A 102,653-nucleotide genomic window follows, 5' to 3' on the forward strand; every position below is an offset into this window, starting at 1 on the left:
TCGGTTTCAATAAGCCTGTACCTAATACAATCAGTACCATCGATACGAAGAACATCGTAATATTGCCTGGAATTGCGAGTGCAATGTGACCAAACATAATGAGAACCCCGCCGTAAAAGACAGCTTTGGATGTCCCCAAGACTCGGTCTGCTAACCAGCCGCCGATAATTCCCGACATGTAAACGAGTGAACCGTAGATTGACATAATGGAGAGCGCTACGGTTTTGTCTAACCCCAGTCCGCCGCTAGATACTTCATAGTACATGTAGAATACAAGAATCGCGCGCATTCCATAGTAAGAAAAGCGTTCCCAGAATTCAGTAAAAAACAAAGTAAATAGACCTTTTGGATGTCCGAAGAATCCTTTCTGCGGGATTTCTTCTAGCACTTGTTGTTTTGTTAGTTTTGACATAAGAAATCCTCCTTAAATATGAATTCATCATACATGTAAGCGCTTTAGATTTCTATAGCAATATGACAAATTAGTTAAATTTCTAAAATAAAGAGTATTGTCAATTTTCGTTACTCTGAGATCCATTCCATTAAGAAACTAACAATTCTAAGAAACCAAGTAAATATTTATATAAACCTTTTATATTTTTCTGAATCACAAGTTTTCATTAGAATAACGTAGTGTTTCATAAATGAACAACCCACCCATTCTTACACGGAAAGGTTGAAATAGCGTATATAAAATAGATAAGTCTCTTATTTGGTTGCATTTTTATTCGCTAAAGGGTATGCTACTAGTAATTAAACATTCACTTATTTCGTAACTTTCGAAATGAGGATAGAGGCGCAAAGACCATTAGTACACATTCTGAGGATGATGAGATCCGATGAAGCTTGTGGAAAGGGGAATTTGCCGAAGTGGAGAGATGCTCATTATCTCAAAGCTGGTTCTGGGCTGAACAAGTTCAGGACTGTCATATAGGAAACTATATGGAGGGCTATCTGATGCAAGAAATAATTCATTATTTCTAAGCAGCAGCGTTCTCTACGCTGCTGCTTTTTGCGTCTCAGGAGACACTGCCTTCCACCTCTATGTTTTGTAATAAAACAAAAGGAGATGGAGAACAGATGAATTTTGGACAACTGATTACTGCTATGGTGACACCGTTTGATGAGCAAGGGGAAATTGACTTCATTGCCACACGCAACTTAATCAATCATTTACTGGAAAGCGGATCGGATGGACTCGTTGTTGCAGGTACAACAGGGGAATCCCCTACGTTAACTTTGGAAGAAAAAGTGAATTTGTTTGAATTCACGGTACAGGTAGTTGCCGGAAGAGTGCCCGTCATTGCAGGCACAGGATCGAACAATACAAGAGAATCCGTCCAGCTGACCAAGCAAGCTGAAGCGGCAGGTGTCGACGGGATCATGTTAGTCGTTCCTTATTACAACAAACCTTCTCAAGAAGGCATGTTCCAGCATTTTAGCGTCATTGCGGAATCGACATCACTGCCAATTATGCTCTACAACATACCTGGCCGCAGTTCAGTCAACATGAGCCCAGAAACAATCATCCGACTTGCTGACATCCCGAACATCGTCGCAGTCAAAGAAGCTAGCGGCAACTTGGATGCCATGTCAGATATCATTGAGAATACCCCGTCGAACTTTGCACTTTACAGCGGCGATGACGGATTGACACTCCCTGCCCTTTCTATTGGAGGAGCTGGCGTTGTGTCCGTTTCTGCACACATTATCGGGCCGCAGATGAAAACAATGATCGGGCATTTCAACAGCGGCCGAATTCGGGAAGCCGCAACCATGCACCGCCGCATGCTGCCAATTATGAAGGAACTGTTCGCGGCACCGAATCCTTCGCCTGTCAAAGCTGCGTTGAACTTGGAAGGTGTCGCAGTCGGCGGGGTTCGTTTACCGATGCTGCCTTTGACGGATGCGCAGTTGAATTCGTTGAATCGTGTCCTTCACAAGCAAGAAACGATACTTCTTTAAGCTTACATTCGTTATACAAGAAACAGCCCATTCCATCATACTCGCTGGAATGGGCTGCTTCTATTATTCTTGAGAAACTCCAACTTCACTGACTTTTGCTGAAAGCAAGTCAACAAATCGATCCCCTACCTGGGAAGTGGAAGAGTTCCCACCTAAATCGGAAGTAAGTGATGGTTGTTCAGTGAGAATTTCTTTAATAGTGGATAGAATCGCTTCGCCCCATTGTTCTTCCCCGAAGAAGTCCATCACCTGGCTGACTGACCAGATAGCTGCAATCGGATTCGCAATTCCTTTGCCTGAAATATCCGGAGCGGATCCGTGTACGGGTTCAAACATTGACGGGAACTTTCGTTCAGGATTGACGTTCGCTCCAGTCGCCAAGCCCATCCCTCCTGTAATGGCAGCACCGATATCCGTCAAGATATCTCCGAACAGGTTCGAAGTGACAACGACCTCGAAGCGTTCAGGTTCCGTTACAAAGTACAGACTGGCGGCATCCACAAGATACGAATACGTTTTTACGTCCGGATATTCTTTACCTACTTCGTTGAAGACTTCATCCCAGAATACCATCGAATAGTTCAGTGCGTTCGCTTTACTAATACTCGTCAATGTACGTTTTGAATTTCTCGCTTCTTCGTATGCATATCGAATGATCCGTTCCGTCCCTTTTCGAGAAAAAACGCCGGTTTGTAAGACGACCTCTTCAGGCTTCCCTTTAAATAACCAGTCACCCGCCCCTGCATACTCTCCTTCACTGTTTTCACGAATAACAAGGAAGTCGATTTCTTTTGCAGTTTTGCCTTTCAATGGTGTAAGTTCCGGATTTAATAGCGTAATCGGTCGGATGTTTACATATTGGTCGAATTCCTTTCGAATTCGCAGCAGCAGGTCCCATAATGAAATATGATCAGGGACACCCGGGTAACCCACTGCTCCGAGATAGATCGCATCGAATTCCTTCAGCTGCTCGATGCCATCGTCGGCCATCATTTTTCCATGTTTCAAATAATACTCGCATCCCCAAGGAAACTCTGTGAATGAAAAAGAGATTGAGGGATCTAATTGTTCAATCGTTCGTAACACTTTTACGCCTTCTGCAACCACTTCAGGACCTATTCCATCCCCAGGGATGAGGGCAATTTTAAATGTCTTCATAATTTCCTCCTATATGTTGCGCGAAATAAGTTAACCTCTATTAAGTTTAACAATACTTTGAGCATTCGCAATGACAGATAACTCTTCACCTTGAATCGCTTTTATCAAATTCTCTGCAATGATAACGGATGACTCTCTGGCTGCTTCCACGCTGATCCCGCCGATGTGCGGAGTCATCGTGATTTCGTCCATCCCGTAAAACGGATGATTTGCAAGAGGAGGCTCAACAGCAAATACATCTACACCTGCACGCTTGAATGTTTTACTTTTGAGTGCTTCAACCAAATCGGTTTCGTTGATGACACCGCCACGTGAAGTATTGATAAGAACAGCCGAGGGTTTCATGAGATTGAAAAGCTTTTTATCAACCAATTCTTTCGTCTGCGCGGTCAATGGGATATGAAGACTGACCGCATCACTCTTCTTGAATACTTCTTCCATCGAAGTCGTCACTTCAACGCCTAACGAATCTGCCAACTCCTGTCTTGCAGATGAAATCGTCCGGACGTACGCGATGGGGTTCATGCCAAAACCATTCTTCGCTATTTTCGCCACTTTTTGAGCAATCGATCCGAATCCGACGAGTCCAAGCGTTTTACCTTCTAATTCTGCAGTGTATCTGCCGTCCCTGAAAGAGAAATTCCCTTTTTGCATTTCCGCATGGAAAACGGTTATATCTTTCATGACGGAAAGCAGTAACGCAACGGCATGTTCTGCCGTTGCCGTGCTGTTCATTTTAGGGGCATGCAGTACTTTGATTCTTTTAGATGTTGCATATTCTACATCTATATTGTCCAGTCCGATTCCAGCTCCGGAAATCGCAGTCACATGTGCACAGTGGTCTAAAATGTCTCCAGTGATTTTAGCGGGGGCTCTCAAAATAATGCCATCGACTTTATTCTGTTTTAAATATCCGATGATCTCTTGTTCATCAAACTCATTGAATTGTTTCACGTCAGCAAGTTCTCTCAACTTTTCTTCACCATCGGGATGATACATCGGGAGAATTTGAACGATATGCAAAGACAATAGTCCACACCTTTCTATGTGTCTTACTTAACTTGTGTTACTGCAAGTTCTCGATGATCGTTGTGATGCCTTGACCTCCGCCGATACAAAGCGTCACTAGTCCATACTTTGAACCCTTTCGCTTCATTTCATGAAGTAACTTCGTCATGAGAACAGCGCCCGTTGCGCCAATCGGGTGCCCCAAAGCAATCGCCCCGCCATTGACATTCACTTTATCCAAGTCCATTCCAGTCCCTTTAATCACGGCTAGCGCTTGTGCGGCGAATGCTTCGTTCAGCTCGATCAGGTCTATATCATCGATTGTAAGACCGCATTGCTTCAATGCTTTCAGAGTTGAAGTAATCGGGCCGATACCCATCACTTCGGGAGATACGCCGCTCACTGCCTGTGCGATGACTTTTGCTTTCGGCTGTAACTTGTATTCTTTCAATTTGTCTTCGGACATCATGAGGATGACGGATGCTGCATCGTTTCGGCCGCTCGTATTCCCTGCAGTAACCGTTCCTCCTTCTTTAAATACTGTTCTCAATTTTGCCAGTTGTTCTTTTGTCGATTCCCTTGGATGTTCGTCCACTTCAAACTGGAAAGTGCTTTTTCTGGTTTTCACTTCAAAAGGAACGATTTCTTCCTTAAACCGCCCTTCTTGAATTGCAGTTCCAGCGAGACGCTGACTTCTCATTGCGAAATCATCTTGTTCTTCCCTTGAAATGTTGTACTGTTCAGCTAGGTTTTCAGCTGTAACCCCCATTGTTAAATCTCCATATACTTCCGCGGGCTGCGAAGACGGCTGACTCTCCGTATTCGGATCCAAAATCATTCCGTTTCCGGCACCGAAACCGTAGCGGGCATTCCGGATATAATAAGGGGCTGTGCTCATACTTTCCGCACCGCCTGCAATGACGACGTCTGATATCCCCAACCGGATCTGCTGATCGGCATTATTAATCGCTTGCAAGCCAGATCCGCATTGGCGATGGACAGTGTACCCGGGAACTGTCACAGGTAATTCCGCACGTAATGCGGCGAGACGAGCCAAGTTCGACGTATCTGCACTTTGTTTCGCTTGACCTATAATGACTTCATCGACTTCAATCGCAGCATTCGTTTTTTCCATCACTTCCCGGATCACTTTTTCTGCCAATAGATCGACTGTGACGTCTTTCAGTGAACCGCCCATTCTCCCAATTGCCGTTCTTACCGCTTCAACAATATAAGCATTCCGCAACGTTTACAGCCCCTTATCTGCATAATCACGTTTCAGTTCACTTGCAATAATATTTCTTTGAATTTCGGAAGTACCTTCATATATTTTAGTGATTCTGGCATCGCGGTAATATCTCTCAATTGGATAATCTTTCATATAGCCGATTCCGCCGTGGATCTGCAAGGCCAGATCCGCCACTTTGTTATAGACTTCCGATGCGAAAAGTTTCGCAATCGCGGCTTCTTTCACAACCCGCATGTTCTGATCGGTCATCCAGGCAACCCGGTACGTCATCGAGCGAAGCACTTCGATTTGCATACTGATTTCCGCCAGCATATGCTGAACGGCTTGCATATCGACAATTTTCTGACCAAATTGTTCTCGTTCATGTGCATATTCAAGCGAGTGTTCCAGCAATCTCACGCAAGACCCTAGGTTTCTAGCTGCTAAGCCTGCCCGGCCATTCGCCAGGATTTTCAACGCATTGATATAGCCTGAACCTACTTCTCCTAATACGTTTTCTGCAGGCACTTCCATATTATCGAAAAATAGTTCTGCTGAATGAGATCCTCTTAATCCCATTTTCCGTTCAACCGCTCCGAGGATGAAACCCGGCATATCTTTTTCCACGATGAAGGAAGTGATACCGCGTGCCCCTTTTGAACTGTCGGTCACAGCCATGACGGTGAACACATGACCATCCACGGCATTCGTTATATAATGCTTGGATCCATTAATGATGTAATGATCCCCTTTTTTAACCGCAGTTGTTTTCAAGTTCGCTGCGTTCGATCCAGCACTGGGCTCCGTCAATCCGAAAGCTCCAACCCATTCACCCGTCGCCATCTTCGGAAGGAATTTCTTCTTTTGCTCTTCTGTACCAAGATCTACAATGCCTACAGTTCCGATCCCTGTATGGGCTCCGATGAGTGTTGTAAATCCGTTATGTGTTTTTCCAAGCTCTTCATAGATGGCGCATTTCCCGACCATATCCAACCCGAGTCCGCCGTATTCTTCAGGAATGCCGAGACTGAAAAGTCCCATCTCTTTTGACAGTTCCACGATTCGTTCAGGTATGCGATCGTTTTCCTCAATCTCCATTGCCACGGGTTCAACTTGTTCCCGAACAAACTTCTTGACGTTTTCTCTAAGAAAATCGATATCCTCAGTGAACTTGAAATCCATGTCCTTTTCTCCCCTTATCGATTGATGAAATTCGCAGTTCTTTTTTCTAAAAATGCGAGTGTGCCTTCTCTTTTGTCTTCTGTCGTAAAGGCGACAGCCTGAGACAGTTTCTCCATCCACATCGCGGTACCGGAATCGATATCAAACCCTTTATGAACGGCTGCCTTTACTAATTGGACAGCCACTGGACCTTTTTTCATAACGTCTCCAGCCACTTTTTCCACTGTCCTGATAAGTTCCTCTTCGCTTGCAAAATAAGTGACGAGTCCAATTCGTTCCGCTTCTTCGCCATCGATTATTTTTCCAGTTAAAATCATATCAAGTGCGCGTCCTTTTCCAACAATTCTTGAAAGGCGTTGTGTACCGCCTGCTCCTGGAATAATCCCTAAATTCAATTCCGGCAATCCAAACTTAGCCCGTTTCGTTGCGATACGAATATCACAAGCGAGTGCTAATTCACATCCTCCGCCAAGCGCAAAACCTGTAACAGCCGCGATCGTCACTTTGGAGCAGTTCTCAATTTTTATATACAGCCCTTGCATTCCCGGAATAAGTGCTTCGAGCGCTTCCCGATCATGCAGTTGTTGAATGTCCGCACCTGCAGCAAACGATTTTCCTCCTGCACCTTGTATGACGACAACTCGCACTTCCTTGTCCAGTTCAGCAGCGGAGAACGCTGAATCGATCTCAAATAACGTTTTTGCGTCCAGCGCATTCCGCGTTTCCGGCCGGTTCAACGTGAGCCACATAATACCATTTTCAGTTCGTACATTAACATTGGTATAAGTCGTTATTTCACTTCCTCCTTCACGAATACTCATAAAAGCCTTTGCCGCTTTTCTTTCCAAGTCTGCCAGCTTTTACGTAGTTAACAAGCAAGGGGCAAGGCCGATACTTCTCACCTAACGTTGCATACAAATATTCCATATTTCGAAGTCTCGTATCTAATCCGACTAGATCAGCCAGCTCCAGCGGTCCCATCGGATGATTCAGACCAAGTTTCATTGCCTTGTCGATATCTTCAGCCGATGAAACGCCTTCCATCAGCAAGTTCATCGCCTCATTCCCTATCAAACAGTTCATTCTGGAAGTTACGAAACCTGGGAACTCATTGACTTCAACCGCCTCTTTTTTTAAAGCCACCGCTATATCTTTCACAAAAGCTACTGTTTCCTCTGACGTCTCCAGCCCACGTACCACTTCAATCAGTTTCATTTTATGGACGGGATTAAAGAAGTGCATAGCTACGACTTTCTCAGGACGGGAGGTTTGTGCTCCGATTTCAGTAGGGCTCATCGTAGACGTGTTGGTTGCAAGAACCGTCTCCGGTTTGCAGATGCGGTCGAGCTTTTGGAACACTTCAACCTTCAACTCAATCTTTTCAAGAACCGCTTCTATCACTAGATTTGCGTCTTTTGCTGCTTCTTCCAAATTGGCTTCATAGAGTAGATTGTTTTTTGCGTTTTGATAGCTCTCTTCTTTCAGAAAGCCTTTATGAAAACTGGAATCCAGCAATTCGTCGATGTCTTTTTTTGCGCTCTCCAGTATTTCGTCGTTCAAATCATTCAACACGACTTTGAATCCGGATACAGCGCTCGCATACGCAATCCCTTTTCCCATGACACCCGAACCGATAACTGTGATTTGTTTCAATCCTCTGCCTCCTCTTGAAAGACTACTTGTATTCTTTTTGTAAACTTACTGGATTTGCTGCTGTTCTCTCTGTTTGTGCTTGTCTAATCCACTTTCAAAAACAGCCCGATTCTCTCAACTATTTTTGATTTCTGAATTACACTCAAACTCGGCACCTGTTTTCTCTTTCAGTTCTTCCAAACTGATATCAGATAAGATTTCCACCAGTTTCATAGTTCCTTCTTCAAACTTGAAGACTGCGTGTTCGGTAACAACTAGATCAGCTTTACGAATTCCGCTTGAAGGAAATGTCAGTTCTTTCACAAGCTTGGGCTCTCCGTTTTTAGAAGTGTGTAAAGTGGCGACAATGATTTCGTTTGCTCCTGCAACTAAATCCATCGCGCCTCCGACACCTAGGATGGTTTGACCAGGGACTGCCCAATTCGCGATTTCACCGGTTTGATCGACTTGTAATACACCTAGTACAGCAACGTCTATATGACCGCCACGGATCATGGCGAACGAATTTGAGCTATCAAATAGTGAGGCACCGATTTCCATTGTGATCGGCGCTTTACTCGCACTGATCAAGTCCATATTCACTTCGGCTGTTGGCGGGGTCGGGCCCATTCCGAGCAATCCGTTCTCTGACTGCAGCACAAGTTTTTTCGCTCCTAAATAATCGGGTATCAATGTCGGGATCCCTACACCGAGATTGACCACTTGGCCTTGTTTCAACTCTTGTACAATTCGTTTTGCAATTGTGATACGGTCAGATTGACTCAACGAAAACACCTGCCTTTTTCACATAATTACTCATCACGAGATAATCTACGTAAACGTGAGGCGTGACGATTTCTGAAGGGAGCAGCTCGCCGTTTTCAACAATCTCGTCCACTTCAGCAATCACGATTTTACTGGCAGTCGCCATGACAGGATTGAAGTTTCTCCCTGTATGGTCGTATACCAAGTTACCTAAACGATCTGCTTTGTGTGCCTTAATAAGTGAGACATCACCTTTTATCGCTTTTTCCAATATAAAACGTTCCCCATCCATCATTTTCTCTTCTTTTCCGTCAGCTAATTTTGTGCCTACCGCAGTCTTCGTGTAGAAGCCCCCGATTCCGGCTCCTCCGCATCTGACCGCTTCAGCCAGCGTCCCTTGCGGTATCAATTCAATCTCCAATTCACCATCCACCCATGCTTGAACCGCATCGCGATTCGTCGTGAAATAGGAGCCGATCGCTTTGACTAATTTCTTTTCTTTCAACAGAATTCCTAAGCCTTTTCCCGGTTCTCCCAAATTGTTACTGACAATTGTCAAATTCTTTAGTGAAGAGGAGGCAACACCATCTATTAAAGTTAACGGTGTTCCAGACATCCCAAAACCGCCAACAAGCAGTTTGTCCCCATCTTTTATGAAGTTCACAAATTCATTTTTTTGAAGCAATTTAACCAAATTTGTTCTCCTTCCCTAGTTGTTCTTATGCGTTCTGCTTTTCTATGGTTTGGTTCATCTATCTCCTGCATTCCATGTATATTCCAGACACCCGCCTGTAATTCGTTCTACTCTTGAATTGGCATTGTGAATGGCAAGATCTACTTCATAAAAAAGACACAAACCTTAGAGTCTGCGTCTTTTATTAAACTTGTTAACATCGGTTCTTCTTTTAAGTTAAGCCTGTGTCGTCTCTGCTGCTTCGGCAGCAGTTGTATCTTCCCCGTCTTCTTTTTTGTCCGGGAACAGTAAACTGAACACAATACCGAATGCCAGTGCGATAAAGAATGTCGTGAAGCGGGATGTCGCAATCGCATCGAGTGGAGTAGAAATCCAAATCACTGTACTTACGAAACCGGAGACAATTGTTGCGATAACACCGATGCCTGAATACCTTTTCCAGAAGAACGTCAACATGATTGCCGGGGACAATGTACATCCGACTCCTGCCCATGCCCAACTGACGACGAGGAAGACGAGAGACTTCGATGTCAACGCGATGACCAAACCGACGATTCCTGCAGCGACAATTGTAAGTCGAGAGATCGCAACCAATTTCTTTTCTGTCAGTTTTAAATTCATAGCACGTTGAATGATGTCCTCACTTACAGAACTTGTGATCACGAGCAGCTGCGAATCTGCAGTAGAGATGATGGCTGCGAGGATTCCCGCAAGTAACACGCCTGCAATCCATGGCGGCATCAGGTCAAGAATCATGAACGGTAAAATCATTTCAACATCGGCGAACACTTGACCTTGGTACAAAGTCAGTGCCGTGATTCCAATCATGAACGCTCCACTATATGCCAAAATCGTCCACGTAATTGCGACGATACTTCCTTGCTTCGCTTCTTTCTCACTGCGAAGGGCCATGAATCTGGCACTGAGTTGTGGTTGGCCTCCAAGGAAACCGAAGAACCACGCAAAGTTGTTAAAGAGTAACAATCCTAACGAAAATCCGATTGCGCCTCCCGTCCAAGAATCCATTGAAGGACCTGCAGCCATAAGTGCCTGGCTAATCGATAAATCGGCAGCAGAAATTTGAACGAGTGCTACAATCGGCAGTGCTACTAGCGTAATGAGCATCATGACGGATTGAATCATATCTGTCCAAACGACTGTTACAAAACCGCCGACATACGCTAGAATTACGACGACGATAATACTTAAAATCGCTCCGACTTTTGTTGGGATATTAAAGACAGCCAATAGTGTTTTTCCAGCTCCCGCAATTTGAGCACCAAAGTAAAACATCATGAAACTGAATATAAGAATAGTAGAAAGCCAAAGAATTAGTTTACCTTGTTTACCAAAACGTGCTGCAAGAAAACTTGGAAGTGTTAATGCACCCGTTTTCTCCACTTCTTTCATGAATCGTTTTGCTAAGAACAGCCATGAGAAGATAATTCCTGAAGCAATTCCAACAGCTACCCATACTCCTGATAGCCCTGTGGCGAAAACAAAACCGGTATATCCAAGCAATAACCATGCTGACTCGCCTGTTGCACGTTCCGAGAAAGCTAACGCCCAACCGGGTAATTGTTTACCTCCCAGCAGGAAATCTGCGTGACTTTTTGTCTTGCGGCTTACGAGATACCCAACAATCAGCATGATTAAGAGATACATCACGAATTCAACCATTATTATCGTATTCAATTCATTCATCTCCTTTGGTTTTCTCTGTACATTTCACCCAGCAGTCCTTACACAATCGCGTCTTCCATTACGAGATCATTCTCCGCAAATCGTTCAACCCGCAGAGGCGTCAAATCGAGCGTTTCATATTTTCCTTTACAGATCAGTTCAGCCAATCCAATCCCCACACCCGGGGCTTGCTGCATTCCATGTCCGCTAAATCCAAGTGCCACATAATAGCCTTTCATCAATGGATGCTCTCCAATAATTGCATTTTGATCGACTGTATTATGGTCATACATCCCTGCCCAGCCTGACTCCAATTTAAGACTTTCAAAGTTCGGGATCCGATGGGCTAAGATTGGCCACAAGTGATCGAACGAAGAACGTTTCCATTTGAAATCGATTCCAGGTTTGACGTCATCCGAGAATCCAGCGACGACTCGATCCATTTCGTGGCGGAAATAGACACCTGTCGGGTCGATTGTAAGCGGTAACATTTTCTCCAATCTGGTTGTCGAGTCAAAGACGTACATTTGGCGTTTGAGAGGCACAATCGGCAAGGGCAATCCTATCTCTTCACTTAAAGTAGCTCCCCACGCACCTGCACAATTAATGACAATTGGCGAATTGTAAATTGTCCCATTCGTCAGCTGAACGCCTTTAATTCGTCCGCTTTCTGTCAGCAATGTTGAAACTTCAGCGTTTACATAATCGACGTCCAAAAATTGAGCGTTTTTCCGATACGCTTGCATGACCGAATATGGATCCAGATAACCGTCCTCTTTGCAAAATAATCCTCCTGCCAGATCCCCGGTTTCCAGTTCCGGGATGATGCCTAATAAGTCCGCATTGGTGAGGATCTCGGAAGGTACACCAAGTGAATTTTGCAGCTTGAGCTGTTTTTGAAAAGAAGACAGCATGCGTTCAGTCGCTAGAAACAAATAGCCTCGCTGTTTAAAATCGATTTCCGCTTTTTCTTCGCCGATTGCCATGTCTTCTGCAAAGTTCTTATAGACTGCTAGACTGAAGCGGCTTAACTGAATATTGATAGCCGTCGAATACAATTGGCGGAATCCGCCTGCACTTCTTGATGTGGAAGAATATTCATACGTCGGATCTTTTTCAAACACAACAATACTTCCTTCAAATCCATTTTTACGCAGTGAATATGCAGTACTCGACCCCATGACGCCGCCGCCAACAATAATAATATCTGCTTTTTTCATCGCTCTCACTCTCCTTGAAATAGTAGTGCAGCTTGCGTTACATCAAGTTAAGTCAACAGTTACTCCAGCTTTGTTTTTAGTGGCTTTTTCGTAAAGATATTTGGCGATGACAATATCTGCAATGGCAAGTCCAACTGATTTGAATACTGTCACTTCATCTTCACTTTCTCTCCCAGGTAATTCACCGCTGATAATTTGTCCAAGTTCACCGTGTACGTCCTCTTTTGAAAACTGGCCCGCTTGAATTGGAATCACTAAATCGCCAGCTTCTTCCAATGCCGATTCCTTGGATTCTACAACGACTTTCGCAGCATCGCATATCGCGTTAAGAGGCAATTCCTGCATGGTTGGTTTGAAAGAACCTACGCCATTTACATGGACACCTGGTTTTAAGGCTGCTGTAAATACTGGGTCCATAGAAGTTGTAGCAGTGACGAGAATATCCGTTTTTTCCAGTAACTCATTCGCATCAAGGCAAATGACAACTTGCTTGTTAAACTTGCTCACAACATATTCGGAAAATGCAATTGCCTTCTCAGCACTTCTATTGTGGAGATAGATGGTGTCAATTTCCCGGACTGCAAGTATTGCCTCACATAGACCTTTCGCTTGTACACCCGTACCGATAATCCCCAAGGTTTTAGAATCTTCACGAGCTAAATACTTGGTTGCGACACCTGATAAAGCACCTGTCCGCAATTGCGTTAAATAAGAACCTTCCAATAATGCGAGCGTTTCCCCCGTTACGATATCTGAGAGTAAAACAACTCCGTTGATCACTTTTTTACCAATGTCTGCATTGGAAGGGACAACTGTCACGTATTTCAGCCCCATCGATTCCAATCCTTCTGCAACTGCTGGCATGACAACACCGGAGTTTTCATTGCCGAACGGTAATACTGTTCGGATAGGTGTATCTGTGTCTGACGCTGAATAGGCTTCTAACGCAACTTCGATGCATTGTAAAATTTCTTTCATATCCATTAGTTCCATTTGACTTTTAGCACTCAACACTAAAATTTGAAACCCCTCCTCACGACTAACTTGTCTTGTCTTCCAATATACTTTGATAACCTCAAATAAATGCCTACATTGTGCACAATATTCTGATACAATGAAGGTCAAACGAACTCCATAAAGACTAGAAAGCAGTGAAAACTATACAAAGGAAAGGGTTGAAAGGATTGCAGGACATTGGGCACTATGCACAATCGATTGTGGAACAGTTTTCTACTCTATTAAACATACCGATTAGTATCACTGACAAAAATGGAATGGTGATAGGCAGCACAGACAATACCCGACTAGGTTCGCTTCACACAGTAACTGCTGAAGTGACAAAATCAGGTAAAGTCATGTACTATTCACAAGACAAAATCGCGGGTCTCGACAATGTATTGCCAGGCATTGCAGTCCCTTTACGATTCCAGCAAGAAACCGTCGGAGTACTGGGTCTAATCGGTGATCCTGAGATTGTAGAACGGTATGTATCCTTCGTTCAATCCCATATCGAAATGATTCTGATGGAAAATTTCAGGTCCAAGTCGGTCGCTTCCCAAATGGAATTGAAACGCAGTTTCTTTCAACGGATTTCCAGTTATATAAAAGCAGATGATTTAGAGGGTGTCGGAAGTTATTTTGAAATGCACGGATTTGTAGTGGGGATTCCAAGACACTGTATTTTATTGGATTTGCAAGTTATCAATAATAATGCAGCGGTTATCCGACCAACACACGAATTCAGCCGAATGGAACAGGAACTTTATCTGTTTTTAACGAATCTCTTTAACTCCACAGAACAGGACCTCATTGTCCCCTTATCTGCTGGCCAATGGCTCATATTGAGTTCCGTTCAATCGGACAACAATCCTGCCTTTACTAAAAGAATAGAATTTGTAACGGAGAAGTTATGTAATTTTCTCGATACTTTGAATGTGGACAGCAAACCTCAATTTTCATGCAGTCCCCCTGTTTCATCTATCGAAGAGATCTTACAAGTTTATGAGCAATGCAGAAAAGCGCTGGAGACCGCCAAACGGAATGGTCTTGTACAATCTTTCGTTTCCATAGAGGATTGGAACGTATTATCTCTCGGGCTTGTAGAAGAGGTTTCGTTACCTGGTCAGTGGACACTTGACCGTTACGTTGAAAAATTGCAAGACCACGTTAATTCTTCTGTCTTAATCGAGAGTTTCCTGGTGTACTGTGAAGAGCAATTGAACATGAGCCAAGCCGCGAGGAAGCTGTATATCCATCGAAATACACTTTTGTATCGAATGCAGCAGCTTCAGCAGCTATTGAATTTTGATTTGCAGTGCTTCAGACAATGCACCCTGCTCTATTTGGCTTTGAAACAGCACCAGACGATCCAAAATACAAATGGCAAAGAAAACCGCTCAGTGTTCTGAAAGGTTTTCTTTGCCACGTTTCTGTTTTATTTACTAACTTATCAAGTTAACGAGGAGGTATATTGATTTAGTGGTTGGTAATGGTTCTTAATATAATTCCTGAATGGCACCCGCTAATTCTTATGCTCTTAGTCTTCTTTTTAAAAGAGCTTTTTGTAGGCTGCCATCCTTTGACCTATCATAACTGCTCTCAATTGATGGAACTAAACCAATAAGAACATTATGCGCTTCCACAACATCCCCCCTTATGTAACTGTCAGGTTTTTATTCCCTAGCGTTTTCCAGCATGGCTAATCCGATACGAACTGCGCTAAGTCGCTTCTTTACTAAGTACGTATTTACACCTTTTTGAGTCATCCGTGAAAAAGCAGTTTCAAGTTTGCCAACTGTCGATTGCAAAGACTTTATCGATTCCAATTTGTCCTATAACTACGCTAAAGTTCATCTACCTAATGCACCGTTTGATGCACAAACCTTATGGAAGAGATGCATTCAATTTGCAGTACTTTTAAAGAATTTCAATTACTCAATGTTGTCCCGTTTTTTTCGATTATAAATAAATTGTTTGATAGAAAACTTAATTAAGTAATAAATAGCACCAACAATTGCCAATACTAGTGCTAATAAACTTAATGTCATCATAAATCTTCCGATAGTCGTGTGCAGGACATTGTGCAAGATAAGAGTCGCAACCATATAAACAATCCCTAAAATCAAGATAGTTTTTTTGCTCATCTTAAAACCTCCCTCTATAAATTGAAAGATGCGGCAGGATTGAAGCACACACAACTTTTGGTTGCAAAAAAGCACCTCATAGAGATGCTTTTTAACTAATTGTACTTAGATATAAGTCAAGAGAGTCTTCTACTTCACGTTCTACTAATGCTATAAAATCGCTATAATCTTCTGTCGTATGCGCTTTGTCAAGTGCTTCATAATAGGCTAACCGATTTTTCACCTTAATCACGACTGGAGGAAATCCATCTTTCATTACTTCTAAATTCAGCAAAAGTCTAGAAGTTCGTCCATTTCCATCACTAAAAGGATGGATGCCAACAAAAACAGCGTGTAACATCGCGCCGCGCTCAACAGGATGAAGGTGAATTCCTACGTTTCGATACCAATTCATCATTTGTTCCATTCTTTCTTGGATAAGATAATGCGCTGGCGGTATATGTGCGGCACCCGAAATAAAGACTTGTTCTTTACGGTAAACACCCGCATACTCTTCATGAATTCCTTTAAGTACTAGCCGATGTAAATTCTTTATTTGCCATTCAGAAAGAGATTCTTTTATTTGGACAATTTCTTCAACATAACGAATGGCATCCCGATGATTGATAACCTCCAAATGTTCTCTCAGTGTCTTACCACCGATTGTAATTCCTTCAAGCACAACTTTCGTTTCGTTCATGGTTAAGGTGTTTCCTTCAATCGCATTCGAATTATAGGTCCATTCTAGAAATAACTTTTCCCGTAAACTTTTCAATGTATATTTAGGCAAGGGACGAGCAGCATCTAATTGTGCCTTCTTTTTATTAATAACTTCAAACAAATGAGTAACCTCCCAAGTATACAAGTAGAGCATTTCTATTATTGTACCGCATAATGGAAAAGTTCTATACCTAATTGATATTCATCATATTTTTCAAATTAGAACTATGTGATTTCAGTTAATTATTTCTTTTACATCTGTTTTGTCTTTATCATGCAAACGCACCCGTATCTGGAATAGTGTTAAGCACGTTGATTTGCGTTCCAGCCGTACGCTTTCCGGAGGGCGTGGCTTGAGCCGCTTCCTTCGCTTCGCTACGTCCAGGGTCTCAAGGCTCACGCTGATCCTCCCGGAGTCGACGGCTTGCACTCCAATCAACTAAGAGTGTATTACCAAAGAATCGCCCCCGATTCTCGAAATAAACTTCTCGTGTGCATTTATTCACTTACAGCTTTTTTGCTATATCTGCTTTCTACAATATAAAAAACTAAAAGCGTTATGAGAAGCGCAAATGGAGTTGTACTATGCGATATTAACCCAAAGTAAGGCAATACCAAAGACAGGAGTACTATTATCGTCGCTACTATTCGAACCGTAATAAGGTTTTTAGGGTGTTTTTCATTATGCAAATTATTCCCCCCTTTCTCTGCAAAATGGCCCGATTGTTAAGTACAGATATAAACATTTATTTAATAACTGTGCTCTTTTCTATTTTTAAGCCCCATAATTTTAATTAAACCGTAGTAGATAACCCAAAATACTGGAACCACAAATACCGAATAATTTTTTTTACCTTCAGGCAATAAAATTAGAATTGCTGAGAATATTAAAACGCTGGGAATAAACAATATCCAATATAGTTTTCTTTTGGTCATATTAAGAGTCAGCTACCTTTCTAAATAAACGATTAAAAGTCTCTAGTATCTTTTAATCTGGCCCGATTCTGGAATTAGCTTTATAAATACTACTTTCCATTGCTTGGAGTGCAGGCGCCGACTCCCGGAGGATCAGCGTGAGTCTTGAGACCCCGCAGTGTCGCGCTCCTTGCGACCGAGGAGGCTCAAGCCACGCCCTCGGGAAAGCGTGCGCCGGAACGGAAAGCAACTGTTCGTATACTATTTTCTGGCCCGATTGAAGCACAAACCTTTTGCAACAGTTGTGACCAATAATTAAAAACTTAGTATATTTCTTTCCTATCGATCCACTCAAATAAATAATGAAAAAGAAAACCTAGTATAGAAATGGATATGACTTCTACCCAATCGATTCTCGACCTAAAAACCCATTGTGCAACTATTAGTACTACAAATAAGAATACAGTAAACTTCGCACTAGCTTTTATCATCATGAACCTCCATTCAATAAAAGAATCAGAAATTGGTTCGTTTGAAGAACGGATTTTATTACTGAATTGACCCTGACTGTTTTATAGTGAACTATCATATTGAAGCTATTTTTCCATCAGTCCCCATACATTTCCAAAAGGATCGATGAGTTGGCAAATCCATACCTTATCTACTCCGAAAATTGGATCTCGGAAAAGCGAACAACCATGTGATTTGAAGTGTTTTATGGATTCTTTGATATCCGATACACGCCAATATGTCACTTGCCCAGCGACACCAGATGAAACCTTATCATCGCTTGGATGGATTCCAACAGTAAAGTTTGCTAAATAAAAAGCACAGTAATTTTCATTATCAAAATAGGGATTTTCACCGAGCAAGTCTATAAACCATTGTTTAGCCCCCTGAACGTTAGGAACAAAAAACAGGACTTCTTCAACACCTAATATGCCATCCATATAATCCTCGTCTCCATCCTTATCTTTTTAATAGTCCTACTAATATTTGTTATTTCGCAAAACCGCCCATTTGAAGAACAGATCTTATTAATGAATAGCCCCTGTATCTGTATTTGTGTAATACCTAATAAAAGCACCATTAGTTGCAAACTAAGAAAAGCGCAATAGTTATTTTTTGTTTTTCAACTCTAAGAATATAGGAATTATATTTAAGAAAATAGATATAATCGTCAAAACCCATAATGCTGTTTCCATCGTCGGCACCACATCTAATAATGCAGCCCAGTCTTCCGCTTTTACCCAATCGGATACCATACTGTAATCTGCAACAATTGTTAGTGCTGTAAATGACAATCCCATCGCCATTGCCAATTTATAATCTTTGCCTGTTCCGAACATATAAAGATTTATACAAGTTGCTATTATCGCGATGAGACCGAAAATTACCCACATAATTATATCTCCATTCACATTAAAATTCTTTACTAATCAAGACGAAGAAAGGGGGTGAATGATTCCTAACGTGTAACTAAATGAATTGATTCAAGCACAAATCTTGTTTGTGAATTGCATCCATTGATAAAAGAATCATTTTAAGGCTCCTGAAAACCAATTGCTCCTATAATGAAAACAATGAGATAAAAAAGTAAGGCTAAGATATTCATTAGAATGAAACTCGCTCTAGTGCCCTCTTTAATATCAAACCATCCAAATAGGATTCCTAACAAACCCAATGCGAAAGGCAAAAACAGACTTATGTTTATGATGTAATCAAACAATCTTTCGTTCCAAAGTGGAGTCGCCATCAATATAAACATCAACAGGGATAGTATAGAAAAAGACTTCTCGACATTTTTTGATTTAACTTTTATGATGAGAAAGTAACTTACCATTAAAAAAGCTAATAAAAAGAGCCACGTCATTACATCTCGCCTTTCGTATAACCGCACTTTTATCATTGAACCAGTCTTCGTAAAATGGAAACGATTATATAATAAGCAATTCGCCTATAAATGGTGAAACATACCCCAAGACAAACAAAACGATGGCAAAATAAAGGACAGTTCCAGCTAATGGCAGATACCATTTTATCTTCTTGGATTTATATTGGAGCCAATAATTAACTGCCCACAGGACGAATGAACATAAAACCAATAGAAAAGTAATGAAACAAGTTATCATCTACGGGTGAACTAACTAAAGAAAGTAAAACCCAAAAGAAATAGATAAACCCCAATAAGATCAAATTGACAGCATGAACGAAAATACGGTAAAATTTGTTATTCATTAATTTCATACCCCGTTCATTGTGTAAAAGACCTTCATTTAAAGCCCTTGTTAGTTTAAAATCCACTCATCCAACGATTCATCAATAATGTTTTCTGTAGTAGTAAATGGCAGGGTGTGATATTCCCAGTCAAGGAAGCCATTTTTAAACGCTCTAGTCAAAAAGATCATTTCAATTTTATCTTCTACATATACTTGTGTTACATATATACTGTTACCGGAATACTTTGTATAAAATTTTAAGTCAGTTCTATTAATCTTACTTTGCTCTTTTCTAGCTCTTTCGGCATTTATTTCACTAACATAGTAATCTGCGTCACTCACTTTACTTTCTTGTAACTTCAAATACACCGTATCTAAATTCACCAGAATAGCAACAACCGCTATTACAAGAACAGAAGATATAATTATCTTTTTCATAGAATCCTCCAGCGGTGAGATTTTATCACTATTCACTCAACTATTTTCAACACAATGAGCTAAGTTTTTCTTCAGCTTTTATCCCTCTTAATTCACTAATCTTACTCAATAATTCATCCTCATTGCGGGATGGACGAATTATCTTAAAACGAATTTTCGCCTGTTCGCTTAATAAAGTAAATTATATTTCACCACAAGGAATACAACTGTTAATAAAATAAAAACTTCTGTTAAAGACAAAATATATTGCTTCGGATACTTAGAATATTTCCATTCAAAAAATACTCTAATCATCATTCTTATGAATGTGAAAATCAGAACGGTAAAAATAAAGAGGCTGCCTGAGTCGGTAAAATACACAAGGTCTACTATTAAAACTAAAAATAAAATAACTGTAGAAAAGGATATAAATGGTTTATCAACTTCACGATGCAGTTGCTTTACATAATTATGAGAAGGATCATCCTCACTTATTTTTGGTATTTTAAACACTCTTCTGATCAGAGACTTTGCTATATACATCAAGGCAAAAGTAACAACGAAAATCAAAACGACTCTTAGAAAAAACCAAATCACAGCAAATTCCCTCCTTGCAGTCTGGCTTGTTTACGAAATCAATTTAATCGCCGCTATAGAAATGGTCTCCATTTTCAGTACAGCGGATTATTGATTTCTAAAATCAAACTTATCGATAGGTACGTCCAAAGAATGCCCATTAATCAGTACCGTGTCGTTATCAAGCCACTGTATCTCAGCACTATCTTCCTTGTCATTCCAGTAAATATTCTTCACTTTGTTTTCCTTTTGATTGAAAACCAACTCACCCCGAACGGTATAAGAAGTCGTAGCTCCACCGTTAGCAACGTATGCTTTTAACGTATATTGACCGTCAGGAGAGCTTTCTTCAGTGAGATATTCACCCATCGGCAATCGATTCATATCAAAAAATGCCCAATATGCACCGTAAGCAAGTAATCCTACAAAAAGCAGACCTACTATTCCGATTGTCATAAAAACTGTTTTATAGACTATTCTTTTTTCGTTTTTAGATATATTTTCAGTACCCATATAAATACACCTCTATCCATCTACACTCTTTCAGTTCTTATCTACCATTAAAAACAGACCTACTATTTTCAATTTACTCAACTTCCCAAAATCGATATCACGAAATAAATCCATATTGAACGCTTAACTAGCACCAGATTTTAATTATCGAATATGTATTATCTGTCAAACTCTTTATATTCATCTATATAGAAAGCTACATAGCCGCAGTTTGGACATACAGCTGCCTTCGGTTTTGCAGAAATACTATTGAGAATCCCTTTGCCTTTTTGACTGATTTTAATTCCATACATACCACCTTCTACATTCACTTTACAATCTTCTATCATTTCACTTTTGCAATGCGGACAACTTCTTTTCATTTACTTTCCTCCAGTAAATTCAATATCAACGTAATGGCAGTCTGATTATGGTGAAAAAGTTCAAGACTCTACCACACTCCTAATTTTTTCAGGAATCATGACAACCTCTGTACTGAGGTCAACAGGTCGAAATTCTGGATCTATACATTCATTCCAGTATCGTAAATGTTCCTTGTCAATCCAATGATCTGAATCCTCAACATCCTGACCGTGTTCGCCTTGTGCTGAATACCAATATAAGTATTCAGTTCCATCAAGAACTTCTCTGAAGATGGTTTCGACATACATTTTTTCAGCATCCAAAGTGATCAGAACATCTTTCATATTTTCGTTTAAAAAATTCAGCCATTCGTCAACTGTTTCAGATTTACCTTCTTTTACTTTGAATCGTGTTAGTTCTACGTTCATATCCTCACGCCTCAATTCTTCTCCAGCATTCAGTACAATCCATTTAACCATTGACTTTAGTGATGCTAAATACCGGGTAGATACTTTTTAGAATATTTTACCTTATCTTAACATAACCACATGTAATTCCTATGAAAAGTCACAATTATTAACAAAACCTTTAGATTGCTTCCTGTTCTTCACGCCTTCCCTTCAACCTTTGTTTCCATAAAAAAAGACACGAATTCATCGTCGAATTGTGTCCTGGTTAGATTTATTCTTTTCACTTATCTTTTTCATTTATGTAGCAGGAAGCAAAATACGGTTTCACTTTGTCATCGTCAAAAATTGTTTTGTCCGTTCTTCCTTTGGATGATCAAAGATTTCTTCCGGTGTCCCTTGCTCCACAATGTACCCGTCATCCATGAAAATCACACGGTCCGCCACTTCCCTTGCGAAGTTCATCTCATGTGTGACAATGACCATCGTCATTCCTTCTTCCGCCAAGTCCTTGATGACCTGTAACACTTCCCGGACTAATTCAGGGTCCAATGCAGACGTTGGTTCATCGTAAAGCATGACTGTTGGATTCAGTGACAATGCGCGCGCAATCGCTACCCGTTGCTGCTGTCCTCCCGATAATTGGACTGGATAGTGATCACATCGATCGCCAAGTCCTACTTTACACAGAAGGACTTCAGCTACTTTCTTTGCTTCATTAGACTTAACTCCATGAATCGTCATTGGACCTTCCATTACATTTTCAATTGCCGTCATATTGGGGAATAAGTTGAACGACTGAAATACGAAACCGGTTTTCTTCCTTAACTCCCTGATTTCTTTCTTCCGTTTACGATCCAGTTTCCCACCTGTATGTAATTCGTGGGGACCAATCTGGATCAGCCCTTCGTTCGGCTCTTCCAAATAGGTCAGGCATCGGAGGAAAGTAGATTTCCCTGAACCGCTCGGCCCCATGATCACGACGACTTCACTTTTATTGACTGTCAAGTCCACTCCTCGCAACACTGGATTTTCACCGAACGCTTTCTTTATATTTTCCACTTGTATAACCTTCAATATCCTCTCTCCCTAAATACAAATTTTCCATCGGCATTAACGCGCTAAGTATTTTGATGAACGTTTCTCGAATTTATCCAGCATCGTTGTAAAGAATGTGATCAGGATCCAATAAATGGCTGCTGCAACTAAATAGATTGTCAGTGGCTCAAAAGTTTTTGCAATGATTAGACTCGACATTTGCAATAATTCTGTAACGGTAATGACCGACACGAGGGAAGTATCTTTGACGAGAACGATAAATGAGTTCGATAATGTCGGAATGGCTATACGGAGACTTTGCGGAAGAATGATTCTTCTCATAGCCTGCCCATATGTCATTCCCATGGAAATCGCTGCTTCCATCTGTCCTCGGTCCACAGCAAGTATCGAAGCACGGAATGATTCAGAAAGATACGCACCTGCGTTCAGGCTTAACGCCATAATTCCAGAAGAAATAGGATCTAGTGAAATACCGATTTGCGGCAATCCATAATAGATGACAAATATTTGCACAAGCAGTGGTGTGCCTCGAATTATGGAAATATACATACTGGCGATTTCATATAAGATCTTCACCTTTAAAATTCGGATTAGAGCTGTGGAAAAACCGATTACTAGTGCAATAAGTACGGATAGACAACTTAAAAAGAGCGTCATGACGGTTGCTTTTACAAGAGATGGCAATGAGTCGATTATTATTGTTACATCCACTGATCCACTTCCTTCCAGACTTTCTAACAAGTTAAGTGAAACCTATTCTTTGAATTTAATGTGAATTCCAAGCTCATCTAATTCTGCAACAAAAGGATCGAATCGTTTCTTTACAATAATTGTTTCAATGGGTACAACACCTGTTTCGATTATCTTTCTCTCCGCAATCCATTTCGCAGCGAGTGCAGCGGGTAGCGCGGTTGTTTTCGCCATGGATGTGATGTTTCGTTCGCAGTCATACAAGTCAACCATTTCCCATGTAACTTTTTTATGGTGACCATCTTTCATTCCGTCCACTTCCACCCGTACGACCGTCACATCCTCATTAGATCCGCCTATCAGTTTCAGCGCCAGGATTTTTTCCGAAAGTTTCGCTGGAGTAGTCGTTATACCATCCATTTCGAATGGCTCTTTATCAAGAAACCCTAATTCTTTTAGCACCTTCATCTTCTCCCAGTGTCCCGGATAGCGAATGGTCTTTTCGGTCAAGTTCTTTACTTTTCCTTTTAACGTAAATGCCGTGCTATGGGCGTCCGTAATAACGGCTTCGCAATCACCCACTGGATAAGGAAACGTTAATGGCTCCAGACCTGACAACGCGGGCAGTTCGACAATTTCACCATTTTTTATGGCATATGCGGGTTTGGTATACAGCCCCAAAACGCTCTCGAGCCGAAATACGATTTGGTACCATAACGGGGGTACCGGCCATCTTGGAATGCCTCCGCATATTAAGACAGCTTCATCCGCTTTATCCATCATTTCGATTCCCCTGGCTGCAAGGAAGTTCGTAATGCCAGGCGCCACACCGCACCCAGGTATGATTGTGACTCCTGCCTCTTGTGCTTGTGTGTGTAATTCCATTTTCTCTTGAAACATCGATCCGACCAGATCCACTAAATGACAGCGGGAGGCAATTGCTGCTTTTACCGCAGTCAAACTTAACGAATGCGGAAGACACCCGACAGCAACATCTGCTTCCGTCAGTATTTCAATGAAATCCTCTAGCGTAGACAAAGAGGCTGTCTTCCCAAAAACCTTTGGATTATCTGTAATTTCGAGGCATTTGTCGATACTTTCTTGACGGACATCGACTGCTGTGACCGATTCAACGCTTTCAAACTTTGCCAGTTCACTTACGATGGTTGTGCCGATCATTCCAGTTCCTAAAACGACGATTCGCATACTAATCTTCACCCCAATCCGTTTTATGAAGAAAAATCCTAGAGTAAACAACCATTTTCATCTGTTCACCCTAGGACTTCATCATATGTCTAGCGGATCTGTTCCGAACCACTTCTTATAGATTTCCTTATACGTTCCATCCTCTTTCATCTCTTTCAACGCAGCATTCACTTTTTCTACAAAGTCTTCGTTTCCTTTATTCACTGCCATCCCGATTTCGTCTTTGTTTAATATGTCACTAGTGACTTTAATCGGTAAGTTGTTTTCTTTAATGTTGTAGTTCATCAGCAGCTGGTCATTAATGATGACATCCAATCGTTTGTTCGTTAAATCCTGAATATAATCACCAACCGCTTTATACAATTTCACGTCTGCGCCATCTACACTTTTAGCAACTTCTTCAAAAGTGGTTCCTCCGCCAACGCCTACTTTCTTTCCTTCAATATCCGCAAGTTCCTTAATGTCATCGGTATCTTCGCGCGTTACTAATACGGAACCCGTCACAACGTAGGGATCTGTGAAGTCCACGCTTTTTTTCCGTTCTTCAGTAACGGTCATCTGACCGATGATAATATCGAATTTGTCAGCTTTCAGTCCGCCGATTAGACCGTCCCATTTCGTTGCGATGAATTCTGCTTCAACGCCTAAACGTTTCGCGATTTCGTTCGAAATATCGACGTCGAATCCTTGGAACTCGTCCTTATCGTTCAAAAAGTTAAACGGAGGGTATGTCCCTTCAAACGCGACTTTCATTACCTTGGAATCCGTGACACGATCGGCCACAGCTGCATCTGCTTCTGCTTTCTTATCCTTACTTTTGCCCCCACATCCCGCAAGTACAGCTGCAAGTGCGAATGAATAGATCGCAAACAATAGTATTTTTTTCAAAGTTACTCCCCCAAGTTTCATATTTACGAACAGGTAAACCGATTGATTCTGATCTCCCCTTTCTTCTTGTGCCTGAGTGATTGGTTGTCCTATTCCAGTTAGGTACAAGTTAGTTCACTATATGTCCGAGCCTAATGAATCATTCATCATCCGAGCAAAGAAAAAAACGCCAGCGGGGCTGACGCGGATTCTGCGTCAACACTGCTGGCGATTACTTTTCATTGTTTAATAGTTATCAATCTGCGCTCTTTGCAACTTCCCGCTGTAATCCACATAAACGGATTTCCACTCCGTATACACATCGAGCGCAGCTACACCTGAATCCCGATGTCCATTTCCAGTCCCTTTCGTGCCACCGAAAGGCAGATGGATTTCTGCACCTGTCGTCCCTGCATTGATATAGACAATTCCTGTATCGAGGTCTCTCATTGCCTGGAACGCGAGATTGACATCAGAAGTGAAAATGGAACTGGATAACCCGAATTCCACACTATTATTCACTTCAATCGCTTCTTCCAGACTATTCACCGGAATAATAGAAACTACCGGACCAAAGATTTCCTCTTGCGCAATTCGCATATCCACCGTCGCATTGGTAAAAATGGTGGGCGCATAGAAATTTCCAGTGACGAGACCGCTATCCGTCACCATACTGCCGCCCGCTAGAAGCGTAGCACCTTCCTCAAGACCGATTTTCACATATTCATGGATTTTACCTAGCGCTGAACGATTGATCACCGGACCTACTTTCACTTTTTCGTTGGCCCCGTCCCCAAGCGATAATTCACCAATCCGTTCAACTAGTTTCGTTTCAAGCGCTTCTTTTGCATCCTGATGAACGATAATCCGGCTTGTCGCCGTGCATCGCTGACCGCTTGTGCCGAACGCCCCCCAAAGAATACCATCAACCGCAAGATCCAAATCCGCATCATCCAACACAATTACGGCATTTTTCCCACCCATTTCAAGCGACGTCCGTTTTAGCAGTTCTCCAGCACGTGCATTAATGGCACTGCCGACTTCGTTCGACCCCGTAAAGGAAATCAAATCGATATCCGGATGTTCTACCATTGCGTTTCCTACTTCTCTTCCGGAACCATTTACTAAGTTCAGCAACCCTTTCGGCAGTCCTGCTTCTTCAAAGATCTTAGCGAATTCGTACGCGATGATCGGCGTTTCAGTTGCTGGCTTCCAAACAACCGCATTTCCTGAAACGAGTGCCGGAAACGACTTCCAAGAAGCAATGGCAATCGGGAAATTCCAAGGGGTGATCAAGCCCGCAACTCCAATTGGAACGCGCACACTCATCGCGAATTTGTTACGCAGTTCAGAAGGAACGGTATCTCCAAAAAGACGTCGGCCTTCTCCTGCCATATAATAGGCCATATCGATTGCTTCTTGCACTTCTCCTCGAGCTTCGTCAATCACCTTGCCCATTTCACTTGTCAAAATCTGTGACAACTCTTCTTTTCGTTCTTTCAAAAGAGCGGCAATTGTGTATAAGTACTCCGCACGCTCAGGCGCTGGAACAAGACGCCATTCCTTTTGCGCTTTTTTAGCAGCTTGAACAGCACGATTTACATCTTCATCTGTCGACTGTGTGACTTCTCCTAAAATTTTTCCGTTCGCCGGATTGAGCACGTCCACAAATTTGCCCGATGAGGACTCACACCATTCACCGTCGATGTAATTCAATAGTTTTTTAGTGTCATCCCCTTGTATCGTTTTCGTTCCTTTTTTATTCAAATGAACCACTTGGATCCCTTTTCGATTGACCATATTTATTGCCTCCTTCACTATTTTACGTATCTGCTAAATACTTTCCTGAATGCGATGAATCGCTTCGAATAATCGTGTATTCGGAACCGATAAAGAGATGCGGAAATACCCTTCTCCACTTGGTCCAAACGCATTACCAGGTGTTACGATAACCCCTGTTTTCTCTAAAATATGTGTGACGAATTCCGTGGAATTGAAGCCTTCAGGAACAGGCGCCCAGACGAAGAAACTTCCTTTTGGCGGGTCAACTTCTATTCCGATGGAGGCTAGTCCTTCCAATACGACCGACATTCTTTCTTCGTATATCCGATTATGCGATGTCACACAGCTTTGGTCAGCATCTAAAGCGAAAGCCGCAGCTTTTTGGATTGGTGTAAACTGCCCAGTATCCGTATTACTTTTAAGGACGGATAGTGCTTTGATGATTTCTTTATTCCCTACTACATATCCGATTCTCCAACCCGTCATATTATACGTTTTCGAAAGCGAACCGAATTCTACTGAACATCCTTTGGATCCCTCTACCTGCAAAATACTCGGCGCACTATAATCCGAAAACGTCACCATGTTGTAAGCCGAATCGTGCGCAATGGGAATACCATGTTTTTTTGAAAAAGCAACTGCCTTTTCGAAGAAGTCAATATCCACTGTAGCTGAAGTCGGATTTCCAGGATAATTTAAAAACATCAATTTAGATTGACCAAGTACTTCTTGAGGAATCACACTGAAATCCGGTTCGAAATTATTCTCTTTCAGTAAAGGCATGTCGTAATAAGTTCCGTTTGCAAGCAAAGTTGCCATCCGATAGACAGGATAACTCGGGTCCGGTATCAATACCGTATCCCCTGGATCGACTAACGTCGGAATTAAATGGGCAATCCCTTCTTTTGATCCGATAAGGGCTAGTACTTCTGTTTCGGGATCGAGATTCACACCGTATTGCCGCAAATAGAAATCAGCAATGGACTGTCGGTATTCAAGACACCCTATGAAACTGGGATATTTAAAATTCGCAGGATCTTGCATTTCCTTCACTAACTTTTCAACAATATGCGGAGGTGTAGGCAAATCAGGATCCCCGATCCCTAAATCGATAATATCTACCCCTTCTTGAATCATCGCAGCTTTCTTTTTATTGATCTCTGCGAACAAATACGGGGGGATTTGTCCCAAACGGTTCGATTGATAGTTCAAAAAAATCACCTGCCTTATTTATAATCACGTGAATTGATGTCTCGCTAGCTACTCTATGATGGTTTGGTTTGGAGTATGCCTCACGACCGAATTCCGCGTTGGTTTTAGTGAAACGTTCATAGGGAATCCCTTCTATACAACGTCTTAAATTCGAGGTGAACTATGTTTTTCAATGGATGGGAACCGATTGTAAGGACAGTGGCAGTCGGGTTCTTCAGTTATGTTGGGCTTATCATCATTTTGCGAATCTCCGGAAAACGCACTCTGTCGAAAATGAATGCGTTTGACCTTGTCGTCACCGTTGCACTCGGCTCGATTCTTGCTACGATTCTATTAAGTAAAAAAGTGGCACTTGCAGAGGGTCTAACGGCTTTTTCCATTCTGATAATTATGCAATATGTCGTTGCTTGGCTATCCGTCAGATCTCGTAAAGTCAGTGATCTTATCAAATCGAATCCTCAGTTACTCTTTTATAAAGGTGAATATTTAAAGAACACGATGAAAAAGGAACGTATCCTGGAAGTTGAGATTCTTCAGGCAGCCCGCTCCAATGGGCTGAGCTCATTGGATGAAGCAAAAGCTGTCATTTTAGAAACGGATGGGAGTATTTCTGTCATTCAGAAAGAAGATGAAATCCATCTATCTACGCTTGCTAATGTTCGAAAACCTTAAAACTGAATAGATGATCACCTCTAATGATTAGTAGGTAACGAAGGAAAGACCGGATCTAGGTATTGGATACTGATCCGGTCTTTTATTTCTATTCATAAATACTGGCTTCATTCAAACACGTCAACTAAATTATTTCTCATAGGTTAAGGAAGGGATTACCAGTCTCTATCACGAATTAATTTCATAGATCGAAGAAAGGGGCTTATCAAGCATGAAACCACCTATTGCAAAACGGTTCCCCCATCCCCATGAATTGCATGGAGATGTGCGCGAAGACGACTATTATTGGCTGAAGGACCGCAACAATCCGGAGGTCATCGAGTATGTAGAAAGTGAAAACCGATATTATAACGAGATGATGGAGCCTCTAAAGGAACAAACCGAAGAAATCTATCAGCAGATGGTGGATCGAGTTCCTGAGTCAGAAGTTGCGGTTCCTGTTCAGCATGGACCCTACTTCACCTATTCACGCTTGGACAAGACGATGCAATATCCAATCTATGCCCGGAAGAAAGCAGCTTCTCGAGAACTTTTACCTGAAGCAACAGAGGAAATCGTGCTCGATTTGAACGAATTAGCAAAAGAAAGCGATTACTTAAGTGTCACAGCACTTCGATGGAATACAGATCAGAACCTCCTCGCTTATTTAGAAAATCGCGATGGGACAGATCGATATACTGTTTTCATCAAAGACATGGAAACCGGACAGCTTCTGACAGACCGTATTCCGGATGTTTTCATTTACGGAAGTGTGGAGTGGAGCCGCTGTGGAGACTATATTTTCTACATCACTGTAGATGCATCGGAAAGGCCGAGCCAGTTAATGCGGCACCGTCTAGGCACTGACACGGATCAGGACGAGCTGATCTATGAAGAAAAAGATGAGACGTTCACGCTTTCCATAAGCAAATCTCAAAGTGGGAAATTCATCATTATACACGCGAAATCGAAAACAACCAGTGAAGTCCGTTTGATAGATACAGATTCTCCGCTTGCCCCTCTCCAACTAGTTGATGCACGAAGAACTGGGATTGAATACGACGTGGAACATTGGGGTGAAAACTTACTGATTCTGACGAACGAAAATGCACAAAACTTCAAATTGCTGCGCTGTCCTATTAGTGATTTGCAAGCACGGGAGAACCTCGTTGACTACGATGAAAAACGTTATCTGCAAGCACTGTATCCTTTCCGGGAAAAGCTGCTGGTCGCTGGACGAGAGAACGGACTGACACAGCTATGGGAACTGAAAGACGGACAATTAGAACGAATGGAATGGGATGAACCCATCTATTCTGTTTCCGTTAAATCCAATCAGGACTATGATGCATCAGAAGTGTTACTCAGTTTCGAATCGATGCTGACACCTGAAACAACTTTCGGATTAGATTTGCACAATGGTGTAAGATCTGGTATTCAAGTTGCGCCTGTCAGTGGAGAATATGACCCTTCGAAATTCAGACAAAAGCAGGTATGGGCGACAGCGGAAGATGGAGTAAAAGTTCCATTGAACCTCGTCTATAAAGAAGGGGCTCTCGATCATGGACCCGCCCCGATTATTCTCTATGCGTACGGATCATACGGCGCCAATAGTGAACCGTATTTCAGTCCTTATCGTCTGCCCGTTTTAGAAAAAGGCGTTGTTTTTGTCACTGCACAAGTACGCGGCGGATCAGAGATGGGGAAACAGTGGTATGAGGACGGAAAGATGCAAAATAAGCGGAATACGTTCACTGACTTCATAGCGGCAGCAAAGTATCTAATTGAGGAAGGCTATACAACTTCCGAAAAGCTGGCAGCTCGTGGAGGCAGTGCAGGTGGATTGCTTGCAGGCGCAGTCGCCAACATGTCAGGTGATTTGTTCAACGTGATTGTACCTGAAGTACCATTCGTCGATGTCGTCACTACGATGCTCGACACGTCCATTCCCCTCACTACACTTGAATGGGACGAATGGGGAGATCCACGTGAGCCGGAAGCGTATTTCTACATGAAGTCCTATAGCCCATACGACAATGTAGAAGCGAAAAGCTACCCGCATATGTATGTGACAACAGGTCTTAACGATCCGCGTGTTGGATACTGGGAGCCCGCTAAATGGGTCGCACGTTTGAGAGAACTGAAAACCGATAATCATATTCTCGTCATGAAAACGAATATGGGAGCCGGCCACTTCGGCGAATCCGGTCGTTTGAACCAATTGAAGGAAGTTGCGTCGCTGTATGCGTTTGTGCTAGATAAGATTGGAACCGGTGCCGATCTAAAAGTTGAGGATAAAGTTCAATAACGTATAACCGAAAATTAGGGGGTGACAGCATTTTGCTATTCTCCCCCTTATTTTTTTATTCTTTTTTGGTTGGCGCCGCCAGTAGCTAAATAATAGACGCAGCCAATTGCATTGTGGTGATCTTCGTAAAAGATAGCTATTGCTTATTTCTAATTTCCTCTAAAAGAGAAATTATCTTTTCATTTTGTTCAATCACTGTATCGTTTTGCTTTCTGATCTTTGCAAAGTCAAACAAAAACACGACCAGAATCACTAATATGAAGGCCAATAACACATACTCTCCCCATTTCAAGTATTTAATGAAAACGTTCAATTCCACATAGGATTTTAGCCATTTTCAGGTACAAACCTTCTTCTCCATTTGCACATGTCTGGTAAATTATAAGAAGGTCGATTCTGAAGAACTGTAATATAAAGAATAACAAAATGACTGATTGTACATTTTATTTGTTCGCGTTCAAAACCTTAAGAATAAATCCTTCTTTGTACTGTGTATAGTCATTCATATCACCAGTTTCATTTTGTAGAAAACTAAGTTTGACTCCTTCATATTCTTTTCTTAATTCTCCTGAGGAATTAAGTGCGTTACGAAATGAAATTAAATCGTTCCACTTTTTCCCTCGGTATTCTATCAAATGAATAATGTGGGTTTTGATATCAAATGTGTCGTCTGTGAACCGAGCTATAACTATTTCATTTTCAAGGACTACACGAAGACGGTGGAAACCGATCCCCTTTAACTTCTCAAAGATATAAGAAGGTACATTGTTTATATCATCTACGCCAACAGCAAAATCAATCATCGGTTTAGCTTTAATATCGCGAATTGAAGTGCTCCCTATATGCTCAATACATTCAAAATCGATTCCAGCTGCAGCATTGATTTCTCTTTGTGTTTTATAGAATTCATCCTTCCAACCTATTTGGGGCTCAACTACTTTTATTTCCCCTCTTTTCAATCCTAAAATCACAGTTCCTCACTCCTAATATTTAAAGTACGTTCATTACAAATTGGTCTTATAACCGAAAAAGGGTGCAACTCTTCTTCAAGAATGCACCCGATTAATGGTTAATAAGCTAACGTTGTTCCTGTTTTGCAATTGGAGATTCTTTTTTTTGCCAATCAATCGTTCCATCGCTTTCCTCAATTAACTTCTGCCAGTAACTACCTGTTTTCTTATCAAATATAATTACGTTTCTTTCATTTACTGAAATAAACTCGTATCTGTACTTAACCTTCTTTTTGTTATCAAGCGAATGAGATATTAAACCAGATCCTATGATTATACACAATCCCCAAAAAACAATAGCCATACTGTCACACCTTCGCTTTCAATTTGATGCTGCTATAACACAAGCGCCCTGCAAGAAAAACCTCTAATTATTTAGCAATTCTCATCGTTTGCGTTATTCCCTTCTTAGGACCAATCCATAGAGTCCAGTTTATATCGACCTTCTAGAGGCCAAACAAAAAGAATTATTTTCAATTCTAGATTTCACTTTAACTATTCTCGGTCGGTTATATCTTTGAATTAAGCAGAAGGGGATATGTATAAAGAAATTAACGATGGAACAAATAAAGGCCAACATAAAATACTCATGTGGGTTCACTACTATAGAAAGAAAACCTAGTATTGCTATGGTTAAATGCCCAAATTCAGCATAATATGTTTGCATAAACACTTTATCTAGGTATCCAGGAGTTAGTTCGCTTTTTAAATTTTTAAGAGTAGAATTCATAGCCGGTAATTTATCTTTCCATGTGTTAATTCTTATTGATTTGTATAGTTGTCTTTCAAATGACTTTTCTTTGAAAAAGAAATTGTTTTGAAAAATGACTTTTGGTAACAAACGACTTCCATAAGCTACGCCATAGTTGAGAATAAGCCAAAATGAAGTGTTAATGATTATCATATATATAGTAAATGGCAAATTATCACCTTTTTAATTAATTTTTGGAGTACTTTACTAAACGGTCTAGTTCTTGTATGGTACTGATGACAATTCCAGTACAGCATATTATTTCATACGAACAACAAAGAAAATGCTCACGATGAAATAATATATTGCTATTATTGATAAAGAATCCGTTAAAACAATCAAAAAGTCATTGCTCTTAATAATAAATCGCCACAAAAAGGAGCTAATCACAAAAATTGTTGGGAATAAGAGAAAATACCCTAAAAAATACTGCTTTGCTCTGGTCATTATAATCCTCTCCTTGCGCTGCGAATTAGTCCATTTAAAGCATATTCCATGCTCTTTTAGAGCTCAATTGCAATTAGAGGACAAATCGTTAATTATCCAAATCATCATCCAGCCAGGATTTCTTGTTTTCCCCTTGGTCATAATCTCTTTCGAGAGATTGCCCTAGGACAGATCTGTTAATACCATCTTTGACAGCTTTAAAATCACAAGATACAGAATTGCCCTCGTTAATCGAACTAAATTAATTAACCACCAAATTTAAAACCAAGTAGTATAGTTAAAAATAAAGCAATAAATAAAACGCTTGAAATTAACGTTATAATTGGGATTACTTTATAATTATCTTTTTCTTTTATAGTTCCAATCACTCCGAAAATCAACCCTAAAATAGCTGGCAGAGGAGCTATTAACAAAACATTCGTTATTGCACCTAGTGGATTCTCTTTATATATATTGAATAGGAAAAACAGTATTTCAAAAATAAAAATCACTAAAAAAAATGCTGAAATTTTACCTGGTAGTGTTTTGGGCAAAGTGAAACAGCTCCTACTCTTTTTTCGAAACAAAGGATTTTACATTATTTCAATCTGTTGACAAAGTTCTAACTATGGCTTTTTAATTGAATATCTGAATAATCAGCCTACCCTATCAGTGTAACATATTCCCATTTATACACGTATAGGAATGTGTACTATTTGTATTTCTTATCTTTCAATTGGTCAGCTTACTATAGAGCTGTTACAACTTTTTAATAGCGTGTGATAAGACTGTAGCAGCTGTTAGCTAGAAACCAAAATAGAGTTAAGAGGTTCTTCTGTTAGATGTTATAGAGCGGTAGGTGGACGTTTTAGTACATAAAAAAAGACATGTATATATGCGACTTACTCATACACACAAGCCCATTTCCAATACGACAATTACCCTCGATTGAAGAAGACTTTTATTCGTCTGAAAAGAATAATTCTTTAGATAGTCCGTTGTCTTTACCATATTCAAACTTGCCAATTTTACCTTTTTCCTTAGTAGAGAACAAAACAACTCCCGAAACATCTGCTGTTCTTTCTTTCTCACCATCTTTTGTATAACCGACAGTTGCAGTGAATGTATATCTGTTCGAATCCTTTTCAGGTTGATTAACGACTGTGTCTTTCAAACTTAATTTGTAACCTGAAAATTCTGCCGCAGTTTGATATCTCAGAGCTGATATTTGAAGAAATGGGACTAGATAGTCTTCTGTAAAATAATCTCCATATATTTCTGTGATGTACTTATCGAACTTCTCATTGACCTGCTTACCATCCACAATCTTTGTGTTATCAGGATTATCAAGCAAATCCATCATCTTTTTATCAGGACCGTTGAACTGAAGCTCAAGGATTTTTTCGACAATACCCACATTTGGATCCCTTGCCTCGGCATTAGAACAGGCAGCGAGTAATCCCCCAGTAAGTAGCAACAAAAAACTAATGAATGACACTTTGAACGATTTTACATTTTTATTTGAGATAATATTTCCCTTCCTTTGTCTTATTTACGCAATTCGTTTCTGTAAAGATTCAATTGTCATCAAAAATCATCTTCTCTTCCTCATCAATTTGGCACGATACGGGCACACTGGATCTTCAATACCTGTCTCCGATTGAGGGATTATTGAATTGTGCTACCGCTTTGCCCTTTTCGGCCAAATAAAATTGCTTATGCCGATTAAAAAATCAACCCCCAACACAATTGTCCATACTTTTAGAAACCCATCCAACACTTCTGTTCGAGAAGAATCGTTTATTAAATAAATTAAGACGAATAAAATTCCGGCTCCTATTAGAAAGGCAAGCACATGTTGTCCCCAGCTCTTAAAATAGTGTTTGGCATAATCAATGCCAAATTTTTTAACCGGCTTCAATCCTTTTTTCATCACATAATATTGAAAACGTATATCAGCCCATTCAATCATACTCCTACCGAATGCGATAGATATCCCAATATACACAGCAGCAATTGCATGCACTTTGGTAGCGGTCGCACCGCGATACAAGTCTACACCAGTAGCAATTAATAAAATTAAATCAATGACAGGTGTTAAAGCTAGGAAAAACAATCCTAATCTATTCCTTTTAAGAATATATCGTGTCAATAGGCCTAAAATGATAACAAGCCAAAACCCTATTTCACATACAACAATCAACCACGCAATTATATTCACCTCAACACCCCTTTGTACAACGCACGCAGCTTACCTATTTCACCTTATTAGTCCAACAAAATAGCTTTATTACTGAAAAAGGTGCAAATCTTCTTCGAGAAATGTCCCCGATTGGTTGAATACAGGCTAATGATATAATTAACTGTCACTTAATCCAGTCACAACATTTTGTATTCTACTGTCTGTTTCACTATTAAGGTATTCGTCTACATAAACATAAAACAGCAATACATTATTAACCTCACACACTTTATATGAGACCGTATCCATACTTGCTGTTTTTTTACGCCAATCTTCCAAACCCTTTTCCCGTTGATTATTTGAATTATAAATATAAACTAAAACCTGTTTTCCATCCAATTCATAAAAAGAAGGTCTAACCCCATTAAGTTTCATTCCGAATATATTGTCATTCTTAGTAGCTTTGCTTTCTTTTAGTGACAATTGTTGTTCTTCAAATGAGGCTAGCACCTCATCCAGTATAATTGCATTGGGATCATTTGCTTGGCAAGCAGTTAATAAGAATAACAGTGATATTAAAGTGAATGCTATTTTTTTCAAACAATCTCCCCCTTGAATTGTTCGATGTGAAGATAATTTATATGCTTCAAACTATTGTTTCCTAAACTAAATAGCCCAATTGCGAAACGGTTGTGTTCAATTATCGCCCCTGATTATGTATCACAGGGCGTCTTTTCCCATTCAAAGCGACGCCCTTTTGTCTAATAAAATCAATTTAAACTGATGCGTTGCCTACTTTCCTTGTTAACTTTAAGCATGCAAAAATAATTAATGCAGCGATAGCTCCAGTGATTACAATTGCCAGCGTATTAGTAATAGCAGTTGCTTCACCTAAAACAGCAGTTAGAATCTTATCGAAAGTAGGAATTCCCGCCCATTTAAAAATCCCTGAAAACATCAAAGTCCAAGATAAGATACCAAGTAGAATATAAACTCCATAAATTTTCTTCATTTCCTTCACATCCTTTGTATCAATGTGACATAACAGACTAATTATTCAGTTTATTTTACCGATCAAACCCATCCAATACAAATAAAAAATTCATCTTAGTATTTTAAGTTTATCAATGGGAAGTACAGCTATTATCTAACAGCTGGTCCCCATACCAACGATCCTTCACTCACATAATGGCCCTATTGCGACATAGTGGTGTCACAGAAAAGCCCCCGATTCCAGAATAACCAAGACTTCTTAATCGAAACTTACCCCTTCGGCATCACACCTCAATTTGAAAAAGTATTTAATACTTTCATGCTCACTTTTAATAGAGCTATTGAGTTTCTGCAATGTCCTTTTTCCTACTCGTCGGTCAATTAAAGTAAGGATCTTTGTAACAACATCATGTGACCTTAAAGATGCTTCTATTGGAGAGTTCAAGAACTCTTCCAATGCATCAAAAAAATCGTATTGCGCTAGGATTCCTTCCGCTTTAATTATTTCATGAGCTTGCAATCCAACTTCCAAATTTAACTTTTGGTCATCGATATCATATTCAATATTTTGTTTCTCCCTAATATCCCAGTCTTTTCTATACATTGTTCTTTCGGCAGTAATTGTACACATACTTAATATTTCTTTTTTATCAACTGTAATAACAGCCCTTCCCAACTGGTCATGGGCTTTGCGATAATTAATAATATGAAAGTCAATCCGATCTTTTAATGAATCACAGGTGAAACTTTTTAATTGTTTTTTTACTTTACTCCATTTCGGACTATACATTTTTTTACCCCTATATCTTATAAATTTTACTTAGGCTTGTTTAACAATTTGGCCAGTTTACGTGATCTGGACGCAATCGTTTACATCACAATCGCGCCCGTTTGGTGATTAAAACGATGATTTATTTATCCATGTATAATTAACAAAGTTCAACATCTGGCCATTCATTTCAAATTCTTTCGGACTAGTTTCTGTATGTTCAAAACCATTTTGCTCTAAAACCTTTTGAGATGCTATATTATTGGTGGTTGTTTTTGCCTTAACTTTTTTTATATCCAACTCAACTATTGTTTTGAGTAATAATGACAATGCTTTTTTAGCTACACCTTTTCCAGTGTGGATTTGTCCTACTCTATAGCCGAGAAATCCTACTTTTTCGGTTTCATCAATATCAACTAAATTTATTCTCCCAAGAATAGAATCATTTTTATCCTTTATTAAATAAAAAAAGGAAAATCCTTTGTCTTGTTCTTCAAGCAGAGATTCATGCCTTACTTTAAAACCCTCTGGCTTGTAAAAGTCATCTCCCCGAGACGGTACCATATCTTCAAAAAATTTTCTGTTTTCAATTTCAAATTCATATAAACTTTCAGCATCTGTGTCTTTTAACTTTTCAATTACTATATTCATGGATTCATTCCTCCAATCACTTGGACGTTAGTGACTATACATCTGCTTTACCTACTAAATGGCCCGATTGCGACATAGTCGTGTTACAGAAAATCCCCCGTTTCTAAACTTTACCCTCATCGCTCGTGGTAAATAATAAAGTGATTAGAGTTAGAAATGAAGTTAGTATAATTACCGTAAGAATAAGCATAATCAAACTCCTCCTTTTGCGTTAACTGGTCCGTTTAAAGCACGGATTTTATGAGTGAATTTCCCTCCATTTTTGTATCAAGTATTCACCAGCCTATGTACCTTTGCCTATTACTCAATTCCACAAAGAATGGATATAAAAGAAAAATGATGACAGTAAAAAAAGGAAGTAAGCTAAGTAAGATAATTGCCGGTATGTCAAAGAAGATTTGGATCAGTAGGGGTAATAAAATAATCATGGTTAGAAAACTTATTCTCTTTTTAGATTTTTGTGTTTGATATTGTTTTTCTCCGCATTTTGGACAAGTCATTGCAGGGTTCAGCGTTGTCGTATTTTTCATCGTTTGTTTCCAATTCCACTTTTCATTACAATTTTGGCAAGTTGTCATTATATACCTCTCCCCCCTAAATACAGATTCCATTATTGAATGGTTCGTTTGAAGCGCGGATCTTATTTTGAATTGCCCACAATAATTTCACGTTGCTTTTTCACCAGTAAACAATCAGGAATACTTTTCCATTGCCAGTTCAATTCTATTCTGATGTTTTCTGTAATATCTAAGTCGCGACATTTTTCCGAGATTAAAAGCACCGATCACGTGACGAACTTTGATGTTATTAACAATCAAATCGTTATATTTATCGTCTTCCAGATATGTCTGAAACCAATTTTCTCGCTTTAAATACGATAGATTCTTTTCGATTTCCTCTTCTGTAATTTCCTTTAAAAAAGAGAAAATCAGTATGCTTATATTACTTATCAATTCAATTATGGATTGCATGCAACAGCCCCCATATATTTAGTAGCTTTTGCTATATTAACAAAATCTTTAACCTTTAATTAAATTATTTATCATTTCATCTCCTCTTCCTATTGTACCAATATATGTAATAAGAAATCAAAGTCTATTTAAAACATTCAATCATTGATACACAGTACCTTATAGCAAATTCGACAGCTGATGCAGCTATACTTGCAAGGATTGTTTTCTCGCACACTTTAAAAATAACCTCCATATAAAATCCTTCAACAAGGGTTTCATATGGAGGTCATCTATTTAACACATCATGCGTATACACTGGTCCACCGCATAAGGCCCTATTTTTCAGGAAAGTCATTCCTCTTCCTTCTGCCCGCCACCAGAATTGCAGAATACAAAACTAACGCAATCCCAAGCACTTGCCATCCATGCAGATAATCTCCAAGAAATAAGACTCCCATCAGCACAGCTACAATCGGTTCAATGGTCGCTAAAATGGATGCCTTGCCTGCTTCCAAATATTTTAGGCCGGACGTATACAATACATATGCGGCTACCGTTGAAACCAGAGCTAGCAGCAAAGCGGATCCCCAGACATCTGCATGTTGGAATAGGTCTGCCTTTGTTAAAATATCGCTAGTCACTAACATAAAGATGCTCGTATACAAAAACGTATAGGTTGTAATCGTCAATGCTGAATAACGCTTCGTCACCGGCTTTGTAAAAATACTGTACAACGCATAGCAAAAACCTGAAAGTACGCCCATTAGCAGTGTTTTTCCTGGGATGCTTTGTTGTCCAAAGGGAACCAATCCTACGACAAATGCACATCCAGTAATCGCAAAAACGAGTGCCCATGCTTTACGGGTCGTTAAAGGTTCTTTAAAGAAAATACGTGATAGAATCGTGACAAACAAAGGACCCGTATAGAGTAACGTTACAGCCAATGACAAATTCGATTGAGAAAACACTTCAAAATAAAAATAGTTGAAGAATGCCAAGCTGAAGATTCCCGCACATGCGAAAAAGAGATGATCTTTTAATCGAGTTCGCAACTGTTTGCGATAGAATAGGACCATAATGAGTAATAAAAAGATAAAGCTGAAGATTGCACGAATCGCCACGACATCCCATGGTGTGAAACCTTGTGCGTACAGCGGAGCTATGAAAAGACCGATCAGTCCCCAACATGCTGCCCCTGCTATCGTCATCAAATAGACGTTGAGACCCGGTTGTGTTTCCATTCCGCCACCTCCTTACTGCATCTCTATGTATTTTACAAACTCCATCATACAACAGTCAGTCACACAAGCCTATGTAAATATCTGATTAGTTCTTAGCTAATGCATTAAACAAAAAGTAACCATACAGTTTGACTTATCAGCCAAACCGAATGGTTACTTACAATGCATTTTTTACTTTTCACATATCATGTCGATGTTTCATTCCTCCACAAACTTTCCGTGATCCGGAACTGCCAGCTCTTTGAAGTCACTCGTCAATTGCCTTAAATTAGTTTGCAGCCAAGTCATGTCCGTCACAGGCACCCCATGTCCGGTAATTGCAAGTTCAGGCTGCAGGGCCGCCAAGTTCTTGACGGATAGCTCCGTACTTTCCCAATCTGGTGTCAAATAGCGCGGCGGGCCATTCATTTCCAATTCCTGTGTAATCACTTTGTAGAGCGCGTCTTGTTTCACGGTGACGAACGCATCTCCTGCAATCAATGCATGATCCGTCTCTCTGAACAGCGAAATGTGTCCCGCTGTATGACCTGGCGTGTGGACCCATTTCCATCCTGGCATGTAAGGTATGGAATGGTCTGTAGGCAGCACATGTGCGCGATCTCCGATATTGATCGATTCACCCGGAAACATGAACGACATCTTGGCGACCATCCCGCCTTCTACAGAAGCATCGGGCTTCGGATAATCTTGCTGACCCGTGATAAAGGCATACTCTGATTCGTGCGCATACACAGGGACGTCCTTCCACTCTTCAAGCAGGTCGATCAGTGCCCCTACATGGTCAAAGTGGGCATGCGTTAAAATGATCGCTTTAGGCGGTCGGCCTGGACCGAAACGTGCGGCAGCTGCCTCCATTATCTTTTCACTGGACTTCGGCATACCCGCGTCAATCAGCACCCACTCTTCGTCGCCGGGTTTCCCATAAAAGATCACATTGACAATTTGTACAGTATAACAATATAGATCAGATGTCACTTCAACCCCTACATTGCTGTTTTGTGAAGTGATCGGTTGAAAACGTTCAGTTGACGAACTTCTTTCCATAAAGAATTCCTCCCTCTTATCTGTATTCACAAATTATCAGATTTCCAAGTACTGAAAAAAGCTTGACCTAATAGGACTTCCTTTAAACTGCCATACCCGTTTTCATGGGAGGTTCACTCTTAATCGTTCATTTTAGAGAACTGATTTGCATGAAAGATAAGATCACTACGCATAACCTGCCCACAAAGTAAAAAGCCATCCATTGCGCGTAAGCAATAGATGGCTCTTCACTATGTTCGTTCAACTTTCCACTGAAATCTCTAACATATCCAGCACTGCATTAAGCATGCTGTACTACAATCTCTTCTTGAACAACATCTACAGTGACTTTTCCTAAACTTTCTTCTTCCAACAGAAGATCTGTCAATGGATCTTCGATTTTGTCCTGGATTACCCGACGCAATGGACGAGCCCCGAAACGTTTGTCATACCCTAACTTCACAAGTGCTTGTTTCGCTTCTTGGGAAATCGTAATATCGAGTTGGTTTTCCTCGATCGCTTCTTGTAAATCGAGTAGCATCAAGTCCACAATTTCCAATAAGTTATCTTCAGTCAACTCGTTGAATGCAACAATCGCATCGAATCGGTTAAGAAACTCTGGTTTGAAATAATCACTTAATGTTTCAAGAATCGTCACGGACTCATGCTCCGTCTGATTAAACCCGACACTCACTTTTTTAGCTACGCCAGTTCCTGCGTTGCTTGTCATAATGATGACCGTGTCCTTGAAACTTACTGTACGTCCGTGGGAATCCGTCAAACGGCCATCTTCCATGATTTGAAGGAACATATTTTGCACATCGGGATGTGCTTTTTCGATTTCATCGAGTAACAGAATCGAATATGGATTGCGGCGAATCTGTTCAGTCAATTGACCCGCTTCTTCGTGACCGACATATCCTGGAGGCGAACCGATGATTTTGGATATCGCATGTTTCTCCATGTATTCACTCATGTCCAAACGGATCAGTGCATCACGTGAACCGAATAACTCTTCAGCCAACACTTTGGTGATTTCAGTTTTACCGACACCCGTTGGACCAACAAATAAGAATGACCCAATCGGACGGTCTTTCGATTTCAATCCTGCACGGCTGCGGCGTATCGCCTTAGCAATCTTATCGACTGCTTCAGATTGACCGATGACTTTCTTACCGAGGTTTTCAGCAAGGTCTTTCATTTTTGCTTGTTCATCAGCTTGTAGTTTCGTTACGGGTATCCCCGTCTTCTCTTCTACAATCAATTGGATATCTTCGACTGTTACATGGAGAGTATCCATTGTTTTTGCTTCTTTAACAGCATCCAACTTTTCACGCAAGCTCATTTCTTCAGCATGTAACGTTGCTGCTTTTTCATAATCCTCGTGATCTGCCGCTTGTTCTTTTTGTTGAACCACATCTTCCAATCGAGTTTCAAGAGAAGCTGAATCACATGCATTCAGTTCTAGATTTAAACGGGATCCCACTTCATCCATCAAGTCAATGGCTTTGTCCGGTAAAAATCGATCCTGGATGTACCGGCCGGATAATGTCACAAACGCCTGTACAGCTTCATCAGAATAGTGTACGCCGTGGAAGTTTTCGTATCGATCTTTTATGCCATTCAAGATTTTCACTGCATCTTCTGCTGAAGGTTCTTTTACAATGATCGGCTGGAATCTCCGTTCAAGCGCAGCATCTTTTTCAATTTGACGATACTCTTTCAACGTCGTTGCCCCGATCAGCTGCAAACTGCCCCGTGCTAATGCAGGTTTCAAAATATTACCCGCATCCATCTTGGAGCCTTCTGCAGTTCCTGCACCGACAAGCAAGTGAATTTCATCCACGAATAACAGCACATCGTTGCGTGATTCCAATTCTTCTATCAGTTGTTTCATCCGCTCTTCAAACTGACCGCGAATTCCTGTGTTCGTGACGAGTGATGCAACATCCAGCACATATACTTCTTTGTTCAGCAATTTTGCCGGTACGTCACCTTCGTGAATCTTCACAGCCAACCCTTCCGCAATCGCTGTCTTACCTACTCCGGGTTCTCCAATGAGCACCGGATTGTTTTTATTTCTTCTATTTAACGTTTCAATTACACGTTTAATTTCTTGAGCCCGACCAATGACTGGGTCTATCAACCCTTGTCGCGCATCGTCGGATAAATTCTTACCCAATTCGTCCAATAGACTAGGTTCCTGACTTTCCTGTTCTCTCACTTGAGTATGAGCGTGTTTTCCGCCATTGGCTTGGAAAGACTGATTGCCTTCACTTGAAAATGACGGCATTTGCCCATTACCTAGTTGACCTTGCAGCTGTTGAAAGCAGGAACGGCAAAGATTAACCTGCATCGCTTGTTGGTTCATTTGAAGTCGTAAACTCATCGTCGCTTGGTTTTTTTCACAATGTTGGCATCTCATAATTGGTTCCTCCTTTAAAATCTATTCATGAATTAAGGCTAAATCGACCTTGACTATCTTTGACCTTAACTACATTTTACACTGACCTAATTTGACTTTCAAGAAATCTGCTTGCCTTTCTTTAAACTAGACGTACATTAAGCACATACACTTATATTGTGTTTGATAAACACTGAAAACAATGTCTTTTGCATTAGGCAGAGGTCGTTTACTATACTAGGTACATTGAGAAAAAAACTTCTCAACTCTGCTTTTGTGGTTCCATTTTAAACAGAAGCTTATTCGAATGAAGGAAAGAAGGAATTGGCCAACCATGACGATCTTTATCAAGCTAATTCAAATCGCAGTTCTTTACAGTTTTTATATGATAGGAAATTGGCTGCATGAGACCCTGCATATCCCGCTCCCCGGCAGTATTATTGGATTATTACTCGTCTTAGGCGCGCTAAGCACAAAAATCCTGAATTTGAAATGGATTGAATCCGGCGCATATTCCCTATTATCGGTGCTGCCGATATTCTTCATCCCTGCGACTGTTGCCGTCATGAATTACGGGCATTTCTTTTCAGGTAAAGGGAGCCTGCTCATCCCCATCACAATTATTAGTACGTTCTTGACGATGGGTGTCGCTAGTTTCGTCAGCCAATCCGTTGCAAAGCGGATGGATAAGAGAAAGGCGGGATCTGAATGCAGCTGATCATTCCCGCTACAGGCTTCATTCTATTAACGATCGTCACCTATTTTTTAATGAATGTCGTGTATATGAAATTTCACTGGCCATTTTTAGTGCCTATTATCACGACAACGATTGCTTTAATACTTATTTTGGTTACATTTAATATCCCCTATGAAACCTATATGGCAGGCGGACAATGGATCGATAAGTTATTGGGGCCTGCTGTTGTTTCTCTGGCAGTCCCTTTATACAAACAGAGAGAGTTATTGAAGCGGCACATATATCCGATTGTCACTGGTATTTTGGCTGGCTGCGTAACAGGCATGATGACCGGCATGTTACTCGCTAAAAGTGCCGGGTTTCCAAAAGAACTCGTTCTTTCCATCTTACCTAAATCGATCACGACGCCGATTGCTATGCAGATTTCTGGACAAGTAGGCGGTATTCCAGCACTTGCAGCCGTCTTTGTCATCATTGCAGGCATCTCCGGAGTTCTGCTCAGCCACTATTTTTTAACGTTCTTCAAGTTGGACAGCACACTTGGCCGAGGTATCGGCTTAGGCGTGGCGACGCATGCTATTGGAACGTCTAAAGCGATTGAATATGGTGAACAGGAAGCCTCCTTGAGCTCCGTTGCCATGACACTTTCAGCAATTTTCGGGTCCTTGCTTGGGCCGCTAATCGCCTGGATGTTCTATGGATAAGGATCATTTTATATCTCAATAAGCAGAGAACCGCTGCATGGGTCTCTGCTTATTTTCCAATATGACAATGAAACGCTACCGTCTACGCATCTATTGACTTAGATCGCTGTTTCATTTTTTTATGCAATTCATTTAATCTCTCCATTAATTCTCCGTACTCATTCATACTGATGTTGCATAGTTGAATTTCTTCAGCTACTCGTTTAGTAATGCTGCTTTTTTCTTCAAATGCCTTCTCTTCCAGCGCCACGTAAACTTTCCGTTCATCTTCTGTTGAACGTTCTTTCCGTACCCAGCCTTTCTCTTGCATTCGGGAAATCATAGGGTTCAATGTTCCTGTTCCTAAATTCACCCGCTCACCAAGCTGTTTCATCGTTACTTGATCGTTCTCCCACAATGCCAGTAACACTAAGTACTGAGGATACGTCAGTTTAAATGGCTTTAATGCACTGGTATACAATTTATTAAATTCTCCTGCAGTTTCATAAACAGCAAAACAAAGTTGTTTGTCCAGCGACAAAAAATCATTCATCATAACAGTTTTTCCACGTCAGCTGCTAGTTTTTCAGGAGCTGTCTGTGGTGCATACCGTTCAACTACTTGCCCATTGCGATCGACTAGAAATTTTGTGAAGTTCCATTTGATTTTCTTGGAGAGCATCCCTTTTTTCTCGGAAGTTAAGTGGGTGAATAACGGTTCCGCTGATTCACCGTTCACATCCACTTTAGCGAACATTGGGAAGGTTACACCATAGTTGACCTGACAGAATTCAGTTGTTTCCTCAATGTTTTCAAATTCCTGATCATTGAATTGATCGCAAGGAAAACCTAGGATCGTAAGACCTTGGTCTTTATAATCTTCATACAGTTCTTGCAAACCGCCAAACTGAGGCGTGAATCCACATTTACTGGCCGTATTCACAATCACTAAAGGCTTTCCTTCATACTCCTTCAGTGATAACAGTTCGCCATCCGGCTTTTTAACTTCAAAGTCATAGATTGTGCTCACTCGAACCCCTCCTTTTAGTTAACAGAAATTTCTACTTCTATATTACCACGCATCGCCTTTGAATACGGACAGTAGTTATGTGCTTTGTGTGCATATTCTTCTGCAACCGCCAAATCTACACCTTCAATAGTAACTTCCAGTTTAACTCCAAGCTTCACACCGCGATCTTGCTGGTCGGGATAAAGTGCGACAGTCGCGATGACTTCACTGCTTTCAAATTCAACTTTGTCTTTTTCTAATTGAAGTTCCAATGCGCTGTTAAAACAGGCACTGTAACCCGCTGCAAATAATTGCTCCGGGTTTGATGCAGTCGTGACACTCCCACCGAGTGCTGCTGGTTTCGCTACATCTAAATTGAAAATGTTATCTGGTGAATAGACTGAACCATCGCGTCCGCCTGTATTAATAATCGTTGTTTCGTAAAGTGGTTTCATTTGAAAAACTCCTTTAATTGTATTTATATCGTGTACGATTAAATCATATACGATTTAAAGTGGAATCACAATTATAATGCTTGCTTGAATTTGTTTCACTCGAATAGTTGTGACCATTCTTATAAAACGATAAACTTAGAGAGACGAACTATTTGGAGAGGAGACTACATATGACCTATCAACCAGACACAACAGAAACAAAAGAACTTATTGAACAACTCGTATCGATTCCAAGTCCATCGGGCTATACAAACGAGGTAATATCTTTTGTTGAGAACTATTTAAAAGAATTCAACGTAGAAACGAAGCGCAATCGCAAGGGCGGACTCATTGCAACATTGCCTGGTGAAAGTGACAAAGAGCACCGGATGCTTACTGCCCACGTCGATACGCTTGGCGCGATGGTAAAAGAAGTAAAAAGCAATGGACGGTTGCGACTCGATTTAATCGGCGGGTATAACTACAACTCCATCGAAGGAGAATATTGTCAGATCCATACAGCTTCTGGTAAAACGTTAACCGGAACAATTTTAATGCATCAAACGTCTGTACACGTCTATAAAGATGCTGGCAAAGCGGAAAGAAACCAAGTCAATATGGAAGTTCGTATTGATGCAAAAGCGAAGAATGAAGCAGATGTTCGTGCGTTAGGTATTGAAGTTGGTGATTTCGTGTCACTCGACCCTCGCGTTGAGATTTGTGAGAATGGGTTTATCAAATCACGTCATTTAGATGATAAAGCGAGTGTCGCGATTCTACTTCAGCTTATTAAGCAGCTCCACACTGAAAGAATCACACTGCCGTATACTACCCATTTCCTCATTTCAAATAATGAAGAAATCGGCTACGGCGGTAATTCCAATATCCCTGAAGAAACAGTGGAGTATTTGGCTGTCGATATGGGAGCAATGGGAGATGGCCAATCCACGGATGAATACACAGTCTCCATCTGTGCGAAAGACGCAAGCGGTCCCTATCACGCTGGACTCCGCCACTCATTAGTAGAGTTAGCGAAGAAAAATAAGATTGAGTACAAACTGGATATTTATCCGTACTATGGTTCAGATGCTTCCGCAGCTATTCGCGCAGGGCACGATATTATTCACGGGCTGATCGGACCAGGTATCGATTCTTCCCATGCGTTTGAACGCACTCATGAAGATTCGTTAGCTTGTACTCTGCAGCTGCTCTACCACTATGTACAGTCCGATATGCAGAAATATTAAGCTTAAAAAGCCAGTAACCTTTAGAATTTGAGGTTGCTGGCTTTTACGTTTATCGGTTACCCAGGCTCTCCATCAATATAGAATGGAGTGTTATATTCTATACCTTCCTCCCCTACATACTTTCGTGGCGCAATTTTTGTCAATTGGTAATTGAATCCTTGCTCACCCGAAACAGAAAGTGTGTAACGTCCCCATCTTTTTCTACTCTAAAACCCTTGGCATGAACTATTGATAATTCTTGCATCTTTTGAAGTTACTTGAATAGGTCACGCAAACTTCTAGTATACTTTTTAGCCGGATTTACTATCATAAGACTTCCGTAGAAAATATTTAACTGAAAGGGTAGTCGTATCCTTCATGGCTGTTGAATAAAATACACGGTAATCACTTTATTGGAGGGTGAATCTGTGAATTCCATACTTATCTATCTCTTTTTAGGAATCTCTTTAGCTGCGCCGGTTGGTCCGGTTAAAACCGTTCTTTTGAATACAGGTATTAAAAACGGTTTTTTTCATGCATGGTTTTTCAGTCTTGGATCATTGGCTACCGACGTTATGTATATGTCCATGGTCTATTTTGGAATTGGACAATTCATCGATTCCCCTTTACTGCAAATCATCCTTTGGTCGTTCGGTTGTTTTGTTCTTCTCTACACAGGTATCGAAAACTTACTTACACTGAACAAAACAGGGCTGGACGTAAAAGCTGTAAAAAAGGACCGTCTTCGAAAATCCATACTGTCCGGTTTTTTCATGTCTTTGCTTAATCCGATTACCATTCTGTTTTGGCTTGGTATATATGGATCCATGCTTGCTAAGACAGCAGGAATCGCGTCGGGCTACCAAATACTTTTAAACAGTTTTGCCATATTAGTCGGTATCATGATAGTCGATTTCATAATGTCCACCTTGTCTAACGGAGCACGGCGAATATTTTCTTCAAAACTGTTGACAGTTGTATCGATTTTTTCATCCATTTCCATGATTGGGTTCGGTATTTACTTCGGCTTTCAGGCATATCAAGCGTTATTTTAGAAGCAAGCATGCATTCTGTACATAATTAGTAAATGGCTCAAAAAAACTTAAACGCATAAAAATCAGTCACAAGGAGACCATACCTTCACTAGGAAAAATTACAATAGCCGAGGTGTGGTATGAAAAAAAATACAGATGAGGTAAGTGTATGGTGTATTATAAGTCTCGCTTCTATTCCTTTAGTTATGACACTGGGGAATTCGATGCTTATTCCAGTGCTGCCCATACTTGAGGAAAAAGTCGGCATCACAGCCTTTCAGTCGAGCATGATCATTACAAGCTATTCAGTAGCAGCGATTTTCCTCATTCCTGTTGCTGGCTATTTATCGGACCGGTTTGGCCGAAAGATGGTGATTTTGCCAAGTTTGGTCTTAGCTCTGATTGGCGGGCTTATTGCCGGTTTCGCTTCATGGAAGATGGATGACCCGTTTACCATGATTATTATCGGCCGCGTCCTGCAAGGTATCGGAGCGGCTGGAGCGATGCCGATCGTCCTGCCGTTAGTCGGTGACCTGTACCAAGACGATGAAGAAAAAACGAGTTCCAGTTTAGGTATTATCGAAACGTCGAATACGTTCGGAAAAGTACTGAGCCCTATTTTAGGTTCCATATTTGCAGCTATTCTATGGTTCCTGCCTTTCTTCTCCATATCCGCGCTCAGTTTAGTATCAATTGCACTCATTTTCTTCTGCGTGAAAGTTCCTAAAGAAAAAGACGAACCCGTCAAATTGAAAGAGTTTTTAAGTAACACAAGAAAAGTCTTCAAAGTGGAAGGAAAATGGCTGTACACCGTTTTCTTGAACGGTGTCCTTGTTATGCTGATCCTATTCAGTACGTTATTTTTCCTTTCAGAGAACTTAGAGAAAGTGCACGATATTAAAGGCATAAAAAAAGGGTTTGTCCTTGCGATCCCCCTTTTGCTGCTCTGTATTGCTTCATTCATCGCAGGCCGGCAAATCAAAGGGAATTTGAAAACCATTAAGAAACTCATGATTGCATGTCTGATCACGATGTCCATAAGCGTGGTCTTCGTCGGGTTCACGAGTAAGAAACTAATCTTGCTATTGGCAGTCACAAGTCTCGTCAGTATTGCCATTGGTGCTATTCTTCCCGCACTCGACGCCATTATTACGGAAAACATAAAAAAAGAGCTCCGAGGGACAGTTTCCTCTTTCTATAGTTCAGCTCGATTCATTGGTGTCGCAGCTGGCCCGCCTGTTATGTCACTTGCCATGAAGGATTTTCTGAATGTCAGTTATATCGCAGCCGGCATTCTTGGAATTATTTTATTGGCAGTCGTCTGGAAATTCATACGTGTTGAAGAAATTGAAAAACCACACGAAATAACATGAAACAAATCAGCACTAAGATGTATTTATAGCCTTCCAATCATGCATATGAGATATCTGTCCCAACAAGAAACCAAAAAGGACCTGACAGCAAAGTGTCAAGTCCTTTTCGTATGTAGATCACTCGTTCCGTGCTGATCACTTTGACTTCAAACTGAAAAGGATAAGAACAATTCCTCCAAAAAGACAAATCATTCGAGTCAGTGATATCTTGTCAGTGAGGCCGCTCAGTGCAATTCCTGTTGTGACAACCAATATAATCGGGCCCACCAAAGCTAGCATGCTGTTGATGTAGAAGGCCTTTTCCAAATCATTGAATTTGTACATTAATGCGGCGGCGGAAATTTCTATACTTCCCGAAATAACCCGCAGCAAAATGATGAAAAGCAATGCCCTCTCAATAATTATAATCACATCCTCCGGCAGTATTCAGACCTACTATATGCAACTTGTCCCTAGATTATTAGGTTTTCCTTCTGTACATTTTTCCTGTAGCTTCGTTCCGACGCGTCCTAAGCTTAGATTAAACACTACATCGCGTGTATTGAACTTTTCATTTGTTCCAATAATGAGGATGATCGTTTTGAATATATGTACGCCCACTGGTGGTTCAAGTTGACATTCTTTTAAGAAATTCCAATTATCCTATATACTTATAAGCAACACTTCACAACGGAGGTCCACACAATGGAATTCAAAAATATTGATGAACAAATCATCCAGAAATATAAAGAAGACGAAACACTCATGGTTCGCCTGTTTGTGCAATGGTGTGCGAATCATAACTTGGACCCGCAGCTTCTTTATAAAAAAGCGTATCCAGAACAAGCAGCAAACGCTGTGTTAAAGGAAGTCATTGAAAGTGATGATGGATTTGAAGAACTTCATATTGACAACGAAACGATGCTGGATGTTCTCCAAATGTTTGGTAATGAAGACCTTGCCTTTGTAGTGGCAGACGAAATACAACGTTTGAAATAGCAAACAAAAAACGAGTGCAGCAACATTGCCTCTGCACTCTTTTTATACGCGATGTCTTTAAAGTCCATTTTTACTTATACGAATGGATTCTACCGTCTCTTCCCTATACGTAACTTGAACTTCATATCCTTCAAAATTATAAATCAAAAAATCTCCAATATCATAATTCGTACCAACTAACCCTTCTTCTTCTTCACTGGCAGGTTCATCTTTCGAGTCATAGTCTGGCTCGCCTAAAATCTCTTTCAGTTCAGATATAGTTTCTGTATAATTTCCAGCAGATAATTCGATTGTAATAATATCATCGACACCGCGTTCAAAATAGATGGATTGGCCGTCTGGAAAGGCATAGAACCAAGCGCCTTCTGCATCATATTCTCCCAAATGATTTGGATTCTTTTTTAAATACGCTTCAATAGAAGTATCTAATGTCAATTCTTTGTCTAAGATATAGCCATTTTTCAATCGTTCGAGTAAATCTTCTGGATAGGTTAGATGAGGAAATGGATACGTGTACTCCGGAATCCGCTCCCAATTATCGACTGTTTTTTCGATAAATCCCCTTATATCGTCTTCCATTCCTTCATACTTGAATGGTCCATCAACAGGTAATTCTGTTTCATCATACAGCGACAACTCGGATTTCTTAGAATTCCATTCATACGTTCGAAATGCCCATCCGTTAGGATCCGTAGTGAAATAATCATACGTTTGAAGGTAACGATTTTCCACAATCTTCATGTGATTTGTTGCAGTTGATATCGCCGTTTCTCCATCTACTGGAACAGGGAGGAGTCCACCTGAACGAACAGTCCAAAGTGTGAGTTCTTTGTTTTCGGATGAGACAACGTCCGTCATCTGGAAAATTGCAGACTTATCTAGTTCATGAGATGCGAAAGGCTCCTCGCTCAAGTTTAAAACTACATCTGAATTCTTTACATTCTGCAAATATCCTTCATCCCCATCCGAATCTGCTAAATAGAATGCAACCTTCCCTTCATACATTTCATCCCCTTCATGACCTGCATAGCTCTCCCCTTCTTTTAAGATCACTTTCGTTTCACCGTCATCCGCTGCCAGTACGAAGAGTTTCACTTGTTTGCTTTCAGCAGTCAGTGTAGTCGTGTAGAATGCATGCTTTTCCAAATTCTTTATGGACAACGCTGTGGTTGTTGTCTTCACATAGGATTCCTGATCAGATTGTAAAACGGTTTCCTCTGTCTTACCATCCACAGATTCCATGACATCCGCCTTTTCATCAACAGTCGCGTCCTCAGACGCCACGCATCCGCTTACTCCCACAATCGCTGCAAGTGCTCCTGCAGCAAACAGCGAACGTTTGAAAACCGTCAACTTTTTAGATTGAATCGAAAGATAATTAATCGACTTTTCTTTCAGCTCTTCGGTTCCACTCATTCTATATACAATCCCTTTCTTGACGTATACTTGGAATACAGTCCTAATTTCCTTAAGTCTACCATTTTTGAATCTTAAAGAGCAGATAACGGTGAACTTTCATAAATATTTTTAATCACTATAACCAGGTGCGGGAATGATTATGATAGCGATGGTTATTGGTAAATAAAACACCAAGCTCTCCACCAGTATTTTCTGGTTAGGGACTTGGTGTTTTAATTTATTTTATCCTGTATTTCGATAGAATTTATTTCCCCAAAACCGTTTTCACATCATCCACAAGCAATCCATTCTCTTCTGCGCTTAAACCATTATACTTTTTAACAATCTCCCCGTCAGGATTGACTAAGTAAAAGTAATAGCTATGCGTGCGCTGGTCCAATGCACCCGTATCTAAAACCGCTTTAAACGTATTCAAGGATAACGTGCGGATGGTTTCGAAGTCATACCCTGTTAAAAAGGTGAACGTGTTTAGGTCCGCTCCATATTCCTTGGCATAGTCTGTCAATACTTCCGGCGTGTCATTTGCCGGATCGATACCAAAAGAAATGATTCGGGGCGTCAGACCTTCTTCTTTCAACTCTTCTTGGACACCAATCATATTAGCAGTGGTTCTCGGACAAACTGTTGTACAGTGCGTATAGGAGAAGTAAGCAATCCACCACTCCCCTTTTAACTCTTCCAAGCCGAGTGATTTGTTATCTTGTGTCGTATATTCAAAGTCCGGAATTGTTTCGGACATATTTGTTTCGATTTTTTTACTGCTGCATGCACTAAGAAATAGAATGGCTGCAAAAAGAATTACCGCTGTTTTCACCTTCATAGGCACACTTCCTCACTCAATTATGTATAGAGGAAAGAGCGGCATTTTACCGCTCTTTCCTCTTAAAGCATGTTACAAATTATCCTTTTGTCGAAGCTGTTGCTTCTTTACCATTTTGGATTAACTGGCCGCCGCCATTCTCCAAGAACTTAATCATACCTTCTGCTGCCCGATAAGCTAATGCACCGACAGTAGCAGTTGGGTTTGAGCTGCTTAAATGAGGGAACGAGGATGCTCCTACTACGAATAAGTTATCCATTTCCCATACTTGTGAATAGTTATTCACAGCAGAGGTTTCAGGGTTTTCACCCATGATCACACCGCCACCTGTATGGTCAGATAGAGAAGTTTTATCAAATTCCGTTTCTTCGTTAATGTCAGGAACCGTGATATAGTCAGCGCCCATTTGCTCTAACAATTCTTTACCTCTTTGATGCGCGTACTTAACAATATTCCGGTCTTGGTCATGGAATTTACTTGTTACACGAAGTAGCGGATCACCGAATATATCTGTATAGCTCGGGTCTAAATCCATGTAGTTTTCGCGCCAAGGAAGTGCTCCGTTTTGCTGCTGCACGTCGATCCGGCGATTTGCATAAAATAGGGATTTTTCTTTGAATTCTGGTCCCCATGAAGGTGTACCATCTGGAACATGGTTATTCGAAATCGGTCGGTCACCACGTTGAGATGTTCTTAGGCAAAAGCCATGTAAGAAGTCCAATTTGTTATGGTCCAGTTGCTCAACATTGAAATCATCCATCGTTACACCAAGTGCACCTGTTCCAGCATACCGATTAAATTTCTTTTCGTCGAAGAAACCGCGGACACGTGTATGCGTTAAGTTACGTTGGTGAGCCGTTAAACTCTTCCCAATAACACCTGTTTCATCTTTAGGGTTGTATGGCTTTCCAATTTCAGACAACAGCATTAAACGAGTATTTGAGAATACAAAACCGCTGACTACAACTAAATCTGCAGGCTGGATAAACTCTTCACCTGTTTCTGTATCTACATATTTAATGCCGGTTGCTTTACCGTTTTCATGTATAACACGAACAGCATACGCGTTATTGCGCAACTCATAATTTCCGGTTTTTGAAGCAGTTGCCAGAACTGTAGCAATCGGATCGGCTTTCGCTCCGAAGTCACAACCAAATGATTCGCAGAATGCACAGTACACACATCCATTAATTGTCTCACCGTCTGGATTTGTGTACCCTTCAGAAAGGTTTGCAGAAGCAATTCGGTACGGATGATAACCAAGATCTTTTGCAGCTTTCGTGAATGTACGGATAATTTCCGTTTCTTTTTGTGGCGGTGTCGGGTAATCATCAGAACGCTGACCAGGACGCAACGGATCGGGCTCTCCAGATATGCCGGTCGCTTTTTCAAACTTATCGTAATAAGTTTCTAGTTCGTCATATGTAATTCCCCAGTCTTGCAATCTCATGTCCTTAGGAATAATCTTTTCACCATACTTTTCAACTGTTTTACTATGGATTTCAAAATCAGTCGGAAGCCAGCGATACACCATACCATTCCAGTGAACACCTGAACCGCCCGTGTCTGTTCCGTTAATCGCATTCGTATCATTACTTCGGTTAGGTGATGCCACTTCATCTGTCGTATTACGAATCGTCAATGTTTCTTTACTTAAGTCCTGGAACATGACTTTACGGCTGTCATAACGAAGCTCGTCTTTTGAACCGATGAAATCTTCACGGACTTGTGCCTTACCTCTTTCCAAACCTACTACTTTATATCCTTTTTTCGATAACTCAGCTGCTGCAATTCCGCCTGCCCAGCCGGAACCAACGATGACAGCATCTGTTTTAGGTAACATCTTTGCCATATTGTTCACACCTAACATTTATTATTTTGGTTGATAGTCTGTTAAACTGATTTGATCCATTTTGATGAACTCTTTTTCTTCAATCATGTTTGCATAAGAAGCAATAGAACCTGGATATTCTTTCATCTTCCAGCCTTCCATGTTTCTGTTTCCGCCATATAAAGGATCGCAATAGGCGCCTTCTAAAGTGAGTGTGCGCAGCAATTTAAAGAATGATTTGGAACTGATTCCTTTGATTTTAACTTTGTCAGCTTCAAAGTCTTTAAGGATTTCAGTTTGCTGTTCTTCTGATGCTTCATCAAACTTCGTGTCGAAACGTTTCATGCTTTCTTCGCTCATCATACGCAATCCATTAATGATAATTTCGCCACGATTGAGGCTAGAATCTGCAGCAGTTCCGTTCCCGTTCGTAAAAGGACCTTGTCGGTAATCTTTTACGTTGTTGCCGTAGGGACCGGCTAGCTGTTTGTCGATGAAATAAGGGACGCCTAGACCGATTGCACCTGGACCATTTTTGTCTTCAGGGAAAATCCGTTCAGTTGCTTGTTCTAGAATTGCAAAATCAGCAAACCGAGTGAAAAACATTCGCGCTTCTTCAAAACGCTTCTCTGTCTTTTTATCATTTCCAGCTGAAGATTTCTTTTCGTCCTTTTTCCCGAATTGATTCGTGAAAAGACCTCCAAGAAGTGCACCACCCGCTGCTCCTCCAACTGCAATACCTGAATTCTTCAAAAAACCACGGCGACTTGGATCTGGTGCTTGTCCATTGTTTCCTGGCTTGTTCGTATTATTTTCTGCCATCCGTTTTTCCTCCCTCTATGTAATGTGGTGAGTCAGTAAATATCTTGAATAAAACCGAATACGTATGCAAGATACTGAATACTTCTTCTAATACTGCCAGCTAGCTTGATAGTTTAGCTAGTATGTAATTTTAAGATACTAGTATGATTGCAACTGTTGAAGTATACTTCTGATTTCCTTCAATTACAACCCTTGAATTTTGAAATTAATTAGAAAACATATACATTTTAACGCTTTAATAATTTAATATATTAATTTTACATAATCTACAGTTTTAATACCCTATTTACGAATCAATAGTCCGATTTTTTCGATAATTATTTTCTCCAAAAAAAAAAGCATCTAGTTTTGATGCTTTTCTTCTAGTTTAAATTAAAACGGATGATCCGATCTGTGTAACCTGCATCCGACAAAGCCTTGACTTCAACCTTTCCAAACAAGTCGAAATGCGGATAATCTTTTTTATAGTCAATCCACTCCGGTTTCAACCCATAAGCTTCTCCCCACTCAATCAGTCGATCTAAGTCAGAACAGCCTACCTTAGTAACAGTTTTACAACCAGGAAAACGATCGTCTAGCCAATAATGTGTGAGGAAAGCGATTTCCCCATTTCTTACTTTTTCTTTCCACGTTCTAAGATCTGCACGATTAATTCCAAACGCCATCACACAATCCTCCTGAAGTCTTTTAAATTCTTTAGATTAACAAACGCGATTTTCACTGTTTTTTCCATTATACAAAAGCAGAGTATTTATTACTTCTTTTTTAACTTCATGTAGTTTTTAATCACATATTGAATTTAATCACAGTAGTAAAAAACTTCCCAGCTGTTAGCTATAAGTTCAAAATAAGTCAATCACAACAGCGTTTTTTCTGTGTTAAACTAAAGGTGTTCGGAGGGATAACTTGCATGCGGAACTTTCATTTCCACGGCATTCGTATCGTAAAAACTGGTATCGCTATATTTTTAACAGCTATTATTTGCGAATTTTTCCACTGGCCGCCAGTATTTGCTGTAATCACAGCAATTGTAACAATTGAGCCAACTGTGAGTGATTCAATCAAAAAGGGAATTGTTCGATTTCCCGCTTCTGCTATTGGTTCTGCCTACGCTGTGTTGTTCATAGCACTTTTCGGAAATTCACCGATTACATATACGTTGGCTGCGGTTTTCACTATTTTAACGTGTTATAAACTAAATCTGCAGGCCGGCCTGCTCGTTGCGACCTTGACAGCCGTCGCAATGGTTGAAGTCATCCATAGCAATTACTTAATTTCATTTTTCATCCGGCTTGGAACTACCACTACTGGGTTGTTCGTATCTACGGCAGTCAACATCATCGTATTTCGGCCAGATTATCGAAGGGATATTTTAGAGAGTATCCAAAAAATTGGAGCGCGGGCAGGAACGCTGCTTGAACAAACTTTTCGAACGATTTTATATGATGAAAACAATGAATTTGCAGTCAATCCGTCTGGCATTCATCAAGTGAATAAGGCAATTCTAAAGACTGAAACTTTAGTTCGGTTCCAACGGGATGAATCCAAATTACATCCTTGGATCGGAGGAAATGAAGAACAGCTTCATATGGCTGAGCGGCAACTGGCCTATTTGCATAATTTGGATTATCATATAGGGAACCTTCTGCATTTGCCATTAAATAAGATCTCATGGTCAATATCAGAACGTGACATCATCATGCATGCTGTATCAGAACTTGCCAATGACCTGCACGATGCATCTGCCTATAATTCCGAAAGGCATCAGCTGCAATTAGAAAAAATTACGGCTCTTTTCTGGGAAGATAACGAAGAAATTACAAAAAACAACGAAATCCATCCTACACAATTCCCGCCGGAGCTTATCATTCTTTATGAACTTGTCACGATTTATAATTTAGTAGATTCTTTTTACAATCCTGACGATGACAAAGCAAGGCATCAACAAAAGAATTAAGTTTTCTGTGTACGAAGGTCTCATGAAGGTTGTCTTTCATGACGCTTTCTTGCACAGTCTTACGCATTAAAATATCTAAATATTTGAACTTTTAATTACAATCTAGCGTATAAATAAATGTTACTAAAAAAATGCTCTCTTTTTTACATAAGGCTTTTGACTTTTCATAAGGAGGAAATCTATGTCCATAAAAACAGTGTCTCCCATCTTTTATGTGATATTCGCGTTGCTGCTGCTGAGCGCTTGTTCCCCTGAAACCGCAGAAAATGAGCCAGCATCGACGGAATCTCATCAGCAGGTGTTGGCATTAGAAGCTGCTGTGAAATTGAAGAACGAACAGCTTTCAGAGGAGCCTTTATATCGCCTGCAATATGCAGACACAATCGGCGCCAAGCTCAGTAAGCCGGCTCATTCCAATTTCGCTGTTAATGGAAACCTTGTCATAGAGGGAACGATTGAAAAACTTGAAAAGCTCACTACGGAGTATGCTTATATTCAAATCATGTTTATAGAGGAAAATGAGACGGTGCCAACAGATGGGTTCCAAGAGCATTATGTTTCCATTACAGATGGAGCATTCGAATTGGAAACTCAGCTGTTCCATGGTGAAGGTGAGTATCGTGTTTCAGTCTCACTTCCAGCAAATGATCGCGCTGACGACTATTACTATGAGGCGATGAACTTTACAGTATTCAACGTGAATTCAATCGTACAACGCGAAATTACGTACACTCCATACGGATTGGATACTGAATTGGAAATTACCACTCCTGAAAGTGGATTTACGAGTGGCAGTGAGTCTTTCACTTTAAAAGGAAAGGTCAATCCAGATCAGTTTTCAGTCAATGAACTTCTTTTCGAACTGAGAAAAGATGAGGAGTACTCCCTTCACTATGCATCGATTGAGAATGGTGAGTTTTCCATAGAGATTCCTTTATGGTTTGGTAAAGGGGTCCATGAATTGCTCGTTAATGTTCCGGATGGGGAGTATTTTCAATTAGGAACTGCAATTTATATCGATAGCAGCAACGAATTAGGTGTACATTCAATTCAAAAAGATCCATTATTTGACGAATACGGGTTCACTTTTCAATCTCCAGTCATGGGCGGAGATTCCGCGGAATTGACCTATCGCATTGCAGGTTCACTTGATGAACACGGAATCGATGCGGATGAAGTTCCGAATCTGTATGTGTCAGCTGCCAAAGGAGAAGACTTGTCTTGGTCAGTTATTCCCGTTAATGACTTTCAATTTGACGATGAAATCTATTTACGTTTCGGTCCAGGAACCTACACAGTCAATGTGTTCATTCCGGATCTGAAGAACTCCGACGTTGAAAGTATTTCGTATAGGTATCTAGCTCAGTTCAATGTCGAGAGTGTAGGAACTAAAGACAAGCGTGATGTACTTCCGTCACGCGGTGTCCAATCGGACGCACCTGAACTCATAGCATTGGCAAACGATCTTATGAAAGAAAGTATGTCTGATTATGAAAAAGCCAAATCTGTTTATGAATACACTGCGAGAAACATATCGTATGATGTGAACAAATTTGAGAATATCGGCAACGAATGGGACGACAGCGCATTAAAAACTTTGAATTTAAAGTCTGGGATTTGTGTCGACTATTCTTATTTAGCCATAGCGCTCCTCCGTGCTGCGGGAATGGAAGCGCGCTATATCGTCGGAACAACGGGCATTGATTCCAATTCAACCAACCATGCGTGGGTAGAAGTGAAAGTGGATAAAAGATGGCTGATCATGGATCCAACTTGGGGAGCTGGATATGTCGAAAATGACCAATTCGTTCCTTCTTATACAGAAGATTATTTTGACCCTGCCCCCGAAATGTTTGAAACCCATACCCGTGGATCGATTGTTTATTAGGCAACTGCTCAAAGTCATTATTAGAACGATTCATACTTCACGAGAAAACCTAGAATTATTTCTGCCATCAAAGCAAATATAAAAAACGCCGGTTCGCCACCGGCGTTTTTCTATTTGTTATTGAATTGACTTCAATTCCTGTACCATTTTACCAGCAGAGTCAACCGATTTTACAAAGCCGACACCTTTAACGTAGTACTTTTTAAATCCTCTTTCGCTTACTTCTACCGCATTTGTGAATGTCTTGTATGGTGTTTTCACTGTTTTATTTACACCTGTAATTTTAACGATATCTGTAGACGCTGGACCGTTATACCAAGTCTTCCCTACTTTAATAGGAAACTTCAAGTCAGTATAATACTCAGAAAACGGGAAAGACTGAATTAGTTTTTCATCTGTCTCTTCTTGCTGTATATATTCGATTTTTCCATACGATGGATCCTCAATTACCCAGAAGAAACCTTCGTAAGTAAGATCCCCAAACTGCCCTGTCGTTTTTTTGTACTCCATCCGGATATCTCCTTTTGGTGAGTTGAATACATATTTCTTTGTCATATCAAGAGAATAGCCATCTGTTTTAACAGTTCTTTGTTTATATTCAGCACTGAGACCTCTCGCCATGAATGCAGAAAATTGTTCCCGAGTCACTTTGCCCGCTGGACGGAATGTACCATCTGGATAACCTGTTGTAATGAAGTCTCCTGCAATATTGCGAATAGAAATATAGGCTGTCATTCGTTCTCCTACATCTTTAAATTCACGGATCGTGCCTGTTTCAATTTTAAATGCTCGTGCGAGAATGATCGCCATATCGCCGCGCGATATGTGCTCATTTGGACGGAATGTACCATCTCTATACCCAGTAATAATTCCATGAACAGCTGCATCGGAAATATATCCACTTGCTCCGTTTTGAATCGTTACGTCTTTAAATCGAGTAGTACGTCGTGTTCCATCATAACCGAGCATACGCCCAATCATTATTGCCGCTTCTCCTCTGGTTACATTGCGCTTTGGTTGAAACTTCCCATTTGAATATCCCGTGATAATCTCTTTCTCAACTAAATACTGAATTTCATCATGGAATCGATTGTTTTTTTGCACATCGGGAAAACTATTCGCCGCTGCGGCTGCTGGCTGCACAGCCACCAAGATCGCAATCGCGAATACAGCTAAAAATGAAAGAACTTTTTTCATAATACCTCTCCTCATATGATAAATTTTAGTACTGGCGGTCTGCATCCTCCATTTTAAGTGAAATCTTCTTCCATTAAATCATAAGTAATTCTGGTATTCCGAAATGTATTAATATTGCCGGTATATCCACATCCTACCAGTCAATACGAATTTCCGCAATGCTCTTTAAGTTCAATATCCAAATCTGTTATAGAATGAAAGAATCCGGTATATAAATAATTGTCAGGATATAGGAAATATAAAAACCCGCAACCAAAAAATTGATTGCGAGTTTTCGAACAAAATATATATTCAAATTGCTTAGGATTACCGCTCTTTTGAAACTGTATTACTGATTACTGTATCTCTCCCTGCTGCAATACCAACTATAAAGATAACGCCAGCAAGGACAATTAACATGATGAGCGGCATTGTCCAACTGCCTGTCATATCATGTAAACCACCAAACACAATCGGGCCTGCAGCTGCTAATAAGTAACCAAACGACTGTGCCATACCTGACATATCAGATGCTTCAACAGCTGTACTCGTTCTCATACTGAAAAACATCATCGCTAAGCTAAATGCGCTGCCTGCGCCAATCCCAATCAAAATTACGGATATTGGGATCAGAGATTGATTTCCAATTAAAACACCTGTAATTCCGAGTACAAAAAGTATCGCAGTGGCTCCACCTAGTAAAGATTGATTTTTCATCCTTTCGGCAAGAACAGGAATAATAAATGTAAATGGAATGATAGCGAATTGCATTAAAAATAACATCCATCCCGCTGCACTCATACTGTAGCCCATTCCTTGGAGTATTTCTGGCAGCCACGTCACTAATGTATAAAACACAAGGGATTGTAACCCCATAAATATCGTAATCATCCACGCAAGCGGTGAACGAACTAAGGATAATTTCTCTTTTGGAGTTGCTTTCGAATAGCCAGCAGGCTCTTTCACCTTTTTCAATTGCGGAGCCCACACCGCAATCGCAACAAAAACAGGAATTACCCAAAATGCGAGTGATCCTTCCCAGCCAATTTCACCGATAAATGTTAACGGTACACTTAAGCCTGACCCTAGTGCCGCAAAAATGTTCATAAACACGCCGTACATACCAGTCATGATGCCAACTTTTAAAGGAAAGTTCATTTTTATAAAACCAGGCAGCAATACATTACCAAACGCAATGGCAACTCCGATTAGAATCGTTCCCGCAAATAATGCGCCTGTTCCAAATAATGATCGTAAGACAATACCGATTGCTAGGACGACTAATGAAAGGAATATCGTCCTTTCCATCGTTATTTTATGTGCTATTTTTGGTGCGAATGGAGAAAGCAGAGCAAATGCGAGTAAGGGAAGTGTTGTAATCGTTCCCGCCAATGCATGACTAATCCCTAAATCCGTTCGTATGGAAGTAATTAAAGAGCCGATTGATGTGAGCGGCGCCCTTAAATTGGCAGCAATTAAGATAACTCCAATCATTAACAGCCATTTTTTCTTGGAATCTATTTTTGTTTGTTGTAATGCAGGTTCTTTTTGCAAGTTTATTCCTCCTGAATACGTTTTATCTTCTCTCTAAAATCGTTTATGTAGTGATTTACATAATCAATCGCTGCCTGCACGTTTTGGTCCCTGATTGCTTCAAGTAATTCATAATGAATTTCTTCATTATAATTAAAGTAATCATCCGCCATCATCACTTCTTCGATCGAAGACTGAAGCGGTTCCGTTATATGTTCATATAGGCCTTGCAGCATTCTATTATGTGATGCTTTGACCATTGTTTCATGAAAGTTAATATCTGCTTTTAAAAACTCTTGTACATCCCCTTTTTCAGACGCCAGTTTACATAACTCAATTGACTCTGTCATCCCTTCTAAATCTTGTTCATTGCGCCGCATTGCTGCCAGCTGTGCTGCTTCTCTTTCTAAAGCAAGACGCACCTCTAAAGTTTCCATAATACTCGACTTTTCAACTTGTCTATGAAGCGCAACACCAAAAGCACTTGATGATTTCACAACCGTACCGCTTCCCTGCTTCGTCTCAAGTAAACCAGCATGAACTAAAGCACGGATCGCTTCCCTAAGTGTATTTCGACTCACATCAAACTCTTTCATCAATTGCATTTCAGCAGGCAAACGATCGCCTATCTGCCAATGGCCACTTTCAATAAGCTGTTCAATTTGAGTCACCACTTGTTCAACCAACGACAAACGTTCTGTCTTTTCGAGCATGTCAGCACCTCCGAAGTGTCTTTTAAAAAGTTGTAGGATGATTGGACTTAATTAATATAGCACAAAAATAATTAAGTGTAAATGTTAGAGGCAGCCGCTGAATACCATACATGGTTACAGCGAATCCATTTAGTTTCCACCTTAGGGTGTAATTTCGACATGATTCAAAAATGAAAATAAAAAAGTTAGATGAAAGCAATTGGCAGCTTTCATCTAACTATATTCTTTACTGATTGTGCACAACACATCTTCACTTCATTAACATTCTATGAAAGAAACGTTCATGGTTGTGCGAATAGGCACCTATTCATCCAAAAAAAAACTACAATCACCAGATCATCTCCTGTAATTGCAGCCTCTATTCTTCCTATAATCCTTAAGACTTCAAAGTAGCAGCGCTGCCTACCTTACTTTCCTTATACTCTTTAGCATACTCAGCAGTAGCTGTGAACAATACGTCAGTTGACGAGTTCAATGCAGTTTCACAAGAGTCTTGAACAACTCCGATGATAAAACCTACACCTACGACTTGCATAGCAATCTCATTTGGTACACCAAACAAACTGCATGCTAGTGGAATTAACAGAAGTGATCCACCCGCAACTCCTGAAGCACCTGCTGCGGAAACGGCTGCAATAACCGATAGCAGTAGTGCAGTCATGAAGTCGACTTGAATGTCGAGTGTATTCACTGCTGCAAGCGTAAGTACAGAAATTGTAACGGCTGCCCCCGCCATGTTAATCGTAGCCCCTAATGGAATCGATACAGCATACGTATCTTCATCCAGGCCAAGTTCTTCACATAACTTCATGTTTACAGGGATGTTTGCAGCTGAACTGCGTGTAAAGAATGCGGTAATCCCGCTTTCTTTTAATACTTTGAACACAAGTGGATACGGATTTCTGCGTATATAGACATAGACAATCAGCGGATTCACAACGAGTGCAACGAACAACATGCATCCCACTAAAATTAAAACTAACTTTCCGTATACAAGTAATGCAGAAAGACCTGTTGTGACAACCGCATCAAATACAAGTCCCATAATTCCAATCGGTGCTAGATTGATGACCCATTGCACGACTTTAGTGATCGCATCTGAAAAACTGCCTAACATGTCTTTCGTATTTTGGTTTGCGCTTTTTAAAGCAAGACCAAGAACAACGGCCCACATTAAAATGCCTAAATAGTTGGCATTCATTACTGCATCTACCGGATTCGACACTACATTAAAGAGGACTGTTTGTAGAACTTCAACGATCCCTTCCGGAGGTGTAAGTCCTTCCGCTCCTTCAGTTAACGTCAGTGTAATTGGGAATATAAAACTTACAGCGACAGCGACAACTCCTGCTAGAAGTGTCCCAATCGCATAAAGTGCAAGAACCGTTTTCATATTTGTTTTTGTACCGCGTTTATGCGCAGCGAGTGCATACATAACTAAAAATAGTACAAGGACTGGCGCTACTGCTTTTAATGCCCCGACGAATAATGAACCAAAAATAGTGATCCAACTTGCAGCTGGCACCGTTAGCGCTAAGATAACACCAAGAATAATACCAATAACAATTCTTTTTACAAGACTGATCTGATTCCATTTAGTAAATAAATTCTTCATCGTTATCCCCCCCTTTTTACATACTTTTCAAACCTCTGTAATGTATCAGTATTGCGTAATGAGCTTGGTCTGAAATTTAGTCTACCACATGATTTCAGAATTGGGCAATAGTTTTTTAATATCAGAATACTAGTGTCATTTATTATGTTATCCTTACTACTAAAACAAAATCTGTAGTTGGATATGTATTCAGCTTGATGAAATCACTATTTAATATTTAGTAATACGAAACATATCCCACCTGTAAAACTGCAAATCCGAAGCGATAATAATGCACTTCCATCAATTTTCAATCCAAATAAAAAGACTATTTAACAAGAAGAATGGCCTTGTTGAATAGTCTTTGAAAGTATATTAATCTACATCAAGTTAACTAATCCTTGTTTCGCATTACCCGCTACAAAACTGATACGAATAGCGTCCAACTTGCACTGATCACTGATAATTGTTTTGACCTATATATTTAATAGGTTGCTTATAAACACATAGCCGCTAGAATCTTTTGTATATCATAAATACTGGAGTCCTTCTTGAACTGCTTGTCTACGATCGGTTCTGTCGCGCTAGAAACCCATATTTTCAACTCCGCATCCAAGTCAAATGTTCCGGCTGTTTCGACACTGAAATGGGAAATGCTTTTGAAAGGAATCGAATGATACTCAACCTTTTTACCAGTCATGCCTTGCTTATCTACAAGAATTAAGCGTTTTTCTGTAAATACCATGAGATCTCGAAAAACCTTAAATGCTGCTTCCACTTGTTCTTCTGCGATCAGAATGGATTCCAGTTCTTTCTCTACCTTCTTGACATCCACTGTCGATGCATTGCCCAAAAACGAATCAATAAAGCCCATTGGTCACGCCTCCTTCAAATTTTTCCATCTTCACTGGTCTTCAATTTCCACAACACTTTCATCGTTAAGCGTCAATGACCAAACATTGTTCTTCGGATTATAACTTACTTTTACTATGACGATAAAATCACTTGTATTCTTTTGAATCGCTTTCTGAACAACTTGGGATTCAGAAAGTACTGCCCCTGCCGGATGGTAATCTGGAAGAACTTCCACGAACTTCGCGTTCCCTTGACCAGGATAGGACTCTGCAATTCCGCCAGTTGCTTCCACTTTTACCCGCATCCCGACAGTCAGCTGGTCAGCTTCAGCGAATGAGTAGCTTACCGCTCCTTCCGTTCCACCAGCGACAAGAAATCCCTCATCCGATGCTGCTAAAACAAATCCCCCATCTTCCATAGGAGTCTGCGTTTCTTTCTCATTTGGCATGGTAAGTGCGGACTGTCCCGGCTCAGCTACCAAACTGCCTTCCTGATTGAATTGCAGTTTAGATTTAGAGAACTGTTTCTCTAATTGCTGAATTTCTTCAGCGTTCAAAAAGTCGTGACCTATTTCTATTATACCTGTAATTGTATTTATGGAAACTGAATAGGAACCTCGACCTTCCTGCAGCTGACTTACTGCTTTTGCCACCTTGTCTTGCTGAACACGCAAATCCTGCTGAGTATGTGGACTGTGGTAAAAGTAAATGGGTTCGGCCAAGATTTCTCCCGCATCTACTTTTTCCTGTAAGATATCGAGAACTTTCTTCAATCGGACATCCGGATTTTTTAACCCGATCCAAATCCCTGAACGATTCCCCTCACTCGCTTGGTTCTCGAAAAAGAGTACACCTTCGTTGTTAAACCCTTCATCTCCCCCGTATACTTCTTGGATCGCTTCGATTGCAGCGGGCCCTTCGATCGCCTGAACTGCTATGTCTTCTTCCAATTCCTTAGAAGGATCACCTAAATAGCCCTCTTTATATTCGGTACTCAACAGTTGCTCTTCGGCTGCTGAATCCCTCTTTGGTGACTCTTCAACAGTCTGCTTCAGTTCTGCAATGATTTCACGTCCGTCAATTGTTTTAATCACTTGCTTGTCGCGCTGCTCAGTCGAATCGCCCGCAGGTGTTTGATTGGTCTTTTCTGTCCCGCATCCGCCTGTTAGAAGGGCGGAAGATAATACAGCTATAAAAATCCTTTTTTTCATAGTTCACCCTCCCTCATAACAAGTTAGACGGAAGGACTTTCGGAAAGTTACAATTTTCAGCAACCTCATCGACCATTTACACGAAGCAACTCGAACACTGTTTTGAATTGTTTCGAAGTTGTTTCAAAAACACTCTATCATTTCAAAAAACAGGAATATATAACTACCTTTTTGACTACATTCCTAATTTACGTTTGCTAATCCAGCATGCTAAAATAAATTAACTTTACAACCAAAGAGGAAGTGTGAACCGTACGAGAAGTCCGATATTAGCTGTACACTCATCGCATTCTAGTAGTTGATTTGAAAATCAAGCAATTAAAGAGGGGTTCTAAGTTGATAGCGGAAAATAAAGAGCAAACGATATTTAATCACGTTGGTAAGAAAATACAAACGGATAAAGAAATTGACATAGTAGCGAAAATCGGGGAACCATTGGTTGTCGTATTAGACAATATGTTGAGTGACGAGGAATGCGATGAATTGATCAGATTGTCGACAGATAAGATGAAACGTTCAAAAATCGGCACGACCCGATCTGAAAATGACATAAGAACAAGCAGCAGTATGTTTATAGAAGAAAGCAATAACCTAATTATAGCGAGAATCGAAAAAAGAATTGAAGCAGTTATGAATATCCCCATTGAACATGGAGAAGGACTTCAAATTCTCCAATATACACCCGGTCAAGAGTACAAAGCGCATCATGACTTTTTCTCTTCGACAAGCAATGTAACGAACAACCGAATTAGTACGCTTGTCATGTACTTAAATGATGTCGAGCAAGGTGGAGAAACGTTCTTCCCTCACCTGAACTTTTCAGTCACACCGAAAAAAGGGATGGCCGTCTACTTTGAGTATTTCTATAATGATCCACTGTTAAACGATTTAACACTGCACGGCGGAGCACCTGTGGAAGTTGGAGAGAAATGGGTCGCGACACAATGGATGAGAAAACAACGGGTCAGATAAATCTATTTTTCGATTCCTTTATCTGATTAGTGAGAAAGTATTTAGTGATCCTTTGTTCGAAAATATTAAAGAAACCACTCTGCTAACATTGTTGTTAGCAGAGTGGTTTCTTTTTCTATTGATGGATAGAACAATTACCGCATAGGTAAAATTCTTAATTAGCCTAGCTTTCATCACTTGAACAGATGGTGCAGCAGGCGGTCCCGGTCGGTGAAAAACTGTTCCATGATTGAATAGTGAGAGGTATCCTCCAATTCGACTTCCCGCATTCCATCGTTTTCCAGCTGGTAGATCAACGCTTCAGGATACGCCATCAGGATCGGCGAATGGGTGGAGATGATGAATTGCGACCCTTCAGTTACGAGCTCGTGGATCCTTGCAAGCATCGCGAGCTGCCGGACCGGCGACAGTGCCGCTTCCGGCTCGTCCAATATATACAGACCGTTCCCTTGAAAACGTTCGATGAATGCTGCAAAAAATGATTCTCCATGCGATTGCTCGTGAAGAGACTTGCCGCCGAATGAATCGATAATCCTCCGGCCGCCCAACGGTTCCGAATCCAGCTCTTCGATATGGGTAGCGACATTGTAAAACGTCTCCGCGCGGAAAAAGAACGAATCATCCGCTCGGTGAACGCCTTTGACAAGCCGGAGGTATTTGTCCAAATCGGAGTGAGAGTCATAGCTCGAAAAATTGAAATTCCGCGTGCCCCCTTCCGGATTGAACCCAAGACTGATTGCAATTGCTTCCAACAACGTGGATTTCCCCATCCCATTTTCGCCAATGATATACGTGACATTCGGGTGGAAAGCAAGCTCCTGCAAACCTTGGATGAATGGAAGATTGAGCGGATAGTTTTCATAGGACTTGATATGGTCTCTTTTCAGATAGAGGCTTCGTATGTATTGTGTATTATGGTTTAGCATGGACATTGATATAATCTTCTCCCTTCTCTTCGCCTATGCAACCCACAACTTAGAATCTATTCCAAGTAAGGTTTAAGTTGTATGATACACAGTGAAATACCCAGTTATTTTTCAATGACACCAATGACATAACCTTCGTACAGATTTTGTCTCTCATTTCCCCACTTCAGATTAAGACTAGACAGGACTTCAACGTTCTCAGCAGGAAACTCTCCTGACCTCGAACCGGAATTAATCATTTCCGTTTCAACTTTTTCTGGTTCCGGATCATAAACTACTTTGGTTTCTAAAACTTTACGGATTAACCGGTTCACGGGATCAATCTCCACAATCATCTGCAGCCGAACCTTGCCCTTTTCCGTCGGAAGCTCTCTGAACACCAGTCTCTCTTCCCCCTGACCTGCGGATTCACCATACGTGTATAGCAAATCACCTGTTTCTTTGTCAGTGATGTCAACGATGATGTGATTGTCCGTTGTTCTCTTCGTCAACTCCACATCCTTTTTCTGGTTTGGGATTTTCACATAAAGATCGTTTAGCGCCACTTGGTGTTCAGTCAAAGACGGTGGGTCCGTATAGTCGGATACTTCGCCCGGTCCTGAAGGAGCCTCTTTTTCAAATGTTCTTTCAGGATTCGGATTCTTTTCATGACGATTATCAATCACCAGAACGGAAATGAAGATGACTGCCGCTAGCAGCACTGCACCTATATAACTCTTTTTCAAGGATCTTCCACCTTTCCTTTATGAACTAGTCCGTACCATCTATGAACACAATACAGATTCTTCTTTAATCGATAAAGAGCTATTTTTATCCTTTGCGGACGAGGCTAACTATTTAAAACCTTCGCATTTCTCACTCTCTTCCTATACTAACACTTCTTTAAACAAAACTATTGACTTTCTATGGTAAAAGAATAAAATAACAATATACTTTAAACAAAGTACTTTCCGCAAAGTAACGAGTGGAGATAGAAGTTTATATTGAATCGGAGAGAGGAAAAACAGATGAAATTTACGCACTTTCTAAAAACAAGAGGTTCCATTGCTGCTATCGTTATGGGGGTATTCTATGCGATCGCCATGCTAGGAATCTTCTTACCGGGTTATACTGCAATTCCAGGAAACATTGATAAGTTACCGATTGCAATTGTTAATGATGATGCAGGTGACTACGGTGTAAAAATAGCTGAACAATTACAAGAAAACTTACCTTTTAAAGAAATCGAAACAGATATACAAAACAAACAAGCTCTTAAGGATCTAGAAAAAAATGATTTAGCCTTAGTTGTTCATATTCCAGAATCCTTCTCATGGGATATGCAAAATGGTGACATATCGTCGAGCATCGACTTTACAATCAATGATGCAGGAGCAACAGTCATTTCTTCTTCTATGAAATCCGTTGTTACAGAAATAAACAATCAGCTCAGTGAGCAGTTCTCTCAACAAACTGCACAAAGTGTATTAATGAACGTGAACGTTCCTGAAAAGCAAGCCGCTGAGTTAGCCGAAAAAATTGAAACGGCTTATGCAGGAAACGTTGTAACCATTAATAAAATACCTGATGGCATGCATAACAACATGCTTCCGATGTTCTTGACTATGGCGAGTTATATCGGAGCTATGATTGGATCCATGCAACTAGTAGAGGCCTTTAAAGAAAACCGTGGAAAAGCTAGCAGAACGCGTCTTTTCATCTTTTTACAATTGACGGCTCTTTTAATAGCCGTGTTATCTTCACTAGCGGCTACAGGAATCACCTATTTGGTAAACCAACCTGACGGAAGCTTGTTCTTAAGTATTGTCGGACATCAAACGCTCATTTACATGGCAAGTTTCAATTTCACAGCGATTCTGATTTTCTTACTCGGACCTGCGGGGATGATCCTCAATATCCCGTTAATCTTCGTCCAGACTTTAGCAAATGGAGCTGTAATCTCACTGGATATGATGTACGCACCCTATGAATGGGCAAGTCATGTTACACCTATGTATTACTCCGTACAAGGATATATAGCGGATCTATACGGAAGCATTAGTCCAAGTCCGTTTCTATGGTCACTCGCACTCATTGGCTTAGTAGCAATGGTCATTAATATAATTATCGTGGGAACCGTTCACAAATCTAAAACCTTTGACAAGTCTCAAACAAAATCTCAAATAGAAGAGATTACTAAAGTATTGTCTTAATCATGTTATAATAAGAATAATTATTCTTATTAAAGGGGCATTGCAAATGAGCATTCAAGTGTTTATATTAAGCAGACTAATGGTAGAAAAAACCTATCCTTATAAGCTTAAGAAGCAAATGACTGAACCCATTCCATTGGACGAGTTAGGTGGAATCACAGAGAGTAAACTATACTATCATTTCGATGCCTTAGCAAAAAAAGGGTTGATTGAACCTGTTGAAGTCATAAAGGAAGAGCATCGACCCGATAAACAAGTATTTGAAATTACAACTAAGGGTAAAGAAGAGCTCCCTAAAAAGATTTATCAGTTATTTAAATCCGCAAATGATATTAATGATATTGTGATTGGTTTAGCTAATCTCAAGTACGTAGATCCAGAAAAAGTAGTGGCTCTTTTAAATGCAAGATTGGCAGAATATAAAGCCCACTGGGATCGTATCATGAACTTTGAAAACACTTCAAAACGAGACAGAAAAAGTGAAAACCTCAATGAATTGCTAGTTGGTTATTTTACAACTAAATCTGATCATACGATTTATTGGCTAGAGGAAGCCATTATACAAATTGAACAGGGCAATCTATAAAAAAAGACTTTCCAGAATGTCAGGCAGAACTGATTTCTGTGAAAGTCTTTTTTGTTGGTAATGAGCGATATATGTACAAGAAATCTTCACATCTGTTCAAACGTTCATAATCATCTATTACACAGGCATCGGCTTTTAAATAGATTCCTCAATGAAACTCATCTCAACAAACAAAGACTGCCCCTTACTAAAAGGAAGGGGCAGTCTTTGTTCTATTTCTCTGTAACTTCGAATCCGTAGCGGATTGCTGGCATTGCAGATCCAGGATGATCTTCTCTATAGGTCAACTGCGGAATAAGCGTCATATCTGTTTCAATTTCTTGCTGCTGGTAGACTCCTGGATACATATCAATTACGTGATAGCCAGGTTCTCCTGTTGCAATGACTTTGTATTCCAACGTACCTTGGCTATTGAATGCACACATGTAACCGGTATACGCATTATCATAAGTTAAATAATAGGCGTTGTCATATTCCGTCCATCCTCCGCCTTTGATTGTTATGCTTATTTCTGTTCCAGCAGGACCTGAAGATGGTGAAATATTAACAATTGAAGGAGTAATTCGCAGGTAGGTCTGACCATAGATTTCATCTCCCACCTTCAAATCAATTCGATGAGGCAAACCGCCAAGATCATCAGGAATCGCAAATTCATACTCTGCATTTCCATCAGCATCTGATGAAATACTGTCCATTATAGAACTTTCCTCATCAAATCCGGAATCGGTTACCCTACTTCCTTTCATCGTGTTCCAAACGAGTTCTACTTCTTTGTTTTTCGGCAGATTGCTAGCTTTCATCGTTACTTTTTCACCAACAATCCCTTCTTCTTTATTCATCGTCACTTCTACATCTTTTTTGTTTTCCAAGTCAGGCATTTTAACGCCGCCACTTGCAGCTTTCGGTGTTTCTTCGACATACTTATCTGTTATCGGGGCCTCGTCTGTCACTTCAAATACGAAATCCGGTGCTGGCCATCCGCTGTGAGGTGACGATTCGTGATTAATGTAAGGACTGCCCAAGTAGCCTGATCGAAGACTAAGGAAGTGTTTACCTACATTTCCGGAAGCTCGGAAGACTGCTTTTGCCTTACCGTTCGTTGAAACCCCTGAAACCATCCCGGTATACTTATTATCATAAGTTAAGTTCCACATGGATTTGTACGTTTTCCAGCCTAATCCCTCGACTTCGAGAGTCACTTCAGTACCGACTGGTCCCGATTCGGGTTTTAGAGTAAAGCTCGGTCTTACAAAGAAACCTTTTTGTCCAATTTTTTTATCGTCACTAGTTACAAAAAGAGTATGATCTCCACCAAAACCCTCAGGTACTTTAAATGATCCTTCCCATTTCCCTTCCTCATTGCTCGTCCCTGATACTAAGGAAATTTCTTTTGATGTATACTCGGTTCCAATGAATTCATACAGGTTTTGTATAGTGTAAGTTCCTTCGACTTCTGTCCATTCCAATTGTACATCCGTATTGGCATCCAAATCATCTATTGTAAAGTGTACTTCTTCATTGATAGATGCTTCATTCACTGATAACTCGATGTTGTTTTTCAGCACCGGTTCTTTTTCAGTATTGTCTTCAGATGACTTATCTTCAGACTTGTTATTCGAACATGCCGCAAGAATGAACATTAAAAACAGCCCAATCATAGCAATCTCTTTTTTTATCGGCAAATTTTTCACTCTCCATTTGCAAAATACTATTCTTACACAAATCGGAAATATTTCCAGACTCGCAATATGCACTTAATTAGAATCGCATCTCTTATTATTCTGCAGATTCTTCTGTGTCAGCCGGATCCACAATAGTCAATAAAGAAGGTTCCACATCAAATGGTGCAAACTCCCCTTTTTTACCATTCATTTCAGCTGTAACCGAATAGTTAAGAATCCCTGTCGGGGTGTCGTCAGTAACTTTATATGCGACAGTCCAGAACTCAGGAACAGGATCCGTATCCCCGGATGGATGTTTTCCGTGGTGCATCTCTAAATCTTCACCTGTTGAAAGGTGGACAGTAACCTTAGCATCTTCACTGATTTGCTTATTGGTTTCAGGATCGACCGCATCCATTCTAAATACAATGTTATCCCCTGATTTAAAGCGGCTTTGCAAGACACAGCCATCACCTTCAGAAACAACATCACCAAAGACTTGTATAGTATTATTTTCAGACTGGGTATTCTCGCTGGCTTCATCCCCATTACTGCATGCACCGATTATCAAGCTTCCACTAAGTGCTAAACCCATGAACATCTTCTTGTAAAATCTCATCTCGTTCAGCTCCTTTTCTATTTGTCATAACTTTGTAACAATGTTACGCCTGTTACAAGTCTATTACAAATTATTCGCACAATATCTGTATGATTGTATTGCGCGAAGTTCTTAGTGGTTATTCATTTGAAAGACAGTAAAAATATATCTTTCATAGATACTTTGAATTGGTATTGTGATGATACTTGGCTGACAACAAGTAGTTTTTACAATGAGATCGCTTCACTTGAATTCATATATGGCTTGTCAATTTACTAAATTTCTGCAATAAAAGCGATGCATGCGTCATAATATATCTTGCTTATTCAACTGTTCATAAATACCTATAAAGGCTAGATTTTACTGCTTTTTATAAGATACTTAATTCTGATCTGAAACTCTCTGTGTAAACAATTACTGTCTTGACACATGTAGTTACATGACCGATACTTTGAATTAATGGACGGATGATTACGCGATTTCGTACATAACAATCTACATGAATAGGAGAGAGCTGGATGTATGGACGAAAAAAGTTAAAACTTGGAACGATGATCCACGGTGTCGGAGAGAAGATTTCGGATTGGCGTCATCCTGATATACCTTCAGATGCCAGTGTAAGTTATGATTTTTATAAACAACAGGCTCAAATATCGGAACGCGGAAAATTTGATTTCGTATTCATCGCAGACGCTTTATATATTAACGAAAAATCGAATCCTCATTATTTAAATCGTTTTGAGCCGATTACGATTCTTTCTGCACTAGCTTCGATAACATCGAACATCGGACTGGTCAGCACGTTATCAACCACTTATAGTGAACCCTTTACAGCAGCGCGACAGTTTGCTTCACTTGATATGTTAAGCGGAGGACGAGCGGGCTGGAATGTCGTGACATCCGGGTTGGAAAAGACCGCATTGAATTTCAGTAAAGAAATAAGTGATCATCCCAATCATGAAATGCGGTATCGAATGGCTGCCGAATTCGTAGATGTCATGAAAGGATTATGGAATTCTTGGGAAGAGGATGCTTTCATCCGCAACAAAGAAACCGGAGAGTTTTTCGATCCTCGTAAATTACATACATTGAATTATGAAGGTGAGTTCTTTTCTGTAAGAGGACCGTTGAATATTGGTCGTTCGCCTCAAGGCGAGCCGGTAATTTTTCAGGCGGGATCGTCAAGATCGGGAATTACGCTTTCAGCACAAAAAGCGGATGCAGTTTTCGCGATTATGTCGACGTTAGAGGAAGCGCAGCGATATTATGCTGAGATGAAAGAGCAAACAGCTGCATATGGTCGTAACCCTGATGACGTAATTGTTTTTCAAGGGATCAGTCCTATTATTGCGGATACTGAAGAAGAAGCCGAACGAAAATATGAAGAGCTTGCAAGTCTTGTGACGATTGAACAAGCACTCCCATTTTTAGGACGACTTTTTGAGCATCATGACTTTTCCCGATATCCATTAGATGAAGCTTTCCCTGTTCTCGGGAGCATTGGTGAAAATAGCTTCAGAAGTGATACAGACCGCATAAAATCTGAAGCTCGTATACAAAACTTAACCTTGCGCCAAGTGGCATTAAGAGAAGCCACACCCCGCACACCGTTTATGGGGACTCCAGAACAAGTTGCTAACCTTATTGAAGCATGGTACGAAAAGAAAGGAACAGATGGTTTTATGTTAATTGCCAACTTGCCCAGTGAATTAGAAGCATTTGTCGACAAAGTCGTCCCTCTCCTTCAACAGCGCGGAGTTTTTAGAAAAGAATACGAAGGGATTACTTTCCGGGAAAACTTAGGTTTACCTCATGTTACAAACAGGCATTCGCTAATCAGTCAGCCTTAAAACTAGTTATTTGCAGGCCACAAACTTACATGTTTGTACAAGAATTCGTGAATGTTCTTTAAAAGACATTGAATTTAATTCACTCCGTTAGGAGTCGAAAATATTTATCTCCATAGAAAAAAAGCTGTTCTATCGATAGATAGAACAGCCCCGCTTCACACATTAATACTTTGAATCTGACACTTCACCTTTAACAATGCTGATACCGGAACTTGCTCCAATACGTGTTGCTCCTGCTTCAACGAATGCATCGAAATCCTCACTGCTGCGCACTCCGCCAGACGCTTTCACACCAACATCCGGACCGACTGTCTTGCGCATTAACGCAACGTCTTCTACTTTAGCGCCGCCTGTCGAGAATCCAGTGGAAGTCTTGACGAAGTCAGCTCCCGCTTTCACAGAAAGCTCACATGCACGTACAATTTCTTCATCCGTCAATAGACAAGTCTCAATGATGACTTTTACTAATGTTCCATTAGCCGCTTCCACGACTGCACGAATATCCTTTTCTACCAATTCGTCATTCTTACCTTTTAATGCACCGATATTTACGACCATATCAATTTCTCCGGCACCATTAGTGATGGCATCTTGTGTTTCGAATGCTTTTACAGCAGATGTGCTCGCTCCAAGCGGGAATCCAATGACCGTACATACTAGAACCTCAGTTTCCTTCAGTTGTTCAGCAGCGTATGTGACCCATGTAGGATTTAGGCAAACGGATTTAAACTTGTACTCTTTTGCTTCTTCGATAAGTACTGTTACCATTTCCTTTGTTGCATCTGCTTTCAATAATGTGTGATCGATTAGTTGTGCTTTGTTCAATGGATCCATCCCCTTTAGTTAGTTTGTAATTTCGTCATGTACTAATGTGACAGGTCCTACTTCAGTTGCAGACAAGTCATATGCATGATAAATTTTTTCCTTTACTGCCTCGACATCTTCAGTATTACTGTGGATTGTTACTATAGATTCTCCGACTTTAACTGGATCACCAATCTTTTTATGCAAAACTAATCCGACAGCTAAATCGATTTCCGATTCTTTAGTAGCACGTCCCGCGCCTAAGAGCATCGCCGCTGTGCCGATTTCATCAGCAGTTATCGCTGATACGAAACCTGATTCTTTTGCTGGCACATCGATTTGGTATTGTGCTGTTGGCAATTTAGACAAATCGTCAATCACTGACGTATCCCCGCCTTGAGAACGCAAGAATAACTTAAACACTTCAAGCGCTTTCCCGTTTTGAATGACTTCTTCCAGCATCTTACGCGCTTCTTCTGTGGAGTCCGCTTTTCCAGCTAGGCGAACCATATGACTGCCTAGTGTTAAACAGAGCTCATGCAAATCTTCGGGTCCATTTCCTTGCAGCGTTTCAACTGCTTCTTTTACTTCAAGCGCGTTTCCAATTGCATATCCAAGCGGCTGATTCATATCCGAGATCACAGCCATCGTATGGCGGCCAATCTGATTACCGATTTGCACCATTTCCTCCGCTAACTCCCGTGCCATTGCTAAATCCTTCATGAACGCGCCAGTGCCGACTTTTACATCCAGCACGATTGCATCAGATCCAGCAGCGATTTTTTTACTCATGATAGAACTCGCAATCAGTGGAATCGAGCTAACGGTAGCTGTTACATCGCGTAAACTGTAAATTTTCTTATCGGCAGGTGTAATATTTCCGGATTGTCCAATAACTGCAATTTTGTTTGTGTTCACTAAGTCGAAGAATTCTTTATCCGTAATTTCGATATGAAAGCCAGGAACAGCTTCTAACTTATCCAGTGTTCCGCCCGTATGACCCAATCCTCGTCCTGACATTTTAGCCACAGGGATATCCAGTGCTGCAACTAGCGGAGCGAGTACAAGAGTTGTTGTATCGCCTACTCCTCCTGTGGAATGCTTATCTACTTTTACACCGTCAATAGCAGATAAATCCACCTGATCGCCCGATTCCACTATCGCCATCGTGAAGTCAGCTGTTTCTTCCACTGTCATTCCTTGGAAGTACACTGCCATCTGGAAAGCTGACATTTGATAATCGGGAATTGAACCTTCAGTATATCCGGTAATAACAAACTGAATTTCTTCTTTTGTTAAAGCATGTCCGTCACGTTTTTTCTCAATCATATCGACCATACGCATCGCATCCAACACTCCTAGTTAATATAGTTTGTACTCTGCTTCTTATAAAAACAGCCCAATGACAGTTGCTGATAGCACTGAAGCTAATGTAGAACCCAAAAGTAATTTCAACCCATTTCTCGCTACTTCGTCCCCTTGCTTAGGACTTAACGCCTTGACTGCTCCTGTAATAATTCCGATTGAACTAAAGTTTGCAAAACTTACAAGGAAAACAGAGATCATACCCGAAGCTTTAGCAGACAAGCCCGCTGAAATATCTGTGAAACTAATCATCGCAACAAATTCGTTTGTGACAAGTTTCGTCGCCATGATACTTCCCGCTTGAACACTATCTGCCCAAGGTACACCCATTATGAAAGCAATCGGTGCGAACAAATAGCCTAAAATAGTCTGGAATGAAACATTGAATACCAATTCAAAGAGGTAGTCAATCCCATTCATAAGCGCAATGAATCCAATTAGCATGGCAGCTACGATAATTGCGACTTTAAAGCCGTCCATTATACTTTCACTGATCATTTGGAAGAAAGATAATTTTTTCTGCGACTCGATTGCTAACGTATCTTCTTCCTCAGATAATTTATACGGATTAATAATACTTGCAACAATTAACGCAGAGAGTATATTTAGCGCAATTGCGATGACGACAAAACGAGGTTCGATAATTTCCATATACGCCCCGACAATCGCGACACTGACCGCACTCATTGCTGATGTGCAAAATGTATACAAACGCCTTTTAGAAATAGCATCCATTTGGTCTTTCACAGTCAAGAACACTTCAGACTGTCCGAGAACAGCAGAGGACACGGCTATGTAGTTTTCCATTTTTCCCATACCGTTTAACTTACTAAGCACGAGCCCTACGTATTTAATGATGAAAGGCAAAATCTTAAATTGATTCAGTATGCCGATTAACACAGATATGAAAACAATCGGCAGCAAAACATTCAAGAAAAATACAGAGCCTTTTTCATTTTCCAATCCGCCGAAAACAAAATCGACACCCGTTACGCCTAAGTCAACCAGCTTTGAAAATAACATGGAGAAGAAGCCAATCGAGACCACACCGAGTTTTGTATTCATCAATATAAAGGTTAAAATCAGCTGAGTTCCAAGCATGATGGCAATCGGTTTGTACTGTATCTTTTTACGATCCCTACTGCTTATAAAACCAACTATGAATACTAGAGCCAGTCCAGTTATGTAAAATACAATGTTCATCTTACTTCCTCCCTTACTTGGACATGATGGTTACGCTTACAAATTACGTTTATAACTAATAACCTTTCAAGAGGCCAGACATCCTACTTTCATTTCCATACTAACACATGTTGAGAACAAATGTGCAATGAGCATGAAATAGTGTTCATTCGCAATAAAAAAAGAATCGCACTTATTAATAAGTGGATTCATCATCATTATGATTAACGGTGAAGCAATAATTTTTGAGCTGTATATTGGTCCGTTATGAAAACATTCGCATATTGACCAAGAAGTGCGCCGTGGATTGCTTCTAGTTTACGATTTCCTCCTGCAACAAGGATTGACTTCTCTTTTTGCTTCAACTCTTCTAATTGAATGCCAATCGTTCTGTTTTTAATAGCAGATTCACATACTTCGCCAGTGCTTTTAAAAAAGCGGGAACAAATATCACCAACCGCTTCTTTATGAAGCAGCTCTTTTTCATCATTCGTTAAATAGCCTAACCGAAACAGCATAGAGTCAGTGTCTACTGTACCGACAGTAAACACAGCAATATTGGCTTGTTTTCCCAGTTCAATCAGCCGATGCATATAACGATCCGATTCAATAACCTCTTTGACTTCAGGACTGTCAACTAATACAGGAAGAGGTAAGTAGCGGGGAACGGTGTGGAAAGCCTCAGCAAATTTGTAAACCGTTTCTGAATCATAGGTATTCACGTCGGATAGACCTATGCCGCCTTTTAACTGAATGACTTCCACACCTTTTACGTCTTTCTTCCGCAATGCATTTGCCACCCGGTACATAGTTCTTCCCCAGGTGACACCAAGTACGTCACCATCCTTAACAACATCGTGTATATATTCTGCAGCCTTGTCACTCATTGCCTGCAGCATCACCTGATCATCTTCTTCTCCAGCATAAGCAATTTTCACTTCTTCAATTTGATATTTATGCTGCAAAGATTTCTCAAGTTCATTGTTATTACTAAAGGGATCGACAATCTCGATTTTCACGTATCCATGTTTTTTTGCTTGCTGCAGCAGTCTTGAAACAGTTGGTCTCGAAATCCCTAGCTTATCGGCAATGGCGAGCTGGGTGTAGTCGAACTGATAATACAGTTTGGCTACTTCTATAATGAGCCGCTTTTTGTCGATGTCCAATGCAAGTTCCTCCTTCAAATCATTAAGCAATCGCCTGCCTGATGGGTACATCCCACCGGTGTTCTAGTAGATTCAACTTTAATAGGCCGATTATATCACACCAGAAACTAAAACGATTATTCTTATCGGAGGATTCAAGATGGCATCCTATCTCATTTATCTCTTCGCCTTCGTTTTATTTAACAAATTCAGTCGATGTAGTTATTCACGCTATATCGAATGCCGTCTTCTCCAACGTATTGACGAGGAGCCGTTTTTTCCAATGTGTAGGTGAAGTTATTTTCACCGGGAACCGTGATTGTGTAAAAGTCTTTCTTCTTTTTAACAATATAGTTTTCATAATCTCCCTCTTGCAGCGTCATTTTAGCCAGCTTAGCTTGATAGTCTTCGGAAGCAGCGCTGATTTCCGATTCGCTCTGATCCGTCCCCATCAAAGACTCACCCATATAATTGTTTTGGATATGCATTGTTTTTCCATCGAAAGCAATGGAATAATTCGTCACTTCAAACGAATCTTGCTGTGTCATAAGGGTGCCTTTCCATGAATCGGTTACATCTTTAGCGAAAAGTCCAGAACTGAGCGAGTCCGGTTTGCCGATTAGAATTGTCACGATGACGGCGATTGAGACGAGCATCATCATCGAAATTAATGCTGGTTTCCATTGTAAACTGCGTCGTTTGGTTCGCATGTTTTTCCTTTGGAAGACCGATTGATGCATAGTTCCTTTTTGTTCTTGCGTCGGCTTGAACGGCTCACTAAGAGCTCCGAGTTTTTGAGTCAGTTCATCGTCGGTATAAGGTTTCATGTGACATGCCTCCTTTCTCGAGTTCTTTTTTGAATGCGTCCAGTGCGCGTTTTAGGCTCATCTTCACTTTGCCTTCCGTATTGCCAAGAATGGCGGCCGTATCTTTCGTTGAGAACCCCTGTATATGACGCAGCAAAATGACTTGCTACTGACTCTTCTTTAAGCGGCGTAGCGCTTCATAAAATTCGGACTCCTGCGCATTGAGTTCAGCCATCTCTTCGGAAGACGGGTGGCTGCTGAACAGGTGGAAGTCCTTATCGAAATAATGCGTCAGGGGATGCTTTTTCCTGTAGTAGTTCAACGTTGTCGTGTAAGCGATCCGGAAGATCCACGTCTTCACCGCGGCACGGCCATCGAACTGATGCGCTTTTTCCACAACTTTCACGAATGTTTCTTGTGTCAGCTCCTCTGCAGTATGCCGGTTCCGCACTTGCATGAGAATATAGCTGTAAACTGCACTGGCATGATCCTCAAACCATTGTTCTGCGGACATCATGTCACCTCTCTTCTATATACTTAGACACATATTTCAAAATTTGGTAACGCCGGTATAGATAATTATTTCATATGCTCTCGGAATCGGATAGTTCCAAACGTAAAAATGCCCCGATATTCCAGATTTTGAGTCCGGATTATCAGGGTATTTGAAGTACTATAATTAAGAAGTGAGTGATACTTGCGCATTAATCATTAAACCACTTCTGTCCCCACTTTTCGACACTCTCCCAAAACTCTTTTCGCTTCTCGTCCTTTTCTTTTTTCTTCTCTTTCTTTTCTCTTTCTTCCTTCGTCTTTTTCTTCTGCTTCTTCAAATCTTTTATGTCATCATTAATTAACGACAAATCAAAGTTCTTCGTAGATAATTCACTAGCTGATTGTGAAACAACCTGCGCGAAGATCGGCGCTGCGGTCAAACTGCTGGTTGAGGTTAAATAATGGTCCGCGTCTGTATGATCATATCCAAGCCAGACCGCACCGGCGATGTCAGGTGTATAACCGACGAACCAGTGATCTTTGGAACCGTTCGCTCCTTCAAACGGGAGCTGCGTCGTACCCGTCTTCCCCGCTACGTCGATACCAGGAATTTGTGCTTTCTTCCCAGTCCCTTCTTCTACAACGCCTTGCAACATATGCGTCATTTGCTCGGCAACTTCCACATCCGTCACCTGTACGGACTCTCCATGCCACTTCCCGAGTACGTTTCCTTCCGAATCTTTAATTTCTGTAATCGCGTGAGCTTCCTCCATCACGCCATCATTCGCAAACGCAGAAAACGCTTGCGCCATCCGTAAAGGAGACGTTCCTTTGTCCATGCCTCCAAGCGCCAAGCCGAGTGTATAATCCTTTTTTGTCAATGAAATCCCGAACCGTTCGACCGCACTCACACCCTCTTGGACCCCCATCTGATTCAACAGCCAAACAGGAGGGACATTATACGAGTTTGCAAGTGCCTCGTACATCGTCACTTCCCCCCTATAGTGCTGATCAATATTTTTCGGAGAGTACCCATGGATATCGATCGGTTCATCTTCAAGCATATCCGACATATGGTATCCGTTCTCGAGTGCTGGAGTATAGACGGCAAGCGGTTTTAGCGCAGATCCGGGCTGTCGGATGAGATCGGTCGCATTGTTGAAGCGTCCTTGCGTATACTCTCCTCTTCCCCCAACTAACGCGAGAATTCCGCCCGTTTTAGGGTTTACGAAAACAGAACCACTCTGCAACAGCTGATCCGGGGTGCTCTCTGGAAAATTTCTGTCATTTGCATACACGTCTTCGAGCGCATTCTGGACGACCGGATTGATTGCTGTCGTAATATGCAATCCGCCAGACAGCACTTCATCCTTCGTCAAATTGTACGTATTTACCGCCTCGGCTACTACACGATCGATATAATACGGATAGTTCTTTTCATTATGAGGAACTGTCGAATCGGACAGTATAAGATCCTTGCCAATAGCTTCATCATATTCTTCCTGACGAATATACTGTTCACGCAGCATCAGCGACAATACCAGATTGCGCCGCTTCATCGACTTTTCCTTATCTTTCCTGGGCGATAAATTCGACGGTGCTTTGATGATTCCGGCGAGTGTCGCAGATTCGCTTAACGTCAATTCGCTTGCCTCTTTACCGAAATACGTCTGAGCTGCGCGTTGCACCCCCCATGCTCCGTTACCAAAATAGATGCGATTCAAGTATTGTTCCATAATCTCTTCTTTCGAATACACCCGTTCAATCTTCTTTGCGAGGATCAGCTCCTTGAATTTACGGGAGTACGTACGCTCCTGCGTTAAAAACACATTTTTCGCAAGCTGCTGCGTAATCGTACTGCCGCCAGACACAATTTTTCCTTTGAACGCATTCTCGACTAAGGACCGCCCCATCCTTAAGTAATTCAGACCGTGATGTTCGTAGAACCGTTGATCCTCTACGGAAACGACAGCTTCAACCAGCGTCTTTGGCATCTGGTCAATCGATACACCTTCTATTTTGGCATTCGTAATCTTGCGAATCACATCTCCGTTCGGATCGTAAATCACCGTCGATTGTGGTGCGGGTTTGTCGAGTTCACTGACATCACTGAATGTGACGAAGAGATTCAGGACAAGCAGTACGCTGAGGACAGCTAGCACGATACCGACACCTACGTAACGAATGACCTTTTTCTTCAGGCTGCTTTTCTTTTTCATTTCTTTTTTATGTTGTTTTTTATATTCGGATCTTTTCATATCGATTCTCCTGCTTTTTTATTGCGAAGTTTTATTAATAGTGTACAGCATAGTATTGACGAAAGTTGGGTTTTGAAAGTTGCGAGCTTCAGCTTTCACGAGAATTTCGTAAGAGTGTATGAATAAAAACCCGCGCGAGATACAAACGGGATACTAACGGTGTGATAGAGGCATTCTTCCCCTACATCCCTTTAGTAGACCTGGAAGGCAGGCCACCCATTCTTACATGCCGTTACCTATATAAAAAGAAACAGCCCACCGGTTACAGTGGACTGCTTCACATTATGGAAATTATTCGGATTAATCAGTGGGGATTATAGTTATAGGAAGTCCATCTTTGTAAACTTCACATCCACTTAATCGATAAATCGTTCGATCGCTTTTTTATATTATTTTAATACGCTTACATGTATCCTCTATCACTCCGTGATCTCCGAACTCATCGAATCTTGTATCAATTGTAGAACTCAACTTTTCATCTGAATACTTCAAGTCGTGGATAACTGGATCACCTTCATCCGTGTAGTTTACCACATGAACTTCACTGTCCTTATTATTAGAAACATCTTCTGTGAATTTTTCAAGTAGCTCAAGATTCTTTATGGTTCCAAGTGTATTGACCACATCATGTTTAGAAGATGAATAGTCACCACAGCCAAAAAGAGAGAGTGATAGTAAAACAAGAATAGACACTTTTTTCACCAGATCCACTCCTTAATGAAAGATTATACAGGAAATTTAGTTGTTTAGTAGGGTGAATTTGGTAAAATAATCGTAAACCTTTTGGTTTTCTGCCGGTAAACTTGCAAGTGGTCATGAGGCGTTGTTCTCCGTTCCGGACGCAAACCAACTTTTCACGGTAATTCTATTGTAAAGTAAAAAGACTATAGGCACACTCAAGATTGCTGACGTTTGTCTACAGTTTGAGTAAACCGATTATTCATATCTATGAGATTGTCATATCGTGGATTTATTTACATTATATCAATTCACCAAAAGTATATTTTATATCTGGAGTACACACCAAAATTCCCGCAACTATTTATTTGGAACAGCAAAAAGTATTCATGGACTTTCAGACTAGTCACTTTACACTACTTCTTCTTAGTCACAATCTTGCGTAGCTGGCAACTAACTGACATACTAATAGAATCAGAGTGTTCGGCAAATGCTTCAAGGTAAGGAGGAAAACCATCATGATTCGCGCAATACTTGTAGACGATGAGCAACTTGCTTTAAAACAGTTAACGAAACAATTAGTAAAAACAAACGAATTTGAGGTCATCGCCTCGTATTCCAATGCAACCGATGTACTGAAAAATATGCGATCGATTCAGTTTGACGTTGCTTTCTTAGATATTGAAATGCCTGGAATGAGCGGGTTGGATTTGGCAGATTTAATCTTAGATTGGAACGAAGATATTTTAATTGTATTTGTGACTGCGTATCGAGATTATGCGGTGCAGGCGTTCGAGTTACGTTCCACCGACTATTTGTTGAAACCAATTTTGCTAGAACGGCTTTTAAAAACAACAGATCGTCTTCGAGAAGAATTAAGCAATCGTCGCAAAGAAAGCGGAGATCTACTCTTAAAGCAGAACTACACTCTCAGCATCACATGTTTTAAAGAATTCAATGTATATTACAAGACAAAGCAAGTAAAATGGAAAACCGCGAAAGTTAAAGAACTCTTTGCCTATTTCATTACGCATGTTAATAACTCGATTCATCGTGACGTTCTTATCAATGCGCTTTGGCCTGAAGTTGAATACAAACGTGCAAAAGTTCAATTACATACAACACTTTCTTATTTGCGTAGCTCGTTAGATTGTTTAGGTTATCCTGAAGCTATTAAATTTGCTCAAGGCAGCTATACAATGCAACTTGCCGAATTCCATTCAGATGCACAACAATTCGAACAGTATTTTATGCACTCTCCAATTGTTACTACACAAACAATTGATCAGAGTGAACAGCTTTTACTCACTTACACAGGAGATTATTTAGAAGAAACCGGCTACGAATGGGCGACTACGAAAGCTAACTCGTTAAGGCAACTACTGCTTCACTCCCTCCAATCAGTCGCTGATTACTTCTCGGTAAACTGTCATCCTTCGAAGAAGCAGCACTATTTACAACGTCTTATTGCAGCTGATCCCTATTCCGATTATGCCACTCGTCAACTTATTCAGTTCCACATAGACACTGGGAATAGAGGAGAAGCGCTACGTGTTTTTCATGATTTAAAAGACTTGCTAATGAGTGATCTCGGTATTATGCCAGATTCGTTAACTATGGAACTTTATACGTCACTTCTAGAGTGAAAAAAGGGGCAACGATTATTCTAATAGAATAATCGTTGCCCCTTTTTTCTAGATAGGTATGGAAAATGATAATGTAGTTCCTTTAGAAACTTCGCTCGTAATGACTAATCCAATTCCAAACAATTGCTTCAGACGCTTATCTGTATTTAACAGTCCAATCCCTTTTTCTTGCTCATTTACTGGGTTTAACACCGATTGAACTTTTTCCTCGTTCATTCCTATTCCGTTATCCTTTATGGAAATCGTAACTCTATCTGAGTATTCAACAATGGCGATCGTCACTGTGCCACCTTCTGGTAAACAAAGAACACCATGTACTATCGCGTTCTCCACTAATGTTTGAATGGCTAGAGGTGGCACCATTACTTTCGATTGTACGGAAACATTCCATCCAACTTTCAAACGCTCGCCAAAACGTTGTTGCTCAATATAAATGTAAGATTTAACTAAGCGCAATTCGTTTTCTAGCGGTACGAGTTGATCGAGGTTTTGAGTAGAAAAACTGGAATTCAAATACGTTCCAAACTGGTCAATTAACCTCATCATTTTATCAGGATCGTCGTCACTTAAAGCTGCGATCGCATTCAGCGTATTGAATAAGAAATGGGGTTTAATTTGCGCTTGTAGCCATGCGGCTTCCATCGCCGTTCGTTCGTTCATCGACTTTTGTAAATCAGTTAACGCCTGAACACGTGCAACTAATTCGATTCGGTCGACAGGCTTTCGTACATGATCATTTGCGCCGTATTGGAATCCGATTTTCACGTCTTCAGGCTCACTTCGTGCGGTTAGCAGTAAGATCGGTAATTGTGCCGTCGAGTAGCGTTTACGAATTCGTCCACATAACTCGTATCCTGACATTTCGGGCATCATGACATCCGTGATAACTAAATTCCACTTTTTTTCTTCTATACAATCAAGCGCTTGCGCACCACTTGAACACGTTGTTACAACAAAACCATTAGTTTGCAAAATTTGTTTTAGGATAGATCTATTTATTGAATCGTCATCTACTACGAGTATTTGTGCACCACTTCCTGAATTATTTGGTAAAGATAGTTCCGTTTCATGGCTAGTCGAAAGAGTGGCAAATGAAGACATCGTTTCGTCTATACGATATCGCGCATTTCCTGTTGGGAGTGTAAATGTAAATACAGAGCCTTGACCTAGTTCAGATTGAACACGAATTGTACCGTCATGTAAATGTACGAGTTGTTCACAAATCGATAATCCTAAGCCGAGACCACCGCCAAGCGCAGTAATACTAGAATCTGCCTGTTCATATGCATGAAAAACAGACTCTACCACTTCAGGATTCATGCCAATTCCTGTATCTGCCACGGAAATCTCTGCTGTATTTCCTAGTGTCTTTCCAGTTATAACGATTTCACCAAACCCTGTAAATTTCACTGCGTTATGGACCAAATTGAATACAATTTGAAAAAGTCGGTTTTCATCTCCGATTACATAAGGAAAATCTTTAGGAATCTCTATGCGGAACTGGATATCCTTCCCTTCCGTCATAAATTTAAGCGCATCTACTACACTCGTAACGACTGCACACAAGTCGACTTGTTCTAACTGTAACTGGATTCCTTTTTCCTTCAACCGTTGAGCATCCATTAAGTCATTTAAAATATATGACATGCGTTTGCTAACCGTTATTAAGGTTTCCATGTTTTTCTTACTTTCTTCTGACAGTTGAACTTCCGTTTCATAGATCGTTTGTGAGATATTCATAATTCCGTGTAGCGGATTGCGCAATTCATGAGATGTATTCGCAAGAAATTCATCCTTTTGATCGCTGATCCGTTGCAACCTCTTCGCTAACGCCTGACTTTCTTTTGTCGCTTTAAAAAATTGCTTAAACCAAAAGACCGCAAATAACAAAACTGCAATCATTATGTCAAAAGGATAGTATGGCAACACGACAATACTATTTGTTTTGAGAGTTGCCCAACCTATACTATTTGCAATACTAACGACAGCGAGTAGTAAGAAAATGACACCTGAAGTGCCGTCTTTAACAAGGAAAAACATACTAACTGCAATTACTAGAGGGACTGTAAGCATTAAGAAAGAGAATATATACTGCCCCACTGTAAACCAACCGAATACCCTCATAACTATATATGAAATGTATAATCCTAGACCCGTATAATAAGCAACGGTTAAACTCATTCTCTTTTTAATCGATTTGTCTAATAGACGTTTAAACACAAGCATCATAAATATGACAGAAGTTACGTAGGAGAGTGAAAACAGATGCATCCATAACTGAGTTGAAATGTTAGGGAATATCGTTAGTAAAATTCGATCATCATCCATTAAAATCGAAATGGCAGCACTTCCGAAAACAATGGCTAAATAGAACATCTCCAGTTTTCTAGAGAAGCCAAAGTAAATAATGAGTGCAAACAAAAAGTGTAAAAGTAAAATACTTGCAGACAAAATTTGAAGGATAATTGATAACGTGTAGGAAGTCATGACATTTTTTGAATAACCGAACTGAACCGGCTCTTTAATGCCACCGATGCGGGAAAGTCCCGTGTCAGCAATTTGTATAAATACGTCAATTTCCTTTATATCACTGTCAATCGTTACAAAAAACGGTCTTGCACCTATACGATATTCATCACGCGAAGTTGCGACAGTCCCCTGATTTGTAACATTTCGTCCATTGATAAAAACGTTGGATGCTGAATGGATATCTTTCATATAAAACGTATAAGGTTCCATTTGTTTAGACGGATCTAGTAAAATTCGCAGTCGAAACGTACCATACAAATAATCTTTGTCGTCATTATCGGAATTACTATCAAAATAGCTCTTCCAGTCACCCGGAAGTGTAATATCAACAGACTTACTCTTAGGAGAGTCAGGTGTTAGTAAACGCCGGGGATAAAACATCCAATCGCCATTCAACGGGATCGTTTCGTCTGTATAGTCGAATCCTCTAAGATCTAACACCCCGCTTTCCGCTTTTGGAAAACTTGTCGGTCCATATTGTTGCAACCAGAGTACTCTAAAACTTGTAAGGATAAGTATGAAGCATCCGGTTATGAGCAACAGTTTTTTATGATTCACTCCAGCACTCCCCCTAATGACTTCAATTCTTATCCATATATTACATTTGAAAACTATCTTCTCTTTAATAGTTTATTTGTATACATCGCTGCATCTGCAAGTTGTAACAGCTCCGAAGTATCCGTGCTATCTTGCGGATATCGACTATATCCGAGACTCATATTCACTGTAAGTTCAAAATCATTGATCATAAAACTCGTCTCAAATGCGTTATGGATTTCTTCAATGATCTTTTCAACAGTTGTCGTTATTGGAACAACGATGACGAATTCGTCTCCACTTACATGATAAACACAATCCTTGATAAATGCTAGACCGTTCAATCTGTTACCAATTTGAAAAAGTAATTGGTCGCCTACTGCATGCCCGTACCTGTCGTTCACTCGTTTAAAATGATCAATATCTAAGTTGAATAGTGAAAACTCGGAAACATTTTTAGCGTAAAAATTTAAAACCTCCGCTAACCTTCTACGGTTCGGTAAATGTGTCACTTCATTTTGGAAAGCAATCTGCTGCCATCTTATCGCATTTTTCTGCTCTGTGCGGTCTTTATGAAAGGAAATAATTTTATCGATCTCCCCTTGTGCATTTTCAATCGGTACAAAGGTGGACTCTAAATACTTCAACTCACTAAATTTTGTAATGAAGCACGTTTCTCCTTTCCAAGTTTCTCCTTGAAAGATTGAATGCGAAATTCCTGCAACATTATAAAGTTGACCATCTAATAACATCGTACATTCTTTTCCGTAAATATCTGCTCGAGTATAGTGAAACACATTTAAAAAGCGCTCATTAACTTCTAGAAAGTGCCCATCTACTGTTAGATAAGCAACTAAAAATGACTCTTCTAGTAGCTGATACAGTACATCTTTTTGAGGAGTATTCGAGATATCTCGTAATCGCATTTTGTTCACCTCGCAATTCATTCGTTCTAATAGTTAGTTATTCATTGTCGCTAGACTTCAGTCGCTTCTGTTTCATTGTAATGAAGAGCGCTAATGCCAAAACTAGTAAAACGCCAAATCCAACCATCCACCAATCCGAATTCATAAAAGAACTATTGGAATCTGAAGTCTGGGCTGCTTTTAAGTTTCCTTTCTTAACTTCAAACTCGTTTGCATTTGTGTATAGATGATGTTCTTTCGTTTGAATTGCCACAGTAGAATCTTCATTCAAATTAGTTAAAGACTCAAGAAATCGCTCGTCAATTAGGTTTGCTTCAGTATGAGCGGCGTCAAATACCATCATTGTATAGTCTTTTTTGCTCCATGGATTTGCTTGTATCCAACTATACTGTTCAACCGCTTCTTGTAAAAATCCGTAACTTTCAAAGTTAGGTGCATTTTCTTTGAAGGGAATGACTAAGTCTTTCTCCTTCTTCTTTAAAGCAGGTTGCGCATTGACCCCCCCTAAGAATAGGAGATGACTATTTTTTGCATCGTCTTCTGTAAACTGTTCTCCTTCTATCAGTTGAAGAACAGGAACTTTGCCAAAAGCTGTTAATGACGATACTAACTTTGTCAAATCATTATCTGTAACTTCTAGCCCCTTTGGTAAGATTACTTTCGTTTGTTGAGACGCATCACTAAATGGATATGGAAAGCTCAATAGCGTTTTTTCATTTCTCGAATCCCCTTCTTGAAATGTGAAATGACTATCTTCTGATAAAAAGACCCATCGATTTTCGTTATTGCTATAACAAGGATTTTTTCTTCGTAACCCATTCACTTCTACTTTCAGTGCGATCAGGTGATTTTCTTGTATGGTTCCTTCTTCAATCGGAATTTGAACAGAGAATACACCGTTTTCTTCTTCATACAGTTCACGAATGTCTATAGAATACGGAACGTTATTAATGTGAACAACTAATTCAACACTATCTCCAGTTAGTTCTACGTTTTCATCATTTTCTCTATATTTCAACGTGTCGGAGCGGCGTAACAATAGTTCCAATGTGGATTTTGCATTCCAGCTTGGCGGTGCATATCCGAAGTACGTGTCACTCTCACTATTTGTACGGTCGAATGTTGTATCGTTCATTCCAAATTTCTTTAATGGAATAATACCGCTTGTTTTACCGCGTGCGGGTGTTGACTCAATAACCATGTGCTGACCTGTAAGTTGCTTGCTAAAAGAGTCGTCAAGTAATACGTCAACTCGATCTTTGAATTGTTTTGGTGATTTCACGAGGATGAACAAGGACTCTGCACTTTGATTTACACGATGTCTTGACAAAAGCAGTCCTTTATCCGGAATAGTTACATTCGCTTCAGTAAACATCGTTTTCATCCAATTCGTTTGAAACTCTGTATGTGATCCAATTACAAGGAAGTTGCCGTCGATTGCATTCACCTGTGATTCTCGTATTACTTGAACACCTTTTCCATTTTCAGACTTGCTTTTTAAAAACGCAGCAATTGCACTTCCTGCGCTTCTCGTTTCTAACGACGGCTTATCTGGAATAATTACTGAAACCGTTTGACTTTCTTTTGCACTAAAAATTCCTGGATAATCGGACAAACTAACATCTTCAGTTTTTTGACCTTGTAGTTCTAAATACGAGTCAATTCCGATTGTTAACCAGTTACTTGGCGTTTCCTGATCCACACAAATTCCTTCTTTTAACACACCATTAAACGAAACAGTTACGGTGTGGAAACCTTTCGAGAGTGCTTCTTTCGTTAAAGGAATGACGATTTTATTTTTTAACTCGGTTTGTTTGAGTGGTACGGATTGTACAATTTGTTCGTCAATGCTAAACGTTACAGCTGATGGCTCAATGAGGAGTTCAGAATGCATTAAGTGGAAAACTATTTCATTGTTTTTTGTTCCTGTTTCCGTTTTCACTTCATAGAAAAATGTTTTTTCTTCAATTGGTCCAAAAAGTTCGATAGGTTTGTTCGTTAAAGCTTGGCGGCTTTTCACTTGCTTGTCTAATGGACTAACGTTTACGTCACTTAACTGTATATCATACTTTGCATGCGCCTGGTCTCCTACTAACAACAGTCCGATAAAACAACCTAAACTTACTAACACGTTCATAACGAATCTATTCATTGGATATCTCTCCGTTTCTTTTCAAATCGCTCCGTCTTATACCAACGGACTTCTTGTTGAAGGATTACTCTTTTTGTTTCAAGTATGAGTGCATACAATACAAGAACAATCCACATTTGAGAATACGTAAAGTACATTAAAATAACATTGAAGAAATTTTTTCGATTCATTTGTGTTTTTTCAATGCTGAGCGTTATCATCACTTCTGCTAGGAACAGCAAGAATGCTAATCCCCATAACACGAGTGCAACATTACCGACAGACAAATGAATGTTGTAAAACAGATTAGTTATAAATAACGCATTTGACACGATGACACCGAAGAAAAAGAGGAAATACGTAAAGAAGAAGTAAAATAAGTCGAAGATAATTCGCTTTCGATTCAACTTAAAAAACTGACTTAGAAATTTAAGCACAACGTATTGGTTCCCTCTCGCCCACCGCGTACGTTGCCTCCACCAAACTGTAAGTGTTTCTGGCTCTTGTTCCCAAGTAATTGCAGCCGGGAAAAATCGAATGTGATAACCTAAATCATAGACACGCACAGTGAGCTCAGTATCTTCAGCGAGTGCTTTCACATCCCATCCACCGAGTGCTTTCATTATCGAACGTCTAATCGCAAAATTCGTTCCAGGAATCGTGGCTACTTTAAACCAACTCCACCGCCCACCCTGAGCCATCCATTGAAAACAGATGGTCTCGATGTTGATGAACCTTGTTAACCAGGTCGCTTGAGCATTTGTTACGCGAAATTTACCGACTACGGCACCTGCTTTAGGATCGTTCACTAATCCCATCACTAAATACCAAACCGCCATTCGTTCAGGCGTATTGTCTGCATCATATACGACGATGACTTCACTATCGGTTCGTTGGAGGGCATCGTTTAAAGCAGAAGACTTTCCTTTGCCCTTATTTTGACCTATCGTTTCAATTACTTTAATGAATGGATATTTCTCAGCGTATAGAGTAGCTATGTCACCCGTTCGATCGGATGAGTTATCATTAATGACAATGATTTCTAACTTATCTTTCGGGTAATACAACCTCGCCATCGCTTTTAATGTCTGTTCAATGACAATTTCTTCGTTATGAGCGGGTATGAAAACGCTCACTGTCGGCAAATCCACCATGTTTTTTCTCCATTGCGGAATGACCTTCTCAAATGTCTTAAAGTGATGATAGCCTCCTTGCATGAGAAACATATGGTAGAGCAGCATCATCCAGATGAGTATGAGTGATGCGTAAAAAAGAATATCAGCCACTAAAATCCCTCTCTCTAAACAACCGTTTTTTCAGCGCAGCTCGTAAATTCACAATGTAGATGAAAAAAGCGATGATGAACAACAAGACAACAACTGAAAGTCCCCAAAGCACTGCTTCAAACGGTTTCTCAACAGAGTTTTCAACTAAACGTTTCCAAGTAGTTCGAGCCGATTTCACAGTAAGAACTCCGTTTGCTTGTTGGTGTATTTTCACTTGATCGGTTTGTACGAGTTGGTCTTCTTCTCTCAAATCGAGCCATTCAATTGTTCCGACTGAATACATAAGGTCTAACATCTCTTGCAAGTGCTCCAATCCTAAATAAGGATGGTAAAACCCGCCAACCATAGATCCTGGTATATCTTTTAATCGTTTAACAGAGTCCTTTGCTACTTGTAGAGGGTCTTCTAACTGAGGATTTGCATAGCCAATTGTTTCAGGGTAGAGCGTCATACCTGACAGAATTGCAGGACTTGAAACGAATAGAGGTGCGTCCATAATCTCCCAGTCCTCATCGCTCAACTGAACTTGCCCAAAAACTGAATTGAAATAATTCGAAGTGATTTTGTATCCAGTTGAACTCATCGTATAATGAGGCGCTTCAAACGCGAGCGGATACAATTCAATATCTGTTAACTCTTCAATAGCTTTTCTATGTTTCGTTTCGATATAACCTTTTTCAATTACATCGATTTTATCCATAAAACGATTGTAGTCATTTATTGAACGAAACGACTCTCTCGTCGGTAGAGGTTCTGGTAATGTATCAGTCCGTTCGGTCGTGATTTTCTGGTTCAGTTGGTCATCCCAAAACTCAAAACCTTCTCCTGTTTCTTCATATCTGTAAGAGTGTGTATATCCATGACCTATAATAATACCGCCACGATTTTGCAAATTCCGCAGCACCTTTACTAGCTTTCGATTGGATTTCATATAGATCTTTTCACCGTTTTCGTTATTGACATATACAGGAATGACCGCTAAGTAAAACGGGATCCCGCGATCGGCTAAGTAGTCACCCGTTTCTTGCACAAGCTTATAATCTGACACAGGAGAAATGTCTTCAAGTCGAATATACGCAGGATGTACTGTCGGCTCCTCAACACCCATAATTTTGTGCATTCGTTTTGACAGCGCATATTTTTGATCACTTTCAAATGCGGAAGACGCAATGTACGTTAAGCGTCCATTTTTCACAATATACGGATGCTGCGCATCAAACCTCTTGCCAACTTCAATTACTTCACTGCCTTTCGGAGGAATGACATCGATTAGTGACATTGCAACAAAAAGTGAAGTATTGCCGAGCGATCCAATTTCCACTTCTTCTTGAAACTGCCACTCGCTGAATGTTTTGAACTGATTTACGTTATAGCCAATGACAATAATTTCACCTTCATAGCGATCAATTGCATTAATTAGGTGTGAAGGGAGCGCCATTTCATAATCCCCTACAAAAACAACCATGTCTGTTCCTTGCATGAGTTCAGATTTAAAACTTTCCGCAGAGACGACATGTTGTTTTGCAGCAAACGCCGAAAACGTTGCATCTAACATATGAACGTTTTCATCAACTTGATCTCTTTCAGATGTGTAAATGAATAAAATTGTCGGTTTTTCATTAGTTGCACTTGCAGTGTCCCATGAAAAAATCCATCCAGAGAAAATCATCAAACTAATGAGTGCTGCAATTTTAAAGTACATAGCTAACCCTCTCGCTTTCAATCTTCTCCATAAGCAGCTCAAAATCCGCGATTTCTGAACCTGGCTCATAGGCGACCTGACCCATTTGGAAGGTAATATCAATTAAATTGCCACTTAACAATTGATGGTCTTTCAATTTACTTTCTAATTTACTAACTACAATTTCCACAGAGTCTACTGTTGTATTAGTTAATAACACGGCTAAACTATCTCCGTCATATCGGAACTTTCGATCTGTTTGACGCGTCAATTCGCTTAACTTTCCGGCAAGTGAGGATAGAAGGTGCTCCCGTTCCTTTTCACCATAAAGCTTTTGAAATTCTACGTAGTGGTCTATTTGTAAAATTAGCAGGACAAACGATCCTCCATATCGATTAATTCGTTTCATTTCCGATGCCACTTCAAACTCCATTCGGTCAGGATTGTCAAAACCTGTTTCAAGATCTACCGCTGTAAATCGACGTATTCTCTCTTGAAGAACACTTACTAGCTGTTTTTGATTAGCCATTTGCTCTTGGATGTAACCAGCCAACAAAATTAAACTAATCAAAACTACTCCGTATGCCATCATGAGCGGTAACGGTATGACAATTTCTTTAACAAATCTATTGGAAAACTGACTATCAAAAAGCGCCGCTCCGAGTAGAAATAAGTAAGGCAAGCTCCAAAATAACCCTGAAGCTGCCCCTCTTACTAGCGTGTAACTTAGTAATATAAGTAAAAATCCGATGAGCACAAGTCCTTCCACACCGTAAGGAAGTAGTAAGTAGATAGGAACTTGAACTCCTAGCAACAAAAAGATGAGCATAAATGGGCTTCCTTCAAAAAACGTTTTCATGAGCTCCTATCCTTTCCGCAATCATAGCTAACAAATTATCAAACGCATGGGTATCGAAAGTGGGTAAATCGATGTAGCCACCGTAATATCGTTTTGTATCGTCGTTTTGCTGGAGGGCTTTCATGTGAACAAACAATTGTCTTGCTAATTCAACTTCTTCTAGTTCTAAGCACATTAAAATCGCCAAAGCGTAAATGGAAGGTGCTTCATAGTCGACGAGCGGCTTTCCTAGTTTTGAGTCGTAGACGCCGTACAATCGTCCATTCGGTTTAGCCATTTCTCGTTTTGTGAATGTTAATAATTCAGTGACGTCCCCATTCCACTGAGCACGATGATAGCCTATATAGTACTGATCGATTAAATTCACTTTTTTGTCGTAAGAAAAGTGTTTTCTCTCGACGTCAAATGATTTTGGGAAAAACCCTTTAGAAGAATGAGGCATCTCTGTAAGCAACTGAAACGTATTGTTATAAATTCCTTCAGATATAGAGTTCCGTTGTTTCAAACGATCGAACGCTTGTGGAATAATATAACTGAGCGTAATAACCGATCCTTGCGCTTTTGATTTCAAATCGATGTAATCGACTACGTACTGGTTGTTAAGCTGATACGTTTTTAAAGCGTTTGCCATACGTTGAGCGAGTGTCGTATAACGAGGTTCGTTCCACTTCTCACCTGCTTCAAATAGCGCATTCATAATTCGCAAATCATCGATAGATGCATTGGAGTTTGCTGCCTTTGCTTTTTTTAACTCCCAAACGACTAAATACTCTTTTGTTAAAAAGTTTTTTTCTAATACACGTACCTGTTGCTTAAACTTCTTTGGGTCATCTTTTATAAGTAAGTAATCCATCCATAATCCAACCGTTTCCGACAAGTACTCATTTTTTCTTGTCGATAAATTCGTACGAATACGTCCATCTCGCTTTATTAAATGATTTACCATGAATTGTTCCGCACTCAGTCGATTTTCTACTTGAACTTCTTGTTCGATTTGAACATCCCTACCTTTATAGCCGATTCCCATGCCCATTCCAATAAGTAGAACAATCATTAGGATCAAGACTAATCTGTTTTTACGATACATAGCGCCCTTGCTCCCTTTCGTTCTTGTTGCTCTTTCTATCTACTAGCTTACGCAACACGTCTTACTACACACTTACGGAATTCTTACAGAACGCTTAAAGATATTGATTTTTTTCTAAAACACAAAAAATCCTTACTCTAAAGAGTAAAGGCCTGACTGTCTACAATCATTAGTTCAATTAGTTTTGTTTAAACGCTCTTTAAAGACCAAGCATCCATCGCATCATGCTCTGAGCCTTCAAGTAGCTTTGCTACCAAGCGGATCCTAGTTTCTCATACAAACGACTCGCAACTTCAAGTTTCGTCAGAGAACAGATCGTTTATTTCATTAATTCAACATCTTCCATCCGCATATCCTGTATAGTAAAAATAAACACACCCCACACAATACAAAATGGAGGTGATACATCTTGGCTAGAATCATCCTAACAACCGAAAGCGGTGCCGATCTGCCCGAATCTCTGGCGAAGAAACACAACATTCACATAGTACCGATGCACGTTATCATGGAGGGGACGGACTATCTAGACGGTCAGTTGCCCGTTGCGGACATCTTTAATTTCTATGAGCGCACGAAAAAGATTCCTTCCACTGCTGCGACGAATACGCATGAGTACCAGGAGTTTTTCAAAACGATCCGGACGGAGTTTCCTGATAGTGTCATTGTTCACGTAGGCTATACTTCCAAAGCGTCTGTTTCCTATCAAAATGCTCTGACGGCTGCGGAAGATATGGAGGATATATATCTATTCGATGCGTTGAACGTCACGGGCGGATTGACTGTGGTTGTGATGTATGCGGCTGCCTTGCTCGAAGAAGAGCCTAACATCGATCCTGTACGTCTGGTGGAGATGGTCGAGGCAAAGGTTCCGAAGTCACGATTGGCATTCCTTCCCGGCAGCCTGGACTTTCTGCGGGCCGGCGGACGGGTCAGTAATATAGCGTATCTTGGAGGCGCATTGCTAAAGATCAAGCCGTGTATTGAATTGGTGGACGGTAAGCTGATGTCGACTCGCAAATACCGCGGGAAAATGGAAAAGGTCGCTGAAAGTCTGTTTCATGATTATCTACAGCAATACACTATCCACAGACAGCAGATCTATTTCATCTATTCGATTGGACTTAGTGAGACGATCAAACAACGGATCGATGAAATTGCGTTGGAACAAGGATTCGAGAATAGTATGTGGATTGAGGCTGGAGCGATGATCTCGACACATTCCGGTCCTGGAGGATTTGGTATTGCAGGGCTGGAAGTGTAGGTGGCTGCTTTAGCATAAAATATCAATCATTTTGGGGTGCTTATGTACCGCACAACTCGAACGCTTTTAGAATCGTTCCGGAGTTGTGTCGTGCACCTAATATAAAACACGGTCAAGTCCACGGCATCTTCATTTTTTTCAATTATTTAATAGCCGCTTGTGCACTATAAAATTCGGCCACTTTTTTGGGGGTAATTTGAATTTGTGTCTTACACCGGTGGCAAATTGGTAAAGCAGCAAAGACAAGCCATTGGCTCTCTTTGCTGCTTTTTACTAACAACTATATGACACAAGTACCTCTATTTATTCACCTACCATGCCATCATGATCCCGATCCTGCATATATTGGTACAGCCAGTGATCCTGAGTGATTGGCATACTGAAGCCCGCAGCTTTTGCTTCTCCGATCGTTACGATACCATTTCCATTTGTGTCAATATCGGATAGCTCACCTTCGTTTGTAGAAGGACTTTCTGATTCGGCTTCGGACTCATTATTGCCAGTTAGTCCAAGAGATTCGTTCACCTCATCCGGATTCACATTTTCAAAGGAATCCGAAATGACATTTCCGTTAATTGTATAGGTATATTGATAACTTGAAGGAATTTGTGTTTCCTCATTTGGATACGTAATAATTGCTTCAAAGTCACTAGCTCCACCTGCTCTACGAATCTCATTTTCCATATACGCTTGATCACCATGTCGGTTGAGCGTACTATCTTGTGGGGTAATATTATACGCATTCGACACCCCGCCGAGAGAGTCGGCAATTATATGGCCTTCATCTAAAACAGCACTTTCAACACCAGGAACCTTTGCTTCGTCAGAATAATACCTGCCCGTCGACAAAACCGGTTCATTATTATCATCTTGTAGAGTGATTTCGTCCGCTACGACACGGACCAGTTGCCCGTTATCGTTAGTGAATCCCCAATAGTCACGGTCTCCATAACCGATATTGACAACAACGTTAGGTTCACGATACCCAGACAAATCGCCACCATCCACTTCAATGGGGGTATATCCGGAAAACTGCTCTATCTTTGGTTGAGGTTGTTCCTCCTCGACTTCAGGTTCTTCTAGAGGCTCTTCTACTTTCTGCTCCTCAACGTCCGTAGTGACCGTTTCTTCTTTTTCATTGTTTTTGCTCGGTTCCTCTGTTGTGACTATTTGTATATCTGTGTCTTCTTCTGTAATGGCTGCATCTTCTGCGTTGGTACAACCAACCAGCAAGACGATCGTTAACATTAAAATTAAATAATTCAATTCACTTTTCATTCTTTAAACCTTACCTTTCTACGATGTCAAAGTTTCACGTTAGAATTATAGCATAAATATTTTCGAGTTCCACCATTTTCCATTATTTTTTCTTGCAAGTGAATTAATACTATTGCATAGAATCACCGACGTAGCGGTACGGTTCGAATACTTTTGGAATTTTTTAGATTCATCTTGTACAGCATAGAATTTCATCCAAACAAAAACGTCAACTTCATTTTTCGAAGTTGACGTTTTATTCTTCATTAGTGATGCTGCGCACGGAACTATTGTGTTTGTTCAAACATTCATGATTGTTTCTAACACAACTCAAATTCTCAACTGCATTAAGAATCTCTGCTCTTCCCCTTGGATGAAATCTTGATATTCACTTCCATGGCTTCACCATAATCAATATGGGAATCCATTTCCGATACGTCAACATCTGCCTCAAAGATCACCCGCTGCTGTTCTTTTCCGTCCCTGTATTCATTGCGGTGTATCCAATAACTCAAAAATCATTAATATAGTTCCGGAATCTTAATTTGTAAGCTCCACCTCTGCACTACACACAACATTCATGATTGTATGTTACACAAGTCCACACTTCTTGTTTTGAAGTTGTCTCTTACATAACAACTTTGTACGCAGAATTACTTCTATATGATTCAGAATAGCATTCGAGTTGTATCAAACGCGGGCGGCAGTATTTGTATTCACCTTTTCAAGAGTGTACACAAAAAATTATAACCTATTTATATAGGAGTCTATTTTTTAACTGTTCAATAGTTAAATAGATACCATTTTCTTTCCTATGAAGCATCGAATGACAGTTAGGACAGACAGGAATCAAATCTTTAATTGGATCAATAACATATTCGTTTTGTATTTCGTGAAGAGGTACAATATGATGAACATGAATAAACCCTTTACCAATTTCTCCGTATTTTTCTTCAAAATTCAGTTCACAAACCTGACATGTACAGCCGTAGTATTCCATACACTTCTTACGAGCAATGGGGTTTCGTTCGTATACATTAACATTGATCGTTCTCCTTTTACCTTCTTCTAATGAAAAAGGAACTTCCTCTGGATAGTATCCCTCAGTCAAATCATATTCAAAAAAAGATACAATATAATCAAGAAGGTCTCCTTTAAGCTTCATCGAGCCCTGAATATTCCCCTTAAGACCATAATCACGTAATAAGGAAAGAGATAGTTCAGGAGTATCTCTTTCATCGATCAGCCGTAAGCGTGTATAATTAAACTCTTTTGATTGTATGTATTTCTGTTGATTGTTCCAGAATGTATTATCATATGATACTTCGTTGTTACTTACTAATCCCTTTATAACTTCTGCTTTATAACGCACCCTTTGAACATCACCAGATACATACATGAATAGTATGTCGCCATTTTCATAATTATAGGATCGTTTCCAATCCAACGTATCATAATAACCAAATGCACCTGCAACATCATAGTCATTTGGATTTGCAGGAACTAACCAAAAACGTCGAGCATTTTTATGGCATCTTTCTTCAAGTTCTTTTCGACGATTAAGTGCAATTTCCTTACTTGCAACAAAATAGTATTCATCACCTTCATTAAAATAGGGTATTTCACACACGTATCCTCTTTCAATGTGATCAAATAATTTGTTACTTGTCGTATTTAAATACTTTGCTAAAAATCTTGCTGACTCCTGTATGCTTGGAGCGTCGAACAAAAATTCGTCGTTTTTATAGATAATAATTGGACTTACCACTTAGCTTCCCTCCTTAAATATAGAGCCAGAGACCGACCACCAGCGTTGTAGGAATTCAATTTAATAACATCTATAATATGTTTATCTATGATAAAAAACAGAAAAACTGCGAAGCCAATTAGAAGTGCTTTTTGGAAATTAGGGAAACAATCGCTGTAGCGCACAATGCTGTGCACGAAACTACGCCCTTCACTTTCTACTGAATGGGGCCACTATACATTATCAGAATCGTCCCTATTTCAGATCGAACGAAGGAAGCGGATTTTAATTCCACCCCACACGGACTCTTTTCAATTTAGACAACACACGGTGGTATGATATAATGTTTTTTCTCAGACACCATTAGTGAAAACAGGTAATATTTATTGCTTAAGAAGGAAGGAATTAAGAATGTACTGGAATTATAGAATATTGAAGTTAACTAATTCGTTTGATGAGCCTTACTTTGAAATACACGAAGTACATTATGACGAAAATAATACTCCCTACGCATGGACGGAAAGCCATAATCTATTAGTTGATGACACATTTGATGAATTAAAGGAGTCTTATGAATATATGAACTCCGCCTTTAAAATGCCAGTATTGAAAGTAGTCGAAGGTAAATTAATTGAATTGAGAGTAGATGAATGATAGGTTTCTTGATTGAATAATCTACGAATATGTGGGCGTTATCATTGCGCAGTTGCACAACCATCCAGCTTAATCATCAATAATATATTATAATTTAAAAGTAATCTGCAATATGATATAGTGATTTATTTGCATATGTAATTGAATATACCTTTGTATTTACTATTAAAGATGTTTTAAAATTGGACTGCAAATAAAGAACTATTTCGCCACCTGTAGTCAAGCCCCTTAAAAATGGACACGAAAGTTTATGTACAATTGTGTGTTATGCGCTTTCCAAATACCGATTCAGAAATGCCGTAGGAGACAAATAACCTAAGCGTTTTTGGCTACGTATTT

The 102,653-nt window shown here is 40.4% G+C and carries 98 protein-coding genes, 1 pseudogene and 1 riboswitch (1 of these 100 only partly in view); of the genes and pseudogenes, 19 read left to right on the forward strand and 80 right to left on the reverse strand.

The window, feature by feature from the left end; genetic code table 11:
* Positions 1-412: the beginning of a peptide MFS transporter gene (locus QT716_RS06655; RefSeq protein ID WP_317935266.1), read on the reverse strand. Its footprint begins 1,079 nt before the window's first position; the window shows 412 of its 1,491 coding nt (coding positions 1-412); its start codon is at positions 410-412; its stop codon lies beyond the left edge, outside the window.
* A 371-nt stretch (positions 413-783) separates the two neighbouring features.
* Positions 784-961, forward strand: a riboswitch (Lysine riboswitch).
* A gap of 119 nt (positions 962-1,080) precedes the next feature.
* On the opposite strand from QT716_RS06655, the gene dapA reads away from it, so the two are divergent.
* Positions 1,081-1,965, forward strand: coding sequence for a 4-hydroxy-tetrahydrodipicolinate synthase (gene dapA / locus QT716_RS06660; RefSeq protein ID WP_317935267.1), 885 nt, complete (start codon positions 1,081-1,083; stop codon positions 1,963-1,965).
* Between the two features lie 63 nt (positions 1,966-2,028).
* Here dapA and QT716_RS06665 read toward each other — a convergent pair whose 3' ends face one another.
* From QT716_RS06665 to QT716_RS06715, 11 genes are all read right to left on the reverse strand, one after another.
* Positions 2,029-3,123 carry a tartrate dehydrogenase gene (locus QT716_RS06665; protein ID WP_317935268.1) on the reverse strand — a complete coding sequence of 365 codons (1,095 nt, stop codon included), beginning with the start codon at positions 3,121-3,123 and terminating at the stop codon, positions 2,029-2,031.
* 30 nt (positions 3,124-3,153) lie between these two features.
* Positions 3,154-4,152 carry an NAD(P)-dependent oxidoreductase gene (locus QT716_RS06670; RefSeq protein WP_317935269.1) on the reverse strand — a complete coding sequence of 333 codons (999 nt, stop codon included), beginning with the start codon at positions 4,150-4,152 and terminating at the stop codon, positions 3,154-3,156.
* A 37-nt stretch (positions 4,153-4,189) separates the two neighbouring features.
* Positions 4,190-5,377 (reverse strand): thiolase family protein, encoded by a 1,188-nt coding sequence (locus QT716_RS06675; protein ID WP_317935270.1) that lies wholly within the window; start codon positions 5,375-5,377, stop codon positions 4,190-4,192.
* Between the two features lie 3 nt (positions 5,378-5,380).
* The gene (locus tag QT716_RS06680) at positions 5,381-6,541 is read right to left on the reverse strand and encodes an acyl-CoA dehydrogenase family protein (protein ID WP_317935271.1); all 1,161 of its coding nucleotides are present in this window, start codon (positions 6,539-6,541) and stop codon (positions 5,381-5,383) included.
* Positions 6,542-6,555: 14 nt separating this feature from the next.
* The gene (locus QT716_RS06685; RefSeq protein ID WP_317935272.1) at positions 6,556-7,362 is read right to left on the reverse strand and encodes an enoyl-CoA hydratase/isomerase family protein; all 807 of its coding nucleotides are present in this window, start codon (positions 7,360-7,362) and stop codon (positions 6,556-6,558) included.
* Positions 7,349-8,194, reverse strand: coding sequence for a 3-hydroxyacyl-CoA dehydrogenase (locus tag QT716_RS06690; RefSeq protein WP_317935273.1), 846 nt, complete (start codon positions 8,192-8,194; stop codon positions 7,349-7,351). The genes QT716_RS06685 and QT716_RS06690 overlap by 14 nt, the downstream gene beginning before the upstream one ends.
* A gap of 114 nt (positions 8,195-8,308) precedes the next feature.
* Complete coding sequence (locus QT716_RS06695) at positions 8,309-8,959, reverse strand: 3-oxoacid CoA-transferase subunit B (RefSeq protein ID WP_317935274.1); 651 nt, start codon at positions 8,957-8,959, stop codon at positions 8,309-8,311.
* Positions 8,946-9,632 (reverse strand): CoA transferase subunit A, encoded by a 687-nt coding sequence (locus QT716_RS06700; RefSeq protein ID WP_317935275.1) that lies wholly within the window; start codon positions 9,630-9,632, stop codon positions 8,946-8,948. The genes QT716_RS06695 and QT716_RS06700 overlap by 14 nt, the downstream gene beginning before the upstream one ends.
* 216 nt (positions 9,633-9,848) lie before the next feature.
* Positions 9,849-11,327 (reverse strand): sodium/proline symporter, encoded by a 1,479-nt coding sequence (locus QT716_RS06705; RefSeq protein ID WP_317935276.1) that lies wholly within the window; start codon positions 11,325-11,327, stop codon positions 9,849-9,851.
* 47 nt (positions 11,328-11,374) lie between these two features.
* Positions 11,375-12,535 (reverse strand): NAD(P)/FAD-dependent oxidoreductase, encoded by a 1,161-nt coding sequence (locus QT716_RS06710; protein ID WP_317935277.1) that lies wholly within the window; start codon positions 12,533-12,535, stop codon positions 11,375-11,377.
* Between the two features lie 42 nt (positions 12,536-12,577).
* Positions 12,578-13,555: an ornithine cyclodeaminase family protein gene (locus tag QT716_RS06715; protein WP_317935376.1), complete on the reverse strand. Its 978-nt coding sequence runs from the start codon at positions 13,553-13,555 to the stop codon at positions 12,578-12,580.
* A gap of 131 nt (positions 13,556-13,686) precedes the next feature.
* Between QT716_RS06715 and QT716_RS06720 the strand changes: the two genes are divergently transcribed.
* On the forward strand, positions 13,687-14,943 hold the full coding sequence (locus QT716_RS06720) for a sugar diacid recognition domain-containing protein (RefSeq protein WP_317935278.1): 1,257 nt from the start codon (positions 13,687-13,689) through the stop codon (positions 14,941-14,943).
* Positions 14,944-15,063: 120 nt separating this feature from the next.
* On the opposite strand, the pseudogene QT716_RS06725 reads toward QT716_RS06720, so the two are convergent.
* From QT716_RS06725 to QT716_RS06800, 16 genes and pseudogenes are all read right to left on the reverse strand, one after another.
* Positions 15,064-15,360 (reverse strand): annotated as a pseudogene (locus QT716_RS06725) (hypothetical protein).
* 105 nt (positions 15,361-15,465) lie between these two features.
* A complete protein-coding gene (locus QT716_RS06730; protein WP_317935279.1) occupies positions 15,466-15,678 on the reverse strand; it encodes a hypothetical protein in 213 nt (70 codons plus the stop codon).
* Positions 15,679-15,769: 91 nt separating this feature from the next.
* Entirely contained in the window at positions 15,770-16,498 is a 729-nt protein-coding gene (locus tag QT716_RS06735) for a Fic family protein (protein ID WP_317935280.1), read from the reverse strand.
* 1,390 nt (positions 16,499-17,888) lie between these two features.
* Positions 17,889-18,242, reverse strand: coding sequence for a VOC family protein (locus QT716_RS06740; protein ID WP_317935281.1), 354 nt, complete (start codon positions 18,240-18,242; stop codon positions 17,889-17,891).
* A 168-nt stretch (positions 18,243-18,410) separates the two neighbouring features.
* Positions 18,411-18,695, reverse strand: coding sequence for a hypothetical protein (locus QT716_RS06745; RefSeq protein ID WP_317935282.1), 285 nt, complete (start codon positions 18,693-18,695; stop codon positions 18,411-18,413).
* An 885-nt stretch (positions 18,696-19,580) separates the two neighbouring features.
* Positions 19,581-19,949, reverse strand: a complete 369-nt coding sequence (locus QT716_RS06750) for a hypothetical protein (protein ID WP_317935283.1) — start codon at positions 19,947-19,949, stop codon at positions 19,581-19,583.
* A 168-nt stretch (positions 19,950-20,117) separates the two neighbouring features.
* Entirely contained in the window at positions 20,118-20,525 is a 408-nt protein-coding gene (locus tag QT716_RS06755) for a DUF4181 domain-containing protein (RefSeq protein ID WP_317935284.1), read from the reverse strand.
* Between the two features lie 87 nt (positions 20,526-20,612).
* Positions 20,613-21,017, reverse strand: a complete 405-nt coding sequence (locus QT716_RS06760; RefSeq protein ID WP_398292668.1) for a DUF5412 domain-containing protein — start codon at positions 21,015-21,017, stop codon at positions 20,613-20,615.
* A 158-nt stretch (positions 21,018-21,175) separates the two neighbouring features.
* On the reverse strand, positions 21,176-21,379 hold the full coding sequence (locus QT716_RS06765) for a nucleic acid-binding protein (protein WP_317935285.1): 204 nt from the start codon (positions 21,377-21,379) through the stop codon (positions 21,176-21,178).
* 60 nt (positions 21,380-21,439) lie between these two features.
* On the reverse strand, positions 21,440-21,787 hold the full coding sequence (locus QT716_RS06770; protein WP_317935378.1) for a DUF6176 family protein: 348 nt from the start codon (positions 21,785-21,787) through the stop codon (positions 21,440-21,442).
* A 306-nt stretch (positions 21,788-22,093) separates the two neighbouring features.
* The gene (locus QT716_RS06775) at positions 22,094-22,834 is read right to left on the reverse strand and encodes an amino acid ABC transporter ATP-binding protein (protein WP_398292728.1); all 741 of its coding nucleotides are present in this window, start codon (positions 22,832-22,834) and stop codon (positions 22,094-22,096) included.
* A 45-nt stretch (positions 22,835-22,879) separates the two neighbouring features.
* The gene (locus QT716_RS06780) at positions 22,880-23,536 is read right to left on the reverse strand and encodes an amino acid ABC transporter permease (RefSeq protein WP_317935287.1); all 657 of its coding nucleotides are present in this window, start codon (positions 23,534-23,536) and stop codon (positions 22,880-22,882) included.
* A 42-nt stretch (positions 23,537-23,578) separates the two neighbouring features.
* On the reverse strand, positions 23,579-24,721 hold the full coding sequence (locus tag QT716_RS06785) for a saccharopine dehydrogenase family protein (RefSeq protein WP_317935379.1): 1,143 nt from the start codon (positions 24,719-24,721) through the stop codon (positions 23,579-23,581).
* Between the two features lie 81 nt (positions 24,722-24,802).
* A complete protein-coding gene (locus QT716_RS06790; RefSeq protein WP_317935288.1) occupies positions 24,803-25,609 on the reverse strand; it encodes a transporter substrate-binding domain-containing protein in 807 nt (268 codons plus the stop codon).
* A 225-nt stretch (positions 25,610-25,834) separates the two neighbouring features.
* Positions 25,835-27,388, reverse strand: a complete 1,554-nt coding sequence (locus QT716_RS06795; protein ID WP_317935289.1) for an aldehyde dehydrogenase family protein — start codon at positions 27,386-27,388, stop codon at positions 25,835-25,837.
* Between the two features lie 33 nt (positions 27,389-27,421).
* Positions 27,422-28,582, reverse strand: a complete 1,161-nt coding sequence (locus tag QT716_RS06800) for an LL-diaminopimelate aminotransferase (RefSeq protein ID WP_317935290.1) — start codon at positions 28,580-28,582, stop codon at positions 27,422-27,424.
* Positions 28,583-28,744: 162 nt separating this feature from the next.
* Here QT716_RS06800 and QT716_RS06805 point away from each other — a divergent pair, with 162 nt between their 5' ends.
* Both QT716_RS06805 and QT716_RS06810 read left to right on the forward strand, forming a co-directional pair.
* A complete protein-coding gene (locus tag QT716_RS06805) occupies positions 28,745-29,254 on the forward strand; it encodes a DUF421 domain-containing protein (protein WP_317935291.1) in 510 nt (169 codons plus the stop codon).
* A gap of 211 nt (positions 29,255-29,465) precedes the next feature.
* Positions 29,466-31,541, forward strand: coding sequence for a S9 family peptidase (locus QT716_RS06810; RefSeq protein WP_317935292.1), 2,076 nt, complete (start codon positions 29,466-29,468; stop codon positions 31,539-31,541).
* 136 nt (positions 31,542-31,677) lie between these two features.
* Here the strand turns inward: QT716_RS06810 and QT716_RS06815 are convergent, their stop codons facing one another.
* The 15 genes from QT716_RS06815 to QT716_RS06885 form a co-directional block, all read right to left on the reverse strand.
* Complete coding sequence (locus QT716_RS06815) at positions 31,678-31,860, reverse strand: hypothetical protein (RefSeq protein WP_317935293.1); 183 nt, start codon at positions 31,858-31,860, stop codon at positions 31,678-31,680.
* Positions 31,861-31,984: 124 nt separating this feature from the next.
* A complete protein-coding gene (locus QT716_RS06820) occupies positions 31,985-32,512 on the reverse strand; it encodes a GrpB family protein (RefSeq protein WP_317935294.1) in 528 nt (175 codons plus the stop codon).
* 106 nt (positions 32,513-32,618) lie between these two features.
* A complete protein-coding gene (locus QT716_RS06825; protein WP_317935295.1) occupies positions 32,619-32,855 on the reverse strand; it encodes a hypothetical protein in 237 nt (78 codons plus the stop codon).
* A 129-nt stretch (positions 32,856-32,984) separates the two neighbouring features.
* Complete coding sequence (locus QT716_RS06830) at positions 32,985-33,455, reverse strand: glycosyl-4,4'-diaponeurosporenoate acyltransferase CrtO family protein (RefSeq protein ID WP_317935296.1); 471 nt, start codon at positions 33,453-33,455, stop codon at positions 32,985-32,987.
* 539 nt (positions 33,456-33,994) lie between these two features.
* Entirely contained in the window at positions 33,995-34,282 is a 288-nt protein-coding gene (locus QT716_RS06835) for a hypothetical protein (RefSeq protein WP_317935297.1), read from the reverse strand.
* Positions 34,283-34,689: 407 nt separating this feature from the next.
* A complete protein-coding gene (locus QT716_RS06840; protein WP_317935298.1) occupies positions 34,690-35,145 on the reverse strand; it encodes a hypothetical protein in 456 nt (151 codons plus the stop codon).
* Positions 35,146-35,409: 264 nt separating this feature from the next.
* The gene (locus QT716_RS06845; RefSeq protein ID WP_317935299.1) at positions 35,410-35,949 is read right to left on the reverse strand and encodes a hypothetical protein; all 540 of its coding nucleotides are present in this window, start codon (positions 35,947-35,949) and stop codon (positions 35,410-35,412) included.
* Between the two features lie 138 nt (positions 35,950-36,087).
* Positions 36,088-36,510, reverse strand: coding sequence for a hypothetical protein (locus QT716_RS06850; RefSeq protein ID WP_317935300.1), 423 nt, complete (start codon positions 36,508-36,510; stop codon positions 36,088-36,090).
* Between the two features lie 175 nt (positions 36,511-36,685).
* Positions 36,686-36,922 (reverse strand): hypothetical protein, encoded by a 237-nt coding sequence (locus QT716_RS06855; RefSeq protein WP_317935301.1) that lies wholly within the window; start codon positions 36,920-36,922, stop codon positions 36,686-36,688.
* A 240-nt stretch (positions 36,923-37,162) separates the two neighbouring features.
* On the reverse strand, positions 37,163-37,693 hold the full coding sequence (locus tag QT716_RS06860; RefSeq protein WP_317935302.1) for an SF0329 family protein: 531 nt from the start codon (positions 37,691-37,693) through the stop codon (positions 37,163-37,165).
* 108 nt (positions 37,694-37,801) lie between these two features.
* Positions 37,802-38,323: a GNAT family N-acetyltransferase gene (locus QT716_RS06865; protein WP_317935303.1), complete on the reverse strand. Its 522-nt coding sequence runs from the start codon at positions 38,321-38,323 to the stop codon at positions 37,802-37,804.
* Between the two features lie 275 nt (positions 38,324-38,598).
* Entirely contained in the window at positions 38,599-38,934 is a 336-nt protein-coding gene (locus tag QT716_RS06870) for a TIGR04104 family putative zinc finger protein (RefSeq protein ID WP_317935304.1), read from the reverse strand.
* A 677-nt stretch (positions 38,935-39,611) separates the two neighbouring features.
* Positions 39,612-40,517 carry a DMT family transporter gene (locus QT716_RS06875; protein ID WP_317935305.1) on the reverse strand — a complete coding sequence of 302 codons (906 nt, stop codon included), beginning with the start codon at positions 40,515-40,517 and terminating at the stop codon, positions 39,612-39,614.
* 198 nt (positions 40,518-40,715) lie between these two features.
* Positions 40,716-41,561, reverse strand: coding sequence for an MBL fold metallo-hydrolase (locus QT716_RS06880; RefSeq protein ID WP_317935306.1), 846 nt, complete (start codon positions 41,559-41,561; stop codon positions 40,716-40,718).
* Between the two features lie 280 nt (positions 41,562-41,841).
* On the reverse strand, positions 41,842-43,965 hold the full coding sequence (locus QT716_RS06885) for an ATP-dependent Clp protease ATP-binding subunit (RefSeq protein ID WP_317935307.1): 2,124 nt from the start codon (positions 43,963-43,965) through the stop codon (positions 41,842-41,844).
* Between the two features lie 286 nt (positions 43,966-44,251).
* On the opposite strand from QT716_RS06885, the gene QT716_RS06890 reads away from it, so the two are divergent.
* Together QT716_RS06890 and QT716_RS06895 are read left to right on the forward strand one after the other, a co-directional pair.
* A complete protein-coding gene (locus tag QT716_RS06890; RefSeq protein ID WP_317935308.1) occupies positions 44,252-44,662 on the forward strand; it encodes a CidA/LrgA family protein in 411 nt (136 codons plus the stop codon).
* Positions 44,653-45,345, forward strand: coding sequence for an LrgB family protein (locus tag QT716_RS06895; RefSeq protein ID WP_317935309.1), 693 nt, complete (start codon positions 44,653-44,655; stop codon positions 45,343-45,345). Before QT716_RS06890 ends, QT716_RS06895 begins: the two co-directional genes overlap by 10 nt.
* Positions 45,346-45,427: 82 nt before the next feature.
* On the opposite strand, the gene QT716_RS06900 is transcribed toward QT716_RS06895, so the two are convergent.
* From QT716_RS06900 to QT716_RS06910, 3 genes are read right to left on the reverse strand one after another with little or no spacing between them, the layout of a single operon-like run.
* Complete coding sequence (locus QT716_RS06900) at positions 45,428-45,880, reverse strand: MarR family winged helix-turn-helix transcriptional regulator (protein WP_317935310.1); 453 nt, start codon at positions 45,878-45,880, stop codon at positions 45,428-45,430.
* The gene (locus QT716_RS06905) at positions 45,877-46,353 is read right to left on the reverse strand and encodes a glutathione peroxidase (protein ID WP_317935311.1); all 477 of its coding nucleotides are present in this window, start codon (positions 46,351-46,353) and stop codon (positions 45,877-45,879) included. Before QT716_RS06905 ends, QT716_RS06900 begins: the two co-directional genes overlap by 4 nt.
* A 14-nt stretch (positions 46,354-46,367) precedes the next feature.
* Positions 46,368-46,787, reverse strand: coding sequence for an organic hydroperoxide resistance protein (locus QT716_RS06910; protein WP_317935312.1), 420 nt, complete (start codon positions 46,785-46,787; stop codon positions 46,368-46,370).
* Positions 46,788-46,957: 170 nt separating this feature from the next.
* On the opposite strand from QT716_RS06910, the gene QT716_RS06915 reads away from it, so the two are divergent.
* The 3 genes from QT716_RS06915 to QT716_RS06925 all read left to right on the forward strand — a co-directional run bounded on the left by QT716_RS06915 (position 46,958) and on the right by QT716_RS06925 (position 50,399).
* A complete protein-coding gene (locus QT716_RS06915) occupies positions 46,958-48,013 on the forward strand; it encodes a M42 family metallopeptidase (protein ID WP_317935313.1) in 1,056 nt (351 codons plus the stop codon).
* Between the two features lie 407 nt (positions 48,014-48,420).
* Positions 48,421-49,047, forward strand: coding sequence for a LysE family transporter (locus QT716_RS06920; RefSeq protein ID WP_317935314.1), 627 nt, complete (start codon positions 48,421-48,423; stop codon positions 49,045-49,047).
* Positions 49,048-49,166: 119 nt separating this feature from the next.
* Positions 49,167-50,399 carry an MFS transporter gene (locus tag QT716_RS06925; protein WP_317935315.1) on the forward strand — a complete coding sequence of 411 codons (1,233 nt, stop codon included), beginning with the start codon at positions 49,167-49,169 and terminating at the stop codon, positions 50,397-50,399.
* 135 nt (positions 50,400-50,534) lie between these two features.
* Here QT716_RS06925 and QT716_RS06930 read toward each other — a convergent pair whose 3' ends face one another.
* The gene (locus QT716_RS06930; RefSeq protein WP_317935316.1) at positions 50,535-50,810 is read right to left on the reverse strand and encodes a YqhV family protein; all 276 of its coding nucleotides are present in this window, start codon (positions 50,808-50,810) and stop codon (positions 50,535-50,537) included.
* Positions 50,811-51,083: 273 nt separating this feature from the next.
* Here QT716_RS06930 and QT716_RS06935 point away from each other — a divergent pair, with 273 nt between their 5' ends.
* Complete coding sequence (locus QT716_RS06935; RefSeq protein ID WP_317935317.1) at positions 51,084-51,377, forward strand: hypothetical protein; 294 nt, start codon at positions 51,084-51,086, stop codon at positions 51,375-51,377.
* A gap of 57 nt (positions 51,378-51,434) precedes the next feature.
* Here QT716_RS06935 and QT716_RS06940 read toward each other — a convergent pair whose 3' ends face one another.
* The 5 genes from QT716_RS06940 to QT716_RS06960 all read right to left on the reverse strand — a co-directional run bounded on the left by QT716_RS06940 (position 51,435) and on the right by QT716_RS06960 (position 56,934).
* The gene (locus QT716_RS06940; RefSeq protein ID WP_317935318.1) at positions 51,435-52,793 is read right to left on the reverse strand and encodes a DOMON domain-containing protein; all 1,359 of its coding nucleotides are present in this window, start codon (positions 52,791-52,793) and stop codon (positions 51,435-51,437) included.
* Positions 52,794-53,040: 247 nt separating this feature from the next.
* Positions 53,041-53,616, reverse strand: a complete 576-nt coding sequence (locus QT716_RS06945; protein ID WP_317935319.1) for an SCO family protein — start codon at positions 53,614-53,616, stop codon at positions 53,041-53,043.
* Between the two features lie 79 nt (positions 53,617-53,695).
* Positions 53,696-55,468, reverse strand: coding sequence for a GMC family oxidoreductase (locus QT716_RS06950; RefSeq protein WP_317935320.1), 1,773 nt, complete (start codon positions 55,466-55,468; stop codon positions 53,696-53,698).
* 21 nt (positions 55,469-55,489) lie between these two features.
* Positions 55,490-56,269, reverse strand: a complete 780-nt coding sequence (locus tag QT716_RS06955) for a gluconate 2-dehydrogenase subunit 3 family protein (protein ID WP_317935321.1) — start codon at positions 56,267-56,269, stop codon at positions 55,490-55,492.
* 362 nt (positions 56,270-56,631) lie between these two features.
* Positions 56,632-56,934, reverse strand: a complete 303-nt coding sequence (locus QT716_RS06960; protein ID WP_317935322.1) for a hypothetical protein — start codon at positions 56,932-56,934, stop codon at positions 56,632-56,634.
* 245 nt (positions 56,935-57,179) lie between these two features.
* Between QT716_RS06960 and QT716_RS06965 the strand changes: the two genes are divergently transcribed.
* Positions 57,180-58,226 (forward strand): FUSC family protein, encoded by a 1,047-nt coding sequence (locus QT716_RS06965; RefSeq protein WP_317935323.1) that lies wholly within the window; start codon positions 57,180-57,182, stop codon positions 58,224-58,226.
* Between the two features lie 181 nt (positions 58,227-58,407).
* A complete protein-coding gene (locus QT716_RS06970) occupies positions 58,408-60,114 on the forward strand; it encodes a transglutaminase domain-containing protein (RefSeq protein WP_317935324.1) in 1,707 nt (568 codons plus the stop codon).
* A 117-nt stretch (positions 60,115-60,231) separates the two neighbouring features.
* Here the strand turns inward: QT716_RS06970 and QT716_RS06975 are convergent, their stop codons facing one another.
* The 6 genes from QT716_RS06975 to QT716_RS07000 all read right to left on the reverse strand — a co-directional run bounded on the left by QT716_RS06975 (position 60,232) and on the right by QT716_RS07000 (position 67,195).
* A complete protein-coding gene (locus QT716_RS06975; RefSeq protein WP_317935325.1) occupies positions 60,232-61,311 on the reverse strand; it encodes an S-layer homology domain-containing protein in 1,080 nt (359 codons plus the stop codon).
* 306 nt (positions 61,312-61,617) lie between these two features.
* Positions 61,618-62,784, reverse strand: coding sequence for a CynX/NimT family MFS transporter (locus QT716_RS06980; protein ID WP_317935380.1), 1,167 nt, complete (start codon positions 62,782-62,784; stop codon positions 61,618-61,620).
* Between the two features lie 62 nt (positions 62,785-62,846).
* A complete protein-coding gene (locus QT716_RS06985; RefSeq protein WP_317935326.1) occupies positions 62,847-63,536 on the reverse strand; it encodes a FadR/GntR family transcriptional regulator in 690 nt (229 codons plus the stop codon).
* Between the two features lie 376 nt (positions 63,537-63,912).
* Positions 63,913-65,151 (reverse strand): serine/threonine transporter SstT, encoded by a 1,239-nt coding sequence (gene sstT / locus QT716_RS06990; protein WP_317935327.1) that lies wholly within the window; start codon positions 65,149-65,151, stop codon positions 63,913-63,915.
* Positions 65,152-65,626: 475 nt separating this feature from the next.
* Positions 65,627-66,004, reverse strand: a complete 378-nt coding sequence (locus tag QT716_RS06995; RefSeq protein ID WP_317935328.1) for a PH domain-containing protein — start codon at positions 66,002-66,004, stop codon at positions 65,627-65,629.
* A gap of 30 nt (positions 66,005-66,034) precedes the next feature.
* Positions 66,035-67,195, reverse strand: coding sequence for a DUF3221 domain-containing protein (locus QT716_RS07000; protein WP_317935329.1), 1,161 nt, complete (start codon positions 67,193-67,195; stop codon positions 66,035-66,037).
* Between the two features lie 336 nt (positions 67,196-67,531).
* Here QT716_RS07000 and QT716_RS07005 point away from each other — a divergent pair, with 336 nt between their 5' ends.
* Complete coding sequence (locus tag QT716_RS07005; protein WP_317935331.1) at positions 67,532-68,167, forward strand: 2OG-Fe(II) oxygenase; 636 nt, start codon at positions 67,532-67,534, stop codon at positions 68,165-68,167.
* A 173-nt stretch (positions 68,168-68,340) separates the two neighbouring features.
* Here the strand turns inward: QT716_RS07005 and QT716_RS07010 are convergent, their stop codons facing one another.
* The gene (locus tag QT716_RS07010) at positions 68,341-69,093 is read right to left on the reverse strand and encodes an AAA family ATPase (protein WP_317935333.1); all 753 of its coding nucleotides are present in this window, start codon (positions 69,091-69,093) and stop codon (positions 68,341-68,343) included.
* Between the two features lie 104 nt (positions 69,094-69,197).
* Positions 69,198-69,818: a hypothetical protein gene (locus QT716_RS07015; RefSeq protein ID WP_317935334.1), complete on the reverse strand. Its 621-nt coding sequence runs from the start codon at positions 69,816-69,818 to the stop codon at positions 69,198-69,200.
* A 282-nt stretch (positions 69,819-70,100) separates the two neighbouring features.
* Here QT716_RS07015 and QT716_RS07020 point away from each other — a divergent pair, with 282 nt between their 5' ends.
* Both QT716_RS07020 and QT716_RS07025 read left to right on the forward strand, forming a co-directional pair.
* Positions 70,101-71,285: a YhgE/Pip domain-containing protein gene (locus QT716_RS07020; protein WP_317935335.1), complete on the forward strand. Its 1,185-nt coding sequence runs from the start codon at positions 70,101-70,103 to the stop codon at positions 71,283-71,285.
* 46 nt (positions 71,286-71,331) lie between these two features.
* Entirely contained in the window at positions 71,332-71,871 is a 540-nt protein-coding gene (locus tag QT716_RS07025; RefSeq protein ID WP_317935336.1) for a PadR family transcriptional regulator, read from the forward strand.
* A 212-nt stretch (positions 71,872-72,083) separates the two neighbouring features.
* Here QT716_RS07025 and QT716_RS07030 read toward each other — a convergent pair whose 3' ends face one another.
* Together QT716_RS07030 and QT716_RS07035 are read right to left on the reverse strand one after the other, a co-directional pair.
* On the reverse strand, positions 72,084-73,553 hold the full coding sequence (locus QT716_RS07030) for a hypothetical protein (RefSeq protein ID WP_317935337.1): 1,470 nt from the start codon (positions 73,551-73,553) through the stop codon (positions 72,084-72,086).
* Between the two features lie 94 nt (positions 73,554-73,647).
* Positions 73,648-74,151 carry a hypothetical protein gene (locus QT716_RS07035; RefSeq protein WP_317935338.1) on the reverse strand — a complete coding sequence of 168 codons (504 nt, stop codon included), beginning with the start codon at positions 74,149-74,151 and terminating at the stop codon, positions 73,648-73,650.
* A gap of 497 nt (positions 74,152-74,648) precedes the next feature.
* On the opposite strand from QT716_RS07035, the gene QT716_RS07040 reads away from it, so the two are divergent.
* Entirely contained in the window at positions 74,649-75,980 is a 1,332-nt protein-coding gene (locus QT716_RS07040) for an LLM class flavin-dependent oxidoreductase (RefSeq protein WP_317935339.1), read from the forward strand.
* A 162-nt stretch (positions 75,981-76,142) separates the two neighbouring features.
* On the opposite strand, the gene deoC is transcribed toward QT716_RS07040, so the two are convergent.
* The 9 genes from deoC to QT716_RS07080 form a co-directional block, all read right to left on the reverse strand.
* Positions 76,143-76,805, reverse strand: coding sequence for a deoxyribose-phosphate aldolase (deoC, locus tag QT716_RS07045; protein WP_317935340.1), 663 nt, complete (start codon positions 76,803-76,805; stop codon positions 76,143-76,145).
* 18 nt (positions 76,806-76,823) lie between these two features.
* The gene (locus QT716_RS07050) at positions 76,824-78,128 is read right to left on the reverse strand and encodes a pyrimidine-nucleoside phosphorylase (RefSeq protein ID WP_317935341.1); all 1,305 of its coding nucleotides are present in this window, start codon (positions 78,126-78,128) and stop codon (positions 76,824-76,826) included.
* 42 nt (positions 78,129-78,170) lie between these two features.
* A complete protein-coding gene (locus tag QT716_RS07055; RefSeq protein ID WP_317935342.1) occupies positions 78,171-79,352 on the reverse strand; it encodes a NupC/NupG family nucleoside CNT transporter in 1,182 nt (393 codons plus the stop codon).
* A 203-nt stretch (positions 79,353-79,555) separates the two neighbouring features.
* Positions 79,556-80,497: a sugar-binding transcriptional regulator gene (locus tag QT716_RS07060; RefSeq protein ID WP_317935343.1), complete on the reverse strand. Its 942-nt coding sequence runs from the start codon at positions 80,495-80,497 to the stop codon at positions 79,556-79,558.
* Positions 80,498-80,685: 188 nt separating this feature from the next.
* Positions 80,686-81,303 carry a hypothetical protein gene (locus tag QT716_RS07065; RefSeq protein ID WP_317935344.1) on the reverse strand — a complete coding sequence of 206 codons (618 nt, stop codon included), beginning with the start codon at positions 81,301-81,303 and terminating at the stop codon, positions 80,686-80,688.
* A complete protein-coding gene (locus QT716_RS16265) occupies positions 81,281-81,439 on the reverse strand; it encodes a sigma factor-like helix-turn-helix DNA-binding protein (RefSeq protein WP_398292705.1) in 159 nt (52 codons plus the stop codon). Before QT716_RS16265 ends, QT716_RS07065 begins: the two co-directional genes overlap by 23 nt.
* A 9-nt stretch (positions 81,440-81,448) precedes the next feature.
* Positions 81,449-81,799: an RNA polymerase sigma factor gene (locus QT716_RS07070; protein WP_317935345.1), complete on the reverse strand. Its 351-nt coding sequence runs from the start codon at positions 81,797-81,799 to the stop codon at positions 81,449-81,451.
* Positions 81,800-81,986: 187 nt separating this feature from the next.
* Positions 81,987-84,035 (reverse strand): transglycosylase domain-containing protein, encoded by a 2,049-nt coding sequence (locus QT716_RS07075; RefSeq protein ID WP_317935346.1) that lies wholly within the window; start codon positions 84,033-84,035, stop codon positions 81,987-81,989.
* A 384-nt stretch (positions 84,036-84,419) separates the two neighbouring features.
* Positions 84,420-84,737, reverse strand: a complete 318-nt coding sequence (locus QT716_RS07080; protein WP_317935347.1) for a DUF4362 domain-containing protein — start codon at positions 84,735-84,737, stop codon at positions 84,420-84,422.
* A 494-nt stretch (positions 84,738-85,231) separates the two neighbouring features.
* Between QT716_RS07080 and QT716_RS07085 the strand changes: the two genes are divergently transcribed.
* The gene (locus QT716_RS07085) at positions 85,232-86,359 is read left to right on the forward strand and encodes a response regulator (protein WP_317935348.1); all 1,128 of its coding nucleotides are present in this window, start codon (positions 85,232-85,234) and stop codon (positions 86,357-86,359) included.
* Between the two features lie 48 nt (positions 86,360-86,407).
* On the opposite strand, the gene QT716_RS07090 is transcribed toward QT716_RS07085, so the two are convergent.
* Genes QT716_RS07090 through QT716_RS07120 form a run of 7 tightly spaced genes read right to left on the reverse strand, consistent with a single transcriptional unit; the run spans position 86,408 to position 97,395 of the window.
* On the reverse strand, positions 86,408-89,446 hold the full coding sequence (locus tag QT716_RS07090; RefSeq protein ID WP_317935349.1) for a hybrid sensor histidine kinase/response regulator: 3,039 nt from the start codon (positions 89,444-89,446) through the stop codon (positions 86,408-86,410).
* Between the two features lie 53 nt (positions 89,447-89,499).
* The gene (locus QT716_RS07095; RefSeq protein ID WP_317935350.1) at positions 89,500-90,351 is read right to left on the reverse strand and encodes a sensor domain-containing diguanylate cyclase; all 852 of its coding nucleotides are present in this window, start codon (positions 90,349-90,351) and stop codon (positions 89,500-89,502) included.
* Positions 90,352-90,388: 37 nt separating this feature from the next.
* Positions 90,389-92,503, reverse strand: a complete 2,115-nt coding sequence (locus tag QT716_RS07100; protein ID WP_317935351.1) for a cellulose biosynthesis cyclic di-GMP-binding regulatory protein BcsB — start codon at positions 92,501-92,503, stop codon at positions 90,389-90,391.
* Positions 92,500-93,726: a glycosyltransferase gene (locus tag QT716_RS07105; RefSeq protein WP_398292733.1), complete on the reverse strand. Its 1,227-nt coding sequence runs from the start codon at positions 93,724-93,726 to the stop codon at positions 92,500-92,502. The genes QT716_RS07100 and QT716_RS07105 overlap by 4 nt, the downstream gene beginning before the upstream one ends.
* A 34-nt stretch (positions 93,727-93,760) precedes the next feature.
* Positions 93,761-95,470 carry a DUF2334 domain-containing protein gene (locus QT716_RS07110; protein ID WP_317935353.1) on the reverse strand — a complete coding sequence of 570 codons (1,710 nt, stop codon included), beginning with the start codon at positions 95,468-95,470 and terminating at the stop codon, positions 93,761-93,763.
* The gene (locus tag QT716_RS07115; protein WP_317935354.1) at positions 95,460-96,308 is read right to left on the reverse strand and encodes a GGDEF domain-containing protein; all 849 of its coding nucleotides are present in this window, start codon (positions 96,306-96,308) and stop codon (positions 95,460-95,462) included. The genes QT716_RS07110 and QT716_RS07115 overlap by 11 nt, the downstream gene beginning before the upstream one ends.
* Positions 96,292-97,395, reverse strand: a complete 1,104-nt coding sequence (locus QT716_RS07120; protein ID WP_317935355.1) for a glycosyl hydrolase family 8 — start codon at positions 97,393-97,395, stop codon at positions 96,292-96,294. The genes QT716_RS07115 and QT716_RS07120 overlap by 17 nt, the downstream gene beginning before the upstream one ends.
* Before the next feature lie 409 nt (positions 97,396-97,804).
* Here QT716_RS07120 and QT716_RS07125 point away from each other — a divergent pair, with 409 nt between their 5' ends.
* Complete coding sequence (locus QT716_RS07125) at positions 97,805-98,656, forward strand: DegV family protein (protein WP_317935356.1); 852 nt, start codon at positions 97,805-97,807, stop codon at positions 98,654-98,656.
* 303 nt (positions 98,657-98,959) lie between these two features.
* Here the strand turns inward: QT716_RS07125 and QT716_RS07130 are convergent, their stop codons facing one another.
* Together QT716_RS07130 and QT716_RS07135 are read right to left on the reverse strand one after the other, a co-directional pair.
* Positions 98,960-99,934 carry a DNA/RNA non-specific endonuclease gene (locus QT716_RS07130; protein WP_317935357.1) on the reverse strand — a complete coding sequence of 325 codons (975 nt, stop codon included), beginning with the start codon at positions 99,932-99,934 and terminating at the stop codon, positions 98,960-98,962.
* 730 nt (positions 99,935-100,664) lie between these two features.
* Positions 100,665-101,681: an HNH endonuclease gene (locus QT716_RS07135; RefSeq protein WP_317935358.1), complete on the reverse strand. Its 1,017-nt coding sequence runs from the start codon at positions 101,679-101,681 to the stop codon at positions 100,665-100,667.
* A gap of 390 nt (positions 101,682-102,071) precedes the next feature.
* Between QT716_RS07135 and QT716_RS07140 the strand changes: the two genes are divergently transcribed.
* On the forward strand, positions 102,072-102,314 hold the full coding sequence (locus tag QT716_RS07140) for a hypothetical protein (RefSeq protein WP_317935360.1): 243 nt from the start codon (positions 102,072-102,074) through the stop codon (positions 102,312-102,314).
* Positions 102,315-102,653 lie beyond the last annotated feature (339 nt).

It is taken from the genome of Sporosarcina aquimarina, from assembly GCF_033253705.1.
Classification (GTDB): Bacteria; Bacillota; Bacilli; order Bacillales_A; family Planococcaceae; genus Sporosarcina; species Sporosarcina aquimarina.

What these genes read in the sequence shown, in the direction of transcription:
- sstT (WP_317935327.1), bottom strand. Translation starts at nt 65,151, where the DNA reads ATGAAGAATTTATTTACTAAATGGAATCAGATCAGTCTTGTAAAAAGA.
- QT716_RS06965 (WP_317935323.1), top strand. Translation starts at nt 57,180, where the DNA reads ATGCGGAACTTTCATTTCCACGGCATTCGTATCGTAAAAACTGGTATC.
- QT716_RS07115 (WP_317935354.1), bottom strand. Translation starts at nt 96,308, where the DNA reads ATGAAAACGTTTTTTGAAGGAAGCCCATTTATGCTCATCTTTTTGTTG.
- QT716_RS06785 (WP_317935379.1), bottom strand. Translation starts at nt 24,721, where the DNA reads ATGCGAATCGTCGTTTTAGGAACTGGAATGATCGGCACAACCATCGTA.
- QT716_RS06960 (WP_317935322.1), bottom strand. Translation starts at nt 56,934, where the DNA reads ATGGCGTTTGGAATTAATCGTGCAGATCTTAGAACGTGGAAAGAAAAA.
- QT716_RS06665 (WP_317935268.1), bottom strand. Translation starts at nt 3,123, where the DNA reads ATGAAGACATTTAAAATTGCCCTCATCCCTGGGGATGGAATAGGTCCT.
- QT716_RS06805 (WP_317935291.1), top strand. Translation starts at nt 28,745, where the DNA reads ATGTTTTTCAATGGATGGGAACCGATTGTAAGGACAGTGGCAGTCGGG.
- QT716_RS07100 (WP_317935351.1), bottom strand. Translation starts at nt 92,503, where the DNA reads ATGAATAGATTCGTTATGAACGTGTTAGTAAGTTTAGGTTGTTTTATC.
- QT716_RS06740 (WP_317935281.1), bottom strand. Translation starts at nt 18,242, where the DNA reads ATGGATGGCATATTAGGTGTTGAAGAAGTCCTGTTTTTTGTTCCTAAC.
- QT716_RS06760 (WP_398292668.1), bottom strand. Translation starts at nt 21,017, where the DNA reads ATGGGTACTGAAAATATATCTAAAAACGAAAAAAGAATAGTCTATAAA.
- QT716_RS07120 (WP_317935355.1), bottom strand. Translation starts at nt 97,395, where the DNA reads ATGTATCGTAAAAACAGATTAGTCTTGATCCTAATGATTGTTCTACTT.
- QT716_RS06915 (WP_317935313.1), top strand. Translation starts at nt 46,958, where the DNA reads ATGACCTATCAACCAGACACAACAGAAACAAAAGAACTTATTGAACAA.
- QT716_RS07095 (WP_317935350.1), bottom strand. Translation starts at nt 90,351, where the DNA reads ATGCGATTACGAGATATCTCGAATACTCCTCAAAAAGATGTACTGTAT.
- QT716_RS06870 (WP_317935304.1), bottom strand. Translation starts at nt 38,934, where the DNA reads ATGGAATCTGTATTTAGGGGGGAGAGGTATATAATGACAACTTGCCAA.
- QT716_RS07020 (WP_317935335.1), top strand. Translation starts at nt 70,101, where the DNA reads ATGAAATTTACGCACTTTCTAAAAACAAGAGGTTCCATTGCTGCTATC.
- QT716_RS07140 (WP_317935360.1), top strand. Translation starts at nt 102,072, where the DNA reads ATGTACTGGAATTATAGAATATTGAAGTTAACTAATTCGTTTGATGAG.
- QT716_RS06950 (WP_317935320.1), bottom strand. Translation starts at nt 55,468, where the DNA reads ATGGCAAAGATGTTACCTAAAACAGATGCTGTCATCGTTGGTTCCGGC.
- QT716_RS06855 (WP_317935301.1), bottom strand. Translation starts at nt 36,922, where the DNA reads ATGAAGAAAATTTATGGAGTTTATATTCTACTTGGTATCTTATCTTGG.
- QT716_RS06825 (WP_317935295.1), bottom strand. Translation starts at nt 32,855, where the DNA reads ATGGCTATTGTTTTTTGGGGATTGTGTATAATCATAGGATCTGGTTTA.
- QT716_RS07035 (WP_317935338.1), bottom strand. Translation starts at nt 74,151, where the DNA reads ATGAGATTTTACAAGAAGATGTTCATGGGTTTAGCACTTAGTGGAAGC.
- QT716_RS06680 (WP_317935271.1), bottom strand. Translation starts at nt 6,541, where the DNA reads ATGGATTTCAAGTTCACTGAGGATATCGATTTTCTTAGAGAAAACGTC.
- QT716_RS06895 (WP_317935309.1), top strand. Translation starts at nt 44,653, where the DNA reads ATGCAGCTGATCATTCCCGCTACAGGCTTCATTCTATTAACGATCGTC.
- QT716_RS06810 (WP_317935292.1), top strand. Translation starts at nt 29,466, where the DNA reads ATGAAACCACCTATTGCAAAACGGTTCCCCCATCCCCATGAATTGCAT.
- QT716_RS07105 (WP_398292733.1), bottom strand. Translation starts at nt 93,726, where the DNA reads ATGATGCTGCTCTACCATATGTTTCTCATGCAAGGAGGCTATCATCAC.
- QT716_RS06750 (WP_317935283.1), bottom strand. Translation starts at nt 19,949, where the DNA reads ATGAAAAAGATAATTATATCTTCTGTTCTTGTAATAGCGGTTGTTGCT.
- QT716_RS06980 (WP_317935380.1), bottom strand. Translation starts at nt 62,784, where the DNA reads ATGATTGGAGTTATCTTAATTGCTGCCAATTTAAGGGCGCCGCTCACA.
- QT716_RS06860 (WP_317935302.1), bottom strand. Translation starts at nt 37,693, where the DNA reads ATGTATAGTCCGAAATGGAGTAAAGTAAAAAAACAATTAAAAAGTTTC.
- QT716_RS06975 (WP_317935325.1), bottom strand. Translation starts at nt 61,311, where the DNA reads ATGAAAAAAGTTCTTTCATTTTTAGCTGTATTCGCGATTGCGATCTTG.
- QT716_RS06885 (WP_317935307.1), bottom strand. Translation starts at nt 43,965, where the DNA reads ATGAGATGCCAACATTGTGAAAAAAACCAAGCGACGATGAGTTTACGA.
- QT716_RS06910 (WP_317935312.1), bottom strand. Translation starts at nt 46,787, where the DNA reads ATGAAACCACTTTACGAAACAACGATTATTAATACAGGCGGACGCGAT.
- QT716_RS06925 (WP_317935315.1), top strand. Translation starts at nt 49,167, where the DNA reads ATGAAAAAAAATACAGATGAGGTAAGTGTATGGTGTATTATAAGTCTC.
- QT716_RS06730 (WP_317935279.1), bottom strand. Translation starts at nt 15,678, where the DNA reads ATGAGCAAAAAAACTATCTTGATTTTAGGGATTGTTTATATGGTTGCG.
- QT716_RS06795 (WP_317935289.1), bottom strand. Translation starts at nt 27,388, where the DNA reads ATGGTCAATCGAAAAGGGATCCAAGTGGTTCATTTGAATAAAAAAGGA.
- QT716_RS06985 (WP_317935326.1), bottom strand. Translation starts at nt 63,536, where the DNA reads ATGCTCGAAAAGACAGAACGTTTGTCGTTGGTTGAACAAGTGGTGACT.
- QT716_RS06865 (WP_317935303.1), bottom strand. Translation starts at nt 38,323, where the DNA reads ATGAATATAGTAATTGAAAAGTTAAAAGACACAGATGCTGAAAGTTTA.
- QT716_RS07000 (WP_317935329.1), bottom strand. Translation starts at nt 67,195, where the DNA reads ATGAAAAAAAGGATTTTTATAGCTGTATTATCTTCCGCCCTTCTAACA.
- QT716_RS06685 (WP_317935272.1), bottom strand. Translation starts at nt 7,362, where the DNA reads ATGAGTATTCGTGAAGGAGGAAGTGAAATAACGACTTATACCAATGTT.
- QT716_RS06745 (WP_317935282.1), bottom strand. Translation starts at nt 18,695, where the DNA reads ATGTGGGTAATTTTCGGTCTCATCGCGATAATAGCAACTTGTATAAAT.
- QT716_RS06955 (WP_317935321.1), bottom strand. Translation starts at nt 56,269, where the DNA reads ATGGCAGAAAATAATACGAACAAGCCAGGAAACAATGGACAAGCACCA.
- QT716_RS07025 (WP_317935336.1), top strand. Translation starts at nt 71,332, where the DNA reads ATGAGCATTCAAGTGTTTATATTAAGCAGACTAATGGTAGAAAAAACC.
- QT716_RS06995 (WP_317935328.1), bottom strand. Translation starts at nt 66,004, where the DNA reads ATGGGCTTTATTGATTCGTTTTTGGGCAATGCATCGACAGTGGATGTC.
- QT716_RS06710 (WP_317935277.1), bottom strand. Translation starts at nt 12,535, where the DNA reads ATGAAAAAAGCAGATATTATTATTGTTGGCGGCGGCGTCATGGGGTCG.
- QT716_RS06875 (WP_317935305.1), bottom strand. Translation starts at nt 40,517, where the DNA reads ATGGAAACACAACCGGGTCTCAACGTCTATTTGATGACGATAGCAGGG.
- QT716_RS06940 (WP_317935318.1), bottom strand. Translation starts at nt 52,793, where the DNA reads ATGAGTGGAACCGAAGAGCTGAAAGAAAAGTCGATTAATTATCTTTCG.
- QT716_RS06880 (WP_317935306.1), bottom strand. Translation starts at nt 41,561, where the DNA reads ATGGAAAGAAGTTCGTCAACTGAACGTTTTCAACCGATCACTTCACAA.
- QT716_RS06945 (WP_317935319.1), bottom strand. Translation starts at nt 53,616, where the DNA reads ATGAAGGTGAAAACAGCGGTAATTCTTTTTGCAGCCATTCTATTTCTT.
- QT716_RS07075 (WP_317935346.1), bottom strand. Translation starts at nt 84,035, where the DNA reads ATGAAAAGATCCGAATATAAAAAACAACATAAAAAAGAAATGAAAAAG.
- QT716_RS06900 (WP_317935310.1), bottom strand. Translation starts at nt 45,880, where the DNA reads ATGATGAATGATTTTTTGTCGCTGGACAAACAACTTTGTTTTGCTGTT.
- QT716_RS07065 (WP_317935344.1), bottom strand. Translation starts at nt 81,303, where the DNA reads ATGAAACCTTATACCGACGATGAACTGACTCAAAAACTCGGAGCTCTT.
- QT716_RS07050 (WP_317935341.1), bottom strand. Translation starts at nt 78,128, where the DNA reads ATGCGTATGGTCGATATGATTGAGAAAAAACGTGACGGACATGCTTTA.
- QT716_RS07070 (WP_317935345.1), bottom strand. Translation starts at nt 81,799, where the DNA reads ATGATGTCCGCAGAACAATGGTTTGAGGATCATGCCAGTGCAGTTTAC.
- QT716_RS07055 (WP_317935342.1), bottom strand. Translation starts at nt 79,352, where the DNA reads ATGAACATTGTATTTTACATAACTGGACTGGCTCTAGTATTCATAGTT.
- QT716_RS07110 (WP_317935353.1), bottom strand. Translation starts at nt 95,470, where the DNA reads ATGTACTTTAAAATTGCAGCACTCATTAGTTTGATGATTTTCTCTGGA.
- QT716_RS07010 (WP_317935333.1), bottom strand. Translation starts at nt 69,093, where the DNA reads ATGCTAAACCATAATACACAATACATACGAAGCCTCTATCTGAAAAGA.
- QT716_RS06765 (WP_317935285.1), bottom strand. Translation starts at nt 21,379, where the DNA reads ATGAAAAGAAGTTGTCCGCATTGCAAAAGTGAAATGATAGAAGATTGT.
- QT716_RS06970 (WP_317935324.1), top strand. Translation starts at nt 58,408, where the DNA reads ATGTCCATAAAAACAGTGTCTCCCATCTTTTATGTGATATTCGCGTTG.
- QT716_RS06935 (WP_317935317.1), top strand. Translation starts at nt 51,084, where the DNA reads ATGGAATTCAAAAATATTGATGAACAAATCATCCAGAAATATAAAGAA.
- QT716_RS06770 (WP_317935378.1), bottom strand. Translation starts at nt 21,787, where the DNA reads ATGAACGTAGAACTAACACGATTCAAAGTAAAAGAAGGTAAATCTGAA.
- QT716_RS07085 (WP_317935348.1), top strand. Translation starts at nt 85,232, where the DNA reads ATGATTCGCGCAATACTTGTAGACGATGAGCAACTTGCTTTAAAACAG.
- QT716_RS06890 (WP_317935308.1), top strand. Translation starts at nt 44,252, where the DNA reads ATGAAGGAAAGAAGGAATTGGCCAACCATGACGATCTTTATCAAGCTA.
- QT716_RS07130 (WP_317935357.1), bottom strand. Translation starts at nt 99,934, where the DNA reads ATGAAAAGTGAATTGAATTATTTAATTTTAATGTTAACGATCGTCTTG.
- QT716_RS06830 (WP_317935296.1), bottom strand. Translation starts at nt 33,455, where the DNA reads ATGATAATCATTAACACTTCATTTTGGCTTATTCTCAACTATGGCGTA.
- QT716_RS07040 (WP_317935339.1), top strand. Translation starts at nt 74,649, where the DNA reads ATGTATGGACGAAAAAAGTTAAAACTTGGAACGATGATCCACGGTGTC.
- dapA (WP_317935267.1), top strand. Translation starts at nt 1,081, where the DNA reads ATGAATTTTGGACAACTGATTACTGCTATGGTGACACCGTTTGATGAG.